This window comes from Vreelandella sp. F11, from assembly GCF_042466685.1.
In the GTDB taxonomy this organism is placed as follows: domain Bacteria; phylum Pseudomonadota; class Gammaproteobacteria; order Pseudomonadales; family Halomonadaceae; genus Vreelandella.
Map to the genome: position 1 here is coordinate 1 of NZ_CP170448.1, position 114,072 is coordinate 114,072.

General features: G+C 54.1%; 97 protein-coding genes, 2 tRNA genes, 6 rRNA genes and 1 other RNA gene (1 of these 106 only partly in view). 52 read left to right on the plus strand and 54 right to left on the minus strand.

The genetic code is table 11. The annotated features are described in order from the left end of the window. The 4 genes from dnaA (at window position 1) to gyrB (ending at window position 6,383) form a co-directional block, all read left to right on the plus strand. Window positions 1-1,467, plus strand: a complete 1,467-nt coding sequence (dnaA, locus tag ACFIOZ_RS00005; protein WP_386081373.1) for a chromosomal replication initiator protein DnaA — start codon at window positions 1-3, stop codon at window positions 1,465-1,467. A gap of 60 nt (window positions 1,468-1,527) precedes the next feature. Further along, the gene (gene dnaN, locus ACFIOZ_RS00010) at window positions 1,528-2,631 is read left to right on the plus strand and encodes a DNA polymerase III subunit beta (protein WP_088698234.1); all 1,104 of its coding nucleotides are present in this window, start codon (window positions 1,528-1,530) and stop codon (window positions 2,629-2,631) included. Between the two features lie 124 nt (window positions 2,632-2,755). Then, complete coding sequence (gene recF / locus ACFIOZ_RS00015) at window positions 2,756-3,859, plus strand: DNA replication/repair protein RecF (protein WP_386081375.1); 1,104 nt, start codon at window positions 2,756-2,758, stop codon at window positions 3,857-3,859. Window positions 3,860-3,962: 103 nt separating this feature from the next. Beyond that, the gene (gene gyrB, locus ACFIOZ_RS00020; RefSeq protein WP_386081377.1) at window positions 3,963-6,383 is read left to right on the plus strand and encodes a DNA topoisomerase (ATP-hydrolyzing) subunit B; all 2,421 of its coding nucleotides are present in this window, start codon (window positions 3,963-3,965) and stop codon (window positions 6,381-6,383) included. A 228-nt stretch (window positions 6,384-6,611) separates the two neighbouring features. Here the strand turns inward: gyrB and gmhB are convergent, their stop codons facing one another. From gmhB to glyQ, 3 genes are all read right to left on the minus strand, one after another. Then, a complete protein-coding gene (gene gmhB, locus ACFIOZ_RS00025; RefSeq protein ID WP_386081379.1) occupies window positions 6,612-7,160 on the minus strand; it encodes a D-glycero-beta-D-manno-heptose 1,7-bisphosphate 7-phosphatase in 549 nt (182 codons plus the stop codon). A 166-nt stretch (window positions 7,161-7,326) separates the two neighbouring features. Continuing rightward, window positions 7,327-9,393: a glycine--tRNA ligase subunit beta gene (gene glyS, locus ACFIOZ_RS00030; RefSeq protein ID WP_386081380.1), complete on the minus strand. Its 2,067-nt coding sequence runs from the start codon at window positions 9,391-9,393 to the stop codon at window positions 7,327-7,329. Then, a complete protein-coding gene (gene glyQ, locus ACFIOZ_RS00035; protein WP_386081381.1) occupies window positions 9,393-10,364 on the minus strand; it encodes a glycine--tRNA ligase subunit alpha in 972 nt (323 codons plus the stop codon). The genes glyS and glyQ overlap by 1 nt, the downstream gene beginning before the upstream one ends. A 109-nt stretch (window positions 10,365-10,473) precedes the next feature. Here glyQ and rfaD point away from each other — a divergent pair, with 109 nt between their 5' ends. Together rfaD and waaF are read left to right on the plus strand one after the other, a co-directional pair. Further along, entirely contained in the window at window positions 10,474-11,430 is a 957-nt protein-coding gene (gene rfaD, locus ACFIOZ_RS00040) for an ADP-glyceromanno-heptose 6-epimerase (RefSeq protein WP_386081383.1), read from the plus strand. After that, complete coding sequence (gene waaF / locus ACFIOZ_RS00045; protein WP_386081385.1) at window positions 11,423-12,466, plus strand: lipopolysaccharide heptosyltransferase II; 1,044 nt, start codon at window positions 11,423-11,425, stop codon at window positions 12,464-12,466. The genes rfaD and waaF overlap by 8 nt, the downstream gene beginning before the upstream one ends. Here the strand turns inward: waaF and ACFIOZ_RS00050 are convergent. The 8 genes from ACFIOZ_RS00050 to ACFIOZ_RS00085 all read right to left on the minus strand — a co-directional run bounded on the left by ACFIOZ_RS00050 (window position 12,456) and on the right by ACFIOZ_RS00085 (window position 21,292). Further along, window positions 12,456-14,036, minus strand: coding sequence for a sulfatase-like hydrolase/transferase (locus ACFIOZ_RS00050; RefSeq protein WP_386081387.1), 1,581 nt, complete (start codon window positions 14,034-14,036; stop codon window positions 12,456-12,458). The two genes, waaF and ACFIOZ_RS00050, sit on opposite strands and share 11 nt — an antisense overlap. Window positions 14,037-14,203: 167 nt before the next feature. Beyond that, window positions 14,204-15,184: a glycosyl transferase family 90 gene (locus tag ACFIOZ_RS00055; protein WP_386081389.1), complete on the minus strand. Its 981-nt coding sequence runs from the start codon at window positions 15,182-15,184 to the stop codon at window positions 14,204-14,206. Continuing rightward, window positions 15,181-16,221, minus strand: a complete 1,041-nt coding sequence (locus tag ACFIOZ_RS00060) for a glycosyltransferase family 4 protein (protein WP_386081391.1) — start codon at window positions 16,219-16,221, stop codon at window positions 15,181-15,183. The genes ACFIOZ_RS00055 and ACFIOZ_RS00060 overlap by 4 nt, the downstream gene beginning before the upstream one ends. Window positions 16,222-16,224: 3 nt before the next feature. Then, complete coding sequence (locus ACFIOZ_RS00065; RefSeq protein ID WP_386081394.1) at window positions 16,225-17,007, minus strand: glycosyltransferase family 2 protein; 783 nt, start codon at window positions 17,005-17,007, stop codon at window positions 16,225-16,227. After that, entirely contained in the window at window positions 17,004-18,158 is a 1,155-nt protein-coding gene (locus ACFIOZ_RS00070) for a glycosyltransferase (RefSeq protein WP_386081396.1), read from the minus strand. The genes ACFIOZ_RS00065 and ACFIOZ_RS00070 overlap by 4 nt, the downstream gene beginning before the upstream one ends. Next, window positions 18,155-19,099 carry a glycosyltransferase family 8 protein gene (locus tag ACFIOZ_RS00075; RefSeq protein WP_386081398.1) on the minus strand — a complete coding sequence of 315 codons (945 nt, stop codon included), beginning with the start codon at window positions 19,097-19,099 and terminating at the stop codon, window positions 18,155-18,157. Before ACFIOZ_RS00075 ends, ACFIOZ_RS00070 begins: the two co-directional genes overlap by 4 nt. After that, a complete protein-coding gene (locus ACFIOZ_RS00080) occupies window positions 19,096-20,469 on the minus strand; it encodes an O-antigen ligase family protein (protein ID WP_386081399.1) in 1,374 nt (457 codons plus the stop codon). Before ACFIOZ_RS00080 ends, ACFIOZ_RS00075 begins: the two co-directional genes overlap by 4 nt. Before the next feature lie 103 nt (window positions 20,470-20,572). After that, window positions 20,573-21,292 (minus strand): 3-deoxy-D-manno-octulosonic acid kinase, encoded by a 720-nt coding sequence (locus ACFIOZ_RS00085; protein WP_386081401.1) that lies wholly within the window; start codon window positions 21,290-21,292, stop codon window positions 20,573-20,575. On the opposite strand from ACFIOZ_RS00085, the gene ACFIOZ_RS00090 reads away from it, so the two are divergent. Genes ACFIOZ_RS00090 through waaA form a run of 3 tightly spaced genes read left to right on the plus strand, consistent with a single transcriptional unit; the run spans window position 21,291 to window position 25,100 of the window. Further along, window positions 21,291-22,388 carry a glycosyltransferase family 9 protein gene (locus ACFIOZ_RS00090; protein ID WP_386081403.1) on the plus strand — a complete coding sequence of 366 codons (1,098 nt, stop codon included), beginning with the start codon at window positions 21,291-21,293 and terminating at the stop codon, window positions 22,386-22,388. The two genes, ACFIOZ_RS00085 and ACFIOZ_RS00090, sit on opposite strands and share 2 nt — an antisense overlap. Beyond that, window positions 22,378-23,808 carry a bifunctional D-glycero-beta-D-manno-heptose-7-phosphate kinase/D-glycero-beta-D-manno-heptose 1-phosphate adenylyltransferase HldE gene (gene hldE / locus ACFIOZ_RS00095; protein ID WP_386081404.1) on the plus strand — a complete coding sequence of 477 codons (1,431 nt, stop codon included), beginning with the start codon at window positions 22,378-22,380 and terminating at the stop codon, window positions 23,806-23,808. Before ACFIOZ_RS00090 ends, hldE begins: the two co-directional genes overlap by 11 nt. Further along, entirely contained in the window at window positions 23,808-25,100 is a 1,293-nt protein-coding gene (gene waaA / locus ACFIOZ_RS00100) for a lipid IV(A) 3-deoxy-D-manno-octulosonic acid transferase (RefSeq protein WP_386081406.1), read from the plus strand. Before hldE ends, waaA begins: the two co-directional genes overlap by 1 nt. A 23-nt stretch (window positions 25,101-25,123) precedes the next feature. On the opposite strand, the gene rpiA is transcribed toward waaA, so the two are convergent. Next, window positions 25,124-25,798 carry a ribose-5-phosphate isomerase RpiA gene (gene rpiA / locus ACFIOZ_RS00105; protein WP_386081407.1) on the minus strand — a complete coding sequence of 225 codons (675 nt, stop codon included), beginning with the start codon at window positions 25,796-25,798 and terminating at the stop codon, window positions 25,124-25,126. Between the two features lie 179 nt (window positions 25,799-25,977). On the opposite strand from rpiA, the gene ilvA reads away from it, so the two are divergent. After that, on the plus strand, window positions 25,978-27,492 hold the full coding sequence (gene ilvA, locus ACFIOZ_RS00110; protein WP_386081409.1) for a threonine ammonia-lyase, biosynthetic: 1,515 nt from the start codon (window positions 25,978-25,980) through the stop codon (window positions 27,490-27,492). A gap of 445 nt (window positions 27,493-27,937) precedes the next feature. On the opposite strand, the gene ACFIOZ_RS00115 is transcribed toward ilvA, so the two are convergent. The 3 genes from ACFIOZ_RS00115 to ACFIOZ_RS00125 all read right to left on the minus strand — a co-directional run bounded on the left by ACFIOZ_RS00115 (window position 27,938) and on the right by ACFIOZ_RS00125 (window position 29,138). Beyond that, entirely contained in the window at window positions 27,938-28,552 is a 615-nt protein-coding gene (locus ACFIOZ_RS00115; RefSeq protein WP_386081411.1) for a 5-formyltetrahydrofolate cyclo-ligase, read from the minus strand. Between the two features lie 30 nt (window positions 28,553-28,582). Then, window positions 28,583-28,765, minus strand: a non-coding RNA gene (ssrS, locus tag ACFIOZ_RS00120) — 6S RNA. Window positions 28,766-28,838: 73 nt separating this feature from the next. Then, window positions 28,839-29,138, minus strand: a complete 300-nt coding sequence (locus tag ACFIOZ_RS00125) for a cell division protein ZapA (protein ID WP_035582466.1) — start codon at window positions 29,136-29,138, stop codon at window positions 28,839-28,841. Window positions 29,139-29,320: 182 nt separating this feature from the next. Between ACFIOZ_RS00125 and ACFIOZ_RS00130 the strand changes: the two genes are divergently transcribed. From ACFIOZ_RS00130 to ACFIOZ_RS00145, 4 genes are all read left to right on the plus strand, one after another. Further along, window positions 29,321-29,899 (plus strand): UPF0149 family protein, encoded by a 579-nt coding sequence (locus ACFIOZ_RS00130; protein WP_386081413.1) that lies wholly within the window; start codon window positions 29,321-29,323, stop codon window positions 29,897-29,899. A gap of 35 nt (window positions 29,900-29,934) precedes the next feature. Beyond that, on the plus strand, window positions 29,935-31,275 hold the full coding sequence (pepP, locus tag ACFIOZ_RS00135) for a Xaa-Pro aminopeptidase (RefSeq protein WP_386081415.1): 1,341 nt from the start codon (window positions 29,935-29,937) through the stop codon (window positions 31,273-31,275). A gap of 94 nt (window positions 31,276-31,369) precedes the next feature. After that, window positions 31,370-32,599 carry a 2-octaprenyl-6-methoxyphenyl hydroxylase gene (gene ubiH / locus ACFIOZ_RS00140; RefSeq protein WP_386081417.1) on the plus strand — a complete coding sequence of 410 codons (1,230 nt, stop codon included), beginning with the start codon at window positions 31,370-31,372 and terminating at the stop codon, window positions 32,597-32,599. Between the two features lie 34 nt (window positions 32,600-32,633). Continuing rightward, on the plus strand, window positions 32,634-33,881 hold the full coding sequence (locus ACFIOZ_RS00145) for a UbiH/UbiF/VisC/COQ6 family ubiquinone biosynthesis hydroxylase (protein WP_386081418.1): 1,248 nt from the start codon (window positions 32,634-32,636) through the stop codon (window positions 33,879-33,881). Window positions 33,882-33,893: 12 nt separating this feature from the next. Here the strand turns inward: ACFIOZ_RS00145 and ACFIOZ_RS00150 are convergent, their stop codons facing one another. The 3 genes from ACFIOZ_RS00150 to gpmI all read right to left on the minus strand — a co-directional run bounded on the left by ACFIOZ_RS00150 (window position 33,894) and on the right by gpmI (window position 38,052). Then, a complete protein-coding gene (locus ACFIOZ_RS00150) occupies window positions 33,894-35,210 on the minus strand; it encodes a S41 family peptidase (protein ID WP_386081421.1) in 1,317 nt (438 codons plus the stop codon). 134 nt (window positions 35,211-35,344) lie between these two features. Continuing rightward, on the minus strand, window positions 35,345-36,481 hold the full coding sequence (locus ACFIOZ_RS00155) for a murein hydrolase activator EnvC family protein (RefSeq protein ID WP_386081423.1): 1,137 nt from the start codon (window positions 36,479-36,481) through the stop codon (window positions 35,345-35,347). A gap of 5 nt (window positions 36,482-36,486) precedes the next feature. After that, window positions 36,487-38,052, minus strand: coding sequence for a 2,3-bisphosphoglycerate-independent phosphoglycerate mutase (gpmI, locus tag ACFIOZ_RS00160; protein WP_386081424.1), 1,566 nt, complete (start codon window positions 38,050-38,052; stop codon window positions 36,487-36,489). 367 nt (window positions 38,053-38,419) lie between these two features. Between gpmI and ACFIOZ_RS00165 the strand changes: the two genes are divergently transcribed. From ACFIOZ_RS00165 to ACFIOZ_RS00175, 3 genes are read left to right on the plus strand one after another with little or no spacing between them, the layout of a single operon-like run. Continuing rightward, window positions 38,420-38,842 carry a rhodanese-like domain-containing protein gene (locus tag ACFIOZ_RS00165; protein WP_386081426.1) on the plus strand — a complete coding sequence of 141 codons (423 nt, stop codon included), beginning with the start codon at window positions 38,420-38,422 and terminating at the stop codon, window positions 38,840-38,842. 41 nt (window positions 38,843-38,883) lie between these two features. Beyond that, window positions 38,884-39,384, plus strand: coding sequence for a protein-export chaperone SecB (gene secB, locus ACFIOZ_RS00170; protein WP_007112152.1), 501 nt, complete (start codon window positions 38,884-38,886; stop codon window positions 39,382-39,384). A 3-nt stretch (window positions 39,385-39,387) separates the two neighbouring features. Further along, a complete protein-coding gene (locus ACFIOZ_RS00175; RefSeq protein ID WP_386081428.1) occupies window positions 39,388-40,152 on the plus strand; it encodes a 16S rRNA (uracil(1498)-N(3))-methyltransferase in 765 nt (254 codons plus the stop codon). A 25-nt stretch (window positions 40,153-40,177) separates the two neighbouring features. Here the strand turns inward: ACFIOZ_RS00175 and ACFIOZ_RS00180 are convergent, their stop codons facing one another. Continuing rightward, complete coding sequence (locus tag ACFIOZ_RS00180; RefSeq protein ID WP_386081430.1) at window positions 40,178-40,726, minus strand: hypothetical protein; 549 nt, start codon at window positions 40,724-40,726, stop codon at window positions 40,178-40,180. A gap of 10 nt (window positions 40,727-40,736) precedes the next feature. Then, window positions 40,737-42,362 (minus strand): sodium:solute symporter, encoded by a 1,626-nt coding sequence (locus ACFIOZ_RS00185; protein ID WP_386081431.1) that lies wholly within the window; start codon window positions 42,360-42,362, stop codon window positions 40,737-40,739. 173 nt (window positions 42,363-42,535) lie between these two features. Here ACFIOZ_RS00185 and ACFIOZ_RS00190 point away from each other — a divergent pair, with 173 nt between their 5' ends. From ACFIOZ_RS00190 to ruvX, 4 genes are all read left to right on the plus strand, one after another. Continuing rightward, on the plus strand, window positions 42,536-43,228 hold the full coding sequence (locus tag ACFIOZ_RS00190) for a S1 RNA-binding domain-containing protein (RefSeq protein ID WP_386081433.1): 693 nt from the start codon (window positions 42,536-42,538) through the stop codon (window positions 43,226-43,228). Between the two features lie 76 nt (window positions 43,229-43,304). Further along, window positions 43,305-44,261 carry a glutathione synthase gene (gshB, locus tag ACFIOZ_RS00195; protein ID WP_386081434.1) on the plus strand — a complete coding sequence of 319 codons (957 nt, stop codon included), beginning with the start codon at window positions 43,305-43,307 and terminating at the stop codon, window positions 44,259-44,261. A gap of 72 nt (window positions 44,262-44,333) precedes the next feature. Further along, window positions 44,334-44,891, plus strand: coding sequence for a YqgE/AlgH family protein (locus ACFIOZ_RS00200; RefSeq protein WP_022520996.1), 558 nt, complete (start codon window positions 44,334-44,336; stop codon window positions 44,889-44,891). Continuing rightward, the gene (ruvX, locus tag ACFIOZ_RS00205) at window positions 44,891-45,346 is read left to right on the plus strand and encodes a Holliday junction resolvase RuvX (protein ID WP_386081437.1); all 456 of its coding nucleotides are present in this window, start codon (window positions 44,891-44,893) and stop codon (window positions 45,344-45,346) included. Before ACFIOZ_RS00200 ends, ruvX begins: the two co-directional genes overlap by 1 nt. Window positions 45,347-45,383: 37 nt before the next feature. Here the strand turns inward: ruvX and ACFIOZ_RS00210 are convergent, their stop codons facing one another. Continuing rightward, window positions 45,384-46,409 (minus strand): aspartate carbamoyltransferase, encoded by a 1,026-nt coding sequence (locus tag ACFIOZ_RS00210; protein WP_386081439.1) that lies wholly within the window; start codon window positions 46,407-46,409, stop codon window positions 45,384-45,386. A 559-nt stretch (window positions 46,410-46,968) separates the two neighbouring features. Between ACFIOZ_RS00210 and ACFIOZ_RS00215 the strand changes: the two genes are divergently transcribed. From ACFIOZ_RS00215 to ACFIOZ_RS00240, 6 genes are all read left to right on the plus strand, one after another. Continuing rightward, window positions 46,969-48,501: ribosomal RNA gene (locus ACFIOZ_RS00215) — 16S ribosomal RNA — on the plus strand. Window positions 48,502-48,584: 83 nt separating this feature from the next. Then, window positions 48,585-48,661 (plus strand) — tRNA-Ile (locus ACFIOZ_RS00220). A 116-nt stretch (window positions 48,662-48,777) separates the two neighbouring features. After that, a tRNA-Ala gene (locus tag ACFIOZ_RS00225) sits at window positions 48,778-48,853 on the plus strand. A gap of 257 nt (window positions 48,854-49,110) precedes the next feature. After that, window positions 49,111-52,002: ribosomal RNA gene (locus ACFIOZ_RS00230) — 23S ribosomal RNA — on the plus strand. Window positions 52,003-52,150: 148 nt separating this feature from the next. Next, window positions 52,151-52,266: ribosomal RNA gene (gene rrf, locus ACFIOZ_RS00235) — 5S ribosomal RNA — on the plus strand. The 16S, 23S and 5S rRNA genes sit together here with 2 tRNA genes alongside, the layout of an rRNA operon. A 355-nt stretch (window positions 52,267-52,621) precedes the next feature. Next, a complete protein-coding gene (locus ACFIOZ_RS00240; protein WP_386081441.1) occupies window positions 52,622-53,953 on the plus strand; it encodes a deoxyguanosinetriphosphate triphosphohydrolase in 1,332 nt (443 codons plus the stop codon). 11 nt (window positions 53,954-53,964) lie between these two features. On the opposite strand, the gene ACFIOZ_RS00245 is transcribed toward ACFIOZ_RS00240, so the two are convergent. The 3 genes from ACFIOZ_RS00245 to ACFIOZ_RS00255 all read right to left on the minus strand — a co-directional run bounded on the left by ACFIOZ_RS00245 (window position 53,965) and on the right by ACFIOZ_RS00255 (window position 56,019). Next, entirely contained in the window at window positions 53,965-54,873 is a 909-nt protein-coding gene (locus tag ACFIOZ_RS00245; protein ID WP_386081443.1) for a nuclease-related domain-containing protein, read from the minus strand. Between the two features lie 70 nt (window positions 54,874-54,943). Beyond that, a complete protein-coding gene (locus ACFIOZ_RS00250) occupies window positions 54,944-55,318 on the minus strand; it encodes a translation initiation factor Sui1 (RefSeq protein WP_386081444.1) in 375 nt (124 codons plus the stop codon). Further along, window positions 55,318-56,019 carry an HAD family hydrolase gene (locus ACFIOZ_RS00255; protein ID WP_386081447.1) on the minus strand — a complete coding sequence of 234 codons (702 nt, stop codon included), beginning with the start codon at window positions 56,017-56,019 and terminating at the stop codon, window positions 55,318-55,320. The genes ACFIOZ_RS00250 and ACFIOZ_RS00255 overlap by 1 nt, the downstream gene beginning before the upstream one ends. A 284-nt stretch (window positions 56,020-56,303) precedes the next feature. Here ACFIOZ_RS00255 and ACFIOZ_RS00260 point away from each other — a divergent pair, with 284 nt between their 5' ends. Next, complete coding sequence (locus ACFIOZ_RS00260) at window positions 56,304-56,729, plus strand: hypothetical protein (protein ID WP_386081449.1); 426 nt, start codon at window positions 56,304-56,306, stop codon at window positions 56,727-56,729. A 16-nt stretch (window positions 56,730-56,745) separates the two neighbouring features. On the opposite strand, the gene ACFIOZ_RS00265 is transcribed toward ACFIOZ_RS00260, so the two are convergent. The 7 genes from ACFIOZ_RS00265 to tkt form a co-directional block, all read right to left on the minus strand. Further along, on the minus strand, window positions 56,746-57,096 hold the full coding sequence (locus ACFIOZ_RS00265; protein WP_386081451.1) for a hypothetical protein: 351 nt from the start codon (window positions 57,094-57,096) through the stop codon (window positions 56,746-56,748). A gap of 150 nt (window positions 57,097-57,246) precedes the next feature. Then, window positions 57,247-58,311, minus strand: a complete 1,065-nt coding sequence (fba, locus tag ACFIOZ_RS00270) for a class II fructose-bisphosphate aldolase (protein ID WP_386081453.1) — start codon at window positions 58,309-58,311, stop codon at window positions 57,247-57,249. Window positions 58,312-58,420: 109 nt separating this feature from the next. Then, window positions 58,421-59,590, minus strand: a complete 1,170-nt coding sequence (locus ACFIOZ_RS00275) for a phosphoglycerate kinase (protein ID WP_386081454.1) — start codon at window positions 59,588-59,590, stop codon at window positions 58,421-58,423. 72 nt (window positions 59,591-59,662) lie between these two features. Then, complete coding sequence (locus tag ACFIOZ_RS00280; protein ID WP_386081456.1) at window positions 59,663-60,700, minus strand: type I glyceraldehyde-3-phosphate dehydrogenase; 1,038 nt, start codon at window positions 60,698-60,700, stop codon at window positions 59,663-59,665. 105 nt (window positions 60,701-60,805) lie between these two features. After that, window positions 60,806-61,531: an LrgB family protein gene (locus ACFIOZ_RS00285; protein WP_386081457.1), complete on the minus strand. Its 726-nt coding sequence runs from the start codon at window positions 61,529-61,531 to the stop codon at window positions 60,806-60,808. Then, window positions 61,521-61,874, minus strand: a complete 354-nt coding sequence (locus ACFIOZ_RS00290; protein ID WP_386081459.1) for a CidA/LrgA family protein — start codon at window positions 61,872-61,874, stop codon at window positions 61,521-61,523. Before ACFIOZ_RS00290 ends, ACFIOZ_RS00285 begins: the two co-directional genes overlap by 11 nt. A gap of 3 nt (window positions 61,875-61,877) precedes the next feature. Beyond that, the gene (gene tkt, locus ACFIOZ_RS00295; RefSeq protein WP_386081461.1) at window positions 61,878-63,869 is read right to left on the minus strand and encodes a transketolase; all 1,992 of its coding nucleotides are present in this window, start codon (window positions 63,867-63,869) and stop codon (window positions 61,878-61,880) included. Window positions 63,870-64,123: 254 nt separating this feature from the next. Here tkt and metK point away from each other — a divergent pair, with 254 nt between their 5' ends. From metK to ligB, 5 genes are all read left to right on the plus strand, one after another. Beyond that, window positions 64,124-65,344 (plus strand): methionine adenosyltransferase, encoded by a 1,221-nt coding sequence (gene metK, locus ACFIOZ_RS00300; RefSeq protein WP_226251416.1) that lies wholly within the window; start codon window positions 64,124-64,126, stop codon window positions 65,342-65,344. Window positions 65,345-65,547: 203 nt separating this feature from the next. Next, window positions 65,548-66,567, plus strand: coding sequence for an ABC transporter substrate-binding protein (locus ACFIOZ_RS00305; RefSeq protein ID WP_386081463.1), 1,020 nt, complete (start codon window positions 65,548-65,550; stop codon window positions 66,565-66,567). Continuing rightward, window positions 66,564-67,622 carry a FecCD family ABC transporter permease gene (locus ACFIOZ_RS00310; protein WP_386081465.1) on the plus strand — a complete coding sequence of 353 codons (1,059 nt, stop codon included), beginning with the start codon at window positions 66,564-66,566 and terminating at the stop codon, window positions 67,620-67,622. The genes ACFIOZ_RS00305 and ACFIOZ_RS00310 overlap by 4 nt, the downstream gene beginning before the upstream one ends. Beyond that, on the plus strand, window positions 67,619-68,380 hold the full coding sequence (locus tag ACFIOZ_RS00315; RefSeq protein WP_386081466.1) for an ABC transporter ATP-binding protein: 762 nt from the start codon (window positions 67,619-67,621) through the stop codon (window positions 68,378-68,380). Before ACFIOZ_RS00310 ends, ACFIOZ_RS00315 begins: the two co-directional genes overlap by 4 nt. Before the next feature lie 100 nt (window positions 68,381-68,480). Continuing rightward, window positions 68,481-70,163, plus strand: coding sequence for an NAD-dependent DNA ligase LigB (ligB, locus tag ACFIOZ_RS00320; RefSeq protein ID WP_386081468.1), 1,683 nt, complete (start codon window positions 68,481-68,483; stop codon window positions 70,161-70,163). Window positions 70,164-70,174: 11 nt separating this feature from the next. Here ligB and ACFIOZ_RS00325 read toward each other — a convergent pair whose 3' ends face one another. Next, the gene (locus tag ACFIOZ_RS00325; protein ID WP_386081470.1) at window positions 70,175-71,110 is read right to left on the minus strand and encodes an AEC family transporter; all 936 of its coding nucleotides are present in this window, start codon (window positions 71,108-71,110) and stop codon (window positions 70,175-70,177) included. A gap of 143 nt (window positions 71,111-71,253) precedes the next feature. Between ACFIOZ_RS00325 and metF the strand changes: the two genes are divergently transcribed. Further along, the gene (gene metF, locus ACFIOZ_RS00330) at window positions 71,254-72,096 is read left to right on the plus strand and encodes a methylenetetrahydrofolate reductase [NAD(P)H] (protein ID WP_386081472.1); all 843 of its coding nucleotides are present in this window, start codon (window positions 71,254-71,256) and stop codon (window positions 72,094-72,096) included. A 98-nt stretch (window positions 72,097-72,194) separates the two neighbouring features. On the opposite strand, the gene ACFIOZ_RS00335 is transcribed toward metF, so the two are convergent. From ACFIOZ_RS00335 to prlC, 4 genes are all read right to left on the minus strand, one after another. Beyond that, a complete protein-coding gene (locus tag ACFIOZ_RS00335; RefSeq protein WP_386081473.1) occupies window positions 72,195-74,396 on the minus strand; it encodes a TRAP transporter permease in 2,202 nt (733 codons plus the stop codon). A 103-nt stretch (window positions 74,397-74,499) separates the two neighbouring features. Beyond that, window positions 74,500-75,489, minus strand: coding sequence for a TAXI family TRAP transporter solute-binding subunit (locus tag ACFIOZ_RS00340; RefSeq protein ID WP_386081475.1), 990 nt, complete (start codon window positions 75,487-75,489; stop codon window positions 74,500-74,502). Between the two features lie 292 nt (window positions 75,490-75,781). Continuing rightward, the gene (locus ACFIOZ_RS00345) at window positions 75,782-76,033 is read right to left on the minus strand and encodes a YheV family putative zinc ribbon protein (RefSeq protein ID WP_386081476.1); all 252 of its coding nucleotides are present in this window, start codon (window positions 76,031-76,033) and stop codon (window positions 75,782-75,784) included. A gap of 63 nt (window positions 76,034-76,096) precedes the next feature. Beyond that, complete coding sequence (gene prlC / locus ACFIOZ_RS00350; protein WP_386083966.1) at window positions 76,097-78,145, minus strand: oligopeptidase A; 2,049 nt, start codon at window positions 78,143-78,145, stop codon at window positions 76,097-76,099. Between the two features lie 228 nt (window positions 78,146-78,373). On the opposite strand from prlC, the gene ACFIOZ_RS00355 reads away from it, so the two are divergent. From ACFIOZ_RS00355 to ACFIOZ_RS00365, 3 genes are all read left to right on the plus strand, one after another. Further along, entirely contained in the window at window positions 78,374-79,714 is a 1,341-nt protein-coding gene (locus ACFIOZ_RS00355) for a sodium-dependent transporter (protein WP_386081478.1), read from the plus strand. 62 nt (window positions 79,715-79,776) lie between these two features. Then, window positions 79,777-80,322 carry a gamma carbonic anhydrase family protein gene (locus tag ACFIOZ_RS00360; protein ID WP_386081480.1) on the plus strand — a complete coding sequence of 182 codons (546 nt, stop codon included), beginning with the start codon at window positions 79,777-79,779 and terminating at the stop codon, window positions 80,320-80,322. A 128-nt stretch (window positions 80,323-80,450) separates the two neighbouring features. Continuing rightward, window positions 80,451-81,122 carry a metal-dependent hydrolase gene (locus tag ACFIOZ_RS00365; RefSeq protein ID WP_386081481.1) on the plus strand — a complete coding sequence of 224 codons (672 nt, stop codon included), beginning with the start codon at window positions 80,451-80,453 and terminating at the stop codon, window positions 81,120-81,122. Here the strand turns inward: ACFIOZ_RS00365 and ACFIOZ_RS00370 are convergent. Genes ACFIOZ_RS00370 through ACFIOZ_RS00380 form a run of 3 tightly spaced genes read right to left on the minus strand, consistent with a single transcriptional unit; the run spans window position 81,098 to window position 85,162 of the window. Further along, on the minus strand, window positions 81,098-82,480 hold the full coding sequence (locus ACFIOZ_RS00370) for a sigma-54-dependent transcriptional regulator (protein ID WP_386081483.1): 1,383 nt from the start codon (window positions 82,478-82,480) through the stop codon (window positions 81,098-81,100). The two genes, ACFIOZ_RS00365 and ACFIOZ_RS00370, sit on opposite strands and share 25 nt — an antisense overlap. Continuing rightward, window positions 82,473-84,392 (minus strand): sensor histidine kinase, encoded by a 1,920-nt coding sequence (locus ACFIOZ_RS00375; RefSeq protein WP_386081484.1) that lies wholly within the window; start codon window positions 84,390-84,392, stop codon window positions 82,473-82,475. Before ACFIOZ_RS00375 ends, ACFIOZ_RS00370 begins: the two co-directional genes overlap by 8 nt. Continuing rightward, a complete protein-coding gene (locus tag ACFIOZ_RS00380; RefSeq protein WP_386081486.1) occupies window positions 84,389-85,162 on the minus strand; it encodes a GntR family transcriptional regulator in 774 nt (257 codons plus the stop codon). Before ACFIOZ_RS00380 ends, ACFIOZ_RS00375 begins: the two co-directional genes overlap by 4 nt. A 307-nt stretch (window positions 85,163-85,469) precedes the next feature. Between ACFIOZ_RS00380 and lldD the strand changes: the two genes are divergently transcribed. The 4 genes from lldD to rrf (ACFIOZ_RS00400) all read left to right on the plus strand — a co-directional run bounded on the left by lldD (window position 85,470) and on the right by rrf (ACFIOZ_RS00400) (window position 92,047). After that, window positions 85,470-86,621 (plus strand): FMN-dependent L-lactate dehydrogenase LldD, encoded by a 1,152-nt coding sequence (gene lldD, locus ACFIOZ_RS00385; protein WP_386081488.1) that lies wholly within the window; start codon window positions 85,470-85,472, stop codon window positions 86,619-86,621. Between the two features lie 478 nt (window positions 86,622-87,099). Further along, a 16S ribosomal RNA gene (locus ACFIOZ_RS00390) occupies window positions 87,100-88,632 on the plus strand. A 259-nt stretch (window positions 88,633-88,891) separates the two neighbouring features. Then, a 23S ribosomal RNA gene (locus tag ACFIOZ_RS00395) occupies window positions 88,892-91,783 on the plus strand. Window positions 91,784-91,931: 148 nt separating this feature from the next. After that, window positions 91,932-92,047, plus strand: a 5S ribosomal RNA gene (gene rrf / locus ACFIOZ_RS00400). Window positions 92,048-92,159: 112 nt separating this feature from the next. Here the strand turns inward: rrf (ACFIOZ_RS00400) and ACFIOZ_RS00405 are convergent. From ACFIOZ_RS00405 to flgA, 4 genes are all read right to left on the minus strand, one after another. Beyond that, a complete protein-coding gene (locus tag ACFIOZ_RS00405; RefSeq protein WP_386081489.1) occupies window positions 92,160-92,900 on the minus strand; it encodes an SDR family NAD(P)-dependent oxidoreductase in 741 nt (246 codons plus the stop codon). Window positions 92,901-92,970: 70 nt separating this feature from the next. Next, a complete protein-coding gene (locus tag ACFIOZ_RS00410; RefSeq protein WP_386081491.1) occupies window positions 92,971-93,420 on the minus strand; it encodes a flagella synthesis protein FlgN in 450 nt (149 codons plus the stop codon). A 13-nt stretch (window positions 93,421-93,433) separates the two neighbouring features. Further along, on the minus strand, window positions 93,434-93,700 hold the full coding sequence (flgM, locus tag ACFIOZ_RS00415; RefSeq protein ID WP_386081493.1) for a flagellar biosynthesis anti-sigma factor FlgM: 267 nt from the start codon (window positions 93,698-93,700) through the stop codon (window positions 93,434-93,436). A gap of 98 nt (window positions 93,701-93,798) precedes the next feature. Then, window positions 93,799-94,515: a flagellar basal body P-ring formation chaperone FlgA gene (gene flgA / locus ACFIOZ_RS00420; RefSeq protein WP_386081495.1), complete on the minus strand. Its 717-nt coding sequence runs from the start codon at window positions 94,513-94,515 to the stop codon at window positions 93,799-93,801. A 200-nt stretch (window positions 94,516-94,715) separates the two neighbouring features. On the opposite strand from flgA, the gene flgB reads away from it, so the two are divergent. The 11 genes from flgB to flgL all read left to right on the plus strand — a co-directional run bounded on the left by flgB (window position 94,716) and on the right by flgL (window position 105,481). After that, window positions 94,716-95,150 carry a flagellar basal body rod protein FlgB gene (gene flgB / locus ACFIOZ_RS00425; protein ID WP_386081497.1) on the plus strand — a complete coding sequence of 145 codons (435 nt, stop codon included), beginning with the start codon at window positions 94,716-94,718 and terminating at the stop codon, window positions 95,148-95,150. A gap of 32 nt (window positions 95,151-95,182) precedes the next feature. After that, a complete protein-coding gene (gene flgC, locus ACFIOZ_RS00430; RefSeq protein ID WP_226250515.1) occupies window positions 95,183-95,593 on the plus strand; it encodes a flagellar basal body rod protein FlgC in 411 nt (136 codons plus the stop codon). 3 nt (window positions 95,594-95,596) lie between these two features. Further along, window positions 95,597-96,286, plus strand: a complete 690-nt coding sequence (gene flgD, locus ACFIOZ_RS00435) for a flagellar hook assembly protein FlgD (protein WP_386081499.1) — start codon at window positions 95,597-95,599, stop codon at window positions 96,284-96,286. A gap of 52 nt (window positions 96,287-96,338) precedes the next feature. Continuing rightward, window positions 96,339-97,625, plus strand: coding sequence for a flagellar hook protein FlgE (gene flgE, locus ACFIOZ_RS00440; protein ID WP_386081501.1), 1,287 nt, complete (start codon window positions 96,339-96,341; stop codon window positions 97,623-97,625). A gap of 31 nt (window positions 97,626-97,656) precedes the next feature. Then, the gene (locus ACFIOZ_RS00445; protein WP_386081503.1) at window positions 97,657-98,415 is read left to right on the plus strand and encodes a flagellar basal body rod protein FlgF; all 759 of its coding nucleotides are present in this window, start codon (window positions 97,657-97,659) and stop codon (window positions 98,413-98,415) included. Window positions 98,416-98,465: 50 nt separating this feature from the next. After that, complete coding sequence (flgG, locus tag ACFIOZ_RS00450; protein WP_007112104.1) at window positions 98,466-99,248, plus strand: flagellar basal-body rod protein FlgG; 783 nt, start codon at window positions 98,466-98,468, stop codon at window positions 99,246-99,248. 40 nt (window positions 99,249-99,288) lie between these two features. Then, window positions 99,289-99,978: a flagellar basal body L-ring protein FlgH gene (locus tag ACFIOZ_RS00455; RefSeq protein WP_386081505.1), complete on the plus strand. Its 690-nt coding sequence runs from the start codon at window positions 99,289-99,291 to the stop codon at window positions 99,976-99,978. A gap of 114 nt (window positions 99,979-100,092) precedes the next feature. Beyond that, on the plus strand, window positions 100,093-101,199 hold the full coding sequence (locus tag ACFIOZ_RS00460) for a flagellar basal body P-ring protein FlgI (protein ID WP_386081507.1): 1,107 nt from the start codon (window positions 100,093-100,095) through the stop codon (window positions 101,197-101,199). Continuing rightward, window positions 101,199-102,227 carry a flagellar assembly peptidoglycan hydrolase FlgJ gene (gene flgJ / locus ACFIOZ_RS00465; protein WP_386081509.1) on the plus strand — a complete coding sequence of 343 codons (1,029 nt, stop codon included), beginning with the start codon at window positions 101,199-101,201 and terminating at the stop codon, window positions 102,225-102,227. The genes ACFIOZ_RS00460 and flgJ overlap by 1 nt, the downstream gene beginning before the upstream one ends. 73 nt (window positions 102,228-102,300) lie before the next feature. Further along, the gene (gene flgK / locus ACFIOZ_RS00470; protein WP_386081511.1) at window positions 102,301-104,199 is read left to right on the plus strand and encodes a flagellar hook-associated protein FlgK; all 1,899 of its coding nucleotides are present in this window, start codon (window positions 102,301-102,303) and stop codon (window positions 104,197-104,199) included. A 16-nt stretch (window positions 104,200-104,215) separates the two neighbouring features. Further along, complete coding sequence (gene flgL, locus ACFIOZ_RS00475) at window positions 104,216-105,481, plus strand: flagellar hook-associated protein FlgL (protein ID WP_386081513.1); 1,266 nt, start codon at window positions 104,216-104,218, stop codon at window positions 105,479-105,481. Between the two features lie 93 nt (window positions 105,482-105,574). Here flgL and fliR read toward each other — a convergent pair whose 3' ends face one another. The 11 genes from fliR to ACFIOZ_RS00530 all read right to left on the minus strand — a co-directional run. After that, entirely contained in the window at window positions 105,575-106,366 is a 792-nt protein-coding gene (fliR, locus tag ACFIOZ_RS00480; protein WP_211594815.1) for a flagellar biosynthetic protein FliR, read from the minus strand. Between the two features lie 4 nt (window positions 106,367-106,370). Further along, the gene (fliQ, locus tag ACFIOZ_RS00485; RefSeq protein WP_007112097.1) at window positions 106,371-106,640 is read right to left on the minus strand and encodes a flagellar biosynthesis protein FliQ; all 270 of its coding nucleotides are present in this window, start codon (window positions 106,638-106,640) and stop codon (window positions 106,371-106,373) included. Window positions 106,641-106,707: 67 nt separating this feature from the next. Continuing rightward, entirely contained in the window at window positions 106,708-107,520 is an 813-nt protein-coding gene (gene fliP / locus ACFIOZ_RS00490; protein ID WP_386081514.1) for a flagellar type III secretion system pore protein FliP, read from the minus strand. Continuing rightward, window positions 107,517-107,960: a flagellar biosynthetic protein FliO gene (gene fliO, locus ACFIOZ_RS00495; RefSeq protein WP_386081516.1), complete on the minus strand. Its 444-nt coding sequence runs from the start codon at window positions 107,958-107,960 to the stop codon at window positions 107,517-107,519. The genes fliP and fliO overlap by 4 nt, the downstream gene beginning before the upstream one ends. Further along, window positions 107,957-108,529, minus strand: coding sequence for a flagellar motor switch protein FliN (gene fliN / locus ACFIOZ_RS00500; protein ID WP_386081518.1), 573 nt, complete (start codon window positions 108,527-108,529; stop codon window positions 107,957-107,959). The genes fliO and fliN overlap by 4 nt, the downstream gene beginning before the upstream one ends. Continuing rightward, complete coding sequence (gene fliM / locus ACFIOZ_RS00505; protein WP_386081519.1) at window positions 108,526-109,581, minus strand: flagellar motor switch protein FliM; 1,056 nt, start codon at window positions 109,579-109,581, stop codon at window positions 108,526-108,528. Before fliM ends, fliN begins: the two co-directional genes overlap by 4 nt. Window positions 109,582-109,602: 21 nt before the next feature. Then, window positions 109,603-110,079, minus strand: coding sequence for a flagellar basal body-associated protein FliL (gene fliL, locus ACFIOZ_RS00510; RefSeq protein ID WP_386081521.1), 477 nt, complete (start codon window positions 110,077-110,079; stop codon window positions 109,603-109,605). Between the two features lie 169 nt (window positions 110,080-110,248). Then, window positions 110,249-111,697 (minus strand): flagellar hook-length control protein FliK, encoded by a 1,449-nt coding sequence (locus ACFIOZ_RS00515; RefSeq protein ID WP_386081523.1) that lies wholly within the window; start codon window positions 111,695-111,697, stop codon window positions 110,249-110,251. Window positions 111,698-111,716: 19 nt separating this feature from the next. Next, window positions 111,717-112,169 carry a flagellar export protein FliJ gene (fliJ, locus tag ACFIOZ_RS00520; RefSeq protein WP_088702001.1) on the minus strand — a complete coding sequence of 151 codons (453 nt, stop codon included), beginning with the start codon at window positions 112,167-112,169 and terminating at the stop codon, window positions 111,717-111,719. Next, window positions 112,166-113,560 carry a flagellar protein export ATPase FliI gene (gene fliI, locus ACFIOZ_RS00525; RefSeq protein ID WP_386081525.1) on the minus strand — a complete coding sequence of 465 codons (1,395 nt, stop codon included), beginning with the start codon at window positions 113,558-113,560 and terminating at the stop codon, window positions 112,166-112,168. Before fliI ends, fliJ begins: the two co-directional genes overlap by 4 nt. Before the next feature lie 11 nt (window positions 113,561-113,571). After that, window positions 113,572-114,072, minus strand: the 3' portion of a protein-coding gene (locus ACFIOZ_RS00530; protein WP_386081526.1) for a flagellar assembly protein FliH. 270 nt of this gene lie beyond the right edge of the window; 501 of the gene's 771 nt are visible here — the last part of the coding sequence; the start codon falls outside the window, past its right edge — the gene reads right to left on this strand; its stop codon occupies window positions 113,572-113,574.

Below are 114,072 nucleotides of genomic sequence, written 5' to 3' on the forward strand. Positions count from 1 at the left end.
GTGTCACTGACGCTTTGGCAACAGTGCCTGGACAACCTGCAGGATGAGCTGAATTCACAGCAGTTCAATACCTGGATACGCCCGCTGCAGGCAGAAGAAGGAGAGTCCAACGAGCTGCGCTTATTGGCGCCGAATCGCTTTGTGCGCGATTGGGTGAGCGATAAGTATGCCAAGCGGATTAGTGAGCTGATGCGAGAGCTTGCACCGGCTAAACCGCCTAAGGTAAGCCTGACGGTGGGCAGTCGCCGCTTGGCAACCCAGGCTCCTCAGCATCGTGATTTAGGTAATCCTGTATCAGCTTCATCTCCGCGGCCAGCATCGCCAGCGGTACATACGCCGCCACGTGGCGATATTGCTGATGAGCGCGAAATCGACAAGCTGCGTGATGAAGCGCCGAGCCGACGTAATAATGAACGTCAGGTACAGGTAGAGGGGAGTCTGAAGCATGGCAGTGGGCTCAACCCTAATTTTACTTTCGATACGTTTGTGGAAGGTAAGTCGAACCAGTTAGCACGCGCGGCCTCTCGACAGGTGTCTGAAAACCCTGGTGGCGCTTATAACCCCTTATTCTTATACGGCGGCGTCGGTTTGGGTAAAACCCACTTGATGCATGCGGTGGGGAATGCTTTGGCAACTCGACGTGAAAACGCTCGGGTGGTGTACCTTCACTCAGAGCGTTTTGTCGCCGATATGGTAAAAGCGCTCCAACTTAACGCCATCAATGACTTTAAACGCTTTTACCGCAGTGTTGATGCGTTACTCATTGATGATATTCAATTTTTTGCGGGAAAAGAGCGTTCGCAAGAAGAGTTCTTTCATACCTTCAACGCACTTTTGGAGGGGGGGCAGCAGATGATCCTCACCTCAGACCGCTATCCGAAAGAGATCAGTGGGGTAGAAGAGCGCCTTAAGTCACGCTTTGGTTGGGGGCTTACCGTCGCCATTGAGCCACCGGAGCTTGAAACCCGGGTGGCTATCTTGATGAAAAAGGCCGACCAAGCTAAGGTCGATTTGCCTCATGATGCGGCTTTCTTTATTGCTCAGAAAATTCGTTCCAACGTGCGCGAATTGGAAGGGGCATTGAAAAAAGTCATTGCTGATTCGCACTTTATGGGTAAAACGATTACCCAAGACTTTATTCGAGAGTCCCTGAAAGACCTGTTAGCCCTTCAGGATAAGCAGGTAGGGGTTGATAATATTCAGCGTACGGTTGCTGAATATTACAAAATCAAGGTGGCGGATCTGCTGTCCAAGCGCCGTTCACGTTCAGTTGCTCGCCCTCGTCAGGTGGCGATGGCGCTTGCTAAGGAACTAACCAATCACAGCTTGCCTGAGATTGGCGATGCCTTTGGTGGGCGTGACCACACAACGGTGTTGCACGCTTGCCGAAAAGTGAAATCATTGCAGGAAGAGAGCGCGGATATTCGTGAGGATTACAAGAATTTACTGCGCCTGTTGACCAGTTAATCACCCCATGGGACGGGCCTGTTACGCGCAGGTCTTTCAGGTTATAGAACCGGAGTATTGATGAAATTTTCGATTTCCCGAGAGGCGCTGCTACGTCCGCTGACTCTGGTCGCTGGTGTTGTTGAGCGTCGTCAAACGCTGCCAGTACTGTCTAATGTGCTGATTCAAGTTGAGGGTGACCAGGTGTCGCTCACCGGCACTGATTTAGAAGTCGAGCTCGTTGGTCGCACGGTGGCAAGCCAGGTCGATCAGGCAGGTTCTGCGACAGTGCCCGCGCGTAAGTTGATGGATATTTGTAAATCACTACCCGATCAGTCGGACATTCAGCTGGGTGTGGAAGAGGGGCGTGCGGTACTTCGCAGTGGTCGTTCGCGTTTCACTCTTTCGACTCTCCCAGTGGCTGAATTTCCCAATATTGAGGATGCAGACGGTAGTCAAGAGATTAGTGTGCCCCGTGGCACCTTAAAGCACCTGATCGAAGCTACCTCGTTTGCTATGGCGCAGCAGGATGTGCGTTATTACCTCAACGGTATGCTACTGGAAATTCAAAGCAATTTACTGCGCACTGTTGCCACTGACGGGCACCGCCTGGCGATGTGTTCGCGCCCAATCGAAGTCTCTGTTAGCCAGTCTCAAAAGTTGATTGTGCCGCGCAAGGGTATTTTAGAGCTATCACGACTGTTAGATGATAGCGATGAGCCTGTCAGTTTAACGCTTGGCTCCAGCCATGTGCGTGCTCATACCGGTGACTTTACCTTCACCTCCAAGTTAATCGACGGTAAATTTCCTGACTATGAGCGCGTCGTTCCACGTAATGGCGATAAGGTATTGATTGCAGAGCGTGCCGAGCTGCGTCAGGTGCTTTCGCGTACTGCCATCCTCTCTAATGAGAAGTACCGCGGTGTGCGTCTTTATCTTGAGGAGAATAACCTCAAAGTGATGGCTAACAACCCGGAGCAGGAAGAGGCCGAGGAGAATATCGCCGTTGAGTACAACGGTGGGGCGATGGAAGTTGGTTTTAACGTTGGCTATTTGGTTGATGTGTTAACCGTGCTTAATGAAGATCGCGTACAAATTACCCTGGCTGATCCCAACAGCAGTGCTTTGTTGGAAGAGCCCGGCGGTGGCGATGCGCTTTATGTTGTTATGCCTATGCGTCTGTAAACGGTTTTGTATAGAGGCATGACAATCGATACGGCAGGCCATGTTAGCGGCGCTTCTGGTAGCAGAAGCGCCGCTAACGCGTTGCAATACTCGCTTTCGAGGACTTTTAAGTGGTGATAATAGGATGAGCCTGACACTGCTTAATTTTCACGCTGTGCGCAACCTGCAGCCTGTTGAGATGACGCCCTCTTCGCGCATCAATGTCATTAGTGGTGCCAATGGAAGTGGAAAAACCAGCCTATTGGAAGGTATCCATATTCTAGGAATGGGGCGCTCTTTTCGCACGCGTCAGTTAAAACACGTGATCCAGATGGATCAGCCGTATATGACGCTGTATGGGCGTTTAAGTGGTGAGCCTGAGGTCACCCTTGGCGTACGCCGGTTACGTGCGCAGAGGGAGCTGGAGCTGCGTTTGAAAGGCGACAAGAACGCTCGGTTGGCGGAGCTGGTAGAGGCGATGCCCCTTCAGTTAATTAACCCAGATGCTTTTCGATTGCTTGAAGGTTCTCCCGCCGGTCGTCGTGAGTTTCTTGACTGGGGTGTGTTTCACGTGAAACACGATTTTTTAGCCATCTGGAAGCACACCCGGCGTGCATTGAAACATCGGAATGCGCTGCTCAGGCGTGGTAGAATACATCCTCAGGAAATGGCGGTGTGGGAGCATGAGCTAGCTGTTTGGGGCGAGCAGATGGATACGCTTCGTCGAGATTGGTTCAGCAACTTTTTACCGGTCTTTGAAGAGACCCTTAGAGTACTGCTTCCCTTGCCAGGCTTGTCGCTCCATTACGCCAGAGGTTGGGACAAAGAGAGATCTCTTGCTGCAGTGTTGCAAGATAGTCGGCCAACCGATCAGCAGATGGGGTTTACTCAGCAAGGCCCACAGCGCGCAGACTTACGCATCAGGATAAATAAACAGCCTGCTGTTGAAGTGCTTTCCAGAGGCCAGCAAAAGTTAGTGGTGAGTGCGCTAAAGCTCGCCCAGGGGCGGTTTCTGGAAAGAACAGCACAGCGGCACTGTATATATCTTATCGATGATTTGCCAGCAGAGCTTGACGAGCAGAATCGGCAACAGTTTTGTGAGCTACTCGAAGATATGCAGTGCCAAGCATTTATTACCAGTGTCGAACCTTCTGCATTAAAAAATGCCTGGCACACTGGAACCCCTGTAGGAATGTTTCACGTGAAACATGCCAAAGAGGGTCTCAGTGAATTGCTAAGCGATAGCTAGTTGTAGACCGCTAAATGTGTGGCTAAGCAAGCTGCCGCGGTGATGCCAGCGCAGGAAGGGGTAGGCGATACGGGATGAGGCAGACTTCACGACGGAGTGGTCAATGAGCGAGCAGGCTTACGATTCATCAAGCATTAAGGTGCTCAAGGGACTGGACGCGGTGCGTAAGCGCCCAGGTATGTATATTGGTGACACCGACGACGGTACCGGGCTGCACCACATGGTCTTCGAATTGGTGGATAACTCCATCGACGAGGCGCTGGCTGGGCATTGCAGCGAAATTCGCGTTGTCATTCACCCGGATGAGTCGGTCACCGTTAGCGATAACGGTCGCGGCGTACCTACCGAACTGCATGAAGGGGAGGGGGTTTCTGCTGCTGAAGTTATCATGACGGTTCTGCACGCCGGCGGTAAATTCGACGATAATTCCTATAAGGTTTCCGGTGGTTTGCACGGTGTAGGCGTTTCCGTCGTCAATGCGCTTTCCGCGGAGCTGCGCTTGACGATTTGGCGCCAAGGGGAAGTGTTTGAGCAAATGTATCATCATGGTGTCCCTCAAGCACCATTAGCTGTTGTAGGCAAAACCGAAAAAAGCGGTACGCGTGTTCATTTCCGGCCATCTCCAGAAACGTTTGGCAATATCGAGTTTCATTTTGATATTTTAGCTAAGCGACTGCGTGAACTCTCTTTCTTGAACTCTGGCGTGGCCATTCGGTTGATGGATGAGCGCAGCGGTAAAGAGGAGCTGTTCCATTACGAAGGCGGTTTAAGAGCCTTTGTTGACCACCTCAATACGAACAAGAGCGTGATTAACCCTGTGTTCCACTTTAACGCTGTTCGTGATGATGGCGTTGAGGTTGAGGTAGCCATGCAGTGGAGCGAAGCCTTCACTGAAAATATTTTCTGCTATACCAATAATATTCCCCAGCGAGATGGTGGCGCCCACTTGGCGGGGTTTCGTGCTGGCCTTACCCGTACGCTCAACAACTATATTGAAGCGGAAAATTTGCTCAAAAAAGCCAAGGTTAACACCACTGGTGACGATGCGCGTGAGGGATTGACCGCGATTATTTCGGTTAAAGTGCCGGATCCAAAATTCTCGTCTCAAACCAAAGATAAGCTGGTTTCCAGTGAAGTGAAAACAGCGGTTGAACAGGAAATGAGTCGCCTGTTTTCCGAGTATCTCGTTGAAAAGCCTAACGAAGCCAAGGCAATCGTTAATAAGATGCTAGACGCGGCACGTGCCCGCGAAGCAGCCCGAAAAGCGCGGGATATGACCCGACGCAAAGGCGCGCTGGATATTGCCGGGTTACCTGGTAAGTTGGCGGATTGTCAGGAAAAAGATCCTAGCCAGTCGGAGCTGTACCTGGTGGAGGGTGACTCGGCAGGTGGTAGTGCCAAACAGGGGCGCGACCGTCGTACGCAGGCTATTTTGCCACTCAAGGGTAAAATTCTGAACGTGGAGAAAGCGCGTTTCGATAAAATGCTCTCCTCAGCAGAAGTGGGTACGTTAATTACTGCACTGGGCTGTGGTATTGGCCGTGAGGAGTTTAATCCCGATAAGTTACGTTACCACTCGGTTATTATCATGACCGATGCCGACGTAGACGGCTCCCACATCCGCACCCTGCTGCTGACGTTCTTCTTCCGTCAGATGCCGGAATTGATTGAGCGTGGTCATATCTTCATCGCCCAGCCGCCGCTGTATAAAATTAAGCGTGGTAAGCAAGAGCTCTATTTGAAAGACGAGCAGGCGATGGTGGACTACTTAACAACGACGGCGCTAGACGGTGCAGGCCTGCATGTTAACGCAAATGCACCGGGTATTTCCGGCTCCCAGCTCGAAGCACTAGTGAACCAGTATCGCAATGTCATGAAGCGAATTGATCGTTTATCACGGGTTTATCCCAATGAAGTGCTTAAACAGATTATCCATGTTTCGGCACTGAAAGGTGAAGAGAGCCTGAAAGATCGCGTGACCATGCAAAACTGGATTGATGAACTTCAGAAAGTTATGGACGATATGGTGGCCTATGAAGGTGGGCCACGTTATCACTTCCATCTACAAGAGGATTCTGAGCGTGGGCTCTTCTTACCGACTGTGTCGCTGGTTGCTCACGGTGTGACCACGGAGTATAGGTGGGGGCTCGACTTCTTTGAAAGTGCCGACTACAGGGGAATTGCCGAGTTGGGTGAAACCCTGGATGGCTTCCTGGAAGAGGGTGCCTTTATTGCCCGTGGCGAGCGTCAGAAGCCTGTATCGCACTTCTCAGAAGTACTTGCATGGCTGATGCAAGAGGGACAGCGTGGGCTATCCGTACAGCGCTACAAAGGACTGGGTGAAATGAACCCGGATCAGCTCTGGGATACCACCATGGATCCCGATAGCCGCCGCATGCTGCGGGTGACTATCGAAGATGCCGTGGGTGCCGATATGATGTTCAATACCTTGATGGGTGACGACGTTGAGCCGCGTCGTGACTTTATTGAGACCAACGCACTGGTGGCAAATTTAGACGTGTAAGATATGAATGTGCTCGTAAGTGTTTCACGTGAAACACTACGTTAACGAGCCTTGCCTTAATATGATTTAATGCCACTATGAAAAGCGCCGCTATGGAATACGTAGCGGCGCTTTTTTGGTAGATAGATGGGTAGGGAGAATTGGGCAGGAGAGAGTAGTTCGTTGCAGCCAAGTTTCTTAGGCAATGCAGAACGCAAAGCGGTATGACTCCCCAGCTGGTATCGCGGGCTATCTAATGAGCCACTCAACAAATTGCGCTAAATCATCGAACACCTTGGCTTTTTCAAGGCCAACGCCTCTTTGCTCCGTCTTAACTCCTTTTCCTGTTCTGACCAGTGCTGTTTTACAGCCTACTGCTTCGCCCGCCTGAAGATCCCGTAGACTATCACCGACCATCCAGCTTCCTGTTAAGCTTGCTAACCCAAGGTGTTGTTGTATGTTTAGCAGCATTCCTGGTAAGGGCTTACGGCATATACAATTATCATCTGGCCCATGGGGACAGTACGCGATATGAGCAATACCCCCGCCTTCAGCTTCTACTAACGCCGTTAGCTGGTCGTGCATCGCATGAAGGGTGGCTTCATCATAATAGCCACGGGCAATGCCCGATTGATTCGTTGCGACGGCAACGGTGTATCCTGCTTGAGTAAGGCGGGCAATGGCAGTGATTGAAGCGGGGTAGGGCACCCACTCGTCGAGAGATTTGATGTAGTTATCAGAGTCATGGTTGATGACACCGTCTCGATCCAGGATGACAAGGGTATCTGCACTTAGCATAGTGATCCTATTGGTACGGTTGCCGACGATACGTTCTGCCCGCCAGTTTTCAAACTATCTTACCCTGATCTGGCAAAAGTGTTTCACGTGAAACACATACTCCCGTCAAACAACAAAAAGCCCAACCGTTAGGGCTGGGCTTGGGTTGCGAACCATTAGCCGATGACTACTGAGGGAGCAGCGAGATATCGGCGACTTCTAAAAACAGCGCTTGAAGGCTAGCAAGAAGCGCTAAGCGATTGCGCTGAATAGCCGGATCATCTGCCATCACCATTACCTGTTCAAAGAAAGCATCCACCGGATCGCGTAGTGTGGCAAGTGCATCAAGTGCTCGCTGGTAATCACCCGCCGCAAAGAGTGGCGCCACTTGTGTCTGGCTACCCGTTACAGCGTCAAATAGGGCGCGCTCGGCGTCTTCCTGTAACAAGCTTTGATCGACGGATGTGCTGCCGTCATGGGCCTGTTTACTTAAAATATTCGAAACCCGCTTGTTGGCAGCGGCTAGTGCTGCGGCTTCGTCACGCTGGGCAAAGGCCTTCACAGCACGGAGACGGCGAGCGAAGTCGAGCGGGTTGGTAACCGGTCGGGCGCGCACAGCAAGATACATTTCAGCGCTGATGCCCTCTTCCTGGCCCCAGGCACGGAAGCGATCCAACATATACGTCAGCACATCCTCAACTAAGCCGTCCGCCTTAGGTAAGTCCTGGTGCTGCTCTGCGGCAGCGGTGAGCAGCTCACGCAGATCGAGATTGAGCTCACCTTTGACCAGAATGTTCAGTACACCAATAGACGCACGACGTAGGGCGAAAGGATCTTTTGCACCGGTAGGGCGCTGACCAATCCCGAAGATACCTACCAGGGTATCCAGTCTATCCGCCAGAGCTAATGCCTTGCCTGTAGCACTTTGAGGGATCGCATCAGTAGCAAAGCGCGGCAGGTACTGCTCCTCAAGGGCTTGGGCAACTTCCGCGGGTTCGCCATCCTGCTCGGCGTAATACCGCCCCATAATGCCCTGAAGCTCGGGGAATTCGAGCACCATCTCGGTGACCAGGTCACACTTGGCAAGTGCCACGGCGCGCTGTGCGTAATCGACGTTGCCATTGATGCGTTGGGCGATAAAGGTCACGATAGCCGCGCTACGACGCGCTTTATCCGCCAGGGTGCCTAACTGCTGCTGGAAGACCACGCTTTCCAACAGGGGAATGCGCGAAGCAAGGGTTCGCTTACGGTCGGTGTCGTAGAAAAACGCTGCATCGGCTAAGCGCGGGCGAATAACTTTCTCGTTACCGGCAATCACCTGATCGGGATCAGCGCTGTCGATATTAGCAATGGTGATAAACAGCGGTTTTAACTTGCCAGCATCGTCCAGCAGGTGAAAATATTTTTGGTTAGCCTGCATGGAGGAGATCAAGCACTCGGCGGGTACTTCCAGAAAGCGCTCATCAAAGCTACCGGTCAGGGCCACCGGCCATTCAACCAAACCGCTCACTTCTACTAGAAGGTCTTCATCGATAACGGCATTGGCCTCCTGAACTTCGGCCTCTGCTAATACCTGCTCACGGATGCGCTCGCGGCGCTGCTCTCGATCCACCAGTACATAGGCATTTTCCAGCGTAGCCACATACTCCTCAGCGTGTGCCAGCTGAATAGCATCTGGGGCATGGAAGCGGTGACCATAGGTCGTGCAGCTAGCTTCTAGGCCAAGTGCCTCGGCGGCCACTACGTCGCTACCGTAAAGTGCTACCAGCCAGTGTACAGGACGGGAAAACTCAACTCGTGAGGCACCCCAACGCATGTTTTTAGGCACGGGGAGGGTGCTGATTGATTTGCGGATAATCTCAGGTAGCAGTGCTTGAATAGATTCTCCCTGCTGCTGTTCACGAAAACCTAACCAGGTACCTTTATCGGTTTCTAAATGAATCAGTTCGTCGACGCTTACACCACAAGAGCGGGCAAAGCCTTCCGCGGCTTTAGTGGCAACGCCATCCTTAAAGGCAGCCGCCAGCGCTGGACCGCGACGCTCAACGTCGCGGTCGGGCTGTTTATCAGCCAGTTCACGCACTTGTACCGCTAAGCGGCGTGGCGTTGCATATGCAATAACGCTGGCGAAGGGAACATCCGCTTCTTGCAGGCCTTTCTCTACTCCTGCGGCAAACGCATCGGAAAGCGCGTCTAGGGCCGTGGGAGGAAGCTCTTCTGCACCGATTTCTAGTAAAAGCGTATTAACAGCCATTAGTCGTCTCCCTGGTCGGCGAGTAGCTCTTGTAACAGTTCTCGGCGAAGATTTTCTGGCGCCATGGGGAAACCTTCGGCCTTACGCGACTCAAAGTAAGCAGTGGCGACATCCCGGGCCATAGTGCGTACGCGTAGGATAAAGCGCTGACGTTCGGTGACCGAGATAGCATGACGGGCGTCCAGCAGGTTAAAGGTGTGCGATGCCTTTAGAACTTGCTCGTAGGCTGGGAGCGGCAGGCTGGCAGTGAGCAACTTGCCACACTCTTTTTCCTGGTGATCGAAGTTGGCAAATAGCTGATCAACGTCAGCGTGTTCAAAGTTGTAGGTGGATTGTTCGCGCTCGTTTTGCAGGTAAACATCGCCGTAAGTCACTTTGCTGCCGTCGGGGGCAATGGCCCAAACGAGATCATAAACGCTGTCGACGTCCTGCAGGTACATGGCAATACGCTCAAGTCCATAGGTCAGTTCGCCGGTGACGGGGTAGCATTCGATGCCACCTGCCTGCTGGAAGTAGGTAAACTGGGTGACTTCCATGCCGTTTAACCATATTTCCCAGCCCAGGCCCCAGGCGCCTAGGGTAGGGGATTCCCAGTTATCTTCGACAAAGCGGATATCGTGAACCAGCGGATCAAGTCCAAGACGTTTGAGCGAGCCCAGATAAAGATCCTGCAGGTTGCTCGGCGACGGCTTCATCACTACCTGGAACTGGTAGTAGTGCTGAAGGCGGTTAGGGTTTTCGCCATAGCGGCCATCAGTAGGACGGCGGGAAGGCTGTACATAGGCTGCGTTCCAGCTTTCGGGGCCAATCGCCCGCAGGAAGGTGGCGGGGTGGAAGGTGCCCGCGCCGACTTCCATATCGAGCGGCTGAAGGATGACGCAACCCTGTTCTGCCCAGTACTGCTGCAGAGCAAGGATCAAGCCTTGAAAGGTCGACACATCGGGTGTCGATTGGTTTGTCGAGACACTCATCGCGGAAAGCACCGTTGGCCATGAATTCATAAGGCGTCAAGTATACAATCCTAGGCAGATGGGTTATAGGCACATAGGCCAACAAGTCGCTTTAGATTAGGAGAACAGTATGATTGTGGTAACAGGCGGTGCCGGTTTTATCGGGGCCAACATAGTCGAAGCATTGAATGCCCGTGGGCGAAACGATGTGATGGTCGTTGACGATTTGCGCGATGGTACCAAATTCGTCAATTTGGCCGACTGCACGCTGGCGGATTACCTCGATAAGGACGATTTCCTTACCAGGGTAAAAGCTGCCCTACGCGGTGATAGCATCGACCTACCCAAGATTGATGCTATTTTCCATGAAGGCGCCTGCTCGGATACCACCGAGTGGGATGGCCACTACATGATGGAGAATAATTTCGAGTACTCCAAAGTACTGCTTAATTACTGCGAGCAGCAGGGCATTCCCTTCTTATACGCCTCGTCAGCCGCTACCTATGGAGGCAGTGAGGTGTTCAAAGAGCTGCCCGAGTGCGAAAAGCCGCTAAACGTATACGGCTATTCAAAGCTGTTGTTCGATCAGCACGTGCGTTCGCGCTGGAGCGAGTTAACCACGCAAGTAGTGGGCTTTCGTTACTTTAATGTCTATGGCCCCCGTGAACAGCATAAGGGCAAAATGGCCAGTGTGGCCTATCACAATCATCTGCAAATTCGTAATGGTGAAACGCTCAAGCTGTTTGGCGCCTACGACGGTTTTGATGCCGGTATGCAGAGCCGTGACTTCGTTTATGTCGGCGATGTGGTCGATGTAAACCTATGGTTTTTGGATCATCCCGAACAGTCCGGCATTTTTAATCTGGGGACTGGTCGTGCGGAACCCTTTAAAGCGATTGGCGAGGCGGTCATCGACTTTTACGGCAAGGGTGAGATTGACTACATTGCGTTTCCCGAAGAGCTTAAAGGGCGCTATCAGAGCTATACCCGAGCTGATATCAGCCGGCTACGTGAGAGTGGCTGCGATGTTGAGTTTAAAACCGTTGCTCAAGGGGTGAAGGCCTACCTGGAGTGGCTAAATGGCTAACTCAGCTCAGCGACTGCTGGTGATTGGCCCCTCATGGGTGGGTGATATGGTCATGGCACAGAGCCTGTTCATGACCTTAAAAGCCCGTCAGCCAGGGGCGACAATCGCGGTGGTGGCACCAGCCTGGTCTCAGCCTATTTTAGAGCGTATGCCTGAAGTGGATGAAGTGCTGCCGCTGGCCGTGGGTCACGGTGAGTTTGGCCTGTCTAGCCGCCGCGAACTCGCTAATCGGCTGCGCGGGCGTTTTGACCGCGCCATTGTACTGCCTCGCTCTTGGAAAGCTGCACTGGTGCCCTTTATGGCGCGTATTCCTGAGCGTATAGGCTTTCTAGGTGAGCACCGTTATGGGCTTCTCAAGGAGCGCCGCAAGCTCGACAAGCAAGTGCTGGATCAAACGGTGAAGCGTTTTGTATCGCTGGGCCTCCCTTTGGAAGAGGCGGCCAGCGGTGAGTTTGCGCTGCCCAAGCCACGCCTGCAGATAGACCGCGATAACTTGGTCAATTTACGCCTGACACACTCGCTCTCTTCGCGCACGGCGATTGGCATGATGCCGGGCGCTGAGTATGGCCCCGCCAAGCAGTGGCCGGTGAGTTATTTTCATACATTAGCCAAACGGCTGGTGAAAGAGGGTTTTGAAGTACGCGTACTCGGTGGGGCAAAGGATCATCCTGCGGGAGAACAGATCACGCAGGGGCTTTCCCATGCCCATAACCTGTGTGGCAAAACACAGCTGGCTGATGCGGTTGATCTGCTGGCGGACTGCCGGCAGGTCGTTACCAATGACTCGGGGTTAATGCATGTGGCTGCCGCGGTCGGCGTTCGCATCCATGCACTGTACGGTTCTTCATCGCCTGCCTACACGCCGCCATTGACCGATAACGCTGTCATCCATTACCTAGCGCTCTCTTGCTCTCCCTGCTTTCAACGTACCTGCCCATTGGGGCACACCAACTGCCTTAATCAGCTCAGCGTTGAGCAAGTCCATCGACAGATTCATGCGGCTCCTCAGTGGGAGAGCGTGATTGTTAATGGATGAGCTCGACTTCGTCTGCCACATCAGCAGGCGTTTCCAGAGTTTGTTCTTGAGAGGGGGCTTGTGAAGATTCATCGGGCTCGCGCCGCTGCGGGGAGATGCCCTCCCAAAGGCGGTGCTGCAGCGCTGTCTCCTCTCGCAAGCGTTCATTAAGCACTTCGATACCATGCGCCTCTACCAGCGTTCGGTTATTGCTGAAAAGCGACGTGCCTAGGCCTGCGCGGTCGCGCTCCAATGTAAAGCCCAACGCATCGAGTATCGTAGGGAAAACATCCAGCATGGTAGCGTCTCGCCGGATACGCTGTGGCTTGATACCGTCACTCAGCATGATAAGCGTATTGTCGCGGTCTAACGCGGTCAGTTGATCCCAGACAGAAACGCGCATCGTCAAATGGTCGCTAAGTATGACCACTAAGGTGTTATCGAGAAGCCCCTCGGACTCTAAACGTTCAACCAGATTTCGTGCAAGCCAAGTAGAGCATTTCACCGAATAAAGAATATCTTGCCCATCGAACTCCCCCTGCTCTTCCACACAAGACTGTGAGGGATAGCCATTTGGCGCATGGCCTGCCAAGTTCAGGCTAACCACGCTCCAGGGGCCATTATCTTCATTGTCTAATCGTCTGATCTCATCGGCTGTGATGTCATACAGCGTATCGTCATACAGCCCCCAGCTATTAACGTACTCAGGATCCTCTAGCAGGGGCTCTAAATCTTCACGGCCTTTGACCGTATCGAATTGATGTCCGCGGTAGAACAGTCCTTTACCGGCGAACTGTGTGCTAGCACCGCCTAGATAGCTTAGTTGGTAGCCCTGTTCCGCAAGGATGTCTCCCAGGCAATCAACGCCAGGGACAACCTTTGATAGAGGCTCAAACTGGCTATCATGGAGAAGTCCTGCGGGCATCAGCGGCACTCCGCACTGACTGGCAATCATGCCAGCCATCGTCCACCCCGTGTTGTCCATTTGGCGCACGCCCTCAAAAACAGCACCTTGTTCACCTAGGGCGTTAAGGTCGGCGTAGGCATCCCCAAATAGCTCATTGGAGTAGGTGCGCTCAATGCTTTCCAGGTACAGAATGAGCAAGTTAGGTGCATCCCTTAGCGCTTCAGTGGGAGGCGGCTTGTAGCGCCGATCCAGCCACGCACCATCATCGGTGACAATCGACGCGCTGCGTTGGCCTAGGCCGTAAAGTAGCGGGTTGCTAGCCAATAGCAGAATAGCAAAAAAACGCTCAGCTAAGCGCCAGCGCTGGTCATGACGTGATAGCCACGTTACCGCTGCCAGTACGCCGATCATTATCAGCGTATAGAGCAGCGCGGAAATCATTTTACCTGCCCCACCATGTTTGGCCATACCGGCTTGAAGGTGAAAAAACACCGCGCCGAGATCGACGATACCAAAGCTATCCGCAAGGTAAACGTAAACACCCCAGAGGCTTAGCGGTAACAGCGACCAGGGCCACATTTTGCGATAACGAGCGTTCGCAGGGTGGCCCCAGCGTAACTTTAAGCCCACGCCAATCCACATGGCCGCTACAAAAAATAGCGTCCACCAGGGCAAGCGGGTCATTACCGTGGTAGCGTAACCCAGGCACAGGCCAATTAGCGTCAGTGCGATGGTGGCCAGCCTAGCTGTATCCCATGCAATGAAAGAGCGATAACTTCTGATGACTAAATACCTAATTTAAACAGTGAAGATGGCTATGACAGAAAAATTGATAGCTCTGATGATAACGGCTACTCAGGAAGATGTTGATGGGTGCGCTCGAAATATTTCTGCATCACCAAAAGGCCCATCAAACGCTCCTGGCCCGTATTCGTAAATTGAGCGAAGTAGCGGTTGGCATTACCGATAATTTTTTTGGCCGCCGCTGGGTTGTCACGATAATAGATGACTTTTTCCTCCAGGTCTGAATAATCATCCTTGAGCTTCACATAGTGATAGTCAGGTAACAAAGTGCCTTCCATAAACCATGTTTCAAAGCGCGGCTTGCGCATAAAGCAGAGTGAATTGGAGGCCATTATCCATTTGAGATTTGTTGCAACATCTTTGCCTTCTATACTGAGCACGAATTTATACTTCAGTTGCTCTTGCACCGACATAAAATGGCGATGCCAAGGCTGGCCATGCGCATTTTTGTGAATATCGCCCACGTTACATAGCGGGTGGTCATAGAAATCTCGAACGAATTGACGCCGGTACTCTTGATGACAAGAGCCCCGCCATACTATAAGGTCAAGCTTGTCATCATAGCGGTAAGGGTCTTTCACCGTGTAATAATGGCGAACACGGTTTAACTTAAGTAAAATCGAGTTTTGATTGTGGTCATTAATGGGACGGCTTTTTACCAAGGTAGGCACGTCTGGCACGGTGGTTACATCACCAAAGCGATGGCAGAAGCGTAGTTCAGGCGGAAAGTAGCGCAGTACGCTGAGCAAGTCCAAATAATAGGTGCCACTTTTTTCGCGCTTGAAACTAGATAAGCTTATAGCCTCCTCAGGTAGTTCAACGTTTTTCTCCAGCTGATTACAGTAATTAACTCGGAGAAGTAGCTGCTGCTGCTCCTCTTTTGACAATTGCTCTAGTGAGCGAAGTAAGTTTAATCTTTGCCGTTGCAGAAACGTACTGGGGATCAGGCGGTGAACGGTATGTTGCGCATAAAAGCCTAGCTTATGAAGGTTCTTATGCGCTTTTGCAGAAGCCGCCAACATCATCATTCGCTCACTATGGTTTGATAGAGGTGCCAGTACGATGCAGTCATTGACTGCGGGCTATAATGAGCTAAACGCTCAGTGGCTCCTTGGGCCAATCGCTGCCGAAGAGTGGCATCCTGTCTTAATCGCAAAATACCATTAGCCAGTGCATCGGCGTCGCCGGAGGGTATCAGTAACCCTGTCTGCTCATGCTTGACGATATCGGGTATGCCACCAACGTTGGTAGCAATGACAGGAACACCGAGCTGCATGACATCCAGTAACACCGAGCCCAAGCCTTCATTGCGCGAAGGAAATGCAAACACATCCAGTCCAGCCAGATAGTCGGCAATATTACTTTTAAACCCCAACCAGGAAACGTTGCCAAGCGATGAGTATTCTGTTTTTAGCGTTTCCGTATCTTCGCCATCGCCCAGCAAAATAAACTGTATATCAGGTGCTTGGTGTTCAAGTTTCTGAGCCGCTTGTAATAGCACTCGCTGGCCTTTATGACGATCAACCACTGCGCCCGCATGGCCGACCAAAAACTTATCGGCAAAATCATTACGGAAATTATGCGTCGCCTCAGACGAGGGTATTAAGTGGGCATAGGCACTGGCTATTAAAGTAACGTCGCCACACTGTTTATCTTCCAGAAGCCCCTTTATAACGTGGGAAAGGGCAACTCTGGCGGATGCATGAGAGTAACTCTGTTGGTTAAACCATTTCCGTTTGACGGGTGAATCGACACGGCGAGTAATTAAGTAGGGCGTGCCTTTTAGACGGTAGTGTAAGTAGGCCCAGTGAACCCCTTTTGCATCGTGGGCGTGCACCAGCTGGGTCCTGCCGAAACGAAAATGTCCTGCTAACTGATGATTGGCTGAATGAAAATCGAGTCGCGCTACACCCTTCAGGTGTTGGCGCATGGGAGAGTCACGACGGCAAACCAGCGTTTGTTTAATTTTGTTTGATGACTGCTCTGCTAGCGTCTTAATTAGTAACTCAGTTTGGCGCTCGCCGCCACGAAAACCACGCGCCAAATTGACATGGGTAATATGCATCAATCACCAAACCTTTTTAAAGTCTTCGGCTTCGAGGACTTTTGGGTCGCGCTGATATTCGAGTAGCTTGGCATACTTTAAGTAGCTATTGAGTCCTGCGCTGATCGCAACGGTCATGCCATCGACCCCGCCCATGAAGCCTCGCTGAAAAATATATTTGCGTATAAAGGCGTTCAGACCGTGTGCAAACGGTGAGAAAGCGTTGGCCCGTTTTCCCTTTTGAAACATGATTTTGGCCGCTCGACCGCTGAAATTGCGTCCTGGCTTGGCAAATAACTGGCCTAGGTTCGCAAAGGAGTAATGCACTATATCTGCGTTAATGCGCTTGGGGTTAGAAGCCCCTATGCTGGCGTGCTGTTTTACATCAGCAAAGCGAGCATGGTGTCGGTTGTAGAGTCGAATGCAGTAATCCGGATACCATCCACAGACTCTAATCCAGCGTGAGCCAATCATATTGCGACGACGAAAGGCAAAGGCGTCATGTCCGGTTGCAGAAAGGTCGAGCTGCCTTATCGCTTCGACCATCTCTGGCGTTAGGCGTTCATCGGCGTCTAAGCTGAGCACCCAGTCATTCTTTACATGCGCTAGTGCGATATTTTTTTGAATGCCGTCGCCTAAGTAGGCCTGTTGAACCACCTGGGCACCTAACTCACGCGCGATAGCGGTGGTTCGATCCTGGCTGCCTGAATCCACTACAACGATGTCATCGCATACTTGGCGAGCAGACGTAATGCAGTCCGCAATATTGGCTTCTTCGTTAAAGGTAATAATATTAGCCGATATCATGAAACAGGCATCTCTTGTAGAAAGGCGGAAGTAATGTGTGCTGGAGAAAAACGTTCCAGCCAACGTTCATCAATAGCGTAGCCGTCCGCTTCAAGAATGCCATCAACACGGGCCGCTAACGCCTCCGGCGTCATGTCACAAAGGTAAGCTTCCAGCTCTCCTGCCATAATATCACGTACCCCGCCTGGACAATCGACCGAGACAATAGGCGTTTGGCAAGCCAGCGCTTCAAGCAACACAATCCCAAGACCTTCGTGGGCAGAGCTCAAGATGAATAGGCGCGCATGATGCATCCAAGGATAAGGGTTTAATTGGCGACCGACAAAAGACACCCGCGCTGCAATCCCCAGCTCACCGGCTAGTGCTTCCAGCTCTGCACGCAGTGGCCCCTCGCCAACAATCACCAGCGGAAGGGTAGTGTGCATCTTGGCGTATGCTCGTAGCAGTAGGTGGTGATTTTTTTGCGGTACCAAGCGTGCTACGTTGAGTAAATACGGTGCAGTGGGCCGCTCTGGAGTATCTTCGTACATGGCTTTGCGAATGGTTGCTAAAGGGCATGGATTGGTGATGGTTCTCAGCGAGAACGGTTGGACTTGTAACGCCTGCAGGGCAGTGGCGACTTGCTTTTCGACACCGTTGGATACAGTAACTAAGTGTTTGTTATGAAAGAGGCAGCGTGCTTTTAGCCGCTCTAGCCAGGCAGCATGGCCTGGGGTCGCTTTGACGATATTCTCAAGAACATAACAGGCACGGTGATCTTGGAAAGACCACACCGTCTCAAAGGTACCGATACCGCGGAAAATTATCCGGTCAAAAGTGCCATATTGACGCTCAAGGCGATGTATTTCACGGCGGAAAAGTTTGCCACCCCACCAGCCCGACAATAAAAAGTAGCTCTTCCTTAACACGCTATTGAGCAAGCGTGCCACCACCTCGATAATGCCACCCACACCTGATGTCCACATAGCACGAGATAGTGCAAAATGGTGGACATTTACCCGCGCATTGCTCGGTTCTAACTGAGGCGGGCGCGGCTTAAAGTACATCAAATGGCTCTCATGACCCTGTTCAGCAAAAGCGTCGGCAAGGTTCACCGCCACTCGCTCCATGCCGCCAATTTTTAAAGTACGTACGACAATGAGTACTTTCATGTGGGCGATTCCTCTAGACGAGGCGGAAGTTCCAATACAGGGTTGCACTGCAGTTGCTGGCGGCGGCGTCGATTCTTAAACCACGCCAGCATTTGCTTCAAACGCAGCTGCAGGGAGGGTTGATGTGTTTGTACAGACGGTGGCCACGGTGTTAATGAAAGGTAGTGCTGATACAAATAGGCAAGCGGGTGGCGGCTGTCAGCGTGCCAGGGTTTTCGCGCACCGATAAAGTGTATGATCGCGGGTTCACGTATCGCGTGCTCAAGCTCTTTCTGCCAATCAGCATAGTGAGCGACTTTTTTTTCTACGGCAGGGTAAGCATATGGCTGCATATTCCAGCGCATGGGGAGTCTAAACCAGTCTTGAAAAATGAGATTGAGGGCATCCTGGTCGGGGTAGCTTAAGGTGTAATCGTGCTGCTTTAATATCTGCTCTACTCGGTCTAGCACATTGCGAGCTTTCCACCCCTCCAGATCCACCAAAAGCACACCGGAATTAAAATAGTGTTGATAGCCAAGACCCATACGACGCTGCTGGTTTCCTTGTAGATTAGCCACACTGGCTATGGGCGCGCCCTGCGTGTCGAATAACAACAGGTTGGCGATATCGTCTAGCACGACAAGGTCACAGTCTAAATAAATGATTTTCTGGCAACTTGATGGTAGCCAATTGTGCATGCCCAGTCGGAGCATAGCGGCGGGGCCAAAACGGCCCAATGTTAACTCGGGCCAGCGACTATTCTCAGCTTCAATGATCGTTAGCTCAGCAGGCAGTGTAGTAAACCAGTTGTGCAGCTTTTGATGAGTACTTGCAGATAGTTTGTATCCTAATATATAAAAATGCAGCGCCTCAGGTGTCTCACTGTGACACACGGTTGATGCTATCACGGCAGCGGCTTTATCTATATAAGCCTCATCGGAGCACAGGACTATATTAATCATTTGCGATCCTTTTCTGATATAACAGAGGGTGTTGAACTGTTAGTGCGCAATGTGGGTTTCCATATATGAACGAGGCCGCCCGCCATAACAACATTAAACAGAAATACACCTGTCCAAAATATCAAATATGATTCAAAAAGATTAATCACGCTCCAAAAACATAAAAAAGCATAGAAAAACAGAAGAACATCACCTGGCATATCGCCCCGCTTCCAAGCAAAACATGCGTTTGCTATAAACCACCCTAGTAAATAAAAGTAAGCAGCTAGACCTAACAAGCCATACTGTAGTGTGATTTCAAGATAGAGGTTATGTAGATGACCAAAATTTAAAGCTTGATAGTGTGCTTGATTATATTGAATGTTATCAAATAGATAAACAATGCCTTGCTCACCCCAGCCTAGCAAGGGGCGCTGGGCAATCATATCGATCGCGGCGCGCCAACTATATAGCCGCTCTCCTACACTAGAACGTACTTCACTGGTTGATAGGGGAACAGAACTCCAGTCGCCTCTCAGTAGTGCCTGAATGGTATCCAATTCTGCAGTAGCTCTTTCAATGACTAAAGAGCTACTGGTAATAATAAGAACTGCTAGGCATGCTGATAAAATAAAAAACATGAGTAAATATTTTTTTGAAAAGCTTTTCCAATGCTGAATAAAAATTAATGAAAGAGCCGTTAATAAGCCTGCCAAAATACCTAGCCAAGTGGCGCGAGTTTGTGAAATGATAACGCCAGCTATAATGACAAGAAAAGCGAGCACCCATAAGATTAACTTGCCATAGTGTTGTAGAGGGCCCCTTAACAGTCGTGGTAAAAAAATAAGCAATCCAAGCAGTACCGTGCCGAAAAACATTGCTGAATGCTGAACGTTACGAATGCCAAAACCAATGCGTTCGCCGTTAAAACCACGCTGAAAATCAGCAAGGCCATCGCCAGCAATCCATGGCGCCAGTACGACAGCTGCGCTGGCAATACTCCAGAAAAACAGCGTGTTGCGTGTGCTGCCCGCAAGCCACCATGCAAAGATAATAAACACAAATAGTCGGACAATGTGATCCAGCTTAGGGTAGTCACCTGCCAGGTGTGGAAGGGTCAGTGTTAAATAAAACCAATGACACGTCGCCAAGAGTAAAGCCCACCAAAGCATATGAAAAACAGGGTGCTTCCATACGTGGGGGGCATAAATTTTAATACTAATTAAGCCAGAGAGGGATAATAGTAGTTTGTTAAAGTCGCTAAAATCGCCGAAGTGTGGCTTTGAAAAAACGTAAAATAGTGTAGTTAATACACCAATCACTACTAAGGGCAGGGGCGTTTTTCCTAAATAGTGTGTTTCCCATAAGCGTGCTGGGATCTTTCTTTGCATATACTCAATTTCTCAGTTGTGTGCTGAATCTATAACAAATGAATGTTCGTTGTGGGTGACAGATGTTTCTAAAAAGTTATTCTGAGTGAGCTGCGTTATACTTTTAGCCAAAGTAGCCTTGTCGAATGCCGCCCATTACGTCTGAGCTATGCGGGGCAGCAGAAAACTTTCCTAGCGAGCGCTCCAAGCGAGCTAAATTATGCGTCTGCCACTTTCCCTCCTTACGCAAGCGGCAGCGATCAAGGTCAATCAGCCAAGGTTCGCCACTCGGGTCAATCAAAATATTACGGGCATTCAGGTCGACATGATCAAGACCCGCTTGGTGAAAGCGGTGAATCATAGCACCTACACGCTGCAACAGCGCTTCATCGGCCAGATCGTTGACCAGTAGCTCAGCGAATGCTTTGGCACCGGTAATGCGTTCGGTAATCAACGCGGCTTCATAAGTCAGCCCATAGCGGGTCACACAGCTTGCTACGGGCCGGGGTACCGGTAACCCTTGCTCAAACAGCGCGGCAGTCAAGCGCAGCTCACGAAATGCCCGGGTTCGCTCAGCGCCACTCCATAAGTAGCGTTTTTCACTGAGCTTGGCTGCCATACCGCCGCGACGATAGGGCCTTAGCACCCACTGTTTGGTTGGCGTTGCCTGCAAAAATAGGCTGCTGCCACGGCCAGGCGCTTCGCCCACAATTAATCCTCGCTCACGCCAGTACTCGCGAGTGAATAGGTCGGGATCAATTTGGTGTGTTCCCGGCGCGTCACATAAACTGTCTACATCATGTAAAATCAGCCAATTTCTCTGCCGGAGTGCCGCTAAGCGCATGAAGCCCTCTCTGCCTGTTCAGCCTAACCACATTGCCATTTTGCGCCTCTCCGCCCTAGGCGACGTGTGCAATCTCGTGCCCACGGTGCGGGCGTTGCAGCGCCAGTGGCCCGATGCGCGCATTACCTGGATTATCGGTAAGGGGGAGCACAGTCTACTGGCGGGGCTTTCCGGGGTCGAGTTCGTTGTTTACGACAAGTCGACAGGTATTGCCGGTATGCGCGCGTTATGGCGCCAGCTTGCCGATACGCGCTTCGATGTACTGTTGCATATGCAGCAGGCCATCCGTGCCAGCGTACTCTCACTGGGACTGAAGGCAAACGTCCGCGTGGGCTATGACAAAGCGCGAGCCAAAGATGCCCAGCACTGGTTCACCCAGCATCAGCTCGCGCCGCACCCCAATGCCCATGTGTTGGAGTCATTTATGGACTTTGCCCGGGTGCTTGGCGTAGAGGATGATCGCTTAACTTGGGACTTGCCGGTGCCTGACACGGCACGTAACGAAGCACGGGTTATCAGCGGTAACGCCCCGTACCTAGTGATTAACCCATGCAGTAATGTACGCCTGCGTAATTTTCGCAACTGGTCGGTAGAGGGTTATGCCAGCGTGATTGAACACGCTTGGGTGCAGCACGGTCTTAAAAGCGTGTTGACCGGCGGTGGCAGTGCCCTGGAGCGGGAAATTGGCGATCAAATTGAAGCACTCTGCCAGCCTGGGAGCGTGATTAACGCCATTGGCGGCACCTCGCTAAAAGGGGTTTTAGCGCTGATCGATCAAGCCCGAGCGGTGATAGCACCGGATACCGGCCCTATCCATATGGCCAATGCCATGGGAACGCCTGCTTTGGGGCTGTATGCGTCCACCAATCCCCAGCGTGCCGCGCCCTATTTGTGGCGTGATTTTGCAGTTAATGCTTACCCTGAAGCGGTACGTACCTATCTGCATAAGCCGGTAGACGAGGTGAGCTGGGGCCAGCGGGTGCGACACCCAAGCGCCATGATGCTGATTAAAGCGGATGACGTTATCGCTAAACTGGATACACTGCTGGCGCATTCCGCCTCTTCCGCTAGCGCAGGGAGCAACGATGAAAATTGATTTAACCGCCTTAGAGCATGCCCACGTTCTGGTTGTTGGCGATGTGATGCTGGATCGCTACTGGCATGGCGGTACCTCACGGATTTCCCCCGAAGCGCCGGTGCCGGTGGTGCGGGTGGAAGATGTTGAAGATCGTCCAGGTGGGGCGGCTAACGTGGCGCTAAACATTACCTCCTTAGGTGGTCATGCAGTGCTGGCGGGCGTGATCGGGTACGATGAGAACGCTCAGATTCTACAAGCCAGTTTGGCTGCGTCAGGTGTGAGTACTTACTTTCAGCGCAGCTCTGAGATACCCACGATCACCAAGCTGCGTGTGATGAGTCGCAATCAGCAACTGCTGCGCCTTGATTTTGAGCAGCGCCTGGACAGTGTCGATACCAGTGAACTGGTAACTCAGGTAGAAAAGGCGCTCCCAGATTGCGACGTAGTGATCCTTTCTGACTACGGCAAAGGCACGCTGAACCAAGTAGAGAGCCTGATAGCCAACGCAAGAGCACAGGGCAAGCGTGTACTGATCGATCCTAAAGGTCAGGATTTCGGCAAATACCGTTGGGCAAGTTTAATCACACCCAACCTAACTGAATTTGAAGCGGTGGTCGGCCATTGCGCAACCGATGCAGAGCTATCCCACCGAGGCGAAGCACTACGCGCTGAGTTGGAGCTAGAAGCATTGCTGATTACTCGCAGTGAAAAAGGCATGACCTTGATTCGTGAAGGGCACGCACCTTTACACCTACCGACACGCGCTCAGGAAGTTTTTGATGTAACAGGGGCGGGCGATACCGTTATTGGCTTAATGGGGCTAGCGCTAGCGGCAGGCCACGCCTTTCCCGAAGCAATGATGCTGGCTAATTTAGGGGCCGGTTTGGTAGTGGCCAAACCAGGAACAGCCACCCTGTCGATCGCCGAGCTCTACACTGCGCTACACGGCGATAAGCTGGCCGAGTTCGGGGTGATTGAGCCAGACGTGCTGATAGAAGCTGTCAGGGCCGCTCAGCTGCGTGGTGAGCGGGTGGTCATGACCAACGGCTGCTTCGATATCCTGCACGCCGGCCATGTCGCTTATCTGGAGCAGGCCAAACGGCTGGGAGACCGTCTCATTGTCGCAGTTAACGACGACGCCTCCATTGGTCGCCTGAAAGGGCCCAAGCGTCCGATTAATCCGCTTAACCGACGTATGCAGGTGTTGGCGGGGCTCGGCGCCGTCGATTGGGTCGTGCCGTTCAGTGACGACACCCCTCAAGCGCTGATCGAAGCGGTACTACCCGATATATTGGTCAAAGGTGGCGATTACCGCCCAGAAGAGATTGCCGGGGGCAGCGCCGTTATAGCCAATGGTGGCGAGGTGAAGGTACTAGGCTTTGAAGATGGCGTATCTACCTCAGCGATGATCAGTTCTATTATTGATCGTGAGCGCTAATGGCTTCACCCGCCTGGCCTCGGCTTGCCTACTCAGCGGCTCTGTATGCACTCTCACCGCTGATTGGATGGCGTATCTGGCGTGAGCAAGTACCTACTTACTCACGCTTTCAGCGGCTGGGGTTACGCCTTGAGCCGCTTCCTCCCGTACCGCGTATTTGGCTCCACTGCGCCTCGGTGGGAGAAGTCCGCGCTGCGCGTCCGCTGATTGAGCGGCTATTAGCGGGTTTCCCAGGCCATAGCCTGCTGCTCACCACCATGACCGCGACCGGTGCCGGGCAGGCTCAAGCGCTCATTAGCGAGCAACCCCCAGCCGATCAGGCAAGACTTTCTCACCGCTTTCTGCCGCTGGACTTTCCAGGTGCTTCCAAACGTTTTGTGTGCTGCATTGAACCCGAGCTTGCCATCCTGTTTGAAACCGAGCTGTGGCCTAATCTGATCCACGCCTGCCGACAGCGGGGCATCCCCGTCGCGGTGGTGAACGGGCGCTTATCCCCGCGCGCCTTTAAGCGTTACCAACGTTTGCGTCCGCTAATGGCCGGTACGCTCGCCGAGATTAGCTGGCTCGCTGCAAAATCGTCGGCAGACGCCGAGCGCTTTAACGCCCTCGGCTGCAGAACGGATATCACCCGCATAGTTGGGTCACTAAAATTTGAAATAGCTAGCCAAGATAAGCCCATTGGTGAGGGTGAGTGCTTACTTCAAGAGTGGGGAGGACGTCCGGTTTGGGTAGCGGGCTCCACCCGAGACGGCGAAGAAGCGCTACTGCTTAACGCCCATCGCCAACTGCTGAACCGTTTTCCTGATGCGCTGCTGGTACTCGTGCCCCGCCACCCCCAGCGCTTTGACGACGTCGCCAAGCTTTGCCAAACCGAAGGCTGGACACTAAGCCGCCGCAGCCAGCAGCAGCCCGTGACCGAACAAACCCAGGTCTACCTGGGCGATACACTGGGTGAACTGGCCGCTCTCTATGCAGCGGGCCGTGTGGCCTTTGTAGGAGGCAGTTTAGTAGCGCTGGGCGGACACAATATACTTGAACCGGCTGCGCTAGGTAGGCCGGTGCTTAGCGGCCCCTCGATTGAGAACTTTGCCGATGTGGCTGAACCGCTGCAAGCGGCAGGGGCGCTAACCCTGGTCGATACCCCGGAGGCGCTGGCAGACGCCGTAACAGGCTATTTCGTTAACCCTGAGCGTACCCTGAAGGCGGGGCAAGCAGGGTGCGAGGCGATTGAGGCACACAAAGGCGCACTTGATCGCACCCTGACAGGATTGGCTTCACTGCTGTCTTGTTAGTCCGTAACTTTATCTAAGAGCCTTTATTTAAGCGAGATCCTTTCTACGCCATCTTCTTTGCCTAGCAGTAGAACATCCGCGCCGCGGGCAGCAAACAGCCCATTGGTTACCACACCGACGATAGCGTTGATGCGTGCCTCCATGGCCACCGGATCTGCGATCATAAACTCATAGCAATCGATAATTTGGTTACCGTTGTCGGTGACTACCCCCTGGCGATAAACCGGCTCGGCGCCAAGCGCGACCAGCTCTCGGGCGACATAGGAGCGCGCCATGGGGATAACCTCTACCGGTAGCGGAAAATGTCCTAACTGAGGCACGTACTTTGAGCCATCGGCAATGCAGATAAAACGTTCGGCGCAGGCCGCCACGATTTTTTCACGGGTAAGCGCAGCGCCACCGCCTTTAATCATATGTAAGTGAGCATTAACTTCGTCTGCACCGTCAATATAAAAGGGTACTGTGCCGACGCTATTAAGCTCAAACACCTCAATGCCCAGTTTCTCAAGACGCTCGGCGCTCGCCTTAGAGCTCGCTACCGCGCCTTTAAAGCGGTCGCGCAATGATCCTAGGCGATCAATAAACAGATTCGCCGTAGAGCCGGTGCCAATACCTAAGATGGTATCCTTTTCCAACTGAGCTTTAATTTCTTCAATCGCTGCGTCCGCTACGGCGGCCTTCAGTTCATCCTGGTTCATAGTCAGCCTAGTGGTCAAAGTATGGTTAGTGACAAGAGAGTTAGTCAGAGAAGTGCTCGTGGCGCTAGTATAGCGGTCTAAGCGCTGCCTGCCGATGGCAACCCGGCTAGACGCCGCTAGGCGTAATCTGCTACCAATAAAAGTTTTGTCCGTTCACGTTCTTCCCTTGGGATACCCGCATGCTAGAAGCCACCGTCAAAAAGATCCTCCAAGCCCGCGTTTATGAAGCCGCTTGTGAGACCCCGATTTCCCCTGCACCCTTTTTGTCGCGTCGCTTTAATAACCAGATTTTGATTAAGCGCGAAGACCTACAACCGGTGTTTTCGTTCAAAATTCGCGGTGCCTACAACAAAATGGCGCAGCTCACCCAGGAACAAAAAGATAAAGGCGTGATTGCTGCCTCCGCCGGTAATCACGCCCAAGGGCTGGCCATGGCTGCAAAGCTGATGGGGGTCAAAGCTGTCATTGTGATGCCGCGGATCACGCCGGATATCAAAGTACAGGCGGTGCGCGCCCGGGGCGCCAAGGTCATCCTCAAAGGGGATGCTTTTGCCGCTGCCGCCGAGCATGCTCAAGAGCTGATCAAAGAGCACGGCTACACCTACATTCCGCCGTTTGACGATATCGACGTGGTGGCCGGTCAAGGTACCATTGGCGTGGAAATTCTGCGCCAACACGCTGGTCGCTTAGACGCCATCTTCGTACCAGTCGGCGGCGGTGGATTAATCGCAGGTATCGCGGCCTATGTGAAGTACCTGCGCCCGGATATCAAAGTTATTGGCGTTGAGGCCGAAGACAGCGCTTGTCTTAAAGCCGCTTTAGAGGCGGGTGAGCGCGTGGTACTCGACCAAGTGGGCGTATTTGCCGAGGGTGTCGCGGTCGCGCAGATTGGCGAGGTGCCGTTTTCGCTGATCAAAGACCTGCTCGACGGCGTTATTACCGTCAATACCGATGAAATGTGCGCAGCGGTGAAAGATATTTTTGAAGATACGCGAGCGGTGGCGGAAACCTCCGGCGCGCTATCGCTGGCGGGGCTGAAAAAATATATCCAGCAGACCGGTGCCGAAGGCGAGACGCTGATCTGCATTAATTCCGGGGCCAATACCAACTTTGATCGTTTACAGCACATCGCTGAACGCACGGAGCTAGGCGAACAGCGCGAAGCAATTCTGGCGGTGACCATTGCCGAGAAACCCGGCAGCTTTAAAAAGTTTTGCCGCACACTAGGCAAGCGCATGGTGACCGAATTCAGCTATCGCTATGCCGATAGTAATGAAGCGCATATTTATGTAGGCGTCCAGGTTAAGCCCGGTGGTGAAGACCGCCAGGCAGTGATCGACAAGCTGCGTGAAGGCGGCTATCAAGTGGAAGATCTCACCGATAATGAGTTGGCGAAGCTGCATATTCGCCACTTGAGTGGCGGCCGTCCCAGCGAGCGTTTCGAAGAAGAAGTGTACCGCTTTGAGTTCCCCGAGCGCCCAGGCGCGTTGATGAACTTTTTGACCCAACTGCCCCACGACTGGAATATCTCGTTGTTTCATTATCGCAACCATGGTGCGGCCTATGGTCGAGTACTGGTGGGTATGCAAGTGCCTAACGGTGACCGAACCCATGTGGCGGAGTATTTAGATGCCATCGGTTACCGTTACTGGCGCGAGAGCGATAATCCAGCCTATCGACTGTTTATGGCTTAATCGTTCACTACTGTATGTAAGTGCTTGCTCACCTTAAAAGTCAGAGCTGCTAGTAACGCAACGTAACTTAATCCTTAGAAATGAGGCTAAAAAATGCCGCTAAACCAGTTGTCAATGATGGCCTTATAGCTCTATAGTCGTGAGCGAAATTAAGCAAATTCGCCATTCTTTAGAAAACATCAAAGAGTGGCGGGTTTGGCACATTCGGCAACAATATAGGTGTTGGAGAAGCGGCATGCGGCGGAAGAAGCCTGATATGGTAATGGCGTTGATGGTGGTGTTTGCATTAGGGGTGCTTGCTACCGGTTATGCACAGGCGTTATCGGGAAGCTAAACCCTCCAGGTTTGCCACTATACGTTAGCGCCGATAAGGTGACAGATATCAGACGAAAGGGGCTGATCCTTTAATGGGTTGGCCCTTTTTTGTGGTCAAATTTAAGTACAGCTACTGACGGCGAAAGCAGCCTTGGTCACTGACGACTACCTGTAAGGGCACATCCCATGGCTCCACAGGGAGCGCAACTACTTGCTGGCAGGCATGGGCGACGCCAATCAAGGTAGGCGACGGGCCGGGCCGATGCATGAATGCCAAGCTACGGTCATAAAAACCGCCCCCCATGCCCATGCGATTAGCATTCGCATCAAACCCGACTAGCGGCACAATCAGCGTATCCAGTGCCCAGGTCGGTAGCCGATTACGTCGCTGTGCGCTGAATCGAACGTCAGGCTCCCAAATACCAAAACGGTTTTTCACCATGGGTGTGTCAGGGCGGTAGGCTACAAACCACAGGCGATTAGCGCTAAATGGGCGCAAAACCGGCAGATAAATATCGACATTACGTTGACGCAGCCAGGGAAGTAGCGGCGTAGGGTCAATTTCACCGTTGACAGGCAGATAAAGACTTAAGCGTCGTGCGCGACGAATTTCAGGTAGGGATTTTAATTGCCTGCACAAACGTTGAGCCGCAAGGCGCTGCTCATGCTGAGAAAGGGCTCGGCGTTGATGACGTAAAAAACGGCGCAGTGCGCGCTTATCGACGTCCCGATGGAGGCTTTCCATGCAGATGGTCTCTCATACCCTATAGGTTGGGTGTTCTCCAGAGTGCCGCTGTCATTCTGGCCCTGAACCTACTGGTTCAGGTGGGTGGCCGCAGCCAGACCGTCAGGCTTTCCGACGCACGGACATGCACACGGGCCTGGCTAGCATTTGGCCCCCTGGGTATTACGCATAGGCTCGAGGGACTATAACGACTGGCGTACACCCCAGAGAACCCCGCCATCCTAACAGAGCGACGGCCAATGCCAAAGTGTCGGGTTAAACGTTCGCAGAGCTTTCAGACAACGCGTTAGGGCTGGCGTGTTTTGGCCAACGCCTTTTCAAGGCGGTCATTTAATCGGTTAAGGTTCTCTTCACCGGCACGGTGTTCATCCATGGCTTCAAGCAGCTCGTGGGTGATATTGAGCGCTGCCATAATGGCCACTCGTTCGCTGCCGAGAACGCTACTTTGGGCATTGATACCCTGCATGGCACGGTCTAAATAGCGTGCTGCGCGGTCAAGTTTGGCTTCTTCGCCCGTGTCGCAGGCAATGATATAGCCGCGCCCTAACAGGGTTATTTCTTTGGTTGGCCGCTTGGCGTTACTCATCAAAGACTCCAGCACGGGCCAGCAAGGCGCCCAATGCGTTAACATCACAGCATAGGAAGATATAGGTGTCGCTCACTATAAGAGAGGCGCTTGTGCGCGGTCAACGCGCGGCGAGTGCATCTCGTACCATTGACGCCACCCTATCCATCACACGCCCAGTGAATACGAGGTTATTAAATACTATGTCATTGATTGATGAGCGTCAGGACTTCTCCGATGTCGCAGATGTCTTTCTTCTCCATGGCAGCATGCAGTCACCAGCGTTTTTGGATGGCCGCTTATGTGCACTACTGGCGCTACGCGATGTGAATGCAGAGGCATGGTTGGACGAAGTCTGCCAGAGCCTTGGCGTTGAGCAGCCCCGGGATCAAGCAAGCGCCGAGCGGCTATTAGGCTGGCGGCGGCAAACCGTAGAGGCGCTCAGCGCTAGCGACCTGGACTATTCGCCGCTGCTACCCGACGAGTTGTTCTCCCTGGGTGAGCAGGCGCAGGGTCTGAAAGAGTGGACGCTGGGCTTTATTGAGGTAGTTGATGAAGTAGCCGACAACGAGCTGCGCGAGCGCTGGTCTCAGTCGCTCCGTGAGGCGATTGATGACTTGCAGGCGCTGGGCCGGATAGATACTGATATCGACGACAGCCCCGAAAACGAAAACGATCTGTTTGCGCTTACCGAGCATGCCCGTATGGCCGCAATGATGCTGTATACCGAGCAGCACCCAGGGATGCCACAAGTCGAACAAACCGACGCGCCTGTTCATTAATCGCCTTTACCTGAACCACTATGCTAGGAGCCTCTATGCGGCCCGAAATGTTACCTCGCCCCCCTGCGATCAGCGTGGCCGAGTATCGCCAGCGCCGTGACGCCTTAATGGCCCAACTGCCGGATAACGCAGCGGTGTTGCTTCCCGGCGCCGGGCTGATGACGCGTTCACGGGATAGTGAATTTGCCTTCCGCCAGAATAGTGATTTTTACTACCTGACCGGCATCCGCGAACCGGATGCGCTACTGGTGCTGCTCCCAGGGCGCGCTGAGGGTGAAAGCGTGGTGTTCTGCCAGGATCGTGACCCCACCATGGAAGCGTGGACTGGGCGCCGTTTGGGCGCTGCGGGTGTCATTGCGGAGTACGGCATTGATCAGGCGTTTGAAAACGCAGTACGCGATGAGCGGCTGAGCGAATTGTTGACAGGTCGCGAGCTGCTTTATCTGCCGCTAGACAACGCCGAGGCCGTCAGCATGGCAGAAGATGCGTTACAGGAAGCCCAGGCTGGGCTTAGACGTGGTCGGCCGCCGCTAAAAGGTTGGCTGGATGTTAGCCCGTTGATTCACGCCATGCGGCTAATCAAAAGCGACGCTGAAATTGCCCTGCTCAGACATGCAGCGCTGATCTCAGCCCAGGCTCACCGCCGTGCTATGCAGGTGTCGCGCCCAGGGCTGTGCGAATTTCAGCTCCAGGCCGAGTTAGAGCATGAGTTTGTTTGGCGTGGGGCCAGTGGCCCTGCCTACAGTACGATTGTAGGTAGCGGAGCCAACGCCTGCGTACTGCACTATATTGAAAATAGCGCGCCGCTGAGTGACAACGGCTTGGTGCTCATCGATGCGGGGGCCGAGTTTGAGTTGTACGCTGGTGATATCACTCGCACATTCCCGGTCTCAGGGCGGTTTAGTGATGCCCAGCGAGCGCTCTACCAAGTAGTGCTCCATGCCCAGCAGCGTGCTGTTAGCGCTGTCCAGCCGGGGGCTACCCTGGCTGATATACATCAGGGCGTGGTGTATGACTTAACCGCCGGGCTGATTGAGCTTGGCTTGCTGGAAGGCGAGGTTCAGGCGCGCATCGATGACGAGAGCTATCGGCGCTTCTACCTGCACTCGACGTCACACTGGTTGGGGCTTGACGTGCACGATGTCGGTACCTACCGGCTGGATGAGCAAACACCTCGGCCACTGGTCTCAGGCATGGTGCTCACCGTAGAGCCCGGCCTATATATCCCTAGCGATGACGATATTCCTGACGCCTATCAGGGTATTGGTATTCGTATTGAAGACAATGTGGTCGTCACAAATGAGGGTCATGAAGTCCTGACTGCAGATGTGCCTAAGCAGGTCGTCGAAATCGAGGCATTGATGGCTAAAAAGTAACCACTCCTCAATGTCTGCAGTGGTCTTTATGTAAATTACGTTACGAAATTATTGTTGCCTCTTTATGAGGTTGTGTCGCGGTCGGGAGAAGCCAATGCAGCAGTCTAATCATGCGGTTAAACGAGCGCTGACCCATGACATTGTGATAGTGGGCGGCGGACTGGTGGGCGCCAGCTTAGGCTGCGCCCTGGCACCGCTGATTGAGCGCTATGGCTGGCGAGTGGCAATCATTGAATCGGCGCCTGTGGCTGTTCAGGCGCATGAAACTACCTGGCAACCCAGTTTTGATGCCCGGGCCAGTGCGATTGCAGAAGGTTCAGCCCAGCGCTTCCAGCAGTTAGATGTGTGGGAGGCAATGCGCGACGAGGCCACGCCCATCAAGCGCATTCATATCAGTGAACGTGGCCGCTTAGGCGCGACACGGCTGAGTGCTGACGAGCTAGGTGTTGCAGCGCTGGGCCATGTTATTCCCAACGCGTGGATGGGGCGGGTGCTGCACCAACGACTTGCCCAGTTGCCATTGGAGTGGCACTGCCCGGCAAAAGTCGAACAGCTTACGCCTGTGGCCGGCGGGCACCATCTTCAACTCTCAGATGGTAGTCAGATAACCGCAGGGCTAACGGTATTAGCCGATGGAGGGCGCTCAGGACTTAAGGAGCAGCTAGGCATTGGCAGTCGCCGTGAATCATACGAGCAAACAGCGCTTATCGCTCATGTCGGCGTGAGCCAGCCCCATGGTGGGGTGGCTTACGAGCGCTTTACTGCACAAGGGCCAATGGCGCTACTGCCACTGCCGGGCCAGGTCATGGAGCTGATCTGGACGCACCCGACTGGCAGTGAACAATCGCGCATGGCGCTACCTGAGCGTGAATTTCTGCTGCAACTTCAGCGCGCGTTTGGTGATCGGGTGGGGCGATTTACCCGGGTGGGCACTCGACACACCTACCCGCTTTCATTGGTTACCGCTGAAGAGCCGGTGCGACCAGGGCTGGCAGTATTAGGCAACGCGGCCCACGCCTTGCACCCAGTCGCGGGGCAGGGGTTTAACCTGGCGCTGCGCGGAGTAATGGATCTTGTCGAAGCGCTGGAGCAGGGCGAGCAGGCCAAGCGGCCGCTAGGTGATATGTCCACGCTGCAGGCCTTTGAGAAGCAGCGCTCCCGAGATCGCGCCAATGTAATCCGCTTTAGCGACGGCCTGGTGCGGCTGTTTGGGCTCTCTTTCCCCCTGCTCCCCCATGCTCGGGCCGCGGGGTTAATCGGCCTGAACCTGGTGGGGCCGCTGCGGCGAGGGCTGGCTCGACGCGCGATGGGTTTGGAACGCTAACGCTTATGGCCACTACAACAGGAACGCTATAGATATGAGCTCATCATCAGCGACACCGTCGGTGGAAAGTTTTGAGGCGGTCATTGTCGGCGGCGGTATGGTTGGCACCGCGCTATGCGCTCTGCTAGCTCAAGCGGGTATGCGGGTGGCACTAGTAGAGGCTCAGCCTGCGCCGCTTACCCTCGAAAGTGCTGTGAGAGAGCTGCCCAACCCACGGGTAAGCGCGCTGACGCCCGTCTCCCAGCGCCTACTGACGCATCTTGGCGCCTGGCCTGCCATGCAAAAAACGCGGGTCACGCCCTATAGAGGTATGCACGTATGGGATGCCGAAGGGAGTGGTGAGATCGCTTTTTCCGCGGATGAGGCCGGAGTGGCAGTGCTCGGCCATATTGTTGAGAATACGGTCACGCTGGCCGCACTGAATGACCACGTGATTGGCGATCCCAACGTCACCACCTATTTTGGCGTTCGCCTGCAGGCACTGCAGGGTAGCAGTGGCAATTGGTTGGTACTTGATGATGGTCGCCAACTCCATTCGCCATTAATAGTGGCTGCTGATGGCGCCCGCTCGGTGCTGCGGGAAATGGCGGGAATTGAGGTGGCCTGTGACGATATGCGGCAGGAGGCTGTGGTAGCGACAGTGCGGTGTGCGAAACCCCATGGCGGAATAGCACGGCAAGCATTTATCGATGGCCGCCCATTGGCGTTCCTGCCTTTAACCGTGGAAGGTAATGATCATTACTGCTCCATCGTATGGTCGACCACCCCTGAGCATGCCGCTGAGCTTAGTGAATTGCACCGTGAAGCCCTTGGGGAGGCATTGGGTAAAGCCTTTGGCCACCGCCTAGGTGAGGTCACGGGCTGCGATAAGACCCATCGGTTCCCTTTAGTGCAGCGCCATGCCCGCCACTATGTGCAGCCACATTTCGCATTGGTGGGGGACGCCGCCCACAGTATCCATCCACTGGCAGGCCAGGGGGTGAATTTAGGGCTAATGGATGCGGCAGTGCTGGCGGAAGAAGTGGTGCATGCCTGGCAGCGCGGCGCTCCTTGGGGAGAGTTAAGCACCTTACGGCGCTATGAGCGTCGTCGGCGTTTTGATAACAGCGCCATGCTGGGGTTAATGAAAGGGTTTAAAGTACTGTTTGGTAGCCATGACCCAGCGCTTACCCTGGCGCGCAACCTGGGCATGAGCGGAATGAACCAGTGGGTGCCATTGAAGCGGGTCTTGATGCGGCAGGCGACCGGAGAGCGCGGCCGCCTGCCACTCAGTTGTTGCTAAAACAGGTTGTCGTTAGCGTCGCTGTCGATCAACGACGTTGAGCGCTTTAAGCAGATTAAGCGCCTCGCTGAGCTGGTAATCATTGAGCAGCCGCTCCGCCATTTCCTGACGATCCCGGGGCGCCTGCTGAGAGCTTAGGTGACCCTCGAGGTCGGCTTCGCGAATCTCTCGGCGGCTTTCGGCGACTTCCAAACGACCGCGCACGACGTCCACATCGGGCTCAATGCCTTGAGCCTGAATGGAGCGTCCGTTGGGGGTGTAGTAGAGCGCTGTAGTGAGTTTCAGCCCTTCGCCATTGCCGAGTGGCATAATCTGCTGCACTGAGCCCTTACCAAAACTATCGGTACCCATAATCACGCCGCGGCGCTGATCCTGGAGGGCGCCAGCGACAATTTCCGCCGCTGACGCACTGCCGCCGTTGATCAGCACTACCAGTGGAACATCGGCCGCGGGCGTGTTGGGTGAGGCTGAGAACGACATCTCAGTATCTGAGAGGCGCCCCTCGGTATACACAATCAAACCTTCATCCAGGAACAGGTCGGCGATTCCTACCGCAGCCTGCAAAACACCGCCTGGGTTATTACGTAAATCGAGTACCAACCCTTCTAAAGGTTGTTCGCGGCTCATGCGCTCAAGCGCGTCCCGGGCCTGCTCTGTTGTGCGCGATTGGAATTGGCTGACGCGCAGGTAGCCGTAACCGGGCTCAAGCAGCTCGTGCTTAACGCTTTCGCTGCGAATAATTTCTCGGGTCAGGGTGAATTCCCGCGGCGAATCTTCGCCTGAGCGCAGTACGCTAATACGCAGATCGGTACCCGGCTCGCCGCGCATTAGGGTCACCGCTTCTTGTAGTGACATGCTGTCGGTGGGGGTGCCGTCAATGGCGACGATAATATCGCGAGAAAGCAACCCGGCGCGGGAGGCGGGCGTGTCATCGATAGGGGTAATCACCATGAGCTGACCATTCTCGGTGCCTACCTCGATACCGATACCGCCAAATTCGCCCTGAGTCGACTCACGCAGGCTTTGGTACTCCTCCTCATCCAAATAGGCGGAGTGAGGATCGAGCTCACTGAGCATGCCGCGCATAGCGTTACGTAGCAGCGTGCTGTCATCGACTTCCTCAACATAGGCACGCTTAATACGCTCAAACACTTCGGCGAAGGTTTGAATATCTTCCAGGGGTAGTTGGTCGTAGGGTGGCTCACCCGCCGCACCACTACCGGCTGGTTGGGCGAGCAGCGGTAGCGGGGCCGACAGTAAAGCAATCGGCAGCAGGGTAGCCAAGAAGCGCTTGGCGGGGGCTGATACCCCGGTAACAGATAGCGTCATGCAGACTCCGCAGGGCGATAGGTGGCGTCAGTGTGCGTCACCCATTAGTTGGAACATAAGTTTGTAATAACAATAAACGTTGAGACATTAATCATGCATAGTAGTGCACATGCATAGTAGTGCAGCTTATCCCGTCAACGGCGCGCAATCCAACGCTGGGGGTTAATTGGTTCGCCGCCGCGGCGAACTTCGAAGTAGAGCGCCGCACGGGTTTGGCCGCCGCTATCGCCGACACGACCAATTTCATCGCCGCGACTGACCTGCTGTCCTGGCCTGACGCTGAACTGCTGCAGGTGGGCATGCAGCGTCATGATCTGGTCGCCGTGGTCAATAATCAGCAAGTTACCAAACCCTCGCATCCAGTCGGCGAATACCACGCGGCCAGTGTGTACAGCGGTAACTGGCGTGCCTGCACTGGCCTGAATCACTATACCGTTGTAATGCACGCCGTCGCGATGATGGAAATTACTACTGATTGATCCCTGTACCGGCCAAGGTAAGTCGCCTTGAGTACTGACAATATGCGTAGTGGGCGTGGGTTCGGCAAGTCTTGCCATCTCCGCCTGGATATTGCGTAGCAGGCGTTCGGCCTCTTCGCGGCTCTGGTTGAGGTCGGCCAACCGCTCCTCTTCACTGCCGTAGCGGTCATCCAGGTTGGCAACTACGCCCCGTCGTTCGGTAGTGCGCTGAGCTAGCAGCGCGCTCTGCTCTTCTAACTCATTGGCCAACGTATCCAGGCGGGCTTGTCGCTCGCTGAGCTCCTTCTGGGTATCGGCGAGCGCTGTATCGAGCCGGGCGATTGTATTTAAGCGGCGGTTGCGTGCGTCGGTCAGCCGATTCATATACGCCTGCATGCGATCAAGCTCGGCAGGGTCACCCTGGTTAAGGAGCAGTTTGAGCTGCGGCGTTGGACCAAGGCGGTAAAGTGCTGATAGCTGCTGGCCCAACGCTGCGTATTGATCGGCGCGCTCGCTCTCCAGACGGTCACGATGCTGGCGCAGCTGGGTAGTTTCATCATTCAACTGGCGACGCTCAGCTTGTAGTGCGTCTAATCGCTGATGGGTTTCGGCCAGTTGGGTTTCAACTTGCTTAAGCTCGCGTTCGGCGCTGTCCCGGGCCTCACCAGTCGCACGTAGACGCTGGGCTGTGGACTCGATCTCTTGGCCAATGGCATCCAACTGCTGGCGCGCCGCCCCTTCATCTTGCTGAGAGAAACCTGCTGGCGCATAACTTAACGCCAGGAGTAGCGCTATTGCTACATAAGGCCGCATGGGCACTACTTAAAATGAATCAATGGTTTACCCGTCATCGCCTCGGGTTGCTGTTGATCCATCATGGTCAACAGCGTGGGGGCCAGGTCGCATAGCTTGCCCTCTTCAAGCGAGGCCGCACGTTCGCCGACGTAGATAAGCGGTACCACAAAGGTGGTATGAGCCGTTTGCGGGGCACCCGTTTCGGGATGAACCATCTGTTCAGCGTTGCCGTGGTCGGCGGTGATTAAACAGGCGCCGCCTGCACGTTCGATGGCTTCAACGACACGACCCACGCAGGTATCGACGGTCTCAATAGCTTTTACCGCTGCGTTGAAATCACCGGTATGGCCGACCATGTCACCGTTGGCGTAGTTGCAAACGATAAGGTCGAAACGACCGTCGTCAATGGCGTCGACAAGCTTGTCGGTAATCTCGAAAGCGCTCATTTCGGGCTTTTCATCGTAGGTACGCACATCACGGGGTGAGGGCACCAGGATACGCTCTTCGCCCTCGTATTCGGCTTCATTGCCACCCGAAAAGAAGAACGTCACGTGAGGGTATTTCTCGGTTTCGGCAATACGCAGCTGTTTCAAACTGCGCTTGGCGACAACCTCACCCAGAGTGTCATTCAAGTCAGATGGCGGAAAGGCAGCAGGTGCAGGAATGTCAGCGGCGTACTGGGTCATCATCACCAGCCCTTTGCTCGCAAGCTTAGGGCATGCACGCCGCTCGAAGCTGTTGAAATCCGGCTCGACAAAGGCGCGGGTTAACTCCCGGGCGCGGTCTGAGCGGAAGTTAAGGAAAATCGCAGCGTCGCCATCCTGAAGGGTAATAGGGTCTTCGCCAAGCGGGATGCTGCTCGCCGCCACAAACTCATCGGTTTCACCACGCTGATAGGCGTCACGCAGTGCGGTTTCAGCACTAGAGGCGTAGTACTCCGCTTGTCCCTCGGTAAGCAGGCGGTAGGCTTGTTCAACGCGCTCCCAGCGATTGTCACGATCCATGGCGTAAAAGCGGCCAATAATCGAGGCCACAAAGCCGTTATCAGCGCCCACCAGCTCGGCCAGGCGAGCATTGGCGCGCTCTATGGATGCCAATGCACTTTGCGGTGGCATATCGCGGCCATCGAGAAAGGCGTGAATAAAAATACGCTGGGCGCCACGGCGTGCGGCCAGTTCGGCCAGGGCAATAAAGTGGTCTTCATGGCTGTGGACGCCGCCGGGGGAGAGCAGGCCAATTAAGTGCACCGGCCGACCATTGGCGACGGCTTCGTCGATTGGCAGCGTGAGATTGTCATTAACGTCCAGGTCGCCGTCTTCAATCGCCTTGCTGATACGGGTGAAGTCCTGATAAACGATACGTCCGGCACCAATATTCATATGGCCGACTTCAGAGTTGCCCATTTGGCCGTCGGGTAGGCCAACGTTGAGGCCATCGGTGTGAACGAAGGCGTGAGGGCGGCTCTCCCACAGTTTATCCATTGTCGGCGTGTGGGCAGCGGCCACCGCATTATGGTCGCTCTCGGGGTTGTGGCCGTAGCCGTCGAGAATAAGCAGCGCCACGGGGCGCGGGGTGCGAGAAGTATCCATAAAAAAACCTCGTTAAGATTGGCAAGCCGAACGACTCGAAAATTCGGGGTCGCGACAGGCGCACGCTTGGGGCATCATAACGCAGGCAACTGCCAGGCGTCATGATTTAGGAGCCTGTCCGGCTTAACACTGATCTACTGCGAATCCCTGTATTTTGGCCAACTTTAGTCGATCAATTTCGTTAAATAGCGCGCTATTCGCCTCTATCGATCGATAAATTTGATTCAAAATCCGTGCTTCTCGCGACGATCGGCCAAGCCGGGCTGCCTCCTGACCTGCGCGGGAAGCTATCTGACGTGTATACTTGTCGCGTTTTGGCAGCGGTTAGGCCGCTTTTTTCTGCATAGACCAAGAGATTGTGTTCGCGATGATCGATCAGGTGTTCGAATTCGTACAGAACCACCCCCTGCTAGTTGGGGCATTTTTACTGGTGCTGTTAGCGTGGATTATTTATGAAACGCGCAGTGCCTCGACCAATGCCCTGACCGCCTCGCAGGCCACTCAGCTTATCAACCGCGAAGACGCGGTAGTGCTGGATATCCGCGAAAACAAAGACTTTAAAGCCGGGCATATCGCGGGGGCGCGGAACATTCCGCAAAGCAACCTCGATAGCCGCATGAACGAACTGGATAAAGTAAAAGCCCAGCCGATCATCGTGGTATGCAAGCACGGCCAGAGCTCTGGCGCCGCACAGGCCAAGCTCACTAAAGCAGGCTTTGAGCGCGCTTATAAGTTGAGAGGCGGTATGGCGCAGTGGCAAGGCGATGGCCTTCCGGTGGTTAAAAAGTAAGCAACGCTACCCTTTTTTAATGAATAATCAGGAGTTTTCTCATGGCGGAAGATAACAACACACCGCAAGCGGGCGCCGCGGCAGACGAAAAACCGCAGCTCAAATTCTCGCTGCAGCGTATTTATGTAAAAGATATTTCGTTTGAAGCGCCCAATTCACCCTCGGTGTTTAAACAAGCGTTCAAACCAAAGGTGAATCTGGATCTTAATACCACCAGCACTAAAATTGCTGATGATCAGTATGAAGTGGTGGTCAAAGTCACCGCCCAGGTGAACGATAACGAAACCGGTACTACCTCTTTCCTCGCGGAAGTTGAGCAAGCAGGTCTTTTCCGTATTGCCGGTATTGAAGGTGCGCAGTTGGATCAAACGCTAGGCGCCTTCTGCCCTAACCTGCTGTTCCCCTACGCCCGCGAGTGCGTGGATAACCTGGTTAACCGTGGTGGTTTCCCGCCGCTGATGCTGGCGCCGGTTAACTTTGAAGCAATGTACGCCCAGCGTAAGCAGCGCGAAGCCAAGCAAGCAGAAGAGAATACCCACTAAGCCATGTCAGAAACGCAAGCCGCTGATTGGTACGCCCTGCATGGCAAGATGCCCCGAGTCTACGTGCCTGCTGCTTTTGTAGCGGGCAGTGACGTCGTTCTGCCTGACGGCCCCGCGCGCCACATCACTCGCGTGCTGCGCATGGGTGAAGGTGCGCCCCTGGTGCTATTTGACGGCCAAGGTAGCGAGGCGGGGGTGCGTTTGGAGGAAGTTAGCCGCAAACAGACGCTCGCCCGGGTCGAAGCGGTATGGCCGGGCAGTGGTGAATCGCCGCTGTCTGTCCATTTAGGTCAAGCCATCTCAAAAGGCGACCGAATGGAGTATGCCATTCAGAAGGCCGTTGAGCTGGGCGTGGCGGAGATTACTCCCCTGTATACTGAGCGCGGTGACGTGCGCTTAAAGGGCGAACGTGAAGATAAAAAGCTCGCCCACTGGCAGGCGGTAGCTGCTAGTGCCTGTGAGCAGAGTGGCCGCGCGGTGGTGCCCCAAGTGCATTCACCGATACCATTATCAGCATGGCTTGAAGCGCGTCAGGAGTCGCTGCGCTTGATGCTACATCTAGCGACCGGCAATGCGTTTGATCGCCAAGACCGACCAGCTTCGGTAGCGCTGCTTATCGGCCCTGAAGGCGGTTTGAGCGAAAGTGATATCGCCGCTGCCCAAACGGCTGACTTTACGCCGCTGACTCTCGGCCCGCGGGTGTTGCGTACGGAGACGGCACCGGTGGTGGCGCTTTCCTTGCTACAGCACTATTTTGGCGATTTGTAAGTACTTACTACCCATTGAAGCCTTGTCAAACTGCTTTTTCCCTTTGTTCGATTGCCCCTGAACTCTTTGTCTCTGATTCCAACCCATTTCGATATGCCTGCTGAAGGCCCTTAAGCACGATGGGCTTAAGCATCGGCAGCGGTTCACCTGACAGGCCACCGATCACCAGCAAGCGGTGTTGCCGGCCACGCACATAGCCCAGCCAGCAGGGCAGCCATATAGGTGTTGGGGCCCTATCCAGCACTTGAATTCGCCAGTGGCGCGGTGTGGCCATGCGCTCCCATAGCCACAGTCGGTTCAGTGCTTCTCGTGTGGGTGGTGAACCGCTATCAATGTTGAGTGCTGAGCTGGGTTCTTCAGCCTGGGTGGGTAGTTCGGTACCCACTAATAGCAGTGCACGGCGCATTTCCTTAGCACACAGCAGCCAAGCTCCCGGCGTGCCATTAGGCAGCCCAAGTGCGGTCGCCCAGAGGCTGATCCATACAGGCTCGCAAGCCGACGCGCCCAGGCGCTGCAATCGCCGTTTAGCAGTGTCTTCTTCAATTCGCCGCGCAAGTGTTAAGCGTTCAGTCATTTGCACACCCCTAATTTGCCCATCCCTGTAGCAGCGCTAGCATGCCCAGCATAAGGCAAAACCAAGCGAATAGACCGATACAGCGACGACGGGTTAACCGAGCCTCCTTGCCAATTACCTCGGCGTTATCAGCTCTGGCGGCAAGCACTGCCTGCATATCCGGCGCAGCTTCGGTCATCATCACATCGCTTAACTGATCTTGGCTGGGTGCAGGCGCTGACAAACTAACGAGATAGCCAACACTCATCGAAACCACCACCCCCACCGTGTTGTTATAAAGCCAGGAGATATCGAGTAGCGCAGAGACAGCCCATACGGAGAGCATACCGGCAAGCAGTCCAGCCATCGCTCCACGAGCATTGGCGCGATGGCTGAAAATTGCCAATAAGAAAGTGCCTAGCAGTGCCCCATAAAACCACGAGCCGATTTGGTTAACCGCTTCAATCACGGGGCCAAGGTTGCCCGCAAAAAAAGCAAACAAAGTGGCGTAAAGTCCCCAGAAAACCGTGGCCATTCGTGAGGCTTTTAAGTAATGGTCATCGCTGGCATTGGGTTTGATATAACGGCTGTAAAAATCTCTTACAGTTACCGCGGAAAGTGAGTTGAGCGCCGAGTCCAGGCTTGACATCGCCGCGGCAAATACCCCAGCTATCACCAGTCCGGCCATGCCTGAGGGAAAGGCACTGACGACATAGCGGGGCAGTAGCTCGTTGAGATTGTCAGGGGGCGTTAGCCCATGTTGCTGATAGTAGGTGGCCAGGATGACACCAATAAACAGAAACAGCAGCATCTGCGGAATCAGTAGGTAGCCACCGATCAGCAGTGAGCGCTGAGCATCAAGCACCGAAGGGCTGGAGAGTACCCTTTGGATTTGACTCTGATCGGTGCCGAAGTAAGCCACATGGAGGAAAAAGCCGCCGAGCAAGCCCGCCCATAGGGAGTAAGTCACGCTGGGGTCGATGGATAGGTCGATGGCATTGAACATCCCGCTGGCTGCACCAAAGCTGAAAACGACACTCCAACCGCCAGGTAGGCTGGTGACCAAAAAGAGGATGCTCAACAGTGCGCCGAGCCAGAGCACGAACATTTGCACCACGTCAGTCCATATCACTGCGCTGATACCGCCCATCACGGTGTAGCTGATGGCCAGCACCGCCATAATGATAATGGTGAGATTAACGCTCCAGCCGGTGACAACTGCGAGCACCAGCGCTGGCGCATAGAGCACCACGCCAGTAGCGAGACCGCGGGCAATCAGAAACAGCAGGGCGGTAAGCGTGCGCGTCGCCGGGCCGAAACGGCGCTCCAGAAGTTCGTAGATGCTATAGATGCCCGCGCGGTGGAAAATAGGCACCAGCACCAGGATTAATACGATCATGGCCAGGGGCACATTGATAAACGTCACCAAGCGTTCAAGACCGCCCTCGAAGCCCCAGCCCGGCGCCCCGATAAAGGTGATGGCGCTGGCTTGGGTCGCCATGACCGAAAGGCCAATGGCCCAGCCGGGGATTTTGCGGCCGCCTAGAAAATAGTCCTCGGGGTTATGCTGATCTTTACCGAATCGCGAACCGATCCAGGCGATTAAACTGATATAACCAATCAAAACTACCGTATCAAAAAGCGTGAACCCTTCCATGTTCGCTCCCCTATACCTAATTTTGTCTAGTGTTTTTGATAGTAGCAGGTTGTGGAGTGTTTGCTTTTTTCAGGCGGCAGGTAGGCTTTTAACCACTAAAACATGCTATCCCGCTTTGCCCTGTGTGTGTGAGGCACCATAATGTTGTTCTATTTTCTTGAAGGACGACACCCATGGTGCGTGAGTCACACTCATCCCCCCGATCCGCCAGCGATGCAGCCGCCCAGTTGGGAGAAGTGGCGTACCTAACGGTTACGGCCGTCAATAACATCGGCGCGTTTTTGCAGTGGGGGCAGCCAAAAGATGTGTTGCTACCGTTTAGCGAGCAGCATTTTCGCCCTGATCCCGGTAAACGTGTTCTGGTTATGCTGTACAGCGACGACCAGGGGCGGCCAGTGGCGTCGATGAAGCTGGATCGTTTTTTGACCGATGACGCCTGGGCCATGGAAAAGGGCGACGAAGTCGCCGTAGTGGTGGCGGAGCGAACTGACCTGGGGATGAAGGTGGTGGTGAATCACCGCTACTGGGGGCTAATTTACCAGGACGACGTCACTCAGCCATTGCGCCGTGGCCAATCCGTTAAAGGCTATGTGAAGCAGCGTCGTGAAGATGGCCGCCTCAATATCTCGCTGCTACCGCCAGGCGCTGCGCGTTTAGATGTAGTCGGTGACAAAATTATGCAGGCGCTACGTGAAAGCGGCGGCTATTTGGCACTCGGGGATAAAAGCCCTGCCCATGAAGTTAAAGCACGCTTAGGGGTGAGTAAAAGTGCTTATAAACAAGCCATTGGGCGGCTTTATAAGCAGCAGTTAATCACTCTGGAGCCTAATGCTATTCGCATAGTGCCTGGCGCGCTCGGCGAGTAGTTAGCTGGGGCAGTTGGAGCCTAGCGGGCAGTACGGCATACTGGGCCTCTATTGTTCATGTTTGGATAGTGCCCCGATGAGCCAATCAAATCTGCATCTCGGCGTTGTGATGGATCCCATCAGCGACATCGCTTACAAGAAAGACACCACCATGGCTATGCTATGGGCCGCCCAGGAGCGCGGTTACACACTGCACTATATGGAGCAGGAAGATCTTTTCTTGAATGCAGGGCAAGCCTACGCGCGTATGCGGCCGCTAACGGTGCATCGCGATCCGAGCCACTGGTACGATCTAGGTGAGCCCTCGGCACGTCCACTGGTTGAACTGGATGTCGTATTGATGCGTAAAGACCCGCCCGTCGATGCGGATTTTACTAACGCTGTACATTTATTAGGTTTTGCTGAGCGCGAAGGTGTGCTGGTGGTGAACCCCACGGCAGCGCTATTGCAGTGTAATGAGAAGCTGTTTGCCCAGCAGTTCCCCCAGTGCTGTGCACCGACGCTGGTCGCCAGCCGTGATGATGTGCTGCGCGCTTTCCATGCGGAGCATGGCGATGTCATCTTTAAACCGCTGGACGGTATGGGCGGCACCGGTATTTTTCACATTGGCCCTGAAGGCCGCAATATCGGCGCGGTGATTGAGCAACTGACCTTGCGTGGCCAGCGGCAAATTATGGCGCAGCGCTACCTGCCAGAAATTAATGATGGCGACACGCGTATTCTGTTGGTCGATGGCGAACCCGTTCCCTTTGGGCTAGCGCGGATACCTTCAGCGGGGGAGACCCGAGGCAATTTAGCCGCTGGAGGGCGAGGTGTGAGTCGTGAGCTTACGGATCGTGACCGCTGGTTAATCCAGCAAGTACAGCCAATGATTCGTGAAAAAGGCTTAATGTTTGTCGGCCTCGACGTGATCGGTGACTATATTACAGAAATCAACGTCACCAGCCCCACCTGCGTGCGTGAAATTGATGATCAGCGCGGCACCAACATCGCCGGTTTACTGCTTGATGCCATTGAACGCCGCTTAGCCTAGGCACGGCTTCACTCTTATAATGACACTTATTACGCTATGTCTGCTGAGATGCCAGCAGGCAGTGGGAGACGCATGCAAAGTTTGAAACATCACTTTCTGATGGCCATGCCACACTTAGAAGATCCTAATTTTGCCGGTAGCCTGATCTATCTTTGCGATCATGATAACAACGGCTGCATGGGGGTGATTACTAATCGGCCGTTGGAGATCACCCTTGAGGCGCTGTTTGATCAGTTGGAATTAGGCGGTGAAACAAGTCCACACCGTAATGCGCCAGTTTATTACGGCGGGCCGATGCATAAAGATCGTGGCTTTATTCTGCATGTCGGCGATAGCCAGCAGTGGGACTCGAGTATTCAGGTCGAGGACGGCATTGCGTTGACGACTTCGCTGGATATTCTGCAGGCGTTCGCTGCCGGTGAGGGGCCTGAGCACTTTTTAGTCTGCTTAGGCTGCGCAGGCTGGGAAGTGGGGCAGTTGGAAGAGGAACTGAAGGAGAACAGCTGGTTAACCGTAGAAGCTGAGAGCAGCGTGCTCTTCAATACTCCGCCCGTTGAGCGCTTAACTGCGGCGGCTGGTTTACTGGGTATTGATCTTAACCTAATGACCCGAGACGCGGGGCACGCCTGATGGCCGAAGCGGGGCAGCGCTTAATCCTCGCCTTTGACTACGGCACCCGACGTATCGGTGTAGCGGTGGGCAATGAGTTACTACGCAGCGCACGCGAACTCACTCCACTGACGGCGCGGGATGGAATTCCCGACTGGAGTGTCGTGTCGCGGCTACTCAGCGAGTGGCAGCCGGACTTGTTAGTGGTAGGACTGCCGCTGAATATGGACGGTAGCGAGTCAGATATGAGTATCCGCGCGCGCAAGTTTGGTAATCGTCTGCATGGTCGTTTTGGCAAACCGTTTGAAATGGTTGACGAGCGGGGCACCACGCGGGAGGCGAAAATGATTGCTCGCGAGGCGGGCCATAAAGGCAACTACCGGCAGGATAGTGTCGATGGTATTGCGGCTATTCTTATTCTTGAAGGCTGGTTTGCCCACCAGGAAGGCCTACCTGGCGGGCGTTTGTCCCTATAACCTCTATCTTAAAATTCTCTTCTTAAGCTCTTGAGCTTTAACGATCCAGCGTGCCCGTTTGGCTTGGCACGTACCAACGCACAGGTCGCATATCTTGCTCAATCAGCTCATCAACATTGAGCAACGTTGCGAAAATTGCCATTCGCACGGGGATACCGTTATCGGTTTGGCGGAAAATCGCCAGTCGTGGGTCGCCGTTAAGGTCGACGTTTAAGTCATTGGCGCCGGGGCGGCTATCCCTGGGCAGCGGGTGCATCACAATCGTGCTTTGACTGCAGCGGTGGTCGAGAAAATCACGATTGACCATAAAGTCATCGGACAACCCCTGGAAGCTCTCATTCATCTCGTCGGTAAAGCGCTCTTTCTGAATGCGCGTGGTGTAGACCACATCTAAATCGGCAAAGTCGCTGGCCAGTGATTCGCGTTGCTCAATGCGATGGCCCCGAGACGCCACCAGGTCAATCAGCTTGGAAGGCATCTCAAGACCTGGCGGAGATACCAGGGTAATTCGCAGCGGGTCATAGAGTGATAAAAGCTTAATCAGGGAATGCACGGTACGGCCGTACTTCAAGTCGCCGGTGAGTAAGATATGTGCACCGCTCAGCGATTTACCCAGGCGTTGAAACTCTTTATCAATCGTATACAGGTCGAGCAGCGCCTGGCTGGGGTGCTCCCCAGGCCCGTCGCCGCCATTAATCACCGGTACATTGGTTGCCGCGGCAAATTCAGCCACCGAGCCTTGGTCAGGGTGGCGCATGACAATAGCATCGCAGTAACCGCTCATCACACGACTTGTGTCGTATAGCGACTCCCCCTTAGCCATAGAAGAGAACGTAAAGCCTGTGGTGTCGCACACGCTGCCCCCTAATCGGCAAAAGGCAGCATTGAAGCTTACTCGCGTCCGGGTACTGGCTTCAAAAAACAGATTACCGAGTACGGCTCCTTCTAATACTCGTGTTACCTGGCGTCGCTGAGCAATCGGCTCCATACGCGCAGCCACGCGCAGCAAGTGGTCTACGCTTTCGCGGTTTAATGAGTCGACAGTTAGCAAGTGATGGCTCATAGCGATCCTCGGCACAGTGGTGAAAAGAGCAGTAGATAACGCTAGTGTAACCGCCAATCAGGCTGGTGCCGAAGCGGTTTCATTCCGCCAAGGGAGGTAATTTGTAATTTTTCTACAAAACCGCTTGCCAACCCATCTTTGAGCCCGTAAAGTACGCATCCGCTGCCGGGGACGCCAAGCGTTACCAGCGGTGTATAAGGTGTAAAAGCCTTGGTTAGTCAACGAGTTAGCGGTTTTGGATGTGGTCAGGTTTGCATCGAAAACAACGCCCTTGACAACCGCCAGGAAATGCGTAGAATACGCCTTCCTCGCTGAGGCAAGCCAGTTCAACGGCAGCCCGGTTGCTTTCACAGCAATCTTGCAGCGAAACAGCTCTTTAACAATTTGATCAGGTAATTCATGTGGGCGCTTGCTGATGTTGGTGGCAAATCACCAAATATCAAGGCAGGCGAACACAGCGATACTTTTCGGAGTATCACAGTGAATTCGTTTGAACCTTGAGCCAAGTTTGATTCGCTTTTGTTGCTTTCGAGCGACAAGTAAGGATCACAATGATTTTAAACTGAAGAGTTTGATCATGGCTCAGATTGAACGCTGGCGGCAGGCCTAACACATGCAAGTCGAGCGGTAACAGGGGTAGCTTGCTACCCGCTGACGAGCGGCGGACGGGTGAGTAATGCATAGGAATCTGCCCGGTAGTGGGGGATAACCTGGGGAAACCCAGGCTAATACCGCATACGTCCTACGGGAGAAAGGGGGCTCCGGCTCCCGCTATTGGATGAGCCTATGTCGGATTAGCTAGTTGGTGAGGTAAAGGCTCACCAAGGCAACGATCCGTAGCTGGTCTGAGAGGATGATCAGCCACATCGGGACTGAGACACGGCCCGAACTCCTACGGGAGGCAGCAGTGGGGAATATTGGACAATGGGGGCAACCCTGATCCAGCCATGCCGCGTGTGTGAAGAAGGCCCTCGGGTTGTAAAGCACTTTCAGCGAGGAAGAACGCCTATCGGTTAATACCCGGTAGGAAAGACATCACTCGCAGAAGAAGCACCGGCTAACTCCGTGCCAGCAGCCGCGGTAATACGGAGGGTGCAAGCGTTAATCGGAATTACTGGGCGTAAAGCGCGCGTAGGTGGCTTGATAAGCCGGTTGTGAAAGCCCCGGGCTCAACCTGGGAACGGCATCCGGAACTGTCAGGCTAGAGTGCAGGAGAGGAAGGTAGAATTCCCGGTGTAGCGGTGAAATGCGTAGAGATCGGGAGGAATACCAGTGGCGAAGGCGGCCTTCTGGACTGACACTGACACTGAGGTGCGAAAGCGTGGGTAGCAAACAGGATTAGATACCCTGGTAGTCCACGCCGTAAACGATGTCGACCAGCCGTTGGGTGCCTAGAGCACTTTGTGGCGAAGTTAACGCGATAAGTCGACCGCCTGGGGAGTACGGCCGCAAGGTTAAAACTCAAATGAATTGACGGGGGCCCGCACAAGCGGTGGAGCATGTGGTTTAATTCGATGCAACGCGAAGAACCTTACCTACCCTTGACATCTACAGAAGCCGGAAGAGATTCTGGTGTGCCTTCGGGAACTGTAAGACAGGTGCTGCATGGCTGTCGTCAGCTCGTGTTGTGAAATGTTGGGTTAAGTCCCGTAACGAGCGCAACCCTTGTCCTTATTTGCCAGCACGTAATGGTGGGAACTCTAAGGAGACTGCCGGTGACAAACCGGAGGAAGGTGGGGACGACGTCAAGTCATCATGGCCCTTACGGGTAGGGCTACACACGTGCTACAATGGCCGGTACAAAGGGCTGCGAGCTCGCGAGAGTCAGCGAATCCCTTAAAGCCGGTCTCAGTCCGGATCGGAGTCTGCAACTCGACTCCGTGAAGTCGGAATCGCTAGTAATCGTGAATCAGAATGTCACGGTGAATACGTTCCCGGGCCTTGTACACACCGCCCGTCACACCATGGGAGTGGACTGCACCAGAAGTGGTTAGCCTAACGCAAGAGGGCGATCACCACGGTGTGGTTCATGACTGGGGTGAAGTCGTAACAAGGTAGCCGTAGGGGAACCTGCGGCTGGATCACCTCCTTAAACGATGCGTCACAGTTAGTAAGCGTCCACAATGAATTACCTGATCAGATATAGAGCAAACGGTTTAAGCACGATCCCCTCTTGGGTCTGTAGCTCAGTTGGTTAGAGCGCACCCCTGATAAGGGTGAGGTCGGCAGTTCAAGTCTGCCCAGACCCACCAAATTTTATCTACCGCTGCGTTATTTTATGACTCGCATAGCAGGCTATGCGTCGCCATAAAATGCCTTGCGCTAAATAAAATTGGCCAGAGGTGAGCGTGACTAAGAGTGACTCGATGGGGCCATAGCTCAGCTGGGAGAGCGCCTGCCTTGCACGCAGGAGGTCAGCGGTTCGATCCCGCTTGGCTCCACCATTACGTTACTACCCTGTTAAATCCCATACCGTTTGTGAATGTTTCGTGACCACTGATAAGTCGCTGTGCTGTAACTGTTGTTTTAGTTCTCACACGCCGCTTTATCACTGTTCATTGAACAGCTGCTCTTTAACAATGTATATCATGCTGACAAGAACACACCGTAAGGTGTGCTTCTTAAATTGTGATACGTCTCAAGCGTATCCGGCAAAATGAAACGTTATCATTGCGAAAATCCAGACTCCTTCGGGTTATAGGGTCAAGCAATGAAGCGCACACGGTGGATGCCTAGGCAGCCAGAGGCGATGAAAGACGTGGTAGCCTGCGATAAGGTTCGGTGAGGTGGCAACAACCTGTGACCCGGACATCTCTGAATGGGGAAACCCACTCATCATAAGATGAGTATCGTGCCCTGAATACATAGGGGTACGAGGCGAACCAGGGGAACTGAAACATCTAAGTACCCTGAGGAAAAGAAATCAACCGAGATTCCCCTAGTAGCGGCGAGCGAACGGGGACCAGCCCTTAAGCATGAGACTGATTAGGCGAACAGATTGGGAAGTCTGGCCGTAGCGGGTGATAGCCCCGTAGTCGAAAATCTGATCATGTGAAATCGAGTAGGTCGGGGCACGAGAAACCTTGACTGAAGACGGGGGGACCATCCTCCAAGGCTAAATACTCCTGGCTGACCGATAGTGAACCAGTACCGTGAGGGAAAGGCGAAAAGAACCCCGGAGAGGGGAGTGAAATAGATCCTGAAACCGTGTGCGTACAAGCAGTAGGAGCCCACTAGTTGGGTGACTGCGTACCTTTTGTATAATGGGTCAGCGACTTATATTCAGTGGCGAGGTTAACCGTATAGGGGAGCCGTAGGGAAACCGAGTCTTAACTGGGCGACACAGTCGCTGGATATAGACCCGAAACCGAGCGATCTATCCATGAGCAGGGTGAAGGTTGAGTAACATCAACTGGAGGCCCGAACCAGGATCTGTTGAAAAAGATTTGGATGACTTGTGGATCGGAGTGAAAGGCTAATCAAGCTCGGAGATAGCTGGTTCTCCTCGAAAGCTATTTAGGTAGCGCCTCACGTAGTACCGCCGGGGGTAGAGCACTGTTTCGGCTAGGGGGTCATCCCGACTTACCAACCCGAGGCAAACTCCGAATACCGGTGAGTAACGCGTGGGAGACACACGGCGGGTGCTAACGTCCGTCGTGAAAAGGGAAACAACCCAGACCGTCAGCTAAGGTCCCGAAATCCTGGTTAAGTGGGAAACGATGTGGGAAGGCTCAGACAGCTAGGAGGTTGGCTTAGAAGCAGCCATCCTTTAAAGAAAGCGTAATAGCTCACTAGTCGAGTCGGCCTGCGCGGAAGATGTAACGGGGCTAAACCAGGTACCGAAGCTACGGGTTCACGCTTAGGTGTGAGCGGTAGAGGAGCGTCGTGTAAGCCGATGAAGGTGGATTGAGAAGTCTGCTGGAGGTATCACGAGTGCGAATGCTGACATGAGTAACGATAAAGGGAGTGAAAAACTCCCTCGCCGGAAGACCAAGGGTTTCTGTTCGACGCTAATCGGAGCAGAGTGAGTCGGCCCCTAAGGCGAGGCCGAAAGGCGTAGTCGATGGGAAACGGGTCAATATTCCCGTACCGGACATGGTTGCGATGGGGGGACGAAGAAGGCTAGGTGAGCCAGGCGTTGGTAGTCCTGGTGAAAGTGAGTAGGCTGGGATCTTAGGTAAATCCGGGATCCTTTCAGGCCGAGACACGAGATGAACTGACCACGGTCAGGAAGTCACTGATGCCACGCTTCCAGGAAAAGCCTCTAAGCTTCAGATCATGTGCGACCGTACCCCAAACCGACACAGGTGGTCAGGGTGAGAATCCCAAGGCGCTTGAGAGAACTCGGGTGAAGGAACTAGGCAAAATGGTGCCGTAACTTCGGGAGAAGGCACGCCGGCGTAGGGTGAAGAGACTTGCTCTCCTAGCCCGAACCGGTCGAAGATACCAGGTGGCTGCAACTGTTTATTAAAAACACAGCACTCTGCTAACGCGCAAGCGGACGTATAGGGTGTGACGCCTGCCCGGTGCCGGAAGGTTAAATGATGGTGTTAGCCGTAAGGCGAAGCTCTTGATTGAAGCCCCGGTAAACGGCGGCCGTAACTATAACGGTCCTAAGGTAGCGAAATTCCTTGTCGGGTAAGTTCCGACCTGCACGAATGGCGTAATGATGGCCACGCTGTCTCCACCCGAGACTCAGTGAAATTGAAATCGCCGTGAAGATGCGGTGTACCCGCGGCTAGACGGAAAGACCCCGTGAACCTTTACTATAGCTTCACACTGGACGCTGATGTTGCCTGTGTAGGATAGCTGGGAGGCTTTGAAACTCGGACGCCAGTTCGGGCGGAGCCAACCTTGAAATACCAGCCTGGCATCATTGGCGTTCTCACTCAGGTCCGTTATCCGGATCGAGGACAGTGTGTGGTGGGTAGTTTGACTGGGGCGGTCTCCTCCTAAAGAGTAACGGAGGAGCACGAAGGTACCCTCAGCACGGTCGGACATCGTGCATTGAGTGCAAGAGCATAAGGGTGCTTGACTGCGAGACAGACACGTCGAGCAGGTGCGAAAGCAGGTTCTAGTGATCCGGTGGTTCTGTATGGAAGGGCCATCGCTCAACGGATAAAAGGTACTCCGGGGATAACAGGCTGATACCGCCCAAGAGTTCACATCGACGGCGGTGTTTGGCACCTCGATGTCGGCTCATCACATCCTGGGGCTGAAGTCGGTCCCAAGGGTATGGCTGTTCGCCATTTAAAGTGGTACGCGAGCTGGGTTTAGAACGTCGTGAGACAGTTCGGTCCCTATCTGCCGTGGGCGTTGGATGTTTGAGAAGGGCTGCTCCTAGTACGAGAGGACCGGAGTGGACGACCCTCTGGTGTTCCGGTTGTCACGCCAGTGGCATTGCCGGGTAGCTATGGTCGGACGGGATAACCGCTGAAAGCATCTAAGCGGGAAGCCCCCTTCAAGATGAGACATCCCTGAGGCCTAGAGCCTCCTGAAGGGCCCAGCGAGACCAGCTGGTTGATAGGCACGGTGTGGAAGCGCTGCAAGGCGTTGAGCTAACGTGTACTAATGGCCCGTGAGGCTTGACCCTATAACACCCAAGGGGTCTGGTCGTGATGATAACGTAGAGGTTGAGAGATCAACAGAACGCCGGATACGCAGCGTGTGGCCTGACTCACATGAGCAGGCGGCAGGCAATGAGACGATCACAAACAGCATGATGTACATTAACAGTTACGCCTGACGACCATAGCACGCGTGAACCACCTGATCCCTTGCCGAACTCAGAAGTGAAACCGCTTAGCGCCGATGGTAGTGTGGGGTCTCCCCATGCGAGAGTAGGTCATCGTCAGGCACTTATTATGAAAAATCCCCCAGGGCTTGCGCCTTGGGGGATTTTTTTTTTGCATGGTCGTGAGGGGTGAATGGTGAGGAGTGAGGAGTAAATGGTGAGCAGTAAAGGGTAAGTCGTGAATCGTGAGTAGAAAACGTTGGTGAATGGCTATCTCCCGAATATCCTGTTCCGCCTCACACCTCACACCTCACACCTCACACCTCACACCTCACACCTCACACCTCACACCTCACACCTCACACCTCACACCTCACACCTCACACCTCACGCCTCACGCCTCACGCCTCACGCCTCACACTAACGTGCGGTTTTCCGGTGTTTTATGTCAGAATGCTCTCCTTAAGGAGAAATGCCCATGACACAGATGCGCTGGGAGCAGCTACTTTCCCCACGTCGTCTTCACGACCAACGCTCAACAAGCACCCGCGAAATCGGCCGTAGTCCGTTTCATAAGGATCACGACCGAATTGTTTTCTCCGGCTCGTTTAGGCGCCTTGGTCGCAAAACCCAGGTGCATCCGCTGACCGAAAACGATCATATCCATACGCGCTTAACTCACTCGCTAGAGGTTGGCTGTGTAGGCCGCTCTCTAGGGATGATTGTGGGTGAGCTGCTGCATGATCGTTTGCCTGAATGGATCACCCCCGCGGATCTTGGCGTCATTATACAAACGGCATGCCTTGGCCATGACATTGGCAATCCCCCTTTTGGTCATGCCGGCGAGTATGCTATTCGTGATTGGTTTCAGCGAGCTCAAAGCAGCGGCCTGTTAGAAGGTCTTTCAGACGCTGAGCGCGAGGATCTGCTGACCTATGAAGGTAACGCCCAAGGCTTTCGGGTAATTACCCAGATCGAATATAACCAGTTTAATGGCGGCATGCGGCTATCAGCGGCCACGCTGGGGGCGCTGCTTAAATATCCTTGGACCGTTCGCTACAGCGGGCGCGCAGGCAAGTTTGGCGCCTACCAGTCAGAGCAGGCGCTGCTCAAAGAGGTCGCTCAGGCGGTAGGCTTATTACCACAGGGCGAACAGCGCTGGTGTCGCCACCCGCTGGCCTGGCTGGTCGAAGCTGCCGATGATATCTGTTACGCGCTATTGGATCTGGAAGACGGTTTGGAGATGGGCATCCTGCGTTATGAAGAGGTCGTCGAAATACTTCGCCAAATTGCTGGCGAGTTTCCGCCCGAGTATGCCGATATGCAGGCCCGTAACGTGTCCCAGCGTCGCCGTATTGCACTGCTACGAGGCGCGGCCATGGAGCGTGCGGTTAATGACGTAGGCGCGGTGTTCGTGCAGCATGAGCAGGCTCTGCTGAGTGGCACGCTCAGTGATGACCTCTTAGAGCTGTGTCACCCTGATTTGGGGTGGGGCGTTCAGGCGGCGAAGCAGTTGGCTCGAGAGCGCATTTTTCAGAATGAGCGTAAGGCAAAGCTGGAGATAGGCGCTTATACGACGCTGGGTATTCTGTTGGAAGCCTTTATTGGCGCTGCGCACGAGCTTCATCATACAGGGCATTCATCGTTTAAACACCAGCGTGTATTGGCCCTGATAGGAGAAAACACGCCCCTGCCATCTTGGCCGCTCTACGATAGCTATCGACGAATGCTGGACTTTATCGGTGGTATGACAGACCACTACGCGGTGGATTTAGCCCAGGAGATGGGCGGCCGTTTGCGCGGTGATTGAGTACTGCTTAATTAAACCGAAGGTTGGCTCAAGTGCTTTAACTCCATCAACTGAGCGCGCTCAAGCAGCACATTAATGATCTTGTCGTGGGTGGCGTCACTGAGAGGGCCTGGCGTTAGCTCTGTTATCTGTTTTGCAAGAGTATCACCGCTAACCACCAGAATGTCCGGGGCGGCTTCGCTGTTATCTATTTTCCAACCCGGCAGCACCAATACGCCTCGTACGGGTACGGGCACACCGCAGCGACGTTCAAGCCAGTGAGTTAGCCAGCTAACTCCTTGACGCGTTTTATGCAGTGGTCGGCGCTCTTGCCAGTGTGGAAAGCGCAAGCGTTCGCGCTCCACCGCCACTGTGTTGAGCTCATTGCCATCGGTGCCAATGGCAAGTGTCCTTGCCCGTGTCTCGACCACAAATACGCCATGGGGTGTTACGACAACGTGATCAATCGTGAAGCTATCGGTGGGCACATCGTGAAATACGTAGTAAGGGTGGGCGTCCGGGCGAACCAAGCGCTCGAGTTCCTGACCAACGGCGAGTTCGCAGGCTAAGCCTAATTTTAAGCGCCGGATACGCTGATAGTCGCGTACCAACAGTAATGAAAACGCCAGCACAAGTAAGGTGCTGAGCAGGCCATACAGCGCCCATTCGACCCAGTCTTGCCGCTCTACAAACAGCATACGCCCCATCCCGTAAACAAGCGGGGCGAGGCTGATAATGGGCCCTAATGCGCCATTTAAAAATAGGCTGGAAAACGCTTTGTCAAGACGCTGCCGCAGGGCTTGGCCCGGTTCGTGAAGGGGAGCGTTGAAAGGGGAGTGAACGCGAGCATCATGCAGGCTGCGCAGCGCAAGGACAATACTGGCCATTGCTGCCATGGGGAATAGGAAGATCAGGGGTAGCACGTATTCCAGCCAAGCCATTGCAGTGCCTTGCTCTATAGAGACTTATCTAATGGTAAGCCCTGACGATAAGTCATAGTGGTGTAGAGGCCTAACCTCCAGCGAGTTTAACCTGGTAACCCAGATCGCTTAATGCTTGACGCAAGGTGTCGCGATGATCGCCTTGAATTTCAATAACACCCTCTTTAACGGCTCCGCCAGTTCCACAACGCTTTTTAAGCGTTTTTGCCAAGGTTTTAAGCTCTTCGCTAGGCAGTGGAATGCCACTAATGGTCGTTACGCCTTTGCCTTTACGGCCACTCGTTTCGCGGCGAATCCGTACCACGCCATCCAGTGCCGCTAGACGCTGCTGCTCACTCAAATCATCGCAGTGGCAGGCATCAAGTGGTTCCCGGCAGGTAGGGCAGGTCTTGCCATGTTCGGTGGAGTAAACCAGCCCACCGAGCTGATCTCGTAAAGAGGCCATCATCCTCCTCCCATTGAGTGTTGAGGCACAGGGGTTTGCCAGTACTCACGCGTGAGTCGCTCCACCACAGCGGGCAGTTGATACATATTACTGATCATAATAGCGTTTTCAGGCGTTGTTTCAGCATCTGGGAAACGGTTTAAGTGGATCACCGTCATCCCCGCTTGAAGCGCTGCGCGAACACCTACCAAGGCATCGTCTATGGCAATGCAGTCATGCGCTGAATAGCCCATGATACTCGCTGCGTATAAATGTAGACAGGGCTCGGGCTTCCAGCAATTGGCGGTATAACCACTGAAAAAACGTTTGCCGAAGTAGCGGCTAAGCCCTGTCGCTTCTAACGCCGTGTGAATTTTACTTTCAGGCCCATTAGAAACCACCGCACTGGGGTACGCCGATAAGGTATCCAGCGCTTCTTGGGCGCCAGGTATGGTCGTCAGCTCCTGGGCAAGTCGGCTGGCTAGATTGGCCCGCATAGAGGCTTCCATGCGGTCAAGTTGTTCAGGGTCAACCTCACCAAAGCGTTTTTGCAGTTCAGCAACGATGCGCCGAAAGCGCGCTCCGCGAAACTCGCCAAGATAATCACTAGACGCGAAAGGCAGGCCTACTGAATTAAGACCGCTAGCCATCTCTTCGGCCAGAAGCGGTTCGCTATCGACAAGAGTGCCATCACAATCAAACAGCAAAAGTGGGAGCGGCATTATGGTTCCTTGCAGCGACTTATGCACTGCCAGTGTTAGTTGAAGCCATCCATACTGCTATTGAACGGGATTTTACGTCATTTGTGAACACTGTTTTGTTATTTTTTGCTTGCCTGAGCGCGACTCTTGAGCCAGCTTAAACGGCTACGCTGATTTTAGTGGACTGTTTTATGCCATCCCGCATCGGGAAACGCTGTTGCGTTAGCGTTGGAAATGGCTAAGCTGCGCTAAAGAGATAGCAGGGATACACTATCTTGTCATAACCACAACACGGAGAACGCCCAATGCGCCTAACCCCTTGGTTGCTACCCTTTGCACTCAGTGCTGCTTTGCTAACGACGACTGGCTATGTGCTGGCTGATAACCATGAGTCAGAGGGTGAGCAGCATGAGCCCCTGGATGATGCAGAACTTGAAGAGGAGTACGGTATTAAAGCGGGGTCGGTGAAACGCGACGTGGATATGTCATCCAGCGATTCTGATGACACCGATGAACAGGCCCGCGCCCGTGAAGAGGAGGAGGAAGAAGAGAAAAATGAGGGGATAGCCACTAGCGAGGGCGAGGCTGACGTAGAACTAGAGCCTGGTAAGAGTGAAGAGCGAAACCCTGAAGCTGGCACGGGTGGCACTGGCAGCCCGGAAGACGCTATCCATAGCAGCGAAGAGGAAAATAGTGAAGATGATGAGGATGGCACCGACGACAGTGAGTAACGTCAGTGCCTAAGCGCTACTTGGCGAGCCTGCGCGAATTAGCGCTACTACGCTGGTGGTAAGGCTTCATTGTGTGTTGGCTGGTAACCCACCAGGGGGCTTGCTTACCGCTCATTGAGTTGAGCAGCGCTTTTTGCATAGCGAGGCCAGCCTCCATGCTGGCCTCAAGTTTTTCGGTGACCATGCGTTGGTTTTCTTGCATCATTTTGGGACTGAAAAACGGCTGTGTTTGCCATAAATGCTGTCGCATAGTGATTGTCGATAAAGACGTCGACCATAGCTCAAAGGCCATGATGCCGACTTTCCATATATCGAACATCGCTACCGGGGTAGTGGGCATTAGGGACAGGGGAGTTGTCGATTTCATCAGCGTTGTTGCCTCCTTGCTGGAACACGAGACGTCGTGGCCTCAACACCAGTGTTAGCGCATCAATGCTGCATTGCAACATCTATTTAATTAGCCACAAAAAAAGACGACCGATTGGTCGTCTCTTTCGAAAGTGTGGCAATGCCGCGCTTACTTGACCTTAGGAGCCAGTTCGCCGCGCTCATAGCGCAGGAACATCTCTTCCAGACTGATCGGTTTAATCTTACTGGCGTTGCCCGCCGTACCAAAGGCTTCGTAGCGAGCGATACAAAGATCGCGCATGGCGGTAACGGTCTCTTTCAAGAACTTACGCGGATCGAATTCAGACGGGTTCTCCGCCAAAAAGCGACGCACAGCGCCGGTAGACGCCAAGCGCAGGTCGGTATCAATGTTGACCTTGCGCACGCCGTGCTTGATACCCTCAACGATCTCCTCGACGGGTACGCCGTATGTTTCGGGGATCTCACCGCCATACTGGTTAATCACTTCCAGCCACTCCTGGGGAACAGAAGAGGAGCCGTGCATGACCAGGTGAGTGTCCGGGATCCGTGCGTGAATCTCTTTAATGCGCTGAATAGAGAGCGTGTCACCGGTAGGCGGCTTGGTGAATTTGTAAGCACCGTGGCTGGTGCCAATGGCAATCGCCAGTGCGTCCACGTGGGTCGCTTTCACAAACGCTGCGGCTTCTTCCGGATCGGTAAGCAGTTGCTCCATATCGAGCTTGCCTTCTGCGCCGATGCCGTCTTCTTCACCGGCCATGCCAGTTTCCAGGCTACCCAGGCAACCCAGCTCGCCCTCGACGGAAACGCCACAGGCGTGAGCCATTTCCACCGCGCGACGAGTAACGTCGACGTTGTAGTCGTAGTCGGTGGGCGTTTTGCCATCTTCGCCTAGCGAGCCATCCATCATTACCGAGGAGAAGCCGAGCTGAATAGAACGCTGGCAGACGGCAGGGCTAGTGCCGTGATCCTGGTGCATCACCACAGGGATATGCGGAAACTCTTCCACGGCCGCCAAAATCAGATGGCGCAGAAAAGGCGCCCCCGCATACTTACGCGCGCCAGCAGACGCTTGGACAATAACCGGTGAGTCGGTGGCATCCGCTGCCTCCATAATGGCGCGCATCTGCTCAAGGTTATTGACGTTAAACGCCGGAATGCCGTAACCGTATTCGGCGGCGTGGTCGAGCATCTGGCGCATGCTGATCAAAGCCATGAAATTACCTTATCTATGTGGTAGAGACTGGGTTGTCAAGATTGAGCTGTCAATTTGAACGGTGATGAGCGTTCAGGTTCAAGTTGTGCTGTTTTCTCGTCAGACAATGTTAACCGCGTTTGGCGGCGGCTTCGAGTGCCGCAACGGCAGGCAACTGCTTGCCTTCGACATACTCAAGAAAGGCGCCGCCGCCAGTAGAAATATATGAAACGCGATCCGCAATGGCATATTTATCAATGGCTGCTAAGGTGTCACCGCCGCCAGCTATAGAGAAACCTGCACTATCGGCGATGGCTTGAGCAAGCACCTGGGTGCCTTTACCAAACTGATCGATTTCAAACACACCGACGGGGCCGTTCCATAAAATGGTACCGGCGTCTTTGAGCATGCTGGCCAAGTGGGTGGCGGTATCCGGGCCGATATCCAAAATCATCTCGTTATCAGCCACTTGATCGACTGGCTTGACCACCGCCTTGGCCGACTCAGAGAATTCGGTAGCCACTACAACGTCAGTGGGCAGTGGAATCGAGACCTTTTCCATCAGTGCTTTCGCTTGACCGATCAAATCAGCTTCGTGGAGCGATTTGCCCACATTGTAGCCTGCGGCGGCAATAAAGGTGTTGGCAATACCGCCGCCGACGATCAGCTGATCGCATTTCTCTGCCAGTGCAGTGAGTACATCCAGCTTGGTAGAGACCTTCGAGCCACCGACGATGGCGGCCATGGGCCGGGCCGGATGCGCCAGTGCTTTTTCAAGCGCATCCAGCTCCTGGGCCAGCAAAGGTCCCGCACAGGCGCTGGGGGCAAAACGCGCTACCCCATGAGTAGACGCTTGGGCGCGGTGGGCGGTGCCAAACGCATCCATGACAAAGATATCGCACAGCGCGGCGTACTGTTTTGCCAACTGCTCATCGTCTTTTTTCTCGCCGCTATTAAAGCGCACGTTCTCCAGCAGTACGACGTCGCCATTGGCGAGATCCAGCGTTTCACCGAGATAGGCTTTGATCAGCGGTACTGGGCGGCCTAAGAGTTCGCCTAAGTGCTCAGCCACCGGTGCGAGGGAGAATTCATCAGCGGGTTCGCCTTCGGTGGGACGCCCTAAGTGGCTCATCAGCATCACCTTCGCGCCCGCCTGCATGGCGGCTTGAATCGTCGGCAGCGCGGCCCGTAAGCGGGCGTCGCTGGAGACGCGGCCATGTTTGATGGGCACATTCAAATCTTCACGGATCAGCACGCGTTGCCCTTCCAGGGGAAGGTCAGTCATCTTTTTCACGTTCATATATGCGGTATCCTCGTGTGTATGCCGTTGAGCTAAATAGAAATAGCTAATATAAAAAGCGACTGCAACAGGTCATGTTTCGGCTGAAAGTCTGGCCAGCCGCTGGCTAATGTCGAGCATACGGTTAGCGAACCCCCACTCGTTGTCAAACCAGCACAGCAACTTGATAAGGCGCTCGCCTGCGACCCGGGTTTGAGTAGCGTCCAGGATGCCTGAGCGGGGGTCGTGATTAAAATCAACCGACGCCATGGGGACTTCAGTATAGCCAAGCACACCCTTTAAGCGCTGCTGACTGGCGGCCAGCAGCAGTGCGTTGACATCGTCTCGGTGGGTATCCCGGCTGACGGTGAGCGCCACGTCCATGGCCGAGACATTGATAGTAGGCACGCGTACGTGCAGGCACTCAAAGCGACCCGCAAGATGGGGCATCAAGCGGCTGATGCCGAGTGCCAAGCCGGTATCCACCGGCACAATAGAGTGCATCGCTGAGCGGGTAAGACGCAGGTCAGTCTGGTGGTAGGCATCGATCACCGGCTGGTCGTTCATCGCCGAATGAATCGTCGTCGTCACACCATGCTCCAGGCCGAGGGCTTCGTCGAGCACGGTCAGTAGTGGCACAAGGCAGTTGGTCGTGCAGGAAGCGGCAGAGAGGATGCGCTGAGACAGCGCTAGCTCGCTTTCATTGATGCCCCACACAATAGTGGCATCGACATCATTCTCCGCTGGCTGGGAAAACAGTAGCCGCTTAGCGCCAGCCTCTAGGTGTAGCTCGGCGGTGGCGCGATCTTTAAAGCTTCCAGAGCACTCCAGCACCAGATCTACATCAAGCGCTTTCCAGGGTAGCTTGCGTGGGTCTTGCTCGCAGAGTACCAGGATGCGATGGCCGTCAACGATAAGGGACTGACCGTCGTTGTCGACGTCACCTGGAAAGCGACCATGAGTAGTGTCGTAACGGGTCAGGTACGTGATGGTCGCCAGGTCAGACAGCTCATTAATGGCAACCACTTCAAGCTCGGGGTGGTGCCGCTCAATGAGCGCCCGTAAGACGCACTGGCCGATGCGTCCGTAACCGTTAATGGCGATGCGATACCTGGGAGCAGAATTAGCCATGCGGGGGAGTGGCTCTTAAAAGTGTTTCGATGATCGAAAAAGTCGAGAACGCTTTGCGATGATAACGTATTTTAGCGGGCGATTCTCATCAGCTACCGGTGCCTATCAACTGACCAAGCCAATTAGTCGCCAAGCCAGAGGCAGCAGCAGCGCAGTGAAAATACCCGTGAGGCTCATGCCCAGAGAGGCAAAAGCGCCGGCCGTAGGGCTGATCTCAAACGCCCTTACCGTGCCGATCGCGTGGCCGTTAAGCCCGAGGGCGAAGCCGATCAGGCGGTCATCTTTGATATCCAGCCAACGCGCTGCCAAGCTCACGCAGGGAATGGTGATCACCCCGGTGACCAGCAGTGCACCCAGCAGTAGTGCGGTAGTACCTCCGAGCTGTTCCGTAATACCGATAGCAATTGGCGCGGTCACGGATTTAGCGGCAATGGAAGCGAGTACAGTGTCCGAGCTGCCCAGTAACCAGGCAATGGCCAGCGAGTAGCAAGCCGCCAGTGTCGCCGCGATGGGTAAGCAAATCGCCAGTGGACGCCACAGCTCAACGATCCGCGGCAGCTGTTGATAGAGCGGCATACCCAGCGCCACCGTGGCGGGCCCCAACAGCACCGTTAACCATGTGGCCCCCTGCTGGTAGGTGGTGTACGGCAGCCCTATTAGCGCCAACGCCCCCGCTAGCAGCAGCGCTGCGATCAAGATAGCGGGCAGCCATGAGGGGCGCTTTAAACGCTGAAACAGAAGGCTGCCAAGCAAATAGGCAGCCAGCGTTAACCCGACTGCAAATAGCGGGGTGGTGGTTAATAGCGTGAGCAGCGAGGAGTTATCGGGCATGGGGTTGCCCGATTAGCCGCTTGAGCAACCACAGCGTGGTTACCACACTGAGTAACGTACCCAACACTAAGGCGATAAGGATAGCCGTCCACTGTCCAGCCAGCTCGCCGATGATAAAAAACACCCCCACAACGCCGGGCATAATCAGCATGGCGAGGAGTGCAATCAGCGGCTGGGCGGCAGCGGCAATGCTGGTAGGAACACGGCCCCGCACGGCGAGCGTTGCGCAGAGCAGCAGCATCCCGATCACGCCTGACGAGATCGGCAGAGCGGTGAAGTGGATCACCACTTCACCGATCAGCCAGTAGCTAATCAGCCATAGAAAGCCACTGAGCGCGGGCATGACTTAGCCGAGTAGTTCGTTGGCTTGCTTGACCACATTGTCGACGGTAAAGCCGAAGTGCTTGAACAGATCCCCCGCCGGGGCGGATTCGCCGTAGGTGGTCATGCCGATCACGCGGCCTTCCAAACCCACATACTTGTACCAGTAGTCGGCGTGGGCGGCTTCGATGGCGATACGCTTGGTGACCGCTTTGGGCAGTACGCTTTCGCGATACTCCGCATCCTGGCCATTAAAGCGATAGGCTGATGGCATAGACACGACACGCACCGCTTTACCCTGCTGTTCAAGCTCCGCAGCGGCCTCCATCGCCAGGGCCACTTCAGAACCGGTGGCAATCAGAATCAGCTCGGGTGTTCCTTCGCTGTCTTTCAGGACATACGCCCCGTTTTGAATCGACGCCAGCTGCGCTTTGGTGCGCTGCTGATGGGGCAGATTCTGGCGAGAGAGTACCAACGCCGTGGGGCCAGAGTGACGCTTAATCGCCGCATCCCAGGCCGCGGCGGTTTCTACCGCATCGCAGGGGCGCCAGGTGTTCAGGTTAGGCGTGGTGCGCAGGCTGGTGAGCTGCTCAATGGGCTGGTGGGTAGGGCCATCTTCACCCAAGCCGATAGAGTCGTGGGTAAACACGTAAATTACCTGCTGACCCATCAACGACGCCATGCGGATCGAATTACGCATGTACTCCATAAAGATCAGGAAGGTCGCCCCGTAAGGCACCAGGCCGCCGTGCAGGGCGATACCGTTCATGACCGCCCCCATGCCAAACTCACGCACACCGTAGTGCAGGTAGTTACCGCTGGCGTCTTCCGGGGTAATCGCTTGGGCGCCTTTCCAGAAGGTCAGGTTAGACGGCGCCAAGTCGGCGCTGCCGCCCAGCAGTTCCGGCATTTTCGGGCCAATGGCATTTAACACTTCAAAGGAGGCTTTGCGAGACGCAATCGTTTCGCCACGCTCTTGGGCCTGCTCAATCAAGGCTTCAGTGGGCAGCTCTGTCGGCAGCTGGCGCTTCATGCGGCGCTTGAACTCCCGCGCTTGCGTGGGGAAGGCTTCAGCATAGCGGGCAAAGCGCGCTTCCCACTCCTGCTGGCGAGCCTTGCCTTCAGAGCGGGCATCCCAAGCCGAGTAGATTGGTTCAGGAATATGGAACGGCGCATGAGGCCAGTCGAGCTGTGTGCGCGCCAGCGCCACTTCGTCGTCGCCTAAGGGCGCACCGTGGGCGTCCTCTTTGCCCTGCTTGTTGGGCGCACCAAAGCCGATGATGGTTTTGCAGATGATCAGGCTCGGCTTATCGTCGTGGCTCTTGGCCAGCTCAATAGCGGCTTTCACCTCTTCAGGCTTGTGGCCATCCACATTGGGCACCACGTGCCAGCCGTAAGCCTCAAAACGTTTGGCAGTATCGTCGGTAAACCAGCCTTCCACTTCCCCATCGATCGAGATGCCGTTGTCGTCATACAGAGCGAGCAACTTACCCAACTGCTGGGTACCGGCCAGCGAGGCGGCTTCGTGGGAAATGCCTTCCATCAGGCAGCCGTCACCCAAAAAGCACCAAGTGTGGTGATCGACAATGGTGTGGCCAGGGCGGTTAAACTGCGCTGCCAGGGTTTTTTCGGCAATCGCGAAGCCTACGGCGTTGGCAAAGCCCTGGCCGAGGGGGCCAGTAGTCGTCTCAATGCCAGGTGCGTAGCCAAATTCCGGGTGGCCCGCGGTGGGTGAATGCAGCTGGCGGAAGTTCTGCAGCTGCTCCAGGCTTAGCTCGTAACCGCTGAGGTGGAGCAGCGAGTAGAGCAGCATGGAGCCGTGGCCATTGGAGAGCACAAAGCGGTCACGATCGGCCCACTTGGGGTCTTCGGGGTTGTGCTTGAGGTAGTCATTCCATAGCACCTCAGCGATATCAGCCATGCCCATGGGGGCGCCCGGGTGGCCGGACTTGGCCTTCTGAACGGCATCCATGGAGAGGGCGCGAATGGCATTGGCTAGCTCAAAACGGGACGGCATGGGGGTGCTCCTCGCCTGAAAACAGAAATTATAAAGGCGCTATTGTCGCTGACTTCCCATGTTGCGGCAAATGTAGCGGCAAATTCTGGGGATCACGTTCTGGGAAGCATCGCCGACAGCGTGTAGACTCTGCCTCCCGACGCGGTAGAAAAGTAATGCTATCGCTTCACTAATACGGGCAGGGGACACCTGCCATGATTTCCTGCTGATGCTGTGGATTAAATACAGCCGTCATACAGAGGGTAGAGTGCGCGATGAGCGAATATTCCCTGTTTACCTCCGAGTCCGTCTCCGAAGGTCATCCCGATAAGATTGCCGATCAGATCTCTGACGCGGTGCTAGATGCCATTATCGCCCGCGATAAACAGGCCCGTGTTGCCTGTGAAACCATGGTGAAAACCGGGGTGGCGATTATTGCCGGCGAGATTACCACCTCCGCCTGGGTCGATTTAGAAACCCTCGTACGCGATGTGATTATCAGCATTGGCTATAACTCGTCTGATGTCGGCTTTGACGGTGCGACCTGCGGCGTGGTTAACCTGATAGGCAAGCAGAGTGTCGATATCGCCCAGGGCGTTGACCGCAGTAAGCCGGAAGATCAGGGCGCTGGTGACCAGGGCCTGATGTTCGGCTACGCAACTAACGAAACCGATTCGTTTATGCCGGCACCGATCCACTACTCCCACCGTTTAGTCGAACGTCAGGCCGAACTGCGTAAAAATGGCCTACTGCCATGGCTGCGTCCGGATGCCAAAAGCCAGGTCACCTTCCGCTATAACGCCGAAGGCCAGCCCTGTGGTGTTGATGCCATCGTTCTGTCTACCCAGCACGACCCAGATATTGATCAGGAAGACCTGCGCAAAATGATCAAGCGCGAGGTCATCGAGCAGGTGATCCCCGCTGAGTGGTTGGATGAGAGTACCCAGTACCATATCAACCCCACCGGCAAATTCGTCATTGGCGGCCCGGTAGGTGACTGCGGGTTGACCGGGCGTAAAATCATCGTCGACACCTACGGCGGTATGGCACGCCACGGCGGCGGTGCGTTCTCAGGTAAAGATCCCTCTAAAGTGGATCGCAGCGCCGCCTATGCGGGTCGCTATGTGGCCAAGAATGTGGTGGCCTCGGGCCTGGCTGACAAGTGTGAGATTCAGGTCTCCTACGCGATTGGTGTTGCCGAGCCGACCTCTGTCTCCATCGATACGTTCGGCACGGGTAAAATTGACGATGCCAGGATCGTTGCCCTGGTTCGCGAGCACTTTGACCTGCGCCCCTACGCAATCACCAAAATGCTCGACCTGCTTCACCCCATGTATCAGCTCACCGCCGCTTACGGCCACTTTGGCCGGGCGCCGTTCGAGCACAGCTACACGTGGAGTGACGATAAAGGCCAAGCGCATACCGAAACCTTTACCGCCTTCCCATGGGAAAAGGTCGATAAAGCGGAAGCGCTGCGTAAGGCTGCCGGTTTGTAAGCGCTTAGCCGCCTGAAGCTGACCTTCAGCGCCTCCTGCTCCATGCAGGGGGCGTTTCTATTGGGGGCGCATGGATGTAGGTTGTGATGAGAATGGTTTTCGATTATAGTGCGCGCGCTGGTAAATGCGTATCAGTACTAGCGCTATCTGATCAGTGCAGCCGCTGTAATCGTTACACCTCTACCAATAGTGATGGGTGCTCCATGACACGTCTTCTTGCTGTGACCGGATTCTCCACCCTGCTAGGCCTGGCATCGTCCTCGATCCTGGCGGGCGACACGCAATACCCCTTGACGCTGAACAACTGCGGGGTAGAAGTGACCTTCGATCAGGCACCCGAGCGGGCGATTGGCCTCGGTCAAAACAGCGCTGAGCTGATGCTGATGCTCGGCCTGGAAGACAGAATGGCGGGCACAGCCTTCTGGCCCAACAGCGTCTTGCCTCAACTGGCCGATGCCAACGACCAGGTAAAAGTGTTGACGGTGGAGTTCCCGACCTTCGAATCGATTCTGGCCGAGCAGCCTGACTTCGTAGCGGCAGCGCTCCCCAGCCTGCTGGGGGAGTCCAGCCGAGTGGCCACTCGCGACGACTTCAGTAAGATGGGCATACCGACCTACCTTTCGCCCGGTACCTGCGTCGCTGAAGGGATGGCCCAGGACAAGTACGGCTACGGCGATCGCGCCCAGCTGTGGAATATGGGCGCCTTGTATCATGAGATTGAAGACCTCGCCCGGATTTTCGATGTAAACGATCGCGGTGATGCCTTGATCGACGACCTAAAACAGCGTGAGGCCGCGCTGCGGGCAGCGTCTCCTGACAGTGACGAGCCGCTCTCCTATCTGTTCTGGTTCTCCAGCTCCTCTCCCGCGGCGGACGCCCACCTGGGCGGCAAGTACAGCGCATCCGGCTTTATCGCCGACGTATTGGGGGGCACCAATGCCATCGAGTCTGAGGCGGAGTGGCCGACACTCGGCTGGGAGAGCATTATCGCCACTGACCCAGATGTGATCGTGGTATCCCGCGTCGAGCGTGACCGTTGGGAGCTTGACGACGCCGATGCGAAGATTGCCTTTCTCAACTCGGATCCGGCGACTCGTGAGATGAGAGCCGTCAAAAACGGCGCCATTGTGGTTATGGACGGCCAAGCGATGAACCCTACGCTCAGAACGCTTTTTGGTGCCGAACAGGTAGCCGAACAGCTTGAGGCGTTGGGTCTGAGATGAGTGTGACGGTGAGCATACCGCAGGCCATCGAGCGTCTGCCCCGCCTGGCAGGGGGGGCAGGGCTGCTGTTGGTATCACTGCTGATCATTGGTTTGGTAGTGGGCATCAGCGTCGGGATCGGCGATATGCCGATCCCGCTCTCTACGACCTATGCGGTGATCACCAACAAACTCGGCTGGACCTCCTTCGAGCTCAACCGTATCCACGCAACCATTATCTGGGATTACCGCTTGAGCCGGGCGCTGGTCGCCGCCTTGTGTGGCGCCGGGCTGGCGTTGGCCGGTGCCATCATGCAGTCGATACTGCGCAACCCTTTGGCAGAGCCGTATGTGCTGGGTATTTCGGCCGGTGCATCGACGGGCGCCGTTCTGATCGTTATCTTGGGGCTCGGCGCTGGCGCGGTATCGCTCTCCTCGGGGGCCTTTATCGGCGCTTTTGCCGCTTTTCTGTTTGTGGCGCTGCTGTCGAACGGTGCGCGCGGTGGGGCGGATCGAACTATTCTGGCTGGGGTCGCGGCATCGCAGCTGTTCAACGCCGTGACCTCCTATATCGTCACGACGGCGGGTAATGCACAGCAGGCGCGGGATGTGATGTTCTGGCTGCTTGGTAGCTTTGGCGGTGTGCGCTGGCCTGAGTTCTATCTGGCCTTGGCGGTCGTGGGCCTCGGGCTGATCGCGTGCCTATGCTACGCGCGGGTACTGGATGCGTTTGCCTTTGGTGACGAAGCGGCCGCCTCGTTGGGGGTCAATGTCGCACAAACGCGGATCATCCTGTTTGCGCTGACGGCCGTCATTACCGCTACCATCGTCAGCATGGTTGGCACCATTGGCTTCGTTGGCCTGGTGGTTCCCCACGCGGCGCGTTTCGTGGTGGGCCCACGCCACGCCGTCCTGCTCCCTGCCTGTGCCATCGTGGGAGCGATCTTCATGGTGGTAGCGGATATCGCCTCTCGCGTGTTGATTCCGCAGCAAACCCTGCCGATCGGTGTGGTCACGGCGCTGGTGGGCGTGCCGTTCTTCTCTGTCATTCTTTACCGGTTACAGCGCGCATCATGAGCATCAAGGCCGACAATCTGATCTGGAAAATCGGCACCAAAACGGTGATCGATGGTGTCTCCTTCGAAGCCGAACAGGGAAAGCTACTGGGTGTGTTGGGCCCCAATGGCTCTGGCAAAACCTCACTGTTACGGCTGTTGGCCGGCCTCAAGCGACCGCATGCCGGACGAGTCGTGCTGGGCGGGCAAGATCTTGCCACCTTTCGCCGCCGGGCCATTGCCAAGCGCGTGGCCTTCATCGAACAGCACGCCACGACCAATGCCAATCTCAAGGTGATCGATGTGGTCAAACTGGGCCGCTTCCCGCACCGCTCGATGCTATCGGGCTGGACGCGGGAGGACGATACGGCGGTCAACGCAGCGCTGGAGCGTACCGGCATGAGCGTAAAGCGGGACGATGCCTGGCATAGCCTCTCCGGGGGCGAGAAACAGCGCACCCATGTGGCGCGAGCCCTGGCCCAGTCACCCCAAGAGCTGATCCTTGACGAACCCACCAACCATCTGGATGTTCAGCATCAGGTCAACCTGTTGCGGCTGGTCTCCAGCCTGCCGCTGACCAGTATCATGGCACTCCATGACCTCAACCATGCGGCGATGTACTGTGATCGATTGATCGTCATGCAGGCAGGCAGAATCGTAGCCACCGGTACGCCTGAAGAGGTGCTGACTCAGCGCCTGCTGAGCGATGTCTTTGCGGTAGATGCCCATATAGAAACCTCGCCCCACCATGATCGGCTGCATATTCATTTCGCGCGTTAGAAATTTGCCTTGTATTGCATCGCTCATACTTTGAGTTAAGTTAAACTTAGCATGGCGTTGCAGGCACTGTGTCTTTTCTTGTCATCAAGGGAGTGCGGATATGCTGGGTGGGCGATGGGTGATGAAAGTGGGGTTGCTGAGTGGCCTGTTAGTCATGGCGTTTATGGCGCAGGCAGAAGAGTGCCCCGACTGGCCTCAGGAGCAGCTAGCGCTGGAGACCCAGGCGCTGACCGAACATATCGAGGTGTGGGATCGCGCTTACCATGATGGCGGTGAATCGCTGGTTGCTGATGAGCTTTACGATCAGGCGCTGGCACGTCTGGAAAGTTGGCAGGCCTGCCTGGGTGACACGACGCCCCATCGTCCGCTGACCCGTGTGAGCAGTAGCGACGGCACCCGTGCGCACCCAGCGGCCCAGCGCGGTCTCAATAAAGCCGATGACGAGGGCGTCAGGCGCTTTACCAGCCGCCGCGAAGACTTGTGGATTCAACCCAAAGTGGACGGCGTAGCGGTGACGCTGCGCTATGTCGATGGCGAACTGGTCGAAGCCGTCAGCCGCGGGGACGGCGAACGGGGCCAAGACTGGACGGCGCGCGCCCGACAGCTCCCCGCTATTCCCAATACACTACCCGAGCCGATTTCTGCGCTACTCCAAGGCGAGCTTTACTGGCGGATGGAAGAGCACATTCAGGCGCGCTCACCCTCTTCGGGTGCCCGTGGGGCGGTGGCAGGCGCCATGGCACAGTCTTCGCCTGAGGCGGCCACTCTTGAGCGTATTGGCCTGTTTGTCTGGGGCTGGCCTGACGGCCCGAACGACATGGAAAGCCGCTTAGCCCAGCTGAGTGCGCTGGGCTTTGATAGCGCTGACTACACCTATCCCTTGGATGATCGCCGTGATGCCACCTACTGGCGCGATAGCTGGTTCAATGGCCCGCTGCCGTTTGCCACCGACGGCGTGGTGATTAAACAGGCTGAGCGCCCCGGCGTGCGCCGCTGGTCATCGTCGCCACCGGAGTGGGCCATTGCCTGGAAATACCCCGCTCAGCAGGCGCTGGCAGAAGTGCGCGGTATAGAGTTTCGCGTTGGCCGCACCGGGCGAGTAACGCCGCTGGTATGGCTTAACCCAGTGGTGTTAGAAGGGCGGCGCATCAGCCGCGTCTCGCTAGGCTCCTTGGATCGCTGGGAGTCGCTGGATGTTCGTCCCGGCGACCAAGTAGCGATTACGCTAGCGGGGCTAACGATCCCCCAGCTAAGCGAAGTGGTGTGGCACACCCAGGAGCGCTCGCCGCTCTCTCCGCCGCTACCCCAGCGCTACCATCTGCTGAGCTGTTTTGAGTTAACCCCCGGCTGTGAAAGCCAACTGTTGGCGCGGCTTAGCTACTTGGGCGAGCAGTTAGCTATGCAGGGTATCGGTGAAGGTACCTGGCAAGCGCTAATGGAAGCGGGTGTGGTCACGCAGCTCCTCGACTGGCTGGACGTTGAACCACGCCAGCTGCAGCAGGCCTACGGTATTGGCGAGGCCACCGCCGCCTCGCTCACTGAGCAATTTCAAGTCGCCCGTAGTCAGCCGTTTTCGGCTTGGCTAAGGGCGTTGGGCGCGCCGCCGGGGAGTGAGGCGGTTCGCGGGGAGTGGTATGAGTTAGCGAGTTACCAGCGCGAACAGTGGCAAGCCGTTCCAGGCGTTGGCCCGGTGCGTGCTGAGGCGCTGGTAGCGTTTTTCAGTCACCCGGAAGTGCAGCGCATGGCCGCACAGCTTAACCAGGCGGGGGTTGCTGGTTTTTAACGGCTCAATCACTAACCAAGCCCGGTGAGGCGCAGCATTAAACCGAGATAGAGCGGAATCAGCAGCGGCGCAAGCAGTGTCGTTACCAGCACCGCTAATGCCCCTTTTTGCGGCTGAATACCCAGTTCCATCGCAACCACCACCACATTAGCAGCCATGGGCACCACGCCTATCAACAGCAACGCTAGGGCTAACTCTGTGGAAAGTGGCGTGACCCACTGCAGTATTAACACAGCCACTAGCATGACCAATGGCCACATCAGGTAGCGTAGCCCTAAACAGGCGGCTACAAAGCGCGTATCCCAGGCGGAAAGCGTCACTTGGCTAAGCGTCATACCAATAATCATCATACCCAGCAGCGTATAGGTGGCGGGAAATACCGCCAGCGAACTCATTACCGCAGTAGGCATAGTGACTTCGAGAGTGCTAAGCAGTAACGCTAGCAGGAACGCATAGATAAGCGGTAAGCGAGAAATTTTGATCAGACTCTCACGTACTGAAAAACGCCCGCGTGCGCTAAGGTAAAAGCCTACGGTAAATTCGTAGATATTAATTCCCAGCATACAGAACAGGTAGAGGGTGACACCTTCGGGGGGCAGCAAAATCAACGCAATCGGTAGGCCAAAATAGCCGGTATTGCCCGTTCCCGAAGAGAACGCCAGCAGGGCCGCCTCCTGCTCACCAAAACGGTGGCGAGTGAGGCGTTGTACCACCAGCGCCATCAGGCTTGCCACAATGAACAGCGCTAATGTGAGCAACAGGTAGCCAGGTGTCGGGCCACCGTTCATCAGCGCGCGAAAAATCGTAAAGGGGGCAATCAGGTACACCAGCAGCGTCGCAATCGGGCGGGGATCTATTTTTAACCGTTGTGCGGCTATCCAGCCTAGCCCGACATACCCCAGTAGCATCAGAAGTGGCCCCATTAAGGCGCTGGGTGCTAAATCCATGGTGGCTCCCGATAAAATAGTATGAACGGCTAACATGAGCCGAATTAAAGGCCAAGCGTGGAATCTTTCATTAGCCCCAGCGCGATGGAACAGCGAGAATACCCCAAAATATCACTATTATTAATCACTAATAAGGAAGTCCCATGAGCAGCCATGAGCATCCGCTAGGTATCAGCTTTGAATTCTTTCCGCCCAATACCGATGCCGGGCGCGACAAGCTGATCCACGTTCGCGATGAACTGGCCGCACGCAATCCGCGCTTTTTTTCGGTGACTTACGGTGCAGGCGGGTCTACCCAGGCGCGTACGCGTCAGGTGGTGCGCGAGGTCAGCGAGAGTGGTATTAGCACCGCGCCGCACCTATCTTGCATCGGCAGCGAGAAAGCTCAGCTACGTGACTTGCTGTTGCAATATCGTGAAGAAGGGGTGGATAGTTTAGTCGCTTTACGCGGAGACATGCCCTCAGGAATGGGGAGCATTGGTGAGCTGCGCTATGCCAACGAACTGGTTGAGTTTATCCGCGCGGAAACCGGCGACCATTTCGACATAGCGGTGGCGGCTTACCCTGAATCTCATCCACAGGCGCCTAACCTTGATAAGGATGTGGAGAACTTCGCGCGTAAAATGAAGGCGGGGGCCAATATGGCCATTACCCAGTACTTCTTTACCGCCGATGCCTATTTTAACTTCGTCGATAAAGCCCGTGCGCTGGGCGTCGAGCAGCCGATTATTCCCGGCATCATGCCGATTACCAACTACACCAAGCTGGCGCGTTTTTCTGACGCCTGTGGTGCCGAGATCCCGCGCTGGATTCGTAAGCAGTTGGAGTCCTATGGTGACGACAGCGAAGCGATTGCCGCTTTTGGTACCGATGTGGTGAGCCGTCTCTGCCAGCGTCTACTGGATGGCGGTGCGCCAGGCCTACACTTCTACACGCTTAATCAAGCCGCGCCGGTGCTGAAGATCGTTGATAACCTGACAGACTAACTACCCCGTTTATTGATGAACCTTGTACGCATTAAAAACCCCACTCAACCATTGTTGAGCGGGGTTTTTTAGGCTTAGCGATTAACGGCTTACATCAATCAGCCCGCTTGCGCCGTTTTGTTACCACCGCCATGTAGCTTGCGCTGCATCACGAACAGCACGATACCAATCGCAAGGCCAATAACGTCAGTGTAGATACCGCCGTAGATCAAGAACATCGCCCCCACCAGCATGAGCACGCGCTGTAAGGCGTTAACCGGCCCAAAGAACCACGCCTGCACCATTCCAGAGAGCAGAACAATGCCCAGGGTTGCGGTAACCCCGACGCGGAGGATCTGCATGGCGGAGCCTTCCATCAGCATGGCCGGGCTGTAGAAGAACATAAACGGCACGATAAAGGCGGCCAAACCAATTTTGAAAGAGGCCACCGAGGTGCCCATGGGGTTGTCGCCAGAGATACCGGCGGCTGCATAGGAGGCTAAGGCAACGGGCGGGGTAATCGCTGAGACGACCGCAAAGTAGAATACGAAGAAGTGAGCAATCAGCGGCTCAATGCCGATATTGATCAAGCCTGGCGCGACCACTGAAGCGGCCACCGCGTAGGCAGCGGTGGTGGGCATGCCCATACCGAGTAGGATACTAATCAGCATGGCGAACACCAGTGCCAATAGTTGGCTCACGCCCGCTAAGCCAAGTAGCAGCGACGAGAAGCGCGCGCCCACACCGGTCAGCGAGATAACCCCGACGATTAGGCCCGCACAGGCACACACGGCGATAATTTGAATCGACATGGTGCCCGCTATCTGCAGCGCTTTAAGAATCGCACGAAATCCCATTTTATTGGGTGACAGCCAACTGACCACAGCGGCTGACGCCGTCGCCAAGGTACCGGCGCGAATCACCGAATAGCCCATAAACAGCGCGACAATCAGGATAATAATCGGCGCAAATAGGTAGACCTGTTTGACCAGCTTCGAGAACAGCGGGATCTCATCTTTGCGCATACCGCGCATGCCTTTACGGGCGGCTTCAAAGTCGACCATAAAGTAGATAGAGGCAAAGTAGAGAATCGCCGGAATGACCGCGGCAAGGGCAATCTCGGTGTACGGAATACCGGTCACTTCTGCCATGATGAACGCACCCGCGCCCATAATCGGCGGCATGATTTGCCCACCGGTTGAGGCGGCTGCCTCAATGGCACCCGCGCTACGTGCGGGGTAGCCGACTTTCTTCATCAACGGAATGGTCAGTGAGCCGGTGGAAACCACGTTACCTGCCGAGGTACCGTTAATCATACCCATCAAGCCAGAGGCAAAAATGGCCACCTTGGCGGGGCCACCACGGGCACGGCCTGCTGCAGCAAAGGCGAAGTTTACGAAGTAATCGCCGACTTTAGAGGCCTGCAGGAAAGCAGCAAAAATAATGAACAGAATAATATAGGTCGATGACACTGCGGTGGTGGGGCCGAGGATACCGGCGTCCGTGTACACCTGACTAAAGAAGCGCTGTAGTGACAGCCCCGGATAACCTAAAAAGCCTGGCAAATAAGGGCCAGCGAATACGTAGGTCAGGAAAACTGCAGAAATAACCACCAGAGCCAGACCGGCTACCCGGCGGGTGAGCTCCAGAATCAGCAGGGAGCCCGCAATAGCTGCCCAGGAGATGCCTGATGGTGCGAAAGAGGTACCCGTCGACATACGGATATTGGTGTTGTATGCCACTAGTAAATAGCCAGCGCTAGCCAGCGCACAGACCATCAGCACCAAATCAGCAGGATTAAAGCGATGCCGCGCCTGACGATAAAACCATGACAATACAATGGCACCCGCCGTCGTTGCCATGAGCGGATAGCCGTAGTGCCAGTTTTCAATACTCGGGTCGATGCGCATCGCTTCGCCGCTAAGCGTTTGATGCATTAAAAAGACTTGCGCTAGGGTATAGGCGGCAGGAATCAGTAGCGCGTAGCTCACCCACTTAATCCAGGCGCCGGATGCCTGGTGGTCGTCGTCGGCGAAACGTGCGCCAGCAAATAGTCCGTATCCTAGAATAAGCGCACCGGCAATATGCACGATACGAAACGACCAGGTTTCCATCGGATACACGTTGAGGGAAATCAGATGGAAACTTGAGTAAGCGATCGCTAATGCCGCAAATAGCAGGAACTGCCAGCCGGTAAATAGGCGGCGATTGGGTTCAACAACGTCTTCATCGACACCATCGGCAATGGATTCGGGTATCGCTGACGCCGCGTGGGCATCGTCCTTGAGGCCATTGGGGTCTTGGTCGGTTTTGTGACTCATTAGAGTTCACCCTCACAGCAAAAGCAGACAAAGGGGGAGTAGCAGCGAAAGCTGCCCCGCCCGGCGAGGCCGGAAACGGGGCAGCCAGAACGGTGAAGATTGCTTAGTTGATCATGTCATCAGCAATTTCATAGCCGTTCTCTTCGTACCAGCGTGCAGCGCCGGGGTGAAACGGCAGCACGGTGTTGTGCTTGATGTTTTCTGGAATGGTGGTTTCAGCACTGCGGTGTACTGAACGCATACGGTCATTGTTTTCCATGGTGGCCTTGGTGACTTCGTAAACGAAATCTTCCGGCAGGTCGCAGCCAGCGATAGCAAAGTTCCACATGGAGACAGCGCGAGCGTCCTCTTCCAGCGTGGTGTAGGTATTGGCTGGAATCATGAACTCAGCAACGGGGAAGTTTTCCAGCACCGTGGCCAGCTCTTCTTCGTTAAATTCGATGATATTGACGTCGGTCTGTACTTCCAACTGGCTAACGGCGGGGATCGGGATGCCCGCAGCGAAGGCGACGACATCAAGCAGACCATCTTGCAACTGACCGCCCAGGTCTGACCAGCCGCCGTTACGGCGATCGAAGTTAACGCCTAGGGTTTCTAAAATGGCTGGGAAGTAGGTGTCGGAGGTTGAGGCCGCCGGGCCAAAACCAATACGTGCGCCATCAGGAATATCGGAAATTGTCTCGATGCCGCTATCGGCAAGCGCGGTAATCGAGAACGGCGTTTCGTACATGGGGAACATGGCGCAAACGTTATCCATCTTCATGCCCGGCGCCAGCGGGCTTTCGCCTTTAACGGCGTCTGAAGCGGGGCCCATGGTGGTTAAGCCAAATGCCATGTCGCCTGTGTGCACGAGCGCCAGGTTTTGAGTCGGGCCGCCGGTGACTTCACCGCCGCCAGATACGCCTAACTCATCGGCAATAAAGTTCGCCCAGCCTGAACCGTAAACGAAGTAGGTGCCGCCTTGGCTAGCGGTGCCAACCGTGAAGTTGTCGGGCCACCCGGAACGGTCTTGAGCCTGGGCGCTGCTGGCCGCTGCGACAAGCAGGGCGCTGCTGGCGAGGAGTGTGAACGTTTTAGGCATATGTTTGCGCATGGCGAAAATTCCTAGCTGTTATTGGGGTTATATACTGGTGGCTTCTATTAATACCGCCAGTCGATACTGCATTGAGCAGGTATGCCTGTATATAACAGCGATAGTCGTGCCATTTAAAATTTAGAACTTTAAAATCAGTTGTTTGTAATTTTTTTATTCAACTTTGGTGGAAAGCGTTAAACGCCGAAGTGTCCGGGTGTTCGCACGATGGTGGCTTCGGGGTGTGCGGATAACCGCACACAAATTGTATTTTTCGTTCGCTATCGGTTTTGGGGCGTGGGGCGGTTGGGGGTTAACGTGAGGGTTTACCGGGATCCAGAATACGTACAGGCTGGACATCCTGCTGCTTCTGATCTTCGCGTACTTGATTGACTCGGGTTGCCATTTCGGTAAGCGCGTCTTCCTCAATGGGTAGTTGCTCGAAGAAATCGCAGCTGACGCACTCCCGATAGCGAATACCGTTTTGCTCCCAGGCGCGGATACGATCCATTGCCGCGCAGCGCGGGCAGGTGACACCGGCAATAAAGCGTTTAACCGTTGACATTACAAACTCCTAGCGCGCAGCGCCCAAGGCGCTGCGCATGGAAAAAGCGTGTTTAAAAATGCCTTAAGCGGCGCGGATGCCGCTATGGCGCAAGAGTGGTTCGACGCTCGGCTCACGGCCACGAAAGGCGATAAACAGGTCAGCGGCGTCGCGGGCGCCGCCCTGCTCAAGAATTTCACGGCGAAAGCGCTGTCCCGTTTCAGGGTCAAAGATACCGGCCTCTTCAAAGGCACTCCAGGCATCTGCCGAGAGCACTTCCGCCCACTTGTAGCTGTAGTAGCCGGCAGCGTAGCCACCCGCAAATACGTGTCCAAAGCTATTTTGGAAGCGGTTAAAAGAGACTTTAGGCAGTACAGAGACCGCTGCGCGCACCTCATCTAACAAGGCTTGCACGTCGCTGGCGCTGGGGGCGCTAAGCTCATGGTGCAGACGCAGATCGAAGAGTGAGAATTCAATTTGACGCATCATGCCCATGGCTGACTGGAAATTCTTGGCCGCCTGGAGTCGCTCAAGCAGCTCTGCTGGCAGCGGTTCACCGCTATCTACGTGCTTGGCAAGTAGGTCTAGCCCTTCACGTTCCCAGCAGTAGTTCTCCATAAATTGGCTGGGCAGCTCGACGGCATCCCAGGCGACGCCGTTAATGCCGGAAATATCGGCGATCTGCTGCTGGGTCAGCATATGGTGCAGGCCATGGCCGAACTCATGAAACAGGGTGGTGACTTCATCGTGGGTGAGTAGTGCCGGCCGGCCACTTACCGGGGCAGTGAAGTTGCAGGTAAGGAAGGCGACCGGTAGTTGCAGGCCCTGGTCGGTTTGGCGGCGTACTCGGCAGTCGGCCATCCAGGCGCCACCGCGCTTCCCTTCGCGGGCGTAGAGGTCGAGATAAAAACCGGCAATCGACTGGCCATTTTCGGTGATACGGAAATAACGCACGTCATCATGGTAGCGGGGCGCCTGGGTATCTTCTTCAAAGCGTAATCCATATAGGCGTTCAACGACCTGAAACAGGCCATCGACCACCTGGGGGGCCGGAAAATAGGGGCGTAACTGCTCTTGGGAGATAGAGTGGCGCGCTTCGCGTAGTTTTTCACTGGCATAGGCAACATCCCACGGCTCCAGCGTCTCCAGACCGAGTTCCTCGCGGGCATAAGCAGAGAGTTCGGCAAACTCCTCTTTAGCCTGAGGCAGCGCACGGCGGGCTAAGTCGTTGAGAAAATCGAGCACCTGCTCGGGAGAGTCCGCCATCTTGGTCGTGAGAGAGTAATCAGCGTAGGTGGCAAAACCCAGCAGCTGGGCCATTTCACTACGCAGCGCCAGGATCTCTTCCATGATTTCAGCGTTATCGAATTTACCCGCATCGGGGCCTTCATCAGACGCACGGGTAACGAAGGCGGTATACACCTCCCGGCGCAGCTCCCGGTTATCGGCATAGCTAACCACCGGGAAGAAGCTGGGAAAATCCAGGGTAATACGATAGCCCGCAACGCCTTTCGCCTCGGCGGTGGCTTTTAGGGTATCAAGAGCGCTCTCCGGCACCCCCGCTAACGTCTCTTGGCTATCGATATCCTTATGCCATGCCTGGGTAGCATCCAGCACGTTATTGGAGAACTGATTCGACAGCAGTGAGAGCCGCGACTGAATCTCGCCGTAGCGGGCTTTCTTATCGGCGGGAAGGTCAACACCGGCCAGGCGGAAATCGCGCAGGGCGTTCTCTACAGTACGCCGCTGGGCGGCATCCAGGTGCTCCCATGCGGGGCCATCTTTCAACGCTTGCCAGCCATGGAACAGACCTTCGTGTTGGCCGACCCAGGTGCCAAAGTCGGAGAGCTTCTCAAGGCATGCCTGGTATGCTTCGCGCATCTCCGGAGAGTTCATGGTGCCATTGAGGTGAGAGACCGGAGACCACGCCTTGGTGAGCCGGTCATTCACCGCTTCAAGCGGCGCTGCAAAATTGCTCCAGCTAGGTGGCGTGGCGGCTGCCTGTTCAGCCAACTGATCAATGGCCGCGCGGCTTTCGCTTAGCAACGTGTCCACGGCAGGCTCCACGTGCTCAGCGCGAATCTGGGCAAAAGGGGGTAGCTCGTGCATTTCAAGCAGCGGATTGGTGGACATGGGTACCTCGATTGGCATCATTTTTAAGCTCGTTAGGGGGCGCAGAACGCGCAACAATAGTGACACAGTGCGGGCGGTTAAGCCGTGTTTCAATAGCTGCTTCACCACTGGGTGTAATGCGACGTTCAATGCGTGACACAATGTTAGGTTTAATCTCAGAGTTTGGCCTGCACGCAAGTGCCTGCTAGTCTTGCCGCCTTTTAATGCCGCCAATGGCAGGAGCATGTGATGAGCGAAACGCTGGAGCGCTGGGGGTCGAAGCGGGCCTTTATCCTGGCAGTGACAGGTGCTGCGGTGGGGTTAGGTAATATTTGGCGCTTCCCTTACGTGGCCGGAGAGAACGGCGGTGCGGCCTTTTTGCTAATTTATGTCGCCTTTGTACTCCTGCTGGGTATTCCCGTGATGATGGCGGAGATACTGATTGGGCGCGCCGGACGGCGGGGGCCGATGCAAGCCTTGGGGGCCTTGGCGGCTGAGGCGGGGGCTTCACCTCACTGGCGCTGGCTGGGCCTTTTCGGTGCTTTTACTGTCTTCTGTATTTTATCGTTCTACTCGGTGGTGTCTGGCTGGTCGATTGAGTTTTTGGTCGCGTCTGTTAACGGTAACTTTAATGGCGCAAGTGCCGCTGAGATTGGCGCTGGCTTTGACGCTTTTTTGGCCAACCCAGGGCTGCTGATCTTTAATCATTCGCTGTTTCTGTTTATGACCATGACCGTGGTGGCGGCAGGCGTTTCCAAGGGGCTTGAGCGGCTCAATAACCTGTTAATGCCACTGCTGTACCTATTGCTGCTGCTATTAGCGGGCTATGCCGCGACCACTGATGGTTTTGCCCCGGCGCTGTCATGGCTGTTCATGCCCTCCTTCGATGCGCTGACTCCGTCAGTGGTGGTGCATGCCATGGGCCATGCGTTCTTTACGCTGGCGGTGGGAGCCTGTGCCTTGATGGCCTATGGCGCTTATATGCCGGAAGAGCAGAGCCTGCCGAAAGCTGCGGTTGCCGTCGCCGTGCTCGATATTAGCGTGGCACTACTGGCGGGGATCGCTATTTTCTCAGTGGTGTTTGCCCAGGGCATGGATCCCACCGACGGCCCAGGGTTAATGTTTGTCACTCTCCCCATTGCGTTCTCTGAGCTGCCTTGGGGCACTGTATGGCTCAGTGTGTTCTTTTTGCTGCTGCTACTGGCGACCTGGACATCGGCCATTAACCTCGCGGAACCGATGGTCGCGACGCTGCAGGGCTTGGGGCTACGGCGCAGTATCTCGACAGCGATTGTGGCTCTCAGCGTCTGGTTGATCGGGCTGCTATCAGCCTTCTCTTTTTCAACGCTGGCGGAGTTCCGGCCGCTATTTGGGCGCAATGTCTTCGAGCTGGTCAGCAGTATACCGCCGGATGTTTTCCTACCCCTGGGCGGGTTGCTGATCGCGATTTTTGCGGCCTGGGTAATGCCCCGTGAGAAGGTGGTGAGCGCGTTAGGTGTGGGTGAAAGTGGTTATTTGGTGTGGCGCAATATCATCCGCTGGGTGTCGATTCCGCTGACCTTTATTGTTCTGTTGGCTGGATTGCTCTAGGGAATTGCTATAGTGAGTTGATCAATGTCTCCGTTTTCCATCCGACATCTCAGGAGCAAGTTATGAGCAGTGCATTACGGTGCTATCAAGGTATGGAGCCCCAATTGGGTGAGCGCGTTTATATTGATCCGGCCAGTGTGGTCATTGGTGATGTGGTGATGGGCGACGACTGCTCCGTGTGGCCGATGACAGTGATCCGTGGCGATATGCACCGCATTCGCATCGGCGCACGTACCAGTGTGCAGGATGGCAGCGTGCTGCATATTACCCATGCCAGTGACTTCAGCCCGGATGGTTTTCCGCTCACCATTGGCGATGATGTCACCATCGGCCATAAAGCGATTCTGCATGGCTGCACCCTGGGAAGCCGGATTCTTGTCGGTATGGGCGCGATTGTGATGGATGGCGCGGTCGTTGAGGACGAGGTGATTATTGCCGCGGGCGCCGTGGTAACGCCGGGTAAGCATTTGGAAAGTGGCTATGTGTATGCCGGTAATCCGGCTAAGGCGCTGCGCCCGCTGAAAGATAAAGAGCGTGCCTTCTTCCCTTACACCGCAGGCAACTACGTTAAATTAAAAGATCGCTTTCTGGCTGAACCCTCGCTTTAGGTGCCTTAGATAAATCAACCCTAAGCGGTTGGCCTAGCAACCTTTTTTCTTTATTAGCCATGTCGCGGACGGCAAAAGTCTGTTAATTTATACAGTTTTCTGTTTTGCAGACTTTGGGATGCCGCGTCATGGCTAATTTTCGCACGCATATTACGGTGGCAGCGGCGGGCGGCATGCTGGTAGCTTACGCAGGCTGGAAAGGCCAATGGTGGCCGCCCTCCCAGGCGGTGGTGATGATTGCGCTGGTCACGTTCGGGGGGATTTTGCCCGATATCGATGCCGATCGATCCCACTCTATCCGCTTGATATTCAATCTTCTTTCGGTGCCCGCTCTGGTGTTGGGCGTCCTGCTGTTACAGCCATGGCTGACGCCGGGGGCGTTGCTGATTGCCTGTGGGGGGATCTACTTCTGTGTGCGCTATTTGGCGGGGGTGCTGTTTTCCCGCTTTACCGTTCACCGCGGTATTTGGCATTCGCTGCTAGCGGGTGGGCTTTGCAGTCTGCTTTCTGCCGCGCTAAGTTTTAATGTACTCAACCAGCCAGCGTGGTTGGCGTGGTCTCACGGTGCTGCCATATTAGTAGGTTTTTTGATTCACTTGGGTTTGGATGAGATATACAGCGTTGACCTTGAAGGCGCGCGGTTCAAGCGCTCCTTTGGTACGGCGCTGAAACTAGGTGACAGTCGGCGGCCAATGTCCAACCTGCTAATGCTTATTGCCACATTAACGTTGATACCCTGGGCGCCTCCTTGGTCTGTCTTGGGTGAGTTGCTGCATCAGGGCTCACTGCTATGGCGGTAGTCGTCGGCATTGAGACCGTGCTTTTTCAGTTTGTCGTAAAAGGTTTTGCGCGGAATACCCAAGTGACGGCAAACGTCGGTTACCCGGCCATGGTAGCGTGACAGTGATTGGCTGATCAGGCTCTTTTCAAAAAGCTCTACCTGGCGTGGCAGGGTAGGTTCTTCTGTGTCGGCATTGACCCCTTCCAGCAGCGCATCCAGGCGGTAATCAAAGGCAGCTCCCAGCAGCACGTAGCGCTCGGCAAGGTTGCGTAGCTCGCGCACGTTGCCGGGCCAGTCATGGGCCAGCAGAGCCGCAATGGCGTGGCTGTCGAGAATCGGTGCTTCCAGCCCACTGCGATTGGCCGCGACCACGGCAAAGTGCTGGAACAGTAAGGGAATATCCTCACGCCGCTCGCGCAGCGCAGGTAGCGGCAGAGTGACCACGTTGAGCCGGTAGTAAAGGTCTTCGCGGAAATGCCCCTCTTCGGAGGCGGTTTTGAGATCCACCTTGGTGGCCGCGATGACGCGGATATCGAGCGGCACGGTTTCATTGGCGCCTAGCCGTTCGACGCTGCGCTCCTGCAGAACCCGCAGCAATTTAACTTGCAGTGCCATGGGCATCGACTCAATCTCATCCAAAAACACCGTGCCACCGTTAGCGTGTTCGAACTTGCCGATGCGCCGCTCTACGGCACCTGTAAAGGCGCCTTTCTCGTGGCCAAACAGCTCGGACTCAATGGTGTTTTCAGGCACCGCGCCGCAGTTAATCGCCATAAAAGGGCTGTTACGGCGCCCGCTGCGCTCGTGAATCGCACGTGCTACCAGGTCTTTGCCGGTACCTGTCTCGCCAAATAGCAGCACATCGGCTTCGACTTGGCTGATGCGCTGAATCATGGCGGCCAGCCGCGAAATGACTGCGGTGCGGCCAACGAGGCGTGGCCCTAGTGCGGCTTGCTGCACCTCCAGCTCGGCTTTTAGGCGATGGTTTTCCAAACTGAGCTGGCGCTTCTCTATGCCTCGGCGCACCACATCCAGCAGTTGATCACCGGCAAACGGCTTTTCGAGAAAATCCCAGGCCCCTGCCCTCATGGCTTCTACGGCCGTGGAAATATCGCCATGGCCAGTGATTAAAATAATCGGCAGAGTGGCGTCGCGGCTATGTAGCTCATGGAGCAGTGCCATACCATCCATCCCCGGCATGCGGATGTCGCTGACGATTACCCCTGGGAAGTCAGGTGTCAATGCCGCCAGCGCTTGTTCTGCTGATTCAAAGCAGTAGGGCGTATAGCCGGCGAGTTCGAGGGTTTGGCTGGCGGTGATCCGCAAGTGCGGTTCGTCGTCGATCACCATGACCGGCAGCGTCGACGGTTCATGCATAATAGGGGCTCTCTTGGTTGTGGGTTAAGGGCGAGTGGGGCAGTGTAATGGTAAAGCTGGCACCGCCATTAGGCTGATTTGCAGCCTGCAGCTTGCCACCTAAATCGTCCATGATACGCGACGAGATCGAGAGCCCCAGGCCTAACCCACTTCCCGGTGCTTTGGTGGTAAAAAAGGGTTCAAAAATATGTCCTAAGTGCTCCTCAGGAATGCCAGGGCCATTATCGCTAACGCTAATAATGACCTGCTGCTGGTGAGGGTGGGCACCTAGCGTCAGTTGTGGGTTGGGTACGCCTTTCATAGCCTGGAGCGCATTGCCGATTAGATTCACCAATACCTGCTCCAGACGCACCAGGTCGCCTTTTACCCATAAGGTTTCTGCAGGCCAATCCTGCACAATGGTGATATTGCCTTCGCGCAGGCGGCTTTGAAATAAGCGCAGGGCGTAGTCGACGCAGGCCTGTACCGAAATAGTCTCCTGGCGCTCGCTGCTCTTACGCGAAAACTGACGCAGCTGGGCACTGATATCCGCCATACGTTCGGTGAGCTCAACAATCTGCTCCAAGTTGGCATCCGCCTTGTCGTGGCGGGCCAGTTCCATAAACCGACGGGCGTTCTCAGCGTAGGCGCGAATAGCCGCCAGTGGCTGATTAAGCTCATGGTTAATACCCGCAGCAAGCTGCCCCAATACTGCAAGTTTGGCCGCTTGAATCAGCTCATCCTGGGTTTGTCGCAAGCTGGCTTCAGCGCGCCGCCGCTCTTCGATTTCATCCGAAAGACGCTGGTTACTGGCCACCAGGTCACGGGTGCGTCGTTCCACGCTGACCTCTAATTCGTCGCGCACGCGGGCCAGGGTGTTGCGTTCACGTTGGGCAAACGCTTCTCGCTCACGGCGCAGCCTCAGGCGTTGCCAGCCAATACCTGCACCGAGAGTGACCACGCCGTAGAGGCCGCCTGCCATTAGTGCGGCAATCCACTGAGCGCTAATCACCGGTGTTAGCGGTTTTAAAATATGCATTTGCCAGCCAAATTCAGGGATATGCCGGGTCAAGCTTAGGTAGTCGCCACCGCTCAGCGGGCCCTGGGAGAAACTGACCAACTGGCTACCCTGGCGGTACGGTGCATTGACTTCAATGCCCGAAGGGGTCAACGGCTCCATTGCGTATCGGCGCGTTGCTCGCAGGCTTTGTCGTTGCTCGTCGGTCAGCGGATAGAGGGCGTTCATGCGCAGCTCGGGGTGGCTGGCCATGAAGATAATGTCGTCACTATCGGTGACAAACAGCTCGGCATCCTGCTCTGCCCAGCTCTCTTCAACATCGTCTAAGAGTACTTTAACCACAAGGACGCCGTCTGGTTGTGCGTCCGGCGAGGTGTCGTCTAGCCACACAGGCGATGAAAAGTAGTAGCCCCGCTCAAGCGACTTGATACCTAAGCCAAAAAAGCGCCCCTGGCCGCCGGCAATGGCATCGGTGTAATAGGAGCGAAAAGCATAATTCTGGCCAATAAAGGTGTTTGGGCGGTGCCAATTACTGGCGGCGATAGTGTCACCATCGCGATTGAGTAAATAGACGTCTGAAACCCCCGCTGTAAAACGGAAGCGATCCAGTAGCATATTGAGCGGCATTGGGTCTTGGCTATCGGGAGAGGCCAAAAAGCGCTGTACGCCTTCCCGAGTGGCCAGCATTTGCGGCAGGTAGTCGAAGCGCAGTAAATAGCCGTTTAAGTTTGCAGCAGAGAGTCGCAACTCGTTTTCGGCATCGTCCTGTAAGTTAGAAAGCGCTTGTTCTCGTGCCAGTTGGGCTGCCTGCCACATACACAATAGCAAGCCAAGCGAAATGACCAGCAGCCATAGGCGTCGCCATCGCAGAGGTAAAGGCGCAGGAACTTGATTATTTACGCCAGCGCTGTTCATGCTGTCGTCTTACTACTGCCCTGAGCGCGGCGGAGGGCTCGCTGAGCCCGTGTCTCTGCGCGAGCCATCTCAAGCAGTCCCTCTTCAACAAATACCAGGTGTTCATGGGCGCGAGCCCGGGCATCCTCCGCGCGACCCTCCAAAATGGCATTGAGCAGGGCGCGGTGCTGTTGCATCAACTGGCTGCGCGATCCCTCCTTGGCGAATAAATGGGCCAAGTTATTTACAATACTCTTCTCTAGCAGATGGAAAATGCCACGAATGGTATGCAGTAGTAGGACATTGTGGGCCGCCTCGGCAATCGCAAGGTGAAACGCCGCATCTAGTTTAGCTTCCTGAGTAGGATCCGCACCTGCAAAGCCGCCATCGAGCTCTTCAAAGCGCTGAATAAGCACGGCCTTATCGGCGGGGGTGGAGCGCAGCGCGGCGTAATAGGCGGATATTCCTTCCATAGCATCACGGAATTCAAGCAAATCTAAGTTAAACTCGTCATGGCGAGAAAGCATTTCCAGCAGTGGATCGGTATAGCCATTACTAAGGTCGTCGTTAACAAAAGTACCGCCGCCCTGGCGGCTGGTTAGTAAGCCGCGGGCGGCTAATTTCTGGATGGCCTCCCGTAACGAGGGGCGCGAGACGCCAAACCGTTCGGCTAATTCACGCTCAGGGGGTAAGCGCTGGCCTGGCTTTAAGCTGCCTTCCAGCATCATGGCTTCTAAGCGCTCAGTAATAACATCGGCCAAGCGCTGTTGGCGGAGCGGTGGGTAGCTCATAGTAAATAGCTCATGTCTAAAAGGCTCTGTAATTGGTAAGACCAATATTAAAAGCTATCGAATCTTTTCTCAAGCGCCTAAGGGCTGATATTTGACAGAGTAGGGTTTAGTTAAGAATGCTGTTAAATAGTGTCTTTAAACTAAAATATGGCGTTTTTAAATGCTCAAATCGTCATCAGTATTTGACACGCTTAGTGTGGCTCACTACTGTTGATGCTGTTTTTTGTAAATTGGTAAAACCAATTTTCCGCTGCGGGCGTCGGTGTATAGTGCGCCCAGTGCATTGGGCTATCAAACAGGGCTATCCATGATCATTTCTGCATCCACGGACTACCGTCAAGCCGCTAAACGTCGTATCCCGCCCTTTCTCTTTCATTATGCCGACGGCGGATCTTACGCGGAGCATACACTGCGTCGTAACGTCGAGGACTTGGCCGGTATCGCGCTGCGTCAACGTGTATTGAAGGATATGTCGTCGCTATCACTTGAGACAGAGTTGTTTGGTGAAACACTTGCCATGCCGATAGCTTTGGCGCCGGTGGGGCTGGCGGGTATGTACGCTAGACGCGGAGAAGTACAGGCGGCGCGGGCGGCTACTAATAAAGGTATACCGTTTACACTATCGACAGTGTCGGTGTGTCCAATCGACGAAGTGGCCTCTGCAGTGGATCGGCCTATCTGGTTTCAGCTTTATGTGTTGAAAGACAGAGGGTTCATGAAGCATGTTCTGGAGCGAGCCAAAGCCGCGGGCGTCAAGACGCTTATCTTTACCGTCGATATGCCCGTGCCGGGGGCGCGTTATCGCGATGCGCATTCAGGTATGAGCGGTAAGCGCGGGCCGATGCGGCGCATGCTTCAAGCAGCGGCACACCCTTTTTGGGCCTGGGATGTCGGTGTTAATGGTCGACCCCATGATTTGGGCAATGTGTCTGACTATCGCGGTAAGCCAACAGAGCTCGAGGATTACATTGCCTGGCTGGGCGATAACTTTGATCCGTCCATCTCTTGGAAAGATCTGGAGTGGATACGCGAGCAGTGGGATGGCCCGATGATCATTAAGGGGATTCTCGACCCTGAAGATGCTCGTGATGCGGTTCGCTTCGGCGCGGATGGTATTGTTGTCTCTAACCATGGTGGTCGGCAGCTTGACGGTGTTCCCTCGACTGCACGTGCTTTGCCTGCTATCGCCGATGCAGTAAAAGGTGACTTGGCAATTCTGGCTGATTCCGGTGTGCGTAGCGGGCTCGATGTTGTGCGTATGGTTGCCATGGGGGCCGATACCGTGCTGCTTGGGCGTGCTTACATATACGCACTGGCTACTGCTGGAGAGGCGGGGGTAGCCCATCTACTCGAGTTGTTCGAAAAAGAGATGCGGGTAGCAATGACGCTGACTGGTGCACGTAGTATCGCCGAGCTTGGGCTGGATTCGCTGGTGCCAGACTCAATACGGGATGTTTGATGGTAGCGTTTGCGCCTCAATTAAGATCAATATTAAAAACCGCTTGCCAACCCATCTTTGAGCCCGTAAAGTACGCATCCGCTGCCGGGGACGCATAGCGTTACCAGCGGTGCATAAGGTGTAAAAGCCTTGGTTAGTCAACGAGTTAGCGGTTTTGGATGTGGTCAGGTTTGCATCGAAAACAACGCCCTTGACAACCGCCAGGAAATGCGTAGAATACGCCTTCCTCGCTGAGGCAAGCCAGTTCAACGGCAGCCCGGTTGCTTTCACAGCAATCTTGCAGCGAAACAGCTCTTTAACAATTTGATCAGGTAATTCATGTGGGCGCTTGCTGATGTTGGTGGCAAATCACCAAATATCAAGGCAGGCGAACACAGCGATACTTTTCGGAGTATCACAGTGAATTCGTTTGAACCTTGAGCCAAGTTTGATTCGCTTTTGTTGCTTTCGAGCGACAAGTAAGGATCACAATGATTTTAAACTGAAGAGTTTGATCATGGCTCAGATTGAACGCTGGCGGCAGGCCTAACACATGCAAGTCGAGCGGTAACAGGGGTAGCTTGCTACCCGCTGACGAGCGGCGGACGGGTGAGTAATGCATAGGAATCTGCCCGGTAGTGGGGGATAACCTGGGGAAACCCAGGCTAATACCGCATACGTCCTACGGGAGAAAGGGGGCTCCGGCTCCCGCTATTGGATGAGCCTATGTCGGATTAGCTAGTTGGTGAGGTAAAGGCTCACCAAGGCAACGATCCGTAGCTGGTCTGAGAGGATGATCAGCCACATCGGGACTGAGACACGGCCCGAACTCCTACGGGAGGCAGCAGTGGGGAATATTGGACAATGGGGGCAACCCTGATCCAGCCATGCCGCGTGTGTGAAGAAGGCCCTCGGGTTGTAAAGCACTTTCAGCGAGGAAGAACGCCTATCGGTTAATACCCGGTAGGAAAGACATCACTCGCAGAAGAAGCACCGGCTAACTCCGTGCCAGCAGCCGCGGTAATACGGAGGGTGCAAGCGTTAATCGGAATTACTGGGCGTAAAGCGCGCGTAGGTGGCTTGATAAGCCGGTTGTGAAAGCCCCGGGCTCAACCTGGGAACGGCATCCGGAACTGTCAGGCTAGAGTGCAGGAGAGGAAGGTAGAATTCCCGGTGTAGCGGTGAAATGCGTAGAGATCGGGAGGAATACCAGTGGCGAAGGCGGCCTTCTGGACTGACACTGACACTGAGGTGCGAAAGCGTGGGTAGCAAACAGGATTAGATACCCTGGTAGTCCACGCCGTAAACGATGTCGACCAGCCGTTGGGTGCCTAGAGCACTTTGTGGCGAAGTTAACGCGATAAGTCGACCGCCTGGGGAGTACGGCCGCAAGGTTAAAACTCAAATGAATTGACGGGGGCCCGCACAAGCGGTGGAGCATGTGGTTTAATTCGATGCAACGCGAAGAACCTTACCTACCCTTGACATCTACAGAAGCCGGAAGAGATTCTGGTGTGCCTTCGGGAACTGTAAGACAGGTGCTGCATGGCTGTCGTCAGCTCGTGTTGTGAAATGTTGGGTTAAGTCCCGTAACGAGCGCAACCCTTGTCCTTATTTGCCAGCACGTAATGGTGGGAACTCTAAGGAGACTGCCGGTGACAAACCGGAGGAAGGTGGGGACGACGTCAAGTCATCATGGCCCTTACGGGTAGGGCTACACACGTGCTACAATGGCCGGTACAAAGGGCTGCGAGCTCGCGAGAGTCAGCGAATCCCTTAAAGCCGGTCTCAGTCCGGATCGGAGTCTGCAACTCGACTCCGTGAAGTCGGAATCGCTAGTAATCGTGAATCAGAATGTCACGGTGAATACGTTCCCGGGCCTTGTACACACCGCCCGTCACACCATGGGAGTGGACTGCACCAGAAGTGGTTAGCCTAACGCAAGAGGGCGATCACCACGGTGTGGTTCATGACTGGGGTGAAGTCGTAACAAGGTAGCCGTAGGGGAACCTGCGGCTGGATCACCTCCTTAAACGATGCGTCACAGTTAGTAAGCGTCCACAATGAATTACCTGATCAGAATGCTGTTGATGAGCAGTGATAAGTGACTTTTTCTTTTTAATACGAAAAAAAACGCTTATCACTGCTTATAGCAGTCGCTCTTTAACAATGTATATCATGCTGACAAGAACACTTCGCAAGAAGTGCTTCTTAAATTGTGATACGTCTCAAGCGTATCCGGCAAAATGAAACGTTATCATTGCGAAAATCCAGACTCCTTCGGGTTATAGGGTCAAGCAATGAAGCGCACACGGTGGATGCCTAGGCAGCCAGAGGCGATGAAAGACGTGGTAGCCTGCGATAAGGTTCGGTGAGGTGGCAACAACCTGTGACCCGGACATCTCTGAATGGGGAAACCCACTCATCATAAGATGAGTATCGTGCCCTGAATACATAGGGGTACGAGGCGAACCAGGGGAACTGAAACATCTAAGTACCCTGAGGAAAAGAAATCAACCGAGATTCCCCTAGTAGCGGCGAGCGAACGGGGACCAGCCCTTAAGCATGAGACTGATTAGGCGAACAGATTGGGAAGTCTGGCCGTAGCGGGTGATAGCCCCGTAGTCGAAAATCTGATCATGTGAAATCGAGTAGGTCGGGGCACGAGAAACCTTGACTGAAGACGGGGGGACCATCCTCCAAGGCTAAATACTCCTGGCTGACCGATAGTGAACCAGTACCGTGAGGGAAAGGCGAAAAGAACCCCGGAGAGGGGAGTGAAATAGATCCTGAAACCGTGTGCGTACAAGCAGTAGGAGCCCACTAGTTGGGTGACTGCGTACCTTTTGTATAATGGGTCAGCGACTTATATTCAGTGGCGAGGTTAACCGTATAGGGGAGCCGTAGGGAAACCGAGTCTTAACTGGGCGACACAGTCGCTGGATATAGACCCGAAACCGAGCGATCTATCCATGAGCAGGGTGAAGGTTGAGTAACATCAACTGGAGGCCCGAACCAGGATCTGTTGAAAAAGATTTGGATGACTTGTGGATCGGAGTGAAAGGCTAATCAAGCTCGGAGATAGCTGGTTCTCCTCGAAAGCTATTTAGGTAGCGCCTCACGTAGTACCGCCGGGGGTAGAGCACTGTTTCGGCTAGGGGGTCATCCCGACTTACCAACCCGAGGCAAACTCCGAATACCGGTGAGTAACGCGTGGGAGACACACGGCGGGTGCTAACGTCCGTCGTGAAAAGGGAAACAACCCAGACCGTCAGCTAAGGTCCCGAAATCCTGGTTAAGTGGGAAACGATGTGGGAAGGCTCAGACAGCTAGGAGGTTGGCTTAGAAGCAGCCATCCTTTAAAGAAAGCGTAATAGCTCACTAGTCGAGTCGGCCTGCGCGGAAGATGTAACGGGGCTAAACCAGGTACCGAAGCTACGGGTTCACGCTTAGGTGTGAGCGGTAGAGGAGCGTCGTGTAAGCCGATGAAGGTGGATTGAGAAGTCTGCTGGAGGTATCACGAGTGCGAATGCTGACATGAGTAACGATAAAGGGAGTGAAAAACTCCCTCGCCGGAAGACCAAGGGTTTCTGTTCGACGCTAATCGGAGCAGAGTGAGTCGGCCCCTAAGGCGAGGCCGAAAGGCGTAGTCGATGGGAAACGGGTCAATATTCCCGTACCGGACATGGTTGCGATGGGGGGACGAAGAAGGCTAGGTGAGCCAGGCGTTGGTAGTCCTGGTGAAAGTGAGTAGGCTGGGATCTTAGGTAAATCCGGGATCCTTTCAGGCCGAGACACGAGATGAACTGACCACGGTCAGGAAGTCACTGATGCCACGCTTCCAGGAAAAGCCTCTAAGCTTCAGATCATGTGCGACCGTACCCCAAACCGACACAGGTGGTCAGGGTGAGAATCCCAAGGCGCTTGAGAGAACTCGGGTGAAGGAACTAGGCAAAATGGTGCCGTAACTTCGGGAGAAGGCACGCCGGCGTAGGGTGAAGAGACTTGCTCTCCTAGCCCGAACCGGTCGAAGATACCAGGTGGCTGCAACTGTTTATTAAAAACACAGCACTCTGCTAACGCGCAAGCGGACGTATAGGGTGTGACGCCTGCCCGGTGCCGGAAGGTTAAATGATGGTGTTAGCCGTAAGGCGAAGCTCTTGATTGAAGCCCCGGTAAACGGCGGCCGTAACTATAACGGTCCTAAGGTAGCGAAATTCCTTGTCGGGTAAGTTCCGACCTGCACGAATGGCGTAATGATGGCCACGCTGTCTCCACCCGAGACTCAGTGAAATTGAAATCGCCGTGAAGATGCGGTGTACCCGCGGCTAGACGGAAAGACCCCGTGAACCTTTACTATAGCTTCACACTGGACGCTGATGTTGCCTGTGTAGGATAGCTGGGAGGCTTTGAAACTCGGACGCCAGTTCGGGCGGAGCCAACCTTGAAATACCAGCCTGGCATCATTGGCGTTCTCACTCAGGTCCGTTATCCGGATCGAGGACAGTGTGTGGTGGGTAGTTTGACTGGGGCGGTCTCCTCCTAAAGAGTAACGGAGGAGCACGAAGGTACCCTCAGCACGGTCGGACATCGTGCATTGAGTGCAAGAGCATAAGGGTGCTTGACTGCGAGACAGACACGTCGAGCAGGTGCGAAAGCAGGTTCTAGTGATCCGGTGGTTCTGTATGGAAGGGCCATCGCTCAACGGATAAAAGGTACTCCGGGGATAACAGGCTGATACCGCCCAAGAGTTCACATCGACGGCGGTGTTTGGCACCTCGATGTCGGCTCATCACATCCTGGGGCTGAAGTCGGTCCCAAGGGTATGGCTGTTCGCCATTTAAAGTGGTACGCGAGCTGGGTTTAGAACGTCGTGAGACAGTTCGGTCCCTATCTGCCGTGGGCGTTGGATGTTTGAGAAGGGCTGCTCCTAGTACGAGAGGACCGGAGTGGACGACCCTCTGGTGTTCCGGTTGTCACGCCAGTGGCATTGCCGGGTAGCTATGGTCGGACGGGATAACCGCTGAAAGCATCTAAGCGGGAAGCCCCCTTCAAGATGAGACATCCCTGAGGCCTAGAGCCTCCTGAAGGGCCCAGCGAGACCAGCTGGTTGATAGGCACGGTGTGGAAGCGCTGCAAGGCGTTGAGCTAACGTGTACTAATGGCCCGTGAGGCTTGACCCTATAACACCCAAGGGGTCTGGTCGTGATGATAACGTAGAGGTTGAGAGATCAACAGAACGCCGGATACGCAGCGTGTGGCCTGACTCACATGAGCAGGCGGCAGGCAATGAGACGATCACAAACAGCATGATGTACATTAACAGTTACGCCTGACGACCATAGCACGCGTGAACCACCTGATCCCTTGCCGAACTCAGAAGTGAAACCGCTTAGCGCCGATGGTAGTGTGGGGTCTCCCCATGCGAGAGTAGGTCATCGTCAGGCACTTATTATGAAAAATCCCCCAGGGCTTGCGCCTTGGGGGATTTTTTTTGCATGGTCGTGAGGGGTAAATAGTGAGGAGTGAGGGGGAAACTTCAATACCTCACACCTCACCCTACCAGTCGATAGGTTTACCATCCCAAGCCCAAAAAGTACCGTTATCATCGGGCGATCGCTGGGCGATGACGGCCAGTAACTGCTCTGCGACAAAGGTGGGTGTAAATAACTTGTCTTCAGGAACCCTGGCTTGAAAGGGTTGGGAGAGCTCAGTATCGGTTGTGCCTGGGTGCAGGCATAAGACGACGCACTGTTTATTAAGCCGCTTGAGTTCAATGGACGCTGTTTTAAACAGCATATTATGCGCTGCTTTGCTGGCACGATAGCTGTACCAGCCTCCTAGTTGGTTATCTTTGATTGAGCCAACGCGAGCGGAAAGGCTGGCAATCACTGCAGGGTGTGTTCCTTTGAAGGAGTCTTTTAGTGCCGCTAGCAGTAAGATGGGCACAAAGGCATTGATGTTCATGGTGTGGGCTAGGTTTTCGACGCTAAGCTGATCAAGGCGCTTTTCGGGGAAGAGGTTTTGTGTGTCATCATGAAGTATGCCGATGGCATTAAAAAAGAGGTGAATTGGCTGCGAGGCTAACTCTTGCTTAAGTGCATGCCTATCCTGCTCTTGGGAGACATCGAGCATTAGGTGAGTAAGGCGGGAGTGGTCAATCTGTAATGGTTGGCGGCTTACCGCAATTATGTGGCCGACATGAGAGGAAGAGAGTAGCTGCTGAATAACGGCAGAGCCTATTCCCCCAGATGCGCCGATGACCAACGCTGTAAAATGATGAGGCAGTAAACTGAACATGAGAAGCCTTTGCAATCCTGCTAGTGAAGGCTTTCATTGAAACGCTATGTTGGCGGCTTGTCGAGAGAGGTCAGGCCGAAGCATTGATTCTGCCCGGCTGGGCACTATTACGACCATCCGGCTTATAGAGTGTTTTTTCTGCTATTTGCCGAATGTAGTCAAGCATCGCCTGATTATGTTTCATTCGAATAGACAGCATCTGGCCCGTTAGCTCATTCATACGCGAAGCTCGCTCACTCTTTTCTAGTAAGCTATCCCAAGCAGTGAGGCAGTGGGCATCGCGAGCTGCCGCTTTGGCGCCGTCAGAGCCTTCAGCATAGCCAAGGCGTTTTTGTACATTGCGGCGCACAATCTCAATGCGCTCTAATTCAGCCAGTAGCGATTGCTTATCAAGTGCGACTTTTGATAGTGCATCACCGTCAATGTCACCTTGCGTCAATAAATTTTGCTCGCTGGACAACAACGAAATTAATTCATCTAATCGCTGCTGTTGATCGGTCAGCAAGGATGCAAGGCTCATTTAAGGCGTCTCCTTAAAAATCTTTAAGATTGGCAATTAGGCCCTCGGCGATGCGATCGGCACTCATTTCGAGGCGGCCTTCGCGAATAGCGTCACGGATTTCTTCAACTTTTGCGCTATCGATATCCTGAGATTCATCGATACTTGTTTGGCTCAATTGAGTCGATTCGCGCGTTGTACCGCCGGGTGTCGCCGGAGTCACGCTATTAGCCTTTTGTGTTTCATCACGCTGCTGGGCTTGGTTAGAGCGTAACAGCGAATTAATGTTATCAATATTCACGTCGTCTGCCTCATCGTCAGCGTCGATGCGCTTTGCGTTTAGTGTAGCTTGTATGAAGATAACTATCGGCAGGGCTGAGTATAACTTTAGGTGGTAAGTTAAAAATCCACCACCAAAGTACCTTGCTCAGTGACGCGGGCAGTCATAATTTCCCGTGAACCAAAACGTACCCTGACTCGCTCGCCAAGCGCGCCATTTTCGAGCGCTTCGCCTTCGCGTGAAACGCGGAAAGCAGAACCCTGCGCTATGACAGTAACGCGCTGCCCGCGTTCAACTAAGTGAGGCGCTTGTAAATAATGGGCTAAAAAGGCGCTGCCACTGCGGATGGGCCGCTGAGCTATTTTGCCCACAATATCTTCTTCAGCAGTGAGTGCCTGAGCTGACAGGTCGCCAAGATTGCCACCGCGTTCGGTGAGCATGCTTGAAGTGATCAGTGTGTCCCGCTCAATATCTCTTGCCGCGACCACATAATTGCCGATGACATCAATCTGGGCCTGCAGGTAACGGACTTGTCGGCTATCTTCACCGCAACGGACTCCAACGGAAACGCGGCCCAAAGGGGCTTGATTAGCATTGGGTAAAAAAGGCTCTGGTTGGACACATTCCGGTAAATGTGGGGACGGTGGTCGTAAGTCAATTACCACCTCTTCGCCTAATGCTCGCGTCTCCTCGTATAAAAACTGATGCACTTGTTGAAGAAGGTTGTCGTCATTAGCCTCAGCTTTGGCTAACGCAGTGATGCATAGGATGGCCAATAAGACAATTACTTGCCAGTGACGAAGTGTGCCTAGCTTAGTAACGTGCTGTCGTAGCATGAGAAGTCACTTGCGTGGGAGCTTAAAAAGGAGGGCATAAGAAGAGGAGTCATTGCCCAGTGTAGCGAAAAGGTAGCAGCCGTATCACGCGAAATGCTGGCAGAAACGCCAGCTGTTCCATGCTTTAGGCTGACAGTTCCGAACGTATTCTTCATCATCAATAAAATCCATTTTATTTTATGCCTCAAGCGAGGGTCGGCATGATTGATCAACTGGAATCTGCCTTTAATTTTCATCAGCAAGCAGTGAGTCTACGCCAAGCACGCCACGACGTATTGGCCGCTAACATTGCCAATGCCGATACGCCTAACTATAAAGCGCGCGACATCGATTTTGCTAGTGAGTTGAAAAAAGCAGTAGACGGTACTCAGAGTGCCTCTAGCAATACCGGCGGCGGTCTAACATTGGCGCGTACCGCTGAGAGTCATATTGCTGGAGAAGGCCCCGCATGGCGTGGAGCGGGTAGCACCGATTTACTTTACCGTATCCCCGACCAGCCTAGTTTGGATGGCAATACGGTTGATATGGATCGTGAGCGCACGCAGTTTGCTGATAACGCTGTTCGTTATCAAGCCGGCCTCACGATGCTCAACAGCCGTATCCAGGGGCTGAAAAATGCCATGCAGCCCGAATAATCCAGGCCAAATTAGTCAGGAGTTAACCAACAATGTCGATGTTCTCTGCGTTTGATATTGCCAGTTCGGCAATGAGCGCCCAGTCCCAGCGAATGAATGTCACCGCTAGCAACATGGCCAATGCCGACAGCATAGCCGGGCCTGATGGTGAAACCTATCGAGCGAAACAGGTGATGTTTGAGACTCAGGCGCAAAGTAATCGCTACGGCGTTGGCGGTGTGCGTGTCACCGAAGTAGTAGAAGACGATTCGCCTCTTCGCATGGAGTACATGCCCAATCACCCAGCGGCAGATGAAGAGGGCTATGTAGCAAAGCCCAATGTTGAGCCCGTGCATGAAATGGTCAACATGATTTCTGCCTCACGCTCCTACCAAGCCAACGTTGAAGTTTTTAATACCAGTAAGCAGATGCTGATACAGACGCTGTCGCTGGGAGAGGGTTAAACCATGAATGTTGATACGAGTGTATTGAATAACATCAATGGCGGTGGGGCTAACGGCCTCTCTGCCCGTCAGTCTGATGAGCTGCGTGAAAGCTTTATGACGCTGTTGATTACGCAATTGCAGAACCAGGATCCGCTCAATCCGATGGAAAATTCGGAAATGACTTCGCAGTTAGCGCAAATTAACACGGTCAGCGGTATTGAAGAGTTAAATAGCACGCTGCAAGGCATTACCAGCCAAATGGATGCCAATCAGGCGCTGCAGGCCAGCGGTCTAATTGGCAAAGGCGTTATGGTGCCTGGTAAGGATGTGTTGCTGGAGCAAGATAGCGAAGGTAATACGTATACGACGCCCTTCGGTGTAGAACTTGCCGAACCGGCGAAGAATGTTAAAGCAACAATTGTGGGTGATGGTGGCCAAGTCATCAGGCGCTATGATCTGGGCTCAGTAGATGCCGGGGTTCAGTCTTTCGAGTGGGATGGTAAAAACGAACAGGGTGAAGCGGCTGCCAGTGGCCGTTATACCGTGCAGTTAGAGGCAACCGACGGTGAAGGTGAAAAGATTGAATCCACAGCGTTGCAGTATGCGGTGGTCAACCGTGTGACGCCTAACGACGGCAGTGGCGGCGTTAGGCTTGATTTGGGCGCTATCTATGGCCAAATCAGCCTGAATGACGTTAAACAAATTCTTTAACTATCAATTAAACACAGCATTTGATTAAACACAGCTTTCTTAGGGGAACATCATGAGTTTTTCGCAAGCACTCAGTGGTCTAAGCGCACAGCAACAAAAATTAGGTGCGGTAGGTAATAATATTGCCAACTCGCAGACGGTTGGTTTTAAAAGCTCTAACGTGCAATTCGCCGATGTATATGCCGAGTCGCGTATTGGTCTTGGTGTTCGCACCTCTACGGTATTGCAGAATTTTAGCCAGGGTAATGTGGAATCCACTAACCGCAATATGGATCTAGCCATTGCCGGTGAAGGCTTTTTCCGCTTTCAACAGCCCAACGGTGAAGTGGGTTATTCGCGTAATGGTCAACTGACCATGACCGCTGATGGACGCTTAGTGAATGCACAGGGCGCTCAGATTATGGGTTATGCAGCCAACGCCGACGGCTTGGTGCAGGCGGGTGGTGATGTAAACCCATTAAGGGTCGAAGCTGGTGACTTACCTGCAAACGCAACGGAAAACCTTGATGTCTCGTTAAACCTAGACGCAGGGGAAGAAATAGTTGATCCAACCGGGATTAATGCAGCGGCGGTTGCTAATGGTCTCGATTCAAGCCAGTACTCTTATTCAACGAACGGCACTATTTACGACTCATTAGGAAATGCCCGCAATTTAACTATGTATTTCACCAAAACTGCCGCCAATGAGTGGCGTGTAGATGCACGTATGTCCGGCGGACCAGCTGGAGCTCCTAACTATGGCTTTGAAAATATAGCTGCTGGCTCGAATTTTGGTTTTACCACGGATGGACGCCTTAACAATAATTTTGCTGCGTTTGAAATTGATTTAGATGCTGCTGGTGCAGTGCTTAATGCAGACGGTACGGCAGGTACTAATGAGTTTAATAACACCGTGACTAGTCAGCAGGTAGAAATTGACTTTGCTAATACTACTCAATTTGCTGATAGCTCCACTGTTAATGATATAACGCAAGACGGCTATACTTCCGGCTCTCTGGTAGGTGTGACTATTCAAGATGACGGCACCGTGATGCGTAACTACTCAAACGAGGAGTCGCGTGCGGCCGGTCAGATTGCGTTGGTCAGCTTCCGTAATCCTGAAGGTTTAAAGCCTGATGGCGACAACCTTTGGACCGCCACGGCTTCTTCGGGTCAAGAGCTAGTGGGCGCACCAGGAACAGGTCTGCGTGGCTTAATTGAGCCGAGCGCAGTTGAAACTTCCAATGTTGATATGGCTCGTGAGCTTGTCGATATGATTGTTGCTCAGCGCGCTTACCAGGCAAACTCACAGACCATCAGTACCCAGGACGAGCTCCTGCAGACCATTATTAATCTTTAATGATTGGTCATATTGGTAAGGAGTAAGTAGCGTGGATCGAATGCTCTATACCGCCATGAGTGGCGCCAAGAACAGTATGGATCAGCAGTCGGTAGTGAGTAATAACCTATCGAATGTGAGCACTACTGGTTTTCGCGCGCAGCTTCAGGCTGCCCGGGCGGTGCCTGTTCAGGGCGAAGCGCTTCTGGCAACGCGTACCTCTGCGGTAACGACTACGCCCGGCAGCGACTTTTCTCAGGGGCCCGTTGAATATACTGGCCGCACCCTTGATGTCGCGATGCAGGACGGCGCTTGGATGGCGGTGCAGGCGAATGACGGTTCTGAAACCTACACACGACGTGGCGATCTTCAGATAGACAGCGACGGGGTGTTGCTAAGCGTTGGGCGACCGGTGATGGGCGAAGGCGGCCCCATCGCCATCCCGCAAGGGGCACAGGTATCAATTGGTGCCGATGGGACGATTAGTGCCATTCCCGAAGGCGTAGGGCCGGAAGCCCTGGTTGAGGTAGGGCGTATTAAACTGGTGACGCCTGACGCTGGCGCGTTAACACGCGGCGAAGATGGCCTTTTTCGCGCCCTCCCTAATGAAGAGGGGGGGCCAGGAGCCTTGCCTGCTGACGAAAACGCCAAGTTGGTTAGTGGCGCCCTGGAAGGCAGTAATGTTAGTGCTGTCGATGCAATGGTCTCCATGATTGATGTGGCCCGACGCTATGATATGCAGATGAAAGTGCTGAGTACGGCTGACGAAAATGCTCAGCGCGCCAACGGCATTTTATCTATTCAAGGTTGATGTTGACCATTCCAAACTGATGTTAGTCAGTCGGTCAAGGGAGCATAACGATGATTAAGTCCTTATGGACAGCTAAAACGGGTTTGGAGTCTCAGCAAACCAAGCTAGACGTGATCTCAAACAACTTGGCTAACGTGAGTACCAATGGCTTCAAACGCTCACGCCCAGTGTTTGAAGACTTGCTGTATCAGAATATGCGGCAGCCCGGCGCGCAGAACAATATCCAGGATCGTCTGCCCTCAGGCATGCAGGTGGGCACCGGCGTACGTGCCGTAGCCACTGAGCGTCTGCATACCCAAGGTGGGCTAGAACAGACTGAAAACTCACGCGATTTGGCGATTAACGGCGAAGGCTTCTTTCAGGTATTAATGCCAGACGGGACAACGGCTTACACCCGCGACGGTAGCTTTCAGCTCAATGAGAATGGCCAAATGGTAACGGCCAATGGCTACCCTGTTGAGCCTGCCATTTTCTTACCGGCCAACGCGTTATCGGTCAATGTGGGTGAAGATGGCACGGTGAGCGTTCGCCAGCCGGGTGTTGCGCTTGATAATGAAGTAGGGCAAATCACAGTCAGTACCTTTATTAATCCTGCAGGCCTACAAAGTATTGGTGGCAATCTCTATCTGGAGACGGGAGCCTCAGGTGCACCCAATGAGAATATGCCGGGTATGAATGGTGCAGGCCGCCTATTCCAAGGCTATGTCGAAACGTCTAACGTCAACGTTGTTGAAGAGATGGTCAATATGATTCAGACCCAGCGTGCCTATGAAATCAATAGCAAGGCGGTGTCCACCAGCGATGAAATGTTGGCGCGCTTAAGCCAGCTGTAACGGTTGTTACTTACCGGGCTTAATTTTAATAGGTTGCGTTATGCTGGAGTTGCACCACATGTCACGTCGTATTGCGCTAGCGGGGCTGGTGCTTTTAATGCTAGTTGTTGCCGGGTGCGCTCAGATTCCCAGAGCGTCGGTCGTGGGTGAGCAAGAGCAGATCAGCATTGTTGATCGACCGCCCCCCATCCCCAATGGCTCTATTTATCAAGCTAGGCAAGGTTATCAGCCGCTCTTTGAAGATCGCAGGCCGCGTGCCATTGGCGATATTTTGACCATTGTGCTGGATGAAGAAGTCAGTGCCAGTAAAAACTCGCAATCCAATGCGGGGCGCAGCGGCAGCGCCAGTCTGGAACTAGCACAGCTGCCTGATGTTCTGGATACGCTTGCAGAGTATGGCTTTGATGTTTCAGGTGGGAACGACTTTACCGGTAGTGGTGGGTCGCAGGCCAATAACTCCTTTACCGGTACCATCACGGTATCAGTATTAGAGGTGATGAATAACGGCAACTTACGCGTGCGTGGTGAAAAGCAAATTGCCATTAATCAGGGCACCGAGTTCATTCGTTTTTCTGGTGTGGTTAACCCTCGTACGATTACCGCTCAGAACTCAGTCCCTTCCACACAGGTGGCAGATGCGCGTATTGAGTATGTAGGTGACGGTTATATTAACGAAGCGCAGCACATGGGCTGGCTACAACGTTTCTTCTTAAACGTCTCACCCTTCTAACGTTAGGGGAAGCTACTAATGGCAGAGTTGCCAATGACAGGTCACCCAATGAAAGAGCGTCAGTGCGCTATAGTGATGCGGTTTAATCGTTTGTGGGTAAATGGTTGTCGAACAATGAATGCTTGGGCTGTCCAACTGGGCACCATAGTGCTAATGGCTCTATTCTCATTACCTGCCCAGGCGGAAAGCGTTCGTGAATTGGCAAGCTTTGCCGGTGTCCGCGATAACCAGCTGGTAGGCTACGGCCTAGTGGTTGGTCTGGATAGTACCGGTGACCAAACGACCCAAGCACCGTTTACTAGCCAAAGCCTGACCAACATGCTCTCTCAACTGGGGGTAACCGTCCCCTCTGGTACGAATTTACAATTACGCAATGTGGCAGCGGTGATGGTGACAGCTGACCTGCCGCCGTTCTCAAGACCGGGCCAGCGCTTAGATATCGTAGTTTCATCAATTGCCAACGCACGCAGCCTGCGTGGCGGCACACTTCTAATGACCCCTTTAAAAGGTGCTGATGGGGATACTTATGCCATTGCCCAGGGCAACATGCTGGTAGGCGGCGCGGGCGCACAAGCGGGAGGCAGCAGTGTCCAGATCAACCAGCAGGCATCGGGGCGTATCCCCAATGGCGCGCTGGTTGAAAGGGAAGTGCCGCTTAACCTGGGCGGCAATGGTGGCATGCTTGAATTACAGCTCAACGACTCTGACTTTGGCACCGTTCAGCGTATGGTAACGGCGATTAATAACGAGTTTGGCCAGTCGGTAGCCTATGCACGTAATGGCCGGGTAATAGCTCTGGATGGACCTAATGATGACAATGCCAGGGTCAATTTTATGGCCCGTGTCGAGAATGTTCAGGTAACGCCTACGGAAGCTCCGGCCCGCGTTGTGCTGAATTCACGTACTGGGTCGGTGGTAATGAACAGCGCCGTCACTTTACGAGAGGCGGCGGTAGCCCACGGTAGCTTGTCAATCATGATTGATACCCGGTTTGGCGTTAGCCAACCTAACCCCTTTGGAGAGGGGGAGACGGTTGTCGTTCCCGACGCGGATATCGATATTGAGCAGCAAGAGGCTTATCTACAGATCGTAGAGGGCGCGCAGCTTAACGAAGTAGTCAATGCCTTGAATGCCTTAGGCGCGACCCCCCAAGACTTGATGTCGATTCTGGAGGCATTAAAAGCGTCGGGTTCACTGCGTGCTGAGCTGGAGGTGATTTAATGAGTGCGAGTGATATGACCAGTCAATTCGCTCTGGATATGAATGGTTTCCAGCGCCTTCAACACACCGCACGCGTCGATCCTGAAGCGGGTGTAAATGGCGCAGCTCAGCAGTTTGAGGCGCTTTTTATTCAAATGATGATGAAAAGTATGCGCGATGCTACCCCCAGTTCTGGACTGATGAACAGCAGTGCGACGGATACCTATCAATCAATGCTGGATCAACAGTGGTCACAGGTGATGGCTTCGCGCGGTATGGGTCTTGCTGATGTTTTGGTTGAGCAGTTGGAGCGCCAAGGTGCCATCTCTAAAGCGCAGCCAAATGCTGATCAAGAGTTACAAGCATTAATCGCTGGTATCCCCCGTGGCACCCCACGTACGCTTGACGATTCATATACGGTTAATGCTGGTACGATCGAAGCTTCTAATGCGCAAGGCAAGGGTCAATTCCTAGCCGAGCTAGAGGCTATTCGACAAGGCGAGGAGCGGGGAGTTGTAGTCGATGACCCCTCGCTAAGCCAGCGAGAACAGCATGGGGCCGGCCATATCGGTCAATTTATGCAAACGCTGGCAGCTCCTGCCCAGGCGGCCAGTGCGACTACTGGCGTGCCTGCTGAATTAATTCTGGCTCAGGCCGCGCTGGAAACAGGCTGGGGGCGGCACGAAATTACTACTCGTAATGGCAACAATAGTCACAACCTGTTTGGTATCAAAGCCGGCAGTCATTGGCAGGGCGAAACCACTGATATCGTGACTCACGAATATATTAATGGACGTCGCACGCAGGTGGTGGATACCTTCCGTGTTTACGATTCGTTCGAACACGCCTTTACGGACTATGCCAGCTTAATTGGCAACAACCCGCGTTATGCCGGTGTGGTGCAGGCCCCTACTGCGGAGCAAGCGGCGAGAGAACTACAGCGCGGAGGGTATGCGACTGATCCACGCTATGCTGACAAACTGGTAGCGGTCATGAATACCATGGGCCCACTTAACGCAGCCGGCAGCTTCCTAGCCGATTCTCGCTAATCCTATCCTCAAGTTTTTCTGCGCAGTGCCGATACTTAAAAAATAGATAGGTATCGGCCTAAGGAATTGAACCATGAGCATGTTTTCGATCGGCTTAAGCGGCCTCAATGCGGCGCAGAATGCCCTGAATACAAGCAGTAATAACATTAGTAATATCTTTACCCCAGGTTATAACCGTGAATTGGCTCAGTTGGGTGAAGGTCGCGTAGGTGGTGGGGTTCGTGTCAATGATATCGAGCGCCAGTTCAATACGTATGTCGCTGAGCAATTAAATAGTGCCAAAACCCAGTCAAGTGCTTTAAACACTTACTATGGGCAGGTTACCCAAATTGATAACCTGTTAGCTGATCGTGCGGCAGGCCTAGCCCCTTTGATGCAAGGGTTCTTCTCATCGTTAGAAGACCTGGCAGCTTCGCCCTCTGATCCAGCGGCTAGACAGGGTGTGCTTGGCCAAGCCAATACACTAAGTTCACAGTTCCGCTCCTTTGATGGCTACCTGCAAGATATGCAGGGCAATATTAATGGCCAGATCAAGGATGAGATTACCCAGATTAATAACACCACCGAACAGATCGCTGGCTTAAATAAAGAGATTGCTTTGGCGCGTGCGCGCAGTGGCGAGGCGCCCAATAGCCTACTCAACCAGCGTGATCAATTGGTATCAGAGCTTAATGAGCGTATGGATTTGCGCCTGAATATTCAGGATGGCAAAACCTACAATATTAGCCTGCCCAATGGTCAGCCGCTGGTAACAGGCACTAATTCATTCCAGCTTGAAGCAGTACAAGCCGATTATGACCCTCAGCGAACGGTGGTAGGGTACCGTGATGGCGGAGGTAACGTCGTTCAACTAGATGAGTCCACGATCAAAGGCGGAGCGTTGGGGGGCTTAATGACCTTCCGTTCAGAAACTTTAGATAAGACACAAAACCAAATTGGCCAATTGTCTGTGTCATTGGCGACGGCCTTCAATGAGCAGCATAAGTTAGGCGTGGATCTTAACGGTGACCAGGGCGAAGAGTTCTTTGCAGTGCGCGCCCCACAAACCTATGCTGATAAAGGTAATAGCTTGCCCGCCGTCACCATTACTAGCGCTGAATTTGACCCTGACCAGATTGATGCCCTTAGAGCGACTGATTATACCGTCCGTTTTGAGGCTGGTGAGCCCGTGGTAACCCGTAAAGATAACGGCCAGGTTGTCGATTTCGATCAAGCCGCCTGGAATGACGATGAAGAATTAAATTTTGGTGGAGTCAGCATTCAGTTCAGCGGTGCGCCGCAAGATGGCGATAGCTTTGAAGTTCAACCGGTTCGACGAGCTGCCAATGGAATGGACGTGAATATTGCTGATGTAGACAAAATTGCGGCGAGTAGCTTGGTTGAAAGAGGAGGTGATTTAGAGATTGGTCAGCTATCTGCGGCAAGCGGTGCTTTCTCTGCCAATGAAGATTATGAGCTGGAAGTCGATGAAAATGGGACGCTGACTGTTACTCCCGCAACGGCGATTTCGGTAAATGGTGAACCCTTTAATCCGGCTACAGATGAATTGGAAGAAGGCGATCGGGTCACTTTTGACGGCCTTAGTTTCACTCTGAATACGCTTCCCGACGCTGGTGATATTGCCACTCTAAGTCTCAGCCGGAGTGACGCTAACTCGGGTGATAACCGCAATGCTCTGGCGCTACAAAACTTGCAAGCCGAATCGATTGTTGGCGGTAGGGCAACGGTCACCGGTGCATATGCATCCATCGTTAGTGATGTTGGCAACAGAACCAATATCACAGAAGTGAATTTGGACGCCCGTCAGGGCTTGACCGATCAATTACGTGCCGTACAGCAATCTGAGTCAGGGGTTAATCTAGACGAAGAAGCCGCTAACTTGATTCGCTATCAACAGTACTATCAGGCCAATGCGCGTGTGATTGACACAGCCGGTACGCTGATGGACACCATCTTGAACCTGCGCGGTTAATTCGGGAGCTTAAGTGATGCGTATTAGTACCGTTACCATGTTCGAGCAGAGCACGGCGTCCATGAACCGTCAGCAGAGCGACCTGATGAGGGTGAGTCAGCAGATCGCTAGTGGCCGCCGCGTGGTTAATCCATCCGACGACCCACAGGCCGCCTCGAGGGCGATTGGTGTTGATCAGGCAAAAGCGGTGACTGAGCAGTTTTCAGATTCACGCGTATCTGCCCGTAATTCGCTGTCGCAGACGGAAAGCATTATTAACAGCGTTAGTGATGCGATAACCAGTGCCAAAGGATTGTTAATTCAGGCGTCTAGCGACACGCTAACTAACGAAAACCGCGAGTCCATTGCTAGCGAGCTTAAAGGCGTTTATGAGACTCTGATAGGCCAAGCGAATTCTACCGATGGTAATGGTCGCTATTTGTTTGGTGGCTATAAAGATAGTCAACCCCCTTTCGCCAAAGATGGTAATGGCAGTGTGCAATATAAGGGCGACAGTAATGTACGCGAGCAACGTGTTGACGCCACACGTTTAATGCCAGTAGCCGACAATGGCGAGACTATATTTAAAAGTGTTCCCAGCGGTGCTGGATACGTGGTAGAAGCAAAGCAAAAAAGTGGCGATCTCAATGAAGGCGATGTGACATTTCGTGGGCCGCAAATAAACAGTGTAAATGATGCTAATTACGGAGCAGACTTCCGCATCACCTTTACGAGTGACAGTGAATTTAATGTCGAAACATTCGATGGTAATGACTGGGTACTTGCTGATCCCGCTGATCCAACTCTAACCGGTGTGGAGTACACGGGGAATCAAGATGGCACCGCCCAGCAAGTCAGCTTTGGCGGGGTTTCGGTCAACCTAGAAGGAACGCCAGCTGCGGATGATTCAATCCTGGTGGCGCAAGCTGATGGCGAGCAGCGTAAACCTGATCTTTTCCGAACCATGGAAGAAGCTATTCGCGTATTAGAGAGTCCTGCTGATAATGCCACCAAAAAAGCCGAGATGCGCAATACTCTTAACACTGCCATGCGCGATCTGGACAATAGTTTAGATAATGTACTGACCGTGCGTGCTTCTGCAGGGGCGCGTTTGAATGAACTTGATGTAATCGATGCCGTAGGCAGTAACCGGATGCTCAATTACGATCAAACGTTATCGGATTTAGTCGATCTGGATTACGCCGAAGCAATTTCTGAGTATAGTTTGCGACAAATTGGTATGCAGGCGGCACAAAAAGCTTTTGTAGACATTAAAGGCTTATCGCTATTTAACTATATGTAACGGCTTTACTACGTGCTTAACGCTTCAATGGTGTAAGTAGCCTCCTTAGCTCTAACGATCCCTGTGTTTTTGTTCACGAAAACATGGGGATATTTAGTTTAAAGGCGCCATCGTTTCGATTAGCCCCTGCATAAACCCCAAGCCTTGGGTAAATAACCGCTGTAGAAAGCGATTGATGTCGGTCATGAGTACCATCATCAGTATAAGACCTACAATGAGTGAGGTAGGGAAGCCGATATTGAACACCGTGAGCTGCGGAGCCGAACGGTTGAGTATGCCTAGGGCTAGGTTAATGGTCAGCAGGGAGCCCACCAGCGGTAATGCCAGTAACATACCCGAAGCAAAAATTGTTCCCGCATACCGGGCGAGTAACTCAAAAGCACCCGGGTTAAAGGTTCCAATGCCAATGGGCAGCGTTTGGAAGCTCATGATCAGGGTTTCAAGCACCATCAGATGGCCATTCAGCGCCAAAAACATGAGCAGCGTTATCATGTAGAGGATACGTGATAGCACCATGATATTGGTACCACTGGATGTATCAAAAAAGCTTGCAAACGCCAAGCCCATTTGCAGGCCGATGAAATCCCCAGCGGCTTGAACGACCGCGAACATGATATGCATGACGAGACCCATCGCTAAGCCGATTAGGATCTGTTCGATCATAACCCCCATCCCCGCCCATGACATGATGGCAATATCAGGCATGGCCGGTAAAATGGGCGCAATAACAATGGAAATTAGGGCAGCCAGACCGACTTTGGCCTGATTGGGCACACTGGAGTGGCCCCAAAGAGGCGACGCCGCCATAAAAGCAGTAATGCGCGCAAACGGCCATAAAAAAGCCACCAACCACCCCTGCAGTTGTGCGAAAGTGACTTCCACCATAGCGCTACATCACCATGCTGGGGATGTTGGTAAATAGTCGGTGGGTAAAGTCGGTGATCAACCCAATCAGCCAGGGGCCAGCTAATACCAGCACTGTAAAAACGGCCAAAATCTTAGGAATAAAGGTGAGCGTCATTTCGTTAATTTGCGTTGCGGCTTGGAAGAGGCTGATGATTAGACCAGTGAACAGCGCCGCCAGCAGCATTGGACCAGCAAGGAGAAGCGTTACACGCATACCTTGGTAAGCAATGCTCATCACCATTTCAGGGGTCATAGTTGGAATCCTGTGTGCCGTATGAAACGACGCGGCTTGTCATATGTGAAAATGACTCAATGAAGCGCTATATCATGTAAAAGCTTTCTGCCATCGAGCCGATAATAAGCTGCCATCCATCCACTAAAATGAACAGCATTAGCTTAAAGGGTAACGAAATCGTAATGGGTGGAACCATCATCATACCGAGCGCCATGAGCGTACTGGCGACTACGAGGTCGATGATTAAAAACGGGATAAAAATAGTAAAGCCAATTTGGAAGGCAGTCTTAAGCTCACTAGTAACGTAAGCGGGTAATAACACACGCATGGGTAACTCTTCTGGACCTTGCATCGGCCCGACATCCGCCAAGCGTACAAACAGGGCTAAGTCGGGCTCGCGAGTTTGGGCAAGCATAAATTCGCGAAAGGGTTCCTGGGCAAGTAGCAAAAACTCTTCAAAATTAATCGTTTCATTCGTCAGTGGTACCCAGGCGTTGTCGTACACCTGAGCCAATACTGGCGACATGATAAAAAAGGTTAAAAACAGCGCCACACCCAAGAGTACCTGGTTGGGCGGCGTTGCCTGGGTACCCATTGCCGTGCGCAATAAGCTAAGCACAATGATGATGCGCGTGAAGCTCGTCATCATTAGCAGCATGGAGGGTAAAAACGCTAGCGAGCTTAAAAAGAGCAGTGTCTGCAGTGAGAGAGACCACTGCTGGCCGCCATCTTCTAGCGGTTGTGAAGTAATGCCAGGTATCTGTTGTGCATGCAGCGGGCTTGTTATGAAACAGGCAGCAAGAATAACCAGCCAAAGCGAAAGTGGCTTAGCGAGATTGTTCTTCAAAACAAAGCTCTTCAAAACACAGGGCCAAGAAAGGTGCATCCATTGCCTCATGGCGTCTGATGTGGATCGGTGGGTGAGGATGAATCGCGGTGGCGGCCGGCAGCTAACGCTTTTGATAGGCGAAGCGAAAAGCGGGAGGCGGGCGGAGACGATGTGGTTGGCGTACGCTCTTCTGGGGCCGGGCGCTCGTGTAGTTTAGTGATACGTCCGCCCCCGACACCAACGACTAACCAGGTATCTTCCACTTCAACAACCACAATACGCTCACGGTTACCCACGGAAGTGCTGCCCACAATTCGCAGGTGGGCGCCGTGGCGTGTTGTATGGCTGCCCCAGCGCTTTAAAAGCGCCGTGCAGATAAGGATGATCGCAATAACGAGAGCTAAGGCTGCAGCTGTCTTACCTAGAACAGCCATGCCTATCAGTGCCTCGCCACCGTTCCCCAGTGCATCGAGTGAACCGTTCTGCGTTGAGGAAGTTGCAACGCTCATCGGTTCAATTTATGAATACGTTCAGAAGGCGTAATGATTTCAGTTATACGGATACCGTATTTATCTTCGATCACAACGACTTCGCCTTGAGCGATCAAGTAACCATTAATCAAGATATCCATCGGCTCACCGGCGAGGCCTTCAAGCTCAATGACAGACCCTTGCGCTAACTCTAGCAACTGTTTAATGGTTAACTTTGTGCGGCCTAATTCCACGGTGAGTTTCACCGGGATATCCATGATCATCTCAAGCTCGCGTGCCTGAGAGGAGCCGCTGTCTGGGCTTAGCGGGCGGAATATGTCATCACTTGCTGACTTCGCTGCGGGCGCAGGTGAAGCAGCGGGTTCTTCTTCGCTCGCTTCAGCAGACTCTTGCTCTGCCATTGCTGTTGCCCAAGGATCTTCCTCTTCGCTCGCTTCAGCAGATTCTTGCTCTGCCATTGCAGCTGCCCAAGGATCTTCCTCTTCACTAGCAGCATCGGTGCTAGCTGTGGGCTCTTCTTGTTTGGACATGGCGTCTGCCCAATCGTCGTCAGAGACGTTCTGATCAGGCTTATTGGGATCAGTCATGCTTTGGATTCCTTGGCTTTCTGTCGCGTAGACCCTTTAATGAAGTCCTTGGACGATGCGTTATTCATAGCGGCATGGTCAATCATATGGAGCACTCGCAGGGCATGCTGCTGGCGTTGGCTACCGTACTCACACTCCATGACGGGTACCCCGTCAACACTTGCTGTGATGGAGCTCGGAATATCTAACGGTAGCACGTCGCCTTTTTTCAATCCCATTACGTGGGCAATACGACTCGGTATTTGGGCAAACTCAGCGACCAACTCTACCTCTGACTGGCGTAGCTCACTCGCCATTCGACGAGACCAACTGCCATCTTGGTCGTGGTTGCTATCATTGATTGGGTTGGCCAGTAAATCACGCAACGGCTCGATCATTGCGTAAGGCATACATATCTGAAAATTGCTCGAAAGGTTGCCGACTTCGATATTGAACTTGGTATTCACCACAATTTCATTGGGGGAATTGGTGATGTTGGCAAACTTTGATTGCACTTCTGAACGTAAAAAGCTGACATCCAGGGGGTGAACGACTTTCCACGCCTCTTGGTAGGCATCAATGGCGAGATTAAGCAGACGCTGGATAATACGTTGCTCAGTGTTCGTGAATTCTCGACCATCCGACTTGGTGACAAAGCGACCGTCACCACCAAAGAGGTTATCTACTACCATAAAAACGAGGTTAGGCGGGAATACCACCAGCGCTGAACCACGCAGCGGCTTCATCGATACGATGTTCAGGTTTGTTGGTACGGGAACATTACGCGAGAACTCACTAAAGCTCTGATAACGCACCGACTCTACGGTAATGTCTGCACTGCGCCGTAATAGGTTGAACAGGCCAGTACGAAAATAGCGAGCAAAGCGCTCATTGATAAAATCAAGCGCATGCAAGCGCTCACGAATAACGCGATGCTGAGTCGACGGGTCATAAGGTCGAACGCGGGCTTCGTCTTGCGTTTTTGACGATGAAGCCGATGGCTCATCGTCTCCGCTAACGCCCTTCAACAGGGCATCAATTTCTTCCTGGGACAGTAGATCGTCCTGTGACATGAACGGCTCCAGTTCCCGAGGTTATTGCACAATAAATTCGGTGAATAAAACTTCACGCAAATCAAGCGGTGGCTGATTTTCCGTCAGCGGGACGTTGAGTCGCTCAACAATCGCTTGTGCAAGCTGTTGCTTACCTTCTGGGGAAGTAAGTTCATCAGCCTGCTTGCCCGATAGCAGCATCAGCAGACGGCTACGCACTTGAGGCATATGCTCTTCTAGAATCGCTTTACTCTCCTCATTACCCACACGCAGAGTCACGCCTGTATAGAGTAAGCGTGAGCCGTAGCTATCATCGGCAAGATTGACGGTAAAAGGTTCAATCCGCATGAAAATAGGCGGCTCGCGCTCCATAGCCTGCTGCATTTCAGCATCTCCTGAACCGCCATCACGCTGATCCATGACCATATAAATAGCCGCTGCTGCTCCCGCTGACGACAGCAAGACCAGGATAATCATTATCCAGAGCAGTTTTTTTGACCCGCCGCTTTTTTCTGCCATTTGCGATTCCTGTGAACTCCATGCGTATCACTAGCAAAGTATTATGCCAAAAGCATATGCTGGTGATGAAATGAACAGGCTCGTTTGGCAAGCCTATCTTTTGGTTTAGCTATTTCATTGGTGTATTGATGTGTAGTACCAGAAAAGTTAACAATTCTGGTGTCGCCATTTAAGCGTAGAGGTCTACCCGCCCATCCAGAACCAGCGGGTTACTTCCGGCGTTTTGGCGAGTTGCTTCATCTAAACCAACCTCGCCGCTGTCGCTGCCTGCTTTAGTGCCGTTCTTGCTGCTTGACTGAGCAAAAGCTTGGTCATTGGGGTCGTGTTGTTCGCCAACAGACGTCTCGCCCAGTGATATACCTTGCTCCGCCAAGGCTTCCCTTAGCTGGGGAATTGCCTGCTCCAGCACTTGCCGCACCTGTGCATGGGCTGACAAAAAGTGAGCTTGAGCGCCTTGCTCGCTAAATTTTAGTGAGATAGAAAGCGGTCCCAGTTCTGCTGGATTCAACTGCATTTGGACATGCTGATCTCCGCCCCGCTGTGAAATCTGCACCAACTGTTGGCTTAGTTGTTGCGACCAGGCAGGACTCATAAAAGGTGTTGCTAACGTGGCAGTTGTCGGGGTAGATGCAGGCGTATACGTTTGAGCGGATTGCGGCATAGCTAGCGGGTTGCTGCCGGTATTTAAAGCAAAACCAGTTGGTAATTGTTCACCACTTTGGCTTCCTTTCGGCGTTCCATCTGCGGCCAGTAGAGCTCCCATGAGAGCTTCGCTACTGACGTTTGTGGCTGCGTTGAGGGGGCTCATATTAAACGTATCTGGCTGTGGCCTAGGGGCTATCTGGAACTCCGCTAAAGGCGAGCGTGCATCAGCTGAACGAGCTAAATCAGCGGACAATGCTTGAGCACCTTGATGTTGTCCGACCAAGCCACTTAGCGCTGAGGCCAGCTGCGATGCTTCTGTTTGATTAATATTTAACTGTTCAGCAATGGTTTTCAGTGCTGCAGGTTCGATAGACTGCACAGACCCGCCGCTCCCCATACTGAGAGACTGGATTATGGCTTTGAGCGCCGGTGTATTGACCAACTGTGCAGCTTCCGTTTGACTAACATTTAGCTGTTCAGCGATCGCTTCGAGCCCTGCTGGAGAAACCGGCAATGTCTGCTGTGATATGAGACTGCTTTCGGTAAACGAAGCCATGAGTGCGAGACGGCCAGCGATCTCGTCAAGCGGCGTCGAGAATTGCTCACTCTCTAAACCTAGAGTGTCAACGCTGATGTCTGAGTTCGGCAGTTGTAGCTGGGCGAGAAGTTCAGAAAAGTCGCTCTCACTGACATCTAGCCCCAGGGCTTCAAGGGCCGTGCTCAAATTTTCAGCGTCGACTTCTAATGTATCGGATACAAGATTGCCGAGGGCATCGAGCTGTTTTTGCTGTAAGGGCGCCTGAGAAGCGCTAATGTCACCAAGCCCAGATGACGACGAGTTTCGCTGAGTACCAGACGCGTGTAACAGCGCCTGTTGGAATAAGCCATTGGCTGGGTCTTGACGGTTAAAAGCACCTTGAGACTGTGTCTGAGGTGAACTTTGGCTGACCGAAAGCAACTGGTGGATGTTCATATTCAGTTCCCTGGCACCGCTAATGCGGAGTGTCGTTATGTTGACGAGCCGCACGGCTTGTCACCAGATCATCATTCGTTTTTTGTTCCTGACGCTCACTGCGGCGGTGCTCTTCTAATAGTCGACGCGACGCCAGTGTATCGTAGGAAGAGAGCTTTCGCTGCTCTTGTTGCCAGTTCTTTTTACTCTGCTCCACGCTTGCCTGTTGGGAAGCTAAAGCTTGTCGAGCGCGGCTTAGTGCCGCATCCAAAGAGGCAAGGAACTGTTGATAGTTGTACATGGTGGCAGGGTCAATGCCTTCACGCATCGCTTTTTGCAAGCGCTCGGCGTACTCCGCCCGATAGCTCAGCAGCGACTGTAGCTGAGCGGTCGTTTGCTGTTCTGTTTGTCTCTCCTGAGCCAGTATCTTGCCCGCTTGATCGCGTGCGCCTCTGGCGAGGTCGGTCAACATTTCAAGTTGTGAAGTGCTCATGCGCGCCCTCCTACCAGTGCGTGCAGCGCTTGGCGAGCATCCGCAAGCGTTGCACACTCATCAATATTTTGTTGAAGGAAGTTTTCTAACGATGGAAAGCGTTTCACTGCCTCGTCGAGTTGGGGGTCATGACCAGGGCTGTAGGCGCCCACGCTGATAAGATCCCGGTTACGCTGGTAGCGCGAGAAGAGTTGTTTGAACACTCGTGCTTCCTGAAGCTGCTCGGCTGAGGCAATAGCGGTCATGGCACGGCTAATCGAGGCTTCAATATCGATGGCCGGGTAGTGACCTGCTTCCGCTAATGTTCTCGACAGAACTATGTGCCCATCTAGAATGGCGCGAGCAGAATCAGCAATAGGATCCTGTTGGTCATCGCCCTCCGTTAGCACGGTATAAAACGCCGTAATGGAGCCACCACCCCGTTCAGCATTGCCTGCTCGCTCTACTAACCCCGGTAGCTTGGCAAAAACCGAGGGTGGATAACCTTTCGTAGCGGGTGGCTCACCAATTGCCAAAGCAATTTCCCGCTGGGCCATGGCATAGCGTGTTAGTGAGTCCATAATTAGCAGAACATCGCGGCCTTCGTCGCGGAACCCTTCTGCCAGGCGTGTTGCATAAGCGGCACCCTGCAAGCGCTGCAGTGGTGATGTGTCAGCGGGAGCGGCGACGACGACAGCACGTCGACGCCCCTCAGGGCCCAAAATATTATCGATGAAGTCTTGTACTTCACGGCCCCGTTCACCAATCAAGCCCACCACAATCACATCGGCCTTGGTGTAGCGGGCCATCATGCCTAGCAGTACTGACTTGCCCACACCGGAGCCTGCAAATAGCCCCATACGCTGACCTCGGCCTACGCAGAGCAGTGCATTAATAGCGCGAATGCCGACGTCAATTTGTGCATCTATTGGCGCACGAGAGAGCGGGTTGAGCGGCGGAGAGCTGAGTGTTGCTCGGGGTGTCTCATCTATATTCTCCCGATCATCCAGCGGATTTCCGTTACCATCCAGTACTCGCCCAAGCAGGCTATCGCCCATCGGGAAGCGGCGGGCACTGTTGTTGCCGCTTTCATCAAGAGGTGCAACGCGAGCGCCGGGCATTAGACCAACGACCTCCTCCAGAGGCATCAGGAATAGCTTGTCACCAGAAAAACCGACGACCTCCGCTTCGGCATGCCTATCGCTGTCTGTCAGCCGACCATCGCTGCCTGGTAATTCAATCCGGCAGGCGCTGCCCACCGCTACACGCAGCCCTACCACCTCAATCACCATCCCCGTCGCGCGAACAACGCGGCCGCTATTGCGGTAGCGAGGCAGATGGCTGACACGCTGCTGCGTGCGTCGCAATGCCTTATTCCAGCGATGTTGATGGGGACAGGTGGTATCTGCCATAGCGTATCCGCCTACGATGAAGGAACGTTAGAAGAGGGAGGAGAATTGAGGCCGCGTTTGCGCGATTGGGCTTGGATAGCATGCCAACGGCTTTCGAAGGTCGCGTCAATTTCACCCTGGGCACTGGTGACCCGACAGCCGCCACGGGCCAGCTGGTCATCGGGCTGCAGTTTCCAATTGGCAGCCCTGAGCTCATTGCCTAGGTGCTCTTCTACTAGTGCGTGATCATCGGGGTTGAGCCAAAGCCGCTGCTGGCCTACAAGGGGTGGCTCGGTGTGTAGCAGTTCGCGGACAGTGGTCAAAATTTGCTCAGGTGTATCCCGTAAGGCATCGCTTGCAAGCTGTTTACCGGTGGCGAGTGCTAACTCGACCAGGTCGTAGGCGATCGTGTCATCAAGACGTTCAAGTGCGTCCGCAAACTGCTTGCCCAGCGTTTCCAGTGGTGCAACGGCTTTGTGAATCTGTGCTTCCAACTCCGTTTTTGCCTGTTCGGCAGCTTCCTCTAAACCCTT

What these genes read in the sequence shown, in the direction of transcription:
- dnaN (WP_088698234.1), top strand. Translation starts at nt 1,528, where the DNA reads ATGAAATTTTCGATTTCCCGAGAGGCGCTGCTACGTCCGCTGACTCTG.
- recF (WP_386081375.1), top strand. Translation starts at nt 2,756, where the DNA reads ATGAGCCTGACACTGCTTAATTTTCACGCTGTGCGCAACCTGCAGCCT.
- gyrB (WP_386081377.1), top strand. Translation starts at nt 3,963, where the DNA reads ATGAGCGAGCAGGCTTACGATTCATCAAGCATTAAGGTGCTCAAGGGA.
- gmhB (WP_386081379.1), bottom strand. Translation starts at nt 7,160, where the DNA reads ATGCTAAGTGCAGATACCCTTGTCATCCTGGATCGAGACGGTGTCATC.
- glyS (WP_386081380.1), bottom strand. Translation starts at nt 9,393, where the DNA reads ATGGCTGTTAATACGCTTTTACTAGAAATCGGTGCAGAAGAGCTTCCT.
- glyQ (WP_386081381.1), bottom strand. Translation starts at nt 10,364, where the DNA reads ATGAGTGTCTCGACAAACCAATCGACACCCGATGTGTCGACCTTTCAA.
- rfaD (WP_386081383.1), top strand. Translation starts at nt 10,474, where the DNA reads ATGATTGTGGTAACAGGCGGTGCCGGTTTTATCGGGGCCAACATAGTC.
- waaF (WP_386081385.1), top strand. Translation starts at nt 11,423, where the DNA reads ATGGCTAACTCAGCTCAGCGACTGCTGGTGATTGGCCCCTCATGGGTG.
- ACFIOZ_RS00050 (WP_386081387.1), bottom strand. Translation starts at nt 14,036, where the DNA reads ATGACCCGCTTGCCCTGGTGGACGCTATTTTTTGTAGCGGCCATGTGG.
- ACFIOZ_RS00055 (WP_386081389.1), bottom strand. Translation starts at nt 15,184, where the DNA reads ATGATGATGTTGGCGGCTTCTGCAAAAGCGCATAAGAACCTTCATAAG.
- ACFIOZ_RS00060 (WP_386081391.1), bottom strand. Translation starts at nt 16,221, where the DNA reads ATGCATATTACCCATGTCAATTTGGCGCGTGGTTTTCGTGGCGGCGAG.
- ACFIOZ_RS00065 (WP_386081394.1), bottom strand. Translation starts at nt 17,007, where the DNA reads ATGATATCGGCTAATATTATTACCTTTAACGAAGAAGCCAATATTGCG.
- ACFIOZ_RS00070 (WP_386081396.1), bottom strand. Translation starts at nt 18,158, where the DNA reads ATGAAAGTACTCATTGTCGTACGTACTTTAAAAATTGGCGGCATGGAG.
- ACFIOZ_RS00075 (WP_386081398.1), bottom strand. Translation starts at nt 19,099, where the DNA reads ATGATTAATATAGTCCTGTGCTCCGATGAGGCTTATATAGATAAAGCC.
- ACFIOZ_RS00080 (WP_386081399.1), bottom strand. Translation starts at nt 20,469, where the DNA reads ATGCAAAGAAAGATCCCAGCACGCTTATGGGAAACACACTATTTAGGA.
- ACFIOZ_RS00090 (WP_386081403.1), top strand. Translation starts at nt 21,291, where the DNA reads ATGAAGCCCTCTCTGCCTGTTCAGCCTAACCACATTGCCATTTTGCGC.
- ACFIOZ_RS00085 (WP_386081401.1), bottom strand. Translation starts at nt 21,292, where the DNA reads ATGCGCTTAGCGGCACTCCGGCAGAGAAATTGGCTGATTTTACATGAT.
- hldE (WP_386081404.1), top strand. Translation starts at nt 22,378, where the DNA reads ATGAAAATTGATTTAACCGCCTTAGAGCATGCCCACGTTCTGGTTGTT.
- waaA (WP_386081406.1), top strand. Translation starts at nt 23,808, where the DNA reads ATGGCTTCACCCGCCTGGCCTCGGCTTGCCTACTCAGCGGCTCTGTAT.
- rpiA (WP_386081407.1), bottom strand. Translation starts at nt 25,798, where the DNA reads ATGAACCAGGATGAACTGAAGGCCGCCGTAGCGGACGCAGCGATTGAA.
- ilvA (WP_386081409.1), top strand. Translation starts at nt 25,978, where the DNA reads ATGCTAGAAGCCACCGTCAAAAAGATCCTCCAAGCCCGCGTTTATGAA.
- ACFIOZ_RS00115 (WP_386081411.1), bottom strand. Translation starts at nt 28,552, where the DNA reads ATGGAAAGCCTCCATCGGGACGTCGATAAGCGCGCACTGCGCCGTTTT.
- ACFIOZ_RS00125 (WP_035582466.1), bottom strand. Translation starts at nt 29,138, where the DNA reads ATGAGTAACGCCAAGCGGCCAACCAAAGAAATAACCCTGTTAGGGCGC.
- ACFIOZ_RS00130 (WP_386081413.1), top strand. Translation starts at nt 29,321, where the DNA reads ATGTCATTGATTGATGAGCGTCAGGACTTCTCCGATGTCGCAGATGTC.
- pepP (WP_386081415.1), top strand. Translation starts at nt 29,935, where the DNA reads ATGCGGCCCGAAATGTTACCTCGCCCCCCTGCGATCAGCGTGGCCGAG.
- ubiH (WP_386081417.1), top strand. Translation starts at nt 31,370, where the DNA reads ATGCAGCAGTCTAATCATGCGGTTAAACGAGCGCTGACCCATGACATT.
- ACFIOZ_RS00145 (WP_386081418.1), top strand. Translation starts at nt 32,634, where the DNA reads ATGAGCTCATCATCAGCGACACCGTCGGTGGAAAGTTTTGAGGCGGTC.
- ACFIOZ_RS00150 (WP_386081421.1), bottom strand. Translation starts at nt 35,210, where the DNA reads ATGACGCTATCTGTTACCGGGGTATCAGCCCCCGCCAAGCGCTTCTTG.
- ACFIOZ_RS00155 (WP_386081423.1), bottom strand. Translation starts at nt 36,481, where the DNA reads ATGCGGCCTTATGTAGCAATAGCGCTACTCCTGGCGTTAAGTTATGCG.
- gpmI (WP_386081424.1), bottom strand. Translation starts at nt 38,052, where the DNA reads ATGGATACTTCTCGCACCCCGCGCCCCGTGGCGCTGCTTATTCTCGAC.
- ACFIOZ_RS00165 (WP_386081426.1), top strand. Translation starts at nt 38,420, where the DNA reads ATGATCGATCAGGTGTTCGAATTCGTACAGAACCACCCCCTGCTAGTT.
- secB (WP_007112152.1), top strand. Translation starts at nt 38,884, where the DNA reads ATGGCGGAAGATAACAACACACCGCAAGCGGGCGCCGCGGCAGACGAA.
- ACFIOZ_RS00175 (WP_386081428.1), top strand. Translation starts at nt 39,388, where the DNA reads ATGTCAGAAACGCAAGCCGCTGATTGGTACGCCCTGCATGGCAAGATG.
- ACFIOZ_RS00180 (WP_386081430.1), bottom strand. Translation starts at nt 40,726, where the DNA reads ATGACTGAACGCTTAACACTTGCGCGGCGAATTGAAGAAGACACTGCT.
- ACFIOZ_RS00185 (WP_386081431.1), bottom strand. Translation starts at nt 42,362, where the DNA reads ATGGAAGGGTTCACGCTTTTTGATACGGTAGTTTTGATTGGTTATATC.
- ACFIOZ_RS00190 (WP_386081433.1), top strand. Translation starts at nt 42,536, where the DNA reads ATGGTGCGTGAGTCACACTCATCCCCCCGATCCGCCAGCGATGCAGCC.
- gshB (WP_386081434.1), top strand. Translation starts at nt 43,305, where the DNA reads ATGAGCCAATCAAATCTGCATCTCGGCGTTGTGATGGATCCCATCAGC.
- ACFIOZ_RS00200 (WP_022520996.1), top strand. Translation starts at nt 44,334, where the DNA reads ATGCAAAGTTTGAAACATCACTTTCTGATGGCCATGCCACACTTAGAA.
- ruvX (WP_386081437.1), top strand. Translation starts at nt 44,891, where the DNA reads ATGGCCGAAGCGGGGCAGCGCTTAATCCTCGCCTTTGACTACGGCACC.
- ACFIOZ_RS00210 (WP_386081439.1), bottom strand. Translation starts at nt 46,409, where the DNA reads ATGAGCCATCACTTGCTAACTGTCGACTCATTAAACCGCGAAAGCGTA.
- ACFIOZ_RS00240 (WP_386081441.1), top strand. Translation starts at nt 52,622, where the DNA reads ATGACACAGATGCGCTGGGAGCAGCTACTTTCCCCACGTCGTCTTCAC.
- ACFIOZ_RS00245 (WP_386081443.1), bottom strand. Translation starts at nt 54,873, where the DNA reads ATGGCTTGGCTGGAATACGTGCTACCCCTGATCTTCCTATTCCCCATG.
- ACFIOZ_RS00250 (WP_386081444.1), bottom strand. Translation starts at nt 55,318, where the DNA reads ATGGCCTCTTTACGAGATCAGCTCGGTGGGCTGGTTTACTCCACCGAA.
- ACFIOZ_RS00255 (WP_386081447.1), bottom strand. Translation starts at nt 56,019, where the DNA reads ATGCCGCTCCCACTTTTGCTGTTTGATTGTGATGGCACTCTTGTCGAT.
- ACFIOZ_RS00260 (WP_386081449.1), top strand. Translation starts at nt 56,304, where the DNA reads ATGCGCCTAACCCCTTGGTTGCTACCCTTTGCACTCAGTGCTGCTTTG.
- ACFIOZ_RS00265 (WP_386081451.1), bottom strand. Translation starts at nt 57,096, where the DNA reads ATGAAATCGACAACTCCCCTGTCCCTAATGCCCACTACCCCGGTAGCG.
- fba (WP_386081453.1), bottom strand. Translation starts at nt 58,311, where the DNA reads ATGGCTTTGATCAGCATGCGCCAGATGCTCGACCACGCCGCCGAATAC.
- ACFIOZ_RS00275 (WP_386081454.1), bottom strand. Translation starts at nt 59,590, where the DNA reads ATGAACGTGAAAAAGATGACTGACCTTCCCCTGGAAGGGCAACGCGTG.
- ACFIOZ_RS00280 (WP_386081456.1), bottom strand. Translation starts at nt 60,700, where the DNA reads ATGGCTAATTCTGCTCCCAGGTATCGCATCGCCATTAACGGTTACGGA.
- ACFIOZ_RS00285 (WP_386081457.1), bottom strand. Translation starts at nt 61,531, where the DNA reads ATGCCCGATAACTCCTCGCTGCTCACGCTATTAACCACCACCCCGCTA.
- ACFIOZ_RS00290 (WP_386081459.1), bottom strand. Translation starts at nt 61,874, where the DNA reads ATGCCCGCGCTCAGTGGCTTTCTATGGCTGATTAGCTACTGGCTGATC.
- tkt (WP_386081461.1), bottom strand. Translation starts at nt 63,869, where the DNA reads ATGCCGTCCCGTTTTGAGCTAGCCAATGCCATTCGCGCCCTCTCCATG.
- metK (WP_226251416.1), top strand. Translation starts at nt 64,124, where the DNA reads ATGAGCGAATATTCCCTGTTTACCTCCGAGTCCGTCTCCGAAGGTCAT.
- ACFIOZ_RS00305 (WP_386081463.1), top strand. Translation starts at nt 65,548, where the DNA reads ATGACACGTCTTCTTGCTGTGACCGGATTCTCCACCCTGCTAGGCCTG.
- ACFIOZ_RS00310 (WP_386081465.1), top strand. Translation starts at nt 66,564, where the DNA reads ATGAGTGTGACGGTGAGCATACCGCAGGCCATCGAGCGTCTGCCCCGC.
- ACFIOZ_RS00315 (WP_386081466.1), top strand. Translation starts at nt 67,619, where the DNA reads ATGAGCATCAAGGCCGACAATCTGATCTGGAAAATCGGCACCAAAACG.
- ligB (WP_386081468.1), top strand. Translation starts at nt 68,481, where the DNA reads ATGCTGGGTGGGCGATGGGTGATGAAAGTGGGGTTGCTGAGTGGCCTG.
- ACFIOZ_RS00325 (WP_386081470.1), bottom strand. Translation starts at nt 71,110, where the DNA reads ATGGATTTAGCACCCAGCGCCTTAATGGGGCCACTTCTGATGCTACTG.
- metF (WP_386081472.1), top strand. Translation starts at nt 71,254, where the DNA reads ATGAGCAGCCATGAGCATCCGCTAGGTATCAGCTTTGAATTCTTTCCG.
- ACFIOZ_RS00335 (WP_386081473.1), bottom strand. Translation starts at nt 74,396, where the DNA reads ATGAGTCACAAAACCGACCAAGACCCCAATGGCCTCAAGGACGATGCC.
- ACFIOZ_RS00340 (WP_386081475.1), bottom strand. Translation starts at nt 75,489, where the DNA reads ATGCGCAAACATATGCCTAAAACGTTCACACTCCTCGCCAGCAGCGCC.
- ACFIOZ_RS00345 (WP_386081476.1), bottom strand. Translation starts at nt 76,033, where the DNA reads ATGTCAACGGTTAAACGCTTTATTGCCGGTGTCACCTGCCCGCGCTGC.
- prlC (WP_386083966.1), bottom strand. Translation starts at nt 78,145, where the DNA reads ATGTCCACCAATCCGCTGCTTGAAATGCACGAGCTACCCCCTTTTGCC.
- ACFIOZ_RS00355 (WP_386081478.1), top strand. Translation starts at nt 78,374, where the DNA reads ATGAGCGAAACGCTGGAGCGCTGGGGGTCGAAGCGGGCCTTTATCCTG.
- ACFIOZ_RS00360 (WP_386081480.1), top strand. Translation starts at nt 79,777, where the DNA reads ATGAGCAGTGCATTACGGTGCTATCAAGGTATGGAGCCCCAATTGGGT.
- ACFIOZ_RS00365 (WP_386081481.1), top strand. Translation starts at nt 80,451, where the DNA reads ATGGCTAATTTTCGCACGCATATTACGGTGGCAGCGGCGGGCGGCATG.
- ACFIOZ_RS00370 (WP_386081483.1), bottom strand. Translation starts at nt 82,480, where the DNA reads ATGCATGAACCGTCGACGCTGCCGGTCATGGTGATCGACGACGAACCG.
- ACFIOZ_RS00375 (WP_386081484.1), bottom strand. Translation starts at nt 84,392, where the DNA reads ATGAACAGCGCTGGCGTAAATAATCAAGTTCCTGCGCCTTTACCTCTG.
- ACFIOZ_RS00380 (WP_386081486.1), bottom strand. Translation starts at nt 85,162, where the DNA reads ATGAGCTACCCACCGCTCCGCCAACAGCGCTTGGCCGATGTTATTACT.
- lldD (WP_386081488.1), top strand. Translation starts at nt 85,470, where the DNA reads ATGATCATTTCTGCATCCACGGACTACCGTCAAGCCGCTAAACGTCGT.
- ACFIOZ_RS00405 (WP_386081489.1), bottom strand. Translation starts at nt 92,900, where the DNA reads ATGTTCAGTTTACTGCCTCATCATTTTACAGCGTTGGTCATCGGCGCA.
- ACFIOZ_RS00410 (WP_386081491.1), bottom strand. Translation starts at nt 93,420, where the DNA reads ATGAGCCTTGCATCCTTGCTGACCGATCAACAGCAGCGATTAGATGAA.
- flgA (WP_386081495.1), bottom strand. Translation starts at nt 94,515, where the DNA reads ATGCTACGACAGCACGTTACTAAGCTAGGCACACTTCGTCACTGGCAA.
- flgB (WP_386081497.1), top strand. Translation starts at nt 94,716, where the DNA reads ATGATTGATCAACTGGAATCTGCCTTTAATTTTCATCAGCAAGCAGTG.
- flgC (WP_226250515.1), top strand. Translation starts at nt 95,183, where the DNA reads ATGTCGATGTTCTCTGCGTTTGATATTGCCAGTTCGGCAATGAGCGCC.
- flgD (WP_386081499.1), top strand. Translation starts at nt 95,597, where the DNA reads ATGAATGTTGATACGAGTGTATTGAATAACATCAATGGCGGTGGGGCT.
- flgE (WP_386081501.1), top strand. Translation starts at nt 96,339, where the DNA reads ATGAGTTTTTCGCAAGCACTCAGTGGTCTAAGCGCACAGCAACAAAAA.
- flgG (WP_007112104.1), top strand. Translation starts at nt 98,466, where the DNA reads ATGATTAAGTCCTTATGGACAGCTAAAACGGGTTTGGAGTCTCAGCAA.
- ACFIOZ_RS00455 (WP_386081505.1), top strand. Translation starts at nt 99,289, where the DNA reads ATGCTGGAGTTGCACCACATGTCACGTCGTATTGCGCTAGCGGGGCTG.
- ACFIOZ_RS00460 (WP_386081507.1), top strand. Translation starts at nt 100,093, where the DNA reads ATGAATGCTTGGGCTGTCCAACTGGGCACCATAGTGCTAATGGCTCTA.
- flgJ (WP_386081509.1), top strand. Translation starts at nt 101,199, where the DNA reads ATGAGTGCGAGTGATATGACCAGTCAATTCGCTCTGGATATGAATGGT.
- flgK (WP_386081511.1), top strand. Translation starts at nt 102,301, where the DNA reads ATGAGCATGTTTTCGATCGGCTTAAGCGGCCTCAATGCGGCGCAGAAT.
- flgL (WP_386081513.1), top strand. Translation starts at nt 104,216, where the DNA reads ATGCGTATTAGTACCGTTACCATGTTCGAGCAGAGCACGGCGTCCATG.
- fliR (WP_211594815.1), bottom strand. Translation starts at nt 106,366, where the DNA reads ATGGTGGAAGTCACTTTCGCACAACTGCAGGGGTGGTTGGTGGCTTTT.
- fliQ (WP_007112097.1), bottom strand. Translation starts at nt 106,640, where the DNA reads ATGACCCCTGAAATGGTGATGAGCATTGCTTACCAAGGTATGCGTGTA.
- fliP (WP_386081514.1), bottom strand. Translation starts at nt 107,520, where the DNA reads ATGAGGCAATGGATGCACCTTTCTTGGCCCTGTGTTTTGAAGAGCTTT.
- fliO (WP_386081516.1), bottom strand. Translation starts at nt 107,960, where the DNA reads ATGAGCGTTGCAACTTCCTCAACGCAGAACGGTTCACTCGATGCACTG.
- fliN (WP_386081518.1), bottom strand. Translation starts at nt 108,529, where the DNA reads ATGACTGATCCCAATAAGCCTGATCAGAACGTCTCTGACGACGATTGG.
- fliM (WP_386081519.1), bottom strand. Translation starts at nt 109,581, where the DNA reads ATGTCACAGGACGATCTACTGTCCCAGGAAGAAATTGATGCCCTGTTG.
- fliL (WP_386081521.1), bottom strand. Translation starts at nt 110,079, where the DNA reads ATGGCAGAAAAAAGCGGCGGGTCAAAAAAACTGCTCTGGATAATGATT.
- ACFIOZ_RS00515 (WP_386081523.1), bottom strand. Translation starts at nt 111,697, where the DNA reads ATGAACATCCACCAGTTGCTTTCGGTCAGCCAAAGTTCACCTCAGACA.
- fliJ (WP_088702001.1), bottom strand. Translation starts at nt 112,169, where the DNA reads ATGAGCACTTCACAACTTGAAATGTTGACCGACCTCGCCAGAGGCGCA.
- fliI (WP_386081525.1), bottom strand. Translation starts at nt 113,560, where the DNA reads ATGGCAGATACCACCTGTCCCCATCAACATCGCTGGAATAAGGCATTG.